At 72.4% G+C, this 110,441-nt stretch carries 106 protein-coding genes, 1 tRNA gene, 1 other RNA gene and 1 pseudogene (2 of these 109 only partly in view); 67 read left to right on the forward strand and 42 right to left on the reverse strand.

All coding sequences use genetic code 11. The features are described 5' to 3' along the window. Window positions 1-774 carry the 5' portion of a hypothetical protein gene (locus GA0074704_RS08330; RefSeq protein WP_088969963.1) on the reverse strand. The gene continues 318 nt to the left of window position 1, outside the view, so only the first 774 of its 1,092 coding nucleotides appear in the window; its start codon is at window positions 772-774; the stop codon falls past the left edge of the window. A gap of 352 nt (window positions 775-1,126) precedes the next feature. Here GA0074704_RS08330 and pruA point away from each other — a divergent pair, with 352 nt between their 5' ends. The 10 genes from pruA (at window position 1,127) to GA0074704_RS08380 (ending at window position 9,939) form a co-directional block, all read left to right on the forward strand. Continuing rightward, window positions 1,127-2,755: an L-glutamate gamma-semialdehyde dehydrogenase gene (gene pruA, locus GA0074704_RS08335; RefSeq protein ID WP_088973541.1), complete on the forward strand. Its 1,629-nt coding sequence runs from the start codon at window positions 1,127-1,129 to the stop codon at window positions 2,753-2,755. 157 nt (window positions 2,756-2,912) lie between these two features. After that, window positions 2,913-3,428: a PadR family transcriptional regulator gene (locus tag GA0074704_RS08340; RefSeq protein ID WP_088969964.1), complete on the forward strand. Its 516-nt coding sequence runs from the start codon at window positions 2,913-2,915 to the stop codon at window positions 3,426-3,428. A gap of 44 nt (window positions 3,429-3,472) precedes the next feature. Next, the gene (gene prfB / locus GA0074704_RS08345; protein ID WP_088969965.1) at window positions 3,473-4,594 is read left to right on the forward strand and encodes a peptide chain release factor 2; all 1,122 of its coding nucleotides are present in this window, start codon (window positions 3,473-3,475) and stop codon (window positions 4,592-4,594) included. A gap of 118 nt (window positions 4,595-4,712) precedes the next feature. Continuing rightward, window positions 4,713-5,393 (forward strand): cell division ATP-binding protein FtsE, encoded by a 681-nt coding sequence (gene ftsE, locus GA0074704_RS08350; RefSeq protein WP_088969966.1) that lies wholly within the window; start codon window positions 4,713-4,715, stop codon window positions 5,391-5,393. 72 nt (window positions 5,394-5,465) lie between these two features. Then, the gene (gene ftsX, locus GA0074704_RS08355; RefSeq protein WP_088969967.1) at window positions 5,466-6,341 is read left to right on the forward strand and encodes a permease-like cell division protein FtsX; all 876 of its coding nucleotides are present in this window, start codon (window positions 5,466-5,468) and stop codon (window positions 6,339-6,341) included. Window positions 6,342-6,473: 132 nt separating this feature from the next. Further along, window positions 6,474-6,953, forward strand: a complete 480-nt coding sequence (gene smpB / locus GA0074704_RS08360) for an SsrA-binding protein SmpB (RefSeq protein WP_088969968.1) — start codon at window positions 6,474-6,476, stop codon at window positions 6,951-6,953. 105 nt (window positions 6,954-7,058) lie between these two features. Beyond that, window positions 7,059-7,434, forward strand: a transfer-messenger RNA (tmRNA) gene (ssrA, locus tag GA0074704_RS08365). Window positions 7,435-7,615: 181 nt separating this feature from the next. Beyond that, window positions 7,616-8,245, forward strand: a complete 630-nt coding sequence (locus tag GA0074704_RS08370) for a hypothetical protein (protein WP_088969969.1) — start codon at window positions 7,616-7,618, stop codon at window positions 8,243-8,245. 159 nt (window positions 8,246-8,404) lie between these two features. Continuing rightward, on the forward strand, window positions 8,405-8,875 hold the full coding sequence (locus GA0074704_RS08375) for a hypothetical protein (RefSeq protein WP_088969970.1): 471 nt from the start codon (window positions 8,405-8,407) through the stop codon (window positions 8,873-8,875). 41 nt (window positions 8,876-8,916) lie between these two features. Further along, on the forward strand, window positions 8,917-9,939 hold the full coding sequence (locus GA0074704_RS08380) for a hypothetical protein (protein WP_088969971.1): 1,023 nt from the start codon (window positions 8,917-8,919) through the stop codon (window positions 9,937-9,939). A gap of 19 nt (window positions 9,940-9,958) precedes the next feature. Here GA0074704_RS08380 and mdlC read toward each other — a convergent pair whose 3' ends face one another. Further along, window positions 9,959-11,554: a benzoylformate decarboxylase gene (mdlC, locus tag GA0074704_RS08385; RefSeq protein ID WP_088969972.1), complete on the reverse strand. Its 1,596-nt coding sequence runs from the start codon at window positions 11,552-11,554 to the stop codon at window positions 9,959-9,961. A 106-nt stretch (window positions 11,555-11,660) separates the two neighbouring features. Next, window positions 11,661-12,464: an S-methyl-5'-thioadenosine phosphorylase gene (locus tag GA0074704_RS08390; RefSeq protein WP_088969973.1), complete on the reverse strand. Its 804-nt coding sequence runs from the start codon at window positions 12,462-12,464 to the stop codon at window positions 11,661-11,663. Between the two features lie 148 nt (window positions 12,465-12,612). Here GA0074704_RS08390 and GA0074704_RS08395 point away from each other — a divergent pair, with 148 nt between their 5' ends. Together GA0074704_RS08395 and GA0074704_RS08400 are read left to right on the forward strand one after the other, a co-directional pair. Next, window positions 12,613-13,203 (forward strand): YqgE/AlgH family protein, encoded by a 591-nt coding sequence (locus tag GA0074704_RS08395; RefSeq protein ID WP_088969974.1) that lies wholly within the window; start codon window positions 12,613-12,615, stop codon window positions 13,201-13,203. A 91-nt stretch (window positions 13,204-13,294) separates the two neighbouring features. After that, window positions 13,295-13,367 (forward strand) — tRNA-Ala (locus tag GA0074704_RS08400). Between the two features lie 75 nt (window positions 13,368-13,442). Here the strand turns inward: GA0074704_RS08400 and GA0074704_RS08405 are convergent. Then, window positions 13,443-14,336 (reverse strand): helix-turn-helix domain-containing protein, encoded by an 894-nt coding sequence (locus GA0074704_RS08405; RefSeq protein ID WP_088969975.1) that lies wholly within the window; start codon window positions 14,334-14,336, stop codon window positions 13,443-13,445. A 233-nt stretch (window positions 14,337-14,569) separates the two neighbouring features. Between GA0074704_RS08405 and GA0074704_RS08410 the strand changes: the two genes are divergently transcribed. The 4 genes from GA0074704_RS08410 (at window position 14,570) to GA0074704_RS08425 (ending at window position 17,690) form a co-directional block, all read left to right on the forward strand. Continuing rightward, the gene (locus tag GA0074704_RS08410) at window positions 14,570-15,307 is read left to right on the forward strand and encodes an SDR family oxidoreductase (RefSeq protein ID WP_088969976.1); all 738 of its coding nucleotides are present in this window, start codon (window positions 14,570-14,572) and stop codon (window positions 15,305-15,307) included. A 24-nt stretch (window positions 15,308-15,331) separates the two neighbouring features. After that, window positions 15,332-15,634: a hypothetical protein gene (locus GA0074704_RS08415; protein ID WP_088969977.1), complete on the forward strand. Its 303-nt coding sequence runs from the start codon at window positions 15,332-15,334 to the stop codon at window positions 15,632-15,634. A gap of 86 nt (window positions 15,635-15,720) precedes the next feature. Then, window positions 15,721-16,707, forward strand: coding sequence for a zinc-dependent alcohol dehydrogenase family protein (locus GA0074704_RS08420; protein ID WP_088969978.1), 987 nt, complete (start codon window positions 15,721-15,723; stop codon window positions 16,705-16,707). A gap of 77 nt (window positions 16,708-16,784) precedes the next feature. Continuing rightward, window positions 16,785-17,690, forward strand: coding sequence for a lytic polysaccharide monooxygenase auxiliary activity family 9 protein (locus tag GA0074704_RS08425; RefSeq protein ID WP_088969979.1), 906 nt, complete (start codon window positions 16,785-16,787; stop codon window positions 17,688-17,690). Window positions 17,691-17,777: 87 nt separating this feature from the next. On the opposite strand, the gene GA0074704_RS08430 is transcribed toward GA0074704_RS08425, so the two are convergent. Beyond that, window positions 17,778-19,040, reverse strand: coding sequence for a nucleotide sugar dehydrogenase (locus GA0074704_RS08430; RefSeq protein WP_088969980.1), 1,263 nt, complete (start codon window positions 19,038-19,040; stop codon window positions 17,778-17,780). A 194-nt stretch (window positions 19,041-19,234) separates the two neighbouring features. Beyond that, window positions 19,235-19,984, reverse strand: a complete 750-nt coding sequence (locus GA0074704_RS08435) for a hypothetical protein (RefSeq protein WP_157743625.1) — start codon at window positions 19,982-19,984, stop codon at window positions 19,235-19,237. 261 nt (window positions 19,985-20,245) lie between these two features. Here GA0074704_RS08435 and GA0074704_RS08445 point away from each other — a divergent pair, with 261 nt between their 5' ends. After that, a complete protein-coding gene (locus GA0074704_RS08445; RefSeq protein ID WP_088969983.1) occupies window positions 20,246-22,348 on the forward strand; it encodes a hypothetical protein in 2,103 nt (700 codons plus the stop codon). Window positions 22,349-22,425: 77 nt separating this feature from the next. Continuing rightward, complete coding sequence (gene wecB, locus GA0074704_RS08450) at window positions 22,426-23,505, forward strand: non-hydrolyzing UDP-N-acetylglucosamine 2-epimerase (RefSeq protein WP_088969984.1); 1,080 nt, start codon at window positions 22,426-22,428, stop codon at window positions 23,503-23,505. Window positions 23,506-23,562: 57 nt separating this feature from the next. Here wecB and GA0074704_RS29655 read toward each other — a convergent pair whose 3' ends face one another. After that, the gene (locus GA0074704_RS29655; RefSeq protein WP_157743626.1) at window positions 23,563-24,651 is read right to left on the reverse strand and encodes a class I SAM-dependent methyltransferase; all 1,089 of its coding nucleotides are present in this window, start codon (window positions 24,649-24,651) and stop codon (window positions 23,563-23,565) included. A 177-nt stretch (window positions 24,652-24,828) separates the two neighbouring features. Further along, on the reverse strand, window positions 24,829-26,868 hold the full coding sequence (locus GA0074704_RS08460) for a glycosyltransferase family protein (protein ID WP_157743627.1): 2,040 nt from the start codon (window positions 26,866-26,868) through the stop codon (window positions 24,829-24,831). A 368-nt stretch (window positions 26,869-27,236) separates the two neighbouring features. Here GA0074704_RS08460 and GA0074704_RS08465 point away from each other — a divergent pair, with 368 nt between their 5' ends. Beyond that, a complete protein-coding gene (locus GA0074704_RS08465; protein WP_088969987.1) occupies window positions 27,237-27,980 on the forward strand; it encodes a sulfotransferase in 744 nt (247 codons plus the stop codon). A gap of 21 nt (window positions 27,981-28,001) precedes the next feature. On the opposite strand, the gene GA0074704_RS08470 is transcribed toward GA0074704_RS08465, so the two are convergent. From GA0074704_RS08470 to GA0074704_RS08490, 5 genes are read right to left on the reverse strand one after another with little or no spacing between them, the layout of a single operon-like run. Beyond that, window positions 28,002-29,030: a glycosyltransferase family 2 protein gene (locus GA0074704_RS08470; protein ID WP_088969988.1), complete on the reverse strand. Its 1,029-nt coding sequence runs from the start codon at window positions 29,028-29,030 to the stop codon at window positions 28,002-28,004. A gap of 35 nt (window positions 29,031-29,065) precedes the next feature. Further along, complete coding sequence (locus GA0074704_RS08475) at window positions 29,066-30,730, reverse strand: glycosyltransferase (protein WP_088969989.1); 1,665 nt, start codon at window positions 30,728-30,730, stop codon at window positions 29,066-29,068. Continuing rightward, the gene (locus GA0074704_RS08480) at window positions 30,727-32,565 is read right to left on the reverse strand and encodes a hypothetical protein (RefSeq protein WP_088969990.1); all 1,839 of its coding nucleotides are present in this window, start codon (window positions 32,563-32,565) and stop codon (window positions 30,727-30,729) included. Before GA0074704_RS08480 ends, GA0074704_RS08475 begins: the two co-directional genes overlap by 4 nt. 47 nt (window positions 32,566-32,612) lie before the next feature. Next, on the reverse strand, window positions 32,613-33,737 hold the full coding sequence (gene galE / locus GA0074704_RS08485) for a UDP-glucose 4-epimerase GalE (RefSeq protein ID WP_231926787.1): 1,125 nt from the start codon (window positions 33,735-33,737) through the stop codon (window positions 32,613-32,615). Window positions 33,738-33,768: 31 nt separating this feature from the next. Then, entirely contained in the window at window positions 33,769-34,482 is a 714-nt protein-coding gene (locus GA0074704_RS08490; protein ID WP_172880876.1) for a TetR/AcrR family transcriptional regulator, read from the reverse strand. 195 nt (window positions 34,483-34,677) lie between these two features. Between GA0074704_RS08490 and GA0074704_RS08495 the strand changes: the two genes are divergently transcribed. Together GA0074704_RS08495 and GA0074704_RS08500 are read left to right on the forward strand one after the other, a co-directional pair. After that, window positions 34,678-35,574 (forward strand): ABC transporter permease, encoded by an 897-nt coding sequence (locus tag GA0074704_RS08495; protein ID WP_088969991.1) that lies wholly within the window; start codon window positions 34,678-34,680, stop codon window positions 35,572-35,574. Continuing rightward, entirely contained in the window at window positions 35,567-36,367 is an 801-nt protein-coding gene (locus GA0074704_RS08500) for an ABC transporter ATP-binding protein (RefSeq protein WP_231926788.1), read from the forward strand. The genes GA0074704_RS08495 and GA0074704_RS08500 overlap by 8 nt, the downstream gene beginning before the upstream one ends. A gap of 6 nt (window positions 36,368-36,373) precedes the next feature. Here GA0074704_RS08500 and mgrA read toward each other — a convergent pair whose 3' ends face one another. Further along, window positions 36,374-37,366 carry an L-glyceraldehyde 3-phosphate reductase gene (gene mgrA, locus GA0074704_RS08505; protein ID WP_088969993.1) on the reverse strand — a complete coding sequence of 331 codons (993 nt, stop codon included), beginning with the start codon at window positions 37,364-37,366 and terminating at the stop codon, window positions 36,374-36,376. 99 nt (window positions 37,367-37,465) lie between these two features. On the opposite strand from mgrA, the gene GA0074704_RS08510 reads away from it, so the two are divergent. The 9 genes from GA0074704_RS08510 to GA0074704_RS08550 all read left to right on the forward strand — a co-directional run bounded on the left by GA0074704_RS08510 (window position 37,466) and on the right by GA0074704_RS08550 (window position 47,408). Continuing rightward, on the forward strand, window positions 37,466-38,488 hold the full coding sequence (locus tag GA0074704_RS08510) for an aldo/keto reductase (RefSeq protein WP_088969994.1): 1,023 nt from the start codon (window positions 37,466-37,468) through the stop codon (window positions 38,486-38,488). A gap of 4 nt (window positions 38,489-38,492) precedes the next feature. Continuing rightward, window positions 38,493-38,990: a hemerythrin domain-containing protein gene (locus tag GA0074704_RS08515; protein ID WP_088969995.1), complete on the forward strand. Its 498-nt coding sequence runs from the start codon at window positions 38,493-38,495 to the stop codon at window positions 38,988-38,990. A 168-nt stretch (window positions 38,991-39,158) separates the two neighbouring features. After that, window positions 39,159-40,433: a sensor histidine kinase gene (locus tag GA0074704_RS08520; protein WP_197697612.1), complete on the forward strand. Its 1,275-nt coding sequence runs from the start codon at window positions 39,159-39,161 to the stop codon at window positions 40,431-40,433. Beyond that, the gene (locus GA0074704_RS08525; RefSeq protein WP_088969996.1) at window positions 40,430-41,080 is read left to right on the forward strand and encodes a response regulator; all 651 of its coding nucleotides are present in this window, start codon (window positions 40,430-40,432) and stop codon (window positions 41,078-41,080) included. Before GA0074704_RS08520 ends, GA0074704_RS08525 begins: the two co-directional genes overlap by 4 nt. Window positions 41,081-41,149: 69 nt before the next feature. After that, a complete protein-coding gene (locus tag GA0074704_RS08530; protein ID WP_088969997.1) occupies window positions 41,150-42,307 on the forward strand; it encodes a hypothetical protein in 1,158 nt (385 codons plus the stop codon). After that, window positions 42,304-43,368: a hypothetical protein gene (locus tag GA0074704_RS08535; protein ID WP_088969998.1), complete on the forward strand. Its 1,065-nt coding sequence runs from the start codon at window positions 42,304-42,306 to the stop codon at window positions 43,366-43,368. The genes GA0074704_RS08530 and GA0074704_RS08535 overlap by 4 nt, the downstream gene beginning before the upstream one ends. A 72-nt stretch (window positions 43,369-43,440) precedes the next feature. After that, entirely contained in the window at window positions 43,441-44,901 is a 1,461-nt protein-coding gene (locus tag GA0074704_RS08540) for a magnesium chelatase (RefSeq protein ID WP_088969999.1), read from the forward strand. 2 nt (window positions 44,902-44,903) lie between these two features. Further along, window positions 44,904-46,856: a vWA domain-containing protein gene (locus GA0074704_RS08545; protein WP_088970000.1), complete on the forward strand. Its 1,953-nt coding sequence runs from the start codon at window positions 44,904-44,906 to the stop codon at window positions 46,854-46,856. A 75-nt stretch (window positions 46,857-46,931) separates the two neighbouring features. Beyond that, window positions 46,932-47,408, forward strand: a complete 477-nt coding sequence (locus GA0074704_RS08550) for a hypothetical protein (RefSeq protein WP_088973545.1) — start codon at window positions 46,932-46,934, stop codon at window positions 47,406-47,408. A gap of 19 nt (window positions 47,409-47,427) precedes the next feature. Here the strand turns inward: GA0074704_RS08550 and GA0074704_RS08555 are convergent, their stop codons facing one another. Further along, window positions 47,428-48,423, reverse strand: coding sequence for a GlxA family transcriptional regulator (locus GA0074704_RS08555; RefSeq protein WP_088970001.1), 996 nt, complete (start codon window positions 48,421-48,423; stop codon window positions 47,428-47,430). A gap of 53 nt (window positions 48,424-48,476) precedes the next feature. Between GA0074704_RS08555 and GA0074704_RS08560 the strand changes: the two genes are divergently transcribed. Then, entirely contained in the window at window positions 48,477-49,778 is a 1,302-nt protein-coding gene (locus tag GA0074704_RS08560; RefSeq protein ID WP_088970002.1) for an MFS transporter, read from the forward strand. A 3-nt stretch (window positions 49,779-49,781) separates the two neighbouring features. On the opposite strand, the gene GA0074704_RS08565 is transcribed toward GA0074704_RS08560, so the two are convergent. Both GA0074704_RS08565 and GA0074704_RS08570 read right to left on the reverse strand, forming a co-directional pair. Further along, window positions 49,782-50,552 (reverse strand): RICIN domain-containing protein, encoded by a 771-nt coding sequence (locus GA0074704_RS08565; RefSeq protein ID WP_088970003.1) that lies wholly within the window; start codon window positions 50,550-50,552, stop codon window positions 49,782-49,784. A 93-nt stretch (window positions 50,553-50,645) separates the two neighbouring features. Next, window positions 50,646-50,930: a DUF427 domain-containing protein gene (locus tag GA0074704_RS08570; RefSeq protein ID WP_088970004.1), complete on the reverse strand. Its 285-nt coding sequence runs from the start codon at window positions 50,928-50,930 to the stop codon at window positions 50,646-50,648. Window positions 50,931-51,064: 134 nt separating this feature from the next. On the opposite strand from GA0074704_RS08570, the gene GA0074704_RS08575 reads away from it, so the two are divergent. The 4 genes from GA0074704_RS08575 (at window position 51,065) to GA0074704_RS08590 (ending at window position 55,303) form a co-directional block, all read left to right on the forward strand. Next, on the forward strand, window positions 51,065-52,462 hold the full coding sequence (locus GA0074704_RS08575; RefSeq protein ID WP_088970005.1) for an FAD-binding oxidoreductase: 1,398 nt from the start codon (window positions 51,065-51,067) through the stop codon (window positions 52,460-52,462). Next, window positions 52,459-53,802: a class I SAM-dependent methyltransferase gene (locus GA0074704_RS08580; RefSeq protein WP_088970006.1), complete on the forward strand. Its 1,344-nt coding sequence runs from the start codon at window positions 52,459-52,461 to the stop codon at window positions 53,800-53,802. The genes GA0074704_RS08575 and GA0074704_RS08580 overlap by 4 nt, the downstream gene beginning before the upstream one ends. Before the next feature lie 87 nt (window positions 53,803-53,889). Next, a complete protein-coding gene (locus GA0074704_RS08585; RefSeq protein WP_088970007.1) occupies window positions 53,890-54,450 on the forward strand; it encodes a winged helix-turn-helix domain-containing protein in 561 nt (186 codons plus the stop codon). Continuing rightward, window positions 54,443-55,303: an SRPBCC family protein gene (locus tag GA0074704_RS08590; RefSeq protein WP_088970008.1), complete on the forward strand. Its 861-nt coding sequence runs from the start codon at window positions 54,443-54,445 to the stop codon at window positions 55,301-55,303. The genes GA0074704_RS08585 and GA0074704_RS08590 overlap by 8 nt, the downstream gene beginning before the upstream one ends. Before the next feature lie 41 nt (window positions 55,304-55,344). Here the strand turns inward: GA0074704_RS08590 and GA0074704_RS08595 are convergent, their stop codons facing one another. Continuing rightward, entirely contained in the window at window positions 55,345-55,872 is a 528-nt protein-coding gene (locus tag GA0074704_RS08595; protein ID WP_088970009.1) for a DUF6244 family protein, read from the reverse strand. A gap of 364 nt (window positions 55,873-56,236) precedes the next feature. On the opposite strand from GA0074704_RS08595, the gene GA0074704_RS08600 reads away from it, so the two are divergent. The 6 genes from GA0074704_RS08600 (at window position 56,237) to GA0074704_RS08625 (ending at window position 64,868) form a co-directional block, all read left to right on the forward strand. Next, window positions 56,237-56,470, forward strand: a complete 234-nt coding sequence (locus GA0074704_RS08600) for a zinc-ribbon domain-containing protein (protein ID WP_088970010.1) — start codon at window positions 56,237-56,239, stop codon at window positions 56,468-56,470. A gap of 224 nt (window positions 56,471-56,694) precedes the next feature. Further along, window positions 56,695-58,101 (forward strand): MFS transporter, encoded by a 1,407-nt coding sequence (locus GA0074704_RS08605; protein ID WP_088970011.1) that lies wholly within the window; start codon window positions 56,695-56,697, stop codon window positions 58,099-58,101. After that, the gene (locus GA0074704_RS08610) at window positions 58,098-59,186 is read left to right on the forward strand and encodes a hypothetical protein (protein WP_088970012.1); all 1,089 of its coding nucleotides are present in this window, start codon (window positions 58,098-58,100) and stop codon (window positions 59,184-59,186) included. The genes GA0074704_RS08605 and GA0074704_RS08610 overlap by 4 nt, the downstream gene beginning before the upstream one ends. A gap of 46 nt (window positions 59,187-59,232) precedes the next feature. After that, window positions 59,233-60,714, forward strand: coding sequence for a hypothetical protein (locus tag GA0074704_RS08615; RefSeq protein WP_088970013.1), 1,482 nt, complete (start codon window positions 59,233-59,235; stop codon window positions 60,712-60,714). Window positions 60,715-60,804: 90 nt separating this feature from the next. Next, window positions 60,805-62,355 carry a glycosyl hydrolase gene (locus GA0074704_RS08620; protein ID WP_088970014.1) on the forward strand — a complete coding sequence of 517 codons (1,551 nt, stop codon included), beginning with the start codon at window positions 60,805-60,807 and terminating at the stop codon, window positions 62,353-62,355. 218 nt (window positions 62,356-62,573) lie between these two features. Further along, entirely contained in the window at window positions 62,574-64,868 is a 2,295-nt protein-coding gene (locus tag GA0074704_RS08625; protein ID WP_231926789.1) for a putative bifunctional diguanylate cyclase/phosphodiesterase, read from the forward strand. On the opposite strand, the gene GA0074704_RS08630 is transcribed toward GA0074704_RS08625, so the two are convergent. After that, window positions 64,869-65,468, reverse strand: coding sequence for a TIGR03086 family metal-binding protein (locus tag GA0074704_RS08630; protein ID WP_088970015.1), 600 nt, complete (start codon window positions 65,466-65,468; stop codon window positions 64,869-64,871). 102 nt (window positions 65,469-65,570) lie between these two features. Between GA0074704_RS08630 and GA0074704_RS08635 the strand changes: the two genes are divergently transcribed. Together GA0074704_RS08635 and GA0074704_RS08640 are read left to right on the forward strand one after the other, a co-directional pair. After that, entirely contained in the window at window positions 65,571-66,329 is a 759-nt protein-coding gene (locus GA0074704_RS08635; RefSeq protein WP_088970016.1) for a MerR family transcriptional regulator, read from the forward strand. Window positions 66,330-66,774: 445 nt separating this feature from the next. After that, complete coding sequence (locus GA0074704_RS08640; RefSeq protein ID WP_088970017.1) at window positions 66,775-67,059, forward strand: putative quinol monooxygenase; 285 nt, start codon at window positions 66,775-66,777, stop codon at window positions 67,057-67,059. A 69-nt stretch (window positions 67,060-67,128) separates the two neighbouring features. Here the strand turns inward: GA0074704_RS08640 and GA0074704_RS08645 are convergent, their stop codons facing one another. Together GA0074704_RS08645 and GA0074704_RS08650 are read right to left on the reverse strand one after the other, a co-directional pair. After that, entirely contained in the window at window positions 67,129-68,724 is a 1,596-nt protein-coding gene (locus GA0074704_RS08645) for a GntT/GntP/DsdX family permease (protein ID WP_088970018.1), read from the reverse strand. 26 nt (window positions 68,725-68,750) lie between these two features. Then, complete coding sequence (locus tag GA0074704_RS08650; protein WP_088970019.1) at window positions 68,751-70,292, reverse strand: gluconokinase; 1,542 nt, start codon at window positions 70,290-70,292, stop codon at window positions 68,751-68,753. Window positions 70,293-70,570: 278 nt separating this feature from the next. Between GA0074704_RS08650 and GA0074704_RS08655 the strand changes: the two genes are divergently transcribed. Both GA0074704_RS08655 and yidD read left to right on the forward strand, forming a co-directional pair. Continuing rightward, window positions 70,571-71,677 carry a hypothetical protein gene (locus GA0074704_RS08655; protein WP_088970020.1) on the forward strand — a complete coding sequence of 369 codons (1,107 nt, stop codon included), beginning with the start codon at window positions 70,571-70,573 and terminating at the stop codon, window positions 71,675-71,677. Between the two features lie 154 nt (window positions 71,678-71,831). Further along, entirely contained in the window at window positions 71,832-72,140 is a 309-nt protein-coding gene (gene yidD, locus GA0074704_RS29365; RefSeq protein ID WP_231926790.1) for a membrane protein insertion efficiency factor YidD, read from the forward strand. A 97-nt stretch (window positions 72,141-72,237) separates the two neighbouring features. Here yidD and GA0074704_RS08665 read toward each other — a convergent pair whose 3' ends face one another. After that, complete coding sequence (locus GA0074704_RS08665) at window positions 72,238-72,675, reverse strand: VOC family protein (RefSeq protein WP_088970021.1); 438 nt, start codon at window positions 72,673-72,675, stop codon at window positions 72,238-72,240. 106 nt (window positions 72,676-72,781) lie between these two features. On the opposite strand from GA0074704_RS08665, the gene GA0074704_RS08670 reads away from it, so the two are divergent. Together GA0074704_RS08670 and GA0074704_RS08675 are read left to right on the forward strand one after the other, a co-directional pair. Next, window positions 72,782-73,648, forward strand: a complete 867-nt coding sequence (locus tag GA0074704_RS08670) for a hypothetical protein (RefSeq protein WP_231926791.1) — start codon at window positions 72,782-72,784, stop codon at window positions 73,646-73,648. Next, the gene (locus tag GA0074704_RS08675) at window positions 73,645-74,016 is read left to right on the forward strand and encodes a GntR family transcriptional regulator (protein WP_088970022.1); all 372 of its coding nucleotides are present in this window, start codon (window positions 73,645-73,647) and stop codon (window positions 74,014-74,016) included. Before GA0074704_RS08670 ends, GA0074704_RS08675 begins: the two co-directional genes overlap by 4 nt. On the opposite strand, the gene GA0074704_RS08680 is transcribed toward GA0074704_RS08675, so the two are convergent. Continuing rightward, on the reverse strand, window positions 73,982-74,572 hold the full coding sequence (locus GA0074704_RS08680; protein WP_088970023.1) for a hypothetical protein: 591 nt from the start codon (window positions 74,570-74,572) through the stop codon (window positions 73,982-73,984). The two genes, GA0074704_RS08675 and GA0074704_RS08680, sit on opposite strands and share 35 nt — an antisense overlap. A gap of 152 nt (window positions 74,573-74,724) precedes the next feature. Next, on the reverse strand, window positions 74,725-75,090 hold the full coding sequence (locus GA0074704_RS08685) for a VOC family protein (protein WP_088970024.1): 366 nt from the start codon (window positions 75,088-75,090) through the stop codon (window positions 74,725-74,727). Window positions 75,091-75,241: 151 nt separating this feature from the next. Between GA0074704_RS08685 and GA0074704_RS08690 the strand changes: the two genes are divergently transcribed. From GA0074704_RS08690 to GA0074704_RS08705, 4 genes are all read left to right on the forward strand, one after another. After that, the gene (locus tag GA0074704_RS08690) at window positions 75,242-76,456 is read left to right on the forward strand and encodes an RNA polymerase sigma factor (protein WP_088973548.1); all 1,215 of its coding nucleotides are present in this window, start codon (window positions 75,242-75,244) and stop codon (window positions 76,454-76,456) included. Between the two features lie 86 nt (window positions 76,457-76,542). After that, window positions 76,543-76,911 carry a YciI family protein gene (locus GA0074704_RS08695; protein ID WP_231926792.1) on the forward strand — a complete coding sequence of 123 codons (369 nt, stop codon included), beginning with the start codon at window positions 76,543-76,545 and terminating at the stop codon, window positions 76,909-76,911. A 149-nt stretch (window positions 76,912-77,060) separates the two neighbouring features. Next, a complete protein-coding gene (locus tag GA0074704_RS08700; protein ID WP_088970026.1) occupies window positions 77,061-77,966 on the forward strand; it encodes a hypothetical protein in 906 nt (301 codons plus the stop codon). 178 nt (window positions 77,967-78,144) lie between these two features. After that, window positions 78,145-80,292 (forward strand): MMPL family transporter, encoded by a 2,148-nt coding sequence (locus GA0074704_RS08705; protein WP_088970027.1) that lies wholly within the window; start codon window positions 78,145-78,147, stop codon window positions 80,290-80,292. 167 nt (window positions 80,293-80,459) lie between these two features. Here the strand turns inward: GA0074704_RS08705 and GA0074704_RS08710 are convergent, their stop codons facing one another. The 6 genes from GA0074704_RS08710 to GA0074704_RS08730 form a co-directional block, all read right to left on the reverse strand. Beyond that, window positions 80,460-82,058, reverse strand: coding sequence for a restriction endonuclease (locus tag GA0074704_RS08710; protein ID WP_088970028.1), 1,599 nt, complete (start codon window positions 82,056-82,058; stop codon window positions 80,460-80,462). 242 nt (window positions 82,059-82,300) lie between these two features. Next, window positions 82,301-85,375: a DUF3427 domain-containing protein gene (locus GA0074704_RS08715; protein ID WP_088970029.1), complete on the reverse strand. Its 3,075-nt coding sequence runs from the start codon at window positions 85,373-85,375 to the stop codon at window positions 82,301-82,303. Between the two features lie 9 nt (window positions 85,376-85,384). Continuing rightward, the gene (locus tag GA0074704_RS08720; protein WP_088970030.1) at window positions 85,385-85,939 is read right to left on the reverse strand and encodes a flavoprotein; all 555 of its coding nucleotides are present in this window, start codon (window positions 85,937-85,939) and stop codon (window positions 85,385-85,387) included. Beyond that, window positions 85,936-86,478, reverse strand: coding sequence for a hypothetical protein (locus GA0074704_RS28710; protein ID WP_157743628.1), 543 nt, complete (start codon window positions 86,476-86,478; stop codon window positions 85,936-85,938). The genes GA0074704_RS08720 and GA0074704_RS28710 overlap by 4 nt, the downstream gene beginning before the upstream one ends. 109 nt (window positions 86,479-86,587) lie before the next feature. Further along, window positions 86,588-87,874, reverse strand: coding sequence for an IS256 family transposase (locus GA0074704_RS08725; RefSeq protein ID WP_088970031.1), 1,287 nt, complete (start codon window positions 87,872-87,874; stop codon window positions 86,588-86,590). 54 nt (window positions 87,875-87,928) lie between these two features. Next, on the reverse strand, window positions 87,929-88,576 hold the full coding sequence (locus tag GA0074704_RS08730; RefSeq protein ID WP_088973549.1) for a helix-turn-helix transcriptional regulator: 648 nt from the start codon (window positions 88,574-88,576) through the stop codon (window positions 87,929-87,931). A gap of 250 nt (window positions 88,577-88,826) precedes the next feature. Here GA0074704_RS08730 and GA0074704_RS08735 point away from each other — a divergent pair, with 250 nt between their 5' ends. From GA0074704_RS08735 to GA0074704_RS08750, 4 genes are read left to right on the forward strand one after another with little or no spacing between them, the layout of a single operon-like run. Further along, complete coding sequence (locus GA0074704_RS08735) at window positions 88,827-89,051, forward strand: hypothetical protein (RefSeq protein ID WP_088970032.1); 225 nt, start codon at window positions 88,827-88,829, stop codon at window positions 89,049-89,051. Beyond that, the gene (locus GA0074704_RS08740; RefSeq protein WP_088970033.1) at window positions 89,048-89,311 is read left to right on the forward strand and encodes a DivIVA domain-containing protein; all 264 of its coding nucleotides are present in this window, start codon (window positions 89,048-89,050) and stop codon (window positions 89,309-89,311) included. Before GA0074704_RS08735 ends, GA0074704_RS08740 begins: the two co-directional genes overlap by 4 nt. Next, window positions 89,308-89,556, forward strand: a complete 249-nt coding sequence (locus GA0074704_RS08745; protein ID WP_088973550.1) for a hypothetical protein — start codon at window positions 89,308-89,310, stop codon at window positions 89,554-89,556. Before GA0074704_RS08740 ends, GA0074704_RS08745 begins: the two co-directional genes overlap by 4 nt. A 19-nt stretch (window positions 89,557-89,575) precedes the next feature. Next, window positions 89,576-89,956, forward strand: coding sequence for a GIY-YIG nuclease family protein (locus GA0074704_RS08750; protein ID WP_088970034.1), 381 nt, complete (start codon window positions 89,576-89,578; stop codon window positions 89,954-89,956). Between the two features lie 10 nt (window positions 89,957-89,966). Here GA0074704_RS08750 and GA0074704_RS08755 read toward each other — a convergent pair whose 3' ends face one another. Together GA0074704_RS08755 and GA0074704_RS08760 are read right to left on the reverse strand one after the other, a co-directional pair. After that, on the reverse strand, window positions 89,967-90,392 hold the full coding sequence (locus GA0074704_RS08755; protein ID WP_088970035.1) for a MarR family winged helix-turn-helix transcriptional regulator: 426 nt from the start codon (window positions 90,390-90,392) through the stop codon (window positions 89,967-89,969). An 83-nt stretch (window positions 90,393-90,475) separates the two neighbouring features. Continuing rightward, window positions 90,476-91,294 carry an alpha/beta fold hydrolase gene (locus GA0074704_RS08760; protein WP_088970036.1) on the reverse strand — a complete coding sequence of 273 codons (819 nt, stop codon included), beginning with the start codon at window positions 91,292-91,294 and terminating at the stop codon, window positions 90,476-90,478. Window positions 91,295-91,423: 129 nt separating this feature from the next. On the opposite strand from GA0074704_RS08760, the gene GA0074704_RS08765 reads away from it, so the two are divergent. Then, window positions 91,424-92,500 (forward strand): sigma-70 family RNA polymerase sigma factor, encoded by a 1,077-nt coding sequence (locus GA0074704_RS08765; protein ID WP_088970037.1) that lies wholly within the window; start codon window positions 91,424-91,426, stop codon window positions 92,498-92,500. Here GA0074704_RS08765 and GA0074704_RS29870 read toward each other — a convergent pair. Together GA0074704_RS29870 and GA0074704_RS08775 are read right to left on the reverse strand one after the other, a co-directional pair. Continuing rightward, a pseudogene (locus tag GA0074704_RS29870) lies at window positions 92,471-92,662 on the reverse strand (hypothetical protein); the annotation flags it as partial. The gene GA0074704_RS08765 and the pseudogene GA0074704_RS29870 overlap by 30 nt on opposite strands. A gap of 74 nt (window positions 92,663-92,736) precedes the next feature. After that, complete coding sequence (locus GA0074704_RS08775; protein WP_088970038.1) at window positions 92,737-93,501, reverse strand: SDR family oxidoreductase; 765 nt, start codon at window positions 93,499-93,501, stop codon at window positions 92,737-92,739. A gap of 100 nt (window positions 93,502-93,601) precedes the next feature. On the opposite strand from GA0074704_RS08775, the gene GA0074704_RS08780 reads away from it, so the two are divergent. Together GA0074704_RS08780 and GA0074704_RS08785 are read left to right on the forward strand one after the other, a co-directional pair. Further along, the gene (locus GA0074704_RS08780; RefSeq protein ID WP_088970039.1) at window positions 93,602-94,450 is read left to right on the forward strand and encodes a helix-turn-helix transcriptional regulator; all 849 of its coding nucleotides are present in this window, start codon (window positions 93,602-93,604) and stop codon (window positions 94,448-94,450) included. A 23-nt stretch (window positions 94,451-94,473) separates the two neighbouring features. After that, window positions 94,474-95,025, forward strand: a complete 552-nt coding sequence (locus tag GA0074704_RS08785) for a YciI family protein (protein ID WP_088970040.1) — start codon at window positions 94,474-94,476, stop codon at window positions 95,023-95,025. Between the two features lie 151 nt (window positions 95,026-95,176). Here the strand turns inward: GA0074704_RS08785 and GA0074704_RS08790 are convergent, their stop codons facing one another. Beyond that, window positions 95,177-97,393, reverse strand: coding sequence for a choice-of-anchor J domain-containing protein (locus GA0074704_RS08790; protein WP_088970041.1), 2,217 nt, complete (start codon window positions 97,391-97,393; stop codon window positions 95,177-95,179). A 183-nt stretch (window positions 97,394-97,576) separates the two neighbouring features. After that, window positions 97,577-97,897: a GYD domain-containing protein gene (locus GA0074704_RS08795; protein ID WP_088970042.1), complete on the reverse strand. Its 321-nt coding sequence runs from the start codon at window positions 97,895-97,897 to the stop codon at window positions 97,577-97,579. Window positions 97,898-98,040: 143 nt separating this feature from the next. Between GA0074704_RS08795 and GA0074704_RS08800 the strand changes: the two genes are divergently transcribed. The 5 genes from GA0074704_RS08800 to GA0074704_RS08820 all read left to right on the forward strand — a co-directional run bounded on the left by GA0074704_RS08800 (window position 98,041) and on the right by GA0074704_RS08820 (window position 102,038). Next, window positions 98,041-99,369 (forward strand): AAA domain-containing protein, encoded by a 1,329-nt coding sequence (locus GA0074704_RS08800; protein WP_088970043.1) that lies wholly within the window; start codon window positions 98,041-98,043, stop codon window positions 99,367-99,369. A gap of 105 nt (window positions 99,370-99,474) precedes the next feature. After that, window positions 99,475-99,813, forward strand: coding sequence for a type II toxin-antitoxin system RelE/ParE family toxin (locus GA0074704_RS08805; protein WP_088970044.1), 339 nt, complete (start codon window positions 99,475-99,477; stop codon window positions 99,811-99,813). Between the two features lie 13 nt (window positions 99,814-99,826). Then, entirely contained in the window at window positions 99,827-100,126 is a 300-nt protein-coding gene (locus GA0074704_RS08810; protein WP_088970045.1) for a helix-turn-helix transcriptional regulator, read from the forward strand. Window positions 100,127-100,184: 58 nt separating this feature from the next. Then, entirely contained in the window at window positions 100,185-100,700 is a 516-nt protein-coding gene (locus GA0074704_RS08815; protein WP_088970046.1) for a GNAT family N-acetyltransferase, read from the forward strand. A gap of 99 nt (window positions 100,701-100,799) precedes the next feature. Continuing rightward, entirely contained in the window at window positions 100,800-102,038 is a 1,239-nt protein-coding gene (locus GA0074704_RS08820; protein ID WP_157743629.1) for a hypothetical protein, read from the forward strand. A gap of 48 nt (window positions 102,039-102,086) precedes the next feature. Here GA0074704_RS08820 and GA0074704_RS28715 read toward each other — a convergent pair whose 3' ends face one another. Next, the gene (locus tag GA0074704_RS28715) at window positions 102,087-102,233 is read right to left on the reverse strand and encodes an aldo/keto reductase (protein ID WP_231926793.1); all 147 of its coding nucleotides are present in this window, start codon (window positions 102,231-102,233) and stop codon (window positions 102,087-102,089) included. Between the two features lie 56 nt (window positions 102,234-102,289). Here GA0074704_RS28715 and GA0074704_RS08825 point away from each other — a divergent pair, with 56 nt between their 5' ends. Beyond that, window positions 102,290-102,610: an MmyB family transcriptional regulator gene (locus GA0074704_RS08825; RefSeq protein ID WP_331716654.1), complete on the forward strand. Its 321-nt coding sequence runs from the start codon at window positions 102,290-102,292 to the stop codon at window positions 102,608-102,610. Window position 102,611: 1 nt separating this feature from the next. Here the strand turns inward: GA0074704_RS08825 and GA0074704_RS08830 are convergent, their stop codons facing one another. Further along, a complete protein-coding gene (locus GA0074704_RS08830) occupies window positions 102,612-103,127 on the reverse strand; it encodes a hypothetical protein (protein ID WP_157743630.1) in 516 nt (171 codons plus the stop codon). Between the two features lie 144 nt (window positions 103,128-103,271). Next, entirely contained in the window at window positions 103,272-104,123 is an 852-nt protein-coding gene (locus tag GA0074704_RS08835; protein WP_088970049.1) for an aldo/keto reductase, read from the reverse strand. 963 nt (window positions 104,124-105,086) lie between these two features. Here GA0074704_RS08835 and GA0074704_RS08840 point away from each other — a divergent pair. After that, window positions 105,087-105,677, forward strand: coding sequence for a hypothetical protein (locus GA0074704_RS08840; protein WP_088970050.1), 591 nt, complete (start codon window positions 105,087-105,089; stop codon window positions 105,675-105,677). A gap of 257 nt (window positions 105,678-105,934) precedes the next feature. On the opposite strand, the gene GA0074704_RS08845 is transcribed toward GA0074704_RS08840, so the two are convergent. Beyond that, entirely contained in the window at window positions 105,935-107,119 is a 1,185-nt protein-coding gene (locus GA0074704_RS08845; protein WP_088970051.1) for an endonuclease, read from the reverse strand. Between the two features lie 40 nt (window positions 107,120-107,159). Beyond that, window positions 107,160-108,134, reverse strand: a complete 975-nt coding sequence (locus GA0074704_RS08850; RefSeq protein ID WP_088970052.1) for a LysR family transcriptional regulator — start codon at window positions 108,132-108,134, stop codon at window positions 107,160-107,162. 38 nt (window positions 108,135-108,172) lie between these two features. Between GA0074704_RS08850 and GA0074704_RS08855 the strand changes: the two genes are divergently transcribed. Both GA0074704_RS08855 and GA0074704_RS08860 read left to right on the forward strand, forming a co-directional pair. Continuing rightward, the gene (locus GA0074704_RS08855) at window positions 108,173-109,051 is read left to right on the forward strand and encodes a serine hydrolase (RefSeq protein WP_088970053.1); all 879 of its coding nucleotides are present in this window, start codon (window positions 108,173-108,175) and stop codon (window positions 109,049-109,051) included. A gap of 154 nt (window positions 109,052-109,205) precedes the next feature. Continuing rightward, the gene (locus GA0074704_RS08860) at window positions 109,206-110,186 is read left to right on the forward strand and encodes an MBL fold metallo-hydrolase (protein ID WP_088970054.1); all 981 of its coding nucleotides are present in this window, start codon (window positions 109,206-109,208) and stop codon (window positions 110,184-110,186) included. A 42-nt stretch (window positions 110,187-110,228) separates the two neighbouring features. On the opposite strand, the gene GA0074704_RS08865 is transcribed toward GA0074704_RS08860, so the two are convergent. Then, window positions 110,229-110,441 carry the end of a DUF1697 domain-containing protein gene (locus GA0074704_RS08865; RefSeq protein WP_088970055.1) on the reverse strand. 327 nt of this gene lie beyond the right edge of the window, so only the last 213 of its 540 coding nucleotides appear in the window; its start codon lies beyond the right edge, outside the window — the gene reads right to left on this strand; it ends in the stop codon at window positions 110,229-110,231.

Below are 110,441 nucleotides of genomic sequence, written 5' to 3' on the forward strand. Positions count from 1 at the left end.
GTAGCCGAACGCGAGCAGCCCGGCGACCAGCCCGGCGAGCAGCGACTCGGTGCGGGACACCCACTTCGCCGCGTCGACCATGCCGGCCTGGGTGCCGTCCGCGCCGAACAGGTCGAACAGCGGGTCGCGGGCCCGGCTGAACGCCACCACGAACAGCAGGGTGCCGAGGGCGGCGGTGACGATGGCGCCGACCGGGGCGGCGGTCCGCGCCCCGGCCAGGGCGCCGCCGATGATCGCGGCGGCGGCGGCCGTACCGGCGATGGTGTTGGTGGTGGCGTTGTCCGCGTACGTCAGGTTGACCGCCACGGCGGTGCCGAGGCCGACGAGCAGGCCGGTGCCGACGGCCACCAGGAAGCGCAGGGTGGCCCGGTCGGTGCCGCGGCGGGCGAGCAGGCCGGTGGTGGCCAGCGCGACGGCCGCGCCGGCGACCAGCGCGGCGGAGATGACGCCGGGCAGCGCGAAGGCGGAGAGGCTGACCGCGGTGACCCCGGCGGCGGCCGAGCTGATCGCCTCCCGGGTCGACCAGAGCATCGCCGCCAGCCAGCCGACGGCCAGCAGCGCCAGCGCGGGCGCGCCGGGGGTACGACCGGCGCGGTGCCCGGGGGCGTCGACCTCGTCCGGATCGGTGGCGGAGTCGGCCGGCCCGGTGTCGGCGTCCTCCGGCCGGGTCACCGCGTCGGCGGCGGCCGGCCGGGTGTCCGGCTCGGCGGCCCGGTCGGTGGTGGCCGGCCGGTCCGGCTCCGCGGCCGTGGAGCTGCCGGGCTGGTTGCTCATCGTCTCCCCTTCGACACGCGGGCCCGCGGGGACGGGCACCCGCACCGGCAACCCAGCGTACGCGCCCGGCGGGCCGCCTCCCGCAGCGCCGCCGCCGCCGGAGCGGCCTGTCTTTCGTCGGTTTCCGGGCCGTTCCGCACAAGAATCGGGGCTGACGCGGTTCGGCAGGCTTTAGATCGACGGACGGGCGGGAGGGCGGGGGCGCGGCCGGTGGCCCGCTCGGCGTGGGAGAATCGCACCGAGGTCCCGCCGTCGCGCCCGATACGCCGCGCGACGCCCGGTGTCCGGCCGTCCGGTCGGTGCCCGCGGGTCCGATTTCGCCACCGCCGTCGAGATCGCACAGGAGCCTGTGATGGACGCCGTGTTCTCCGTACCCGAGCCGCGCAACGAGCCGGTCCACACCTACGAGCCCGGCAGCGCCGAGCGGGAGCGGCTCCAGCGGAGGCTGACCGAGCTGGCCGCCGAGCAGATCGAGCTGCCGATGACCATCGCCGGCGAGCAGCGGATGGCCGGCGGCGCGTCGATCGACGTGGTGCAGCCGCACAAGCACGCCCACGTGCTCGGGGTCACCGGCCACGCCAACCACGAGGACGCCCGGGCCGCCGTGAAGGCGGCCAGGGACGCCGCGCCGATGTGGCGGGCGCTGCCGTTCGAGGAGCGGGCGGCGATCTTCCTGCGCGCCGCCGAGCTGCTGGCCGGCCCGTGGCGGGACACCCTGAACGCGGCCACCATGCTCGGCCAGTCCAAGACCGCCGTCCAGGCGGAGATCGACGCGGCCTGCGAGTTCATCGACTTCCTCCGGTTCAACGTGCACTTCGCCCGCCAGCTGCTGGAGGCGCAGCCGAAGTCGTCGCCAGGGGTGTGGAACCGGTTCGACCACCGGCCGCTCGAGGGCTTCGTCTACGCGGTCACCCCGTTCAACTTCACCGCGATCGCCGGCAACCTGCCCTCGGCGCCGGCCCTGCTCGGCAACACCGTGGTCTGGAAGCCGGGCCCGACCCAGCAGTTCGCCGCGCACTTCACCATGCGGCTGTTCGAGGCGGCCGGCCTCCCGCCCGGCGTGATCAACATGGTCACCGGCCGGGGCGAGGAGGTCTCGGACGTGGTGCTCGCCGACCCCGACCTGGCCGGCATCCACTTCACCGGCTCCACCAAGGTCTTCCAGCAGCTGTGGCGGACCGTCGGCGAGAACATCGCCGGCTACCGGGGCTACCCGCGGCTGGTCGGCGAGACCGGCGGCAAGGACTTCGTCGTCGCGCACAGCAGCGCCGACGTGGACGCCCTGCACACCGCGCTGATCCGGGGCGCCTACGAGTACCAGGGCCAGAAGTGCTCGGCCGCCTCCCGGGCGTACGTGCCGCGCTCCATCTGGGAGGGCGGGCTGCGCGACCGGCTGGCCGCCACCGCCGACTCGCTGACGTACGGCGACGTCACCGACTTCAGCAACTTCGGTGGCGCGGTCATCGACGACAAGGCGTTCGGCCGGCACACCGCCGCGCTGGAGCTGATCCGCTCCGACGACAGCTGCACCGTCCTGGCCGGCGGCACCGCCGACGACTCGGTCGGGTACTTCGTCCGGCCGACCCTGTTCGAGTGCTCCGACGCCGCACACGAGACGTTCACCACCGAGTACTTCGGCCCGATCCTCGGCGTACACGTCTTCGACGACGCCCGCTTCGACGACGTGGTGCACCAGGCCGAGTCGATCGCCCCGTACGCGCTGACCGGCTCGATCTTCGCCACCGACCGCCGGGTGGTCGACGCGGTGGCGGAGAAGATGCGGTACGCGGCCGGCAACTTCTACATCAACGACAAGCCGACCGGCGCGGTGGTCGGGCAGCAGCCGTTCGGCGGCGCCCGGGCCAGCGGCACCAACGACAAGGCCGGCTCCTGGCACAACCTGGTCCGGTGGATGTCGCCGCGGACGATCAAGGAGACCTTCGTTCCGCCGACCGACCACACGTACCCCCACATGGGCTGAGTCGTACGGCACACGCAGGGGCCCCGGCCGAGTCGCCGGGGCCCCTTTGTGCGTCGGGGGCACTGTCGTCGGCCGACAGTGCACATAGGAAGACCCAACGGGTGGCGAAAACGGCAAATCCTGGACGCCGGGTCGGCAAAGTGGCAGCTTAGAGGGCATGGCGGAATCCGGAGTCAACCCGACGGCGGCGGCCCTGCTCGGCCTGCTGCACGACGGCCCGATGACAGGCGGCCAACTGATGGCCGCCGCTGAGCGCCGGCTGGCGCCGTACTGGTCGATGACCCGCAGTCAGGTCTACCGGGAGCTGCCGGTCCTGGCCGAGCGGGGTTTCGTGCGGCTGGGCAAGCCGGGCCCCCGGATGAGCCAGCCGTACGCGATCACGGCGGCCGGAAAACGGACATTCTCCCGCTGGCTGGCGGAGGACCCGGGGCGGGACACCATCCGCAACCCCGTGGCGCTGCGCATCGCCTTCGGCAACCTGCACTCGGCCAGCCAGCTGAAGAACCTGTACGAAACGGCCAACCAGTACCACAGCGACGCCCTCGCGGCCGTCCGCGAGCAGGTGAAGAACGCCAAGAAGGAGGGCGAGGCGTACGACGCCAGCGCGCTGGAGTTCGCCGTCGCCTACCACCGGGCCGCCCTGTCCTGGCTGAAGACCGCCCCGGTCGGCTGACGCCTCCGACGGCTGGAGCGGCAGAGGCAGTATTCTTATTTGTCGTGACCGCTGCCGATTACGCCGAACAGCTCAAGGACCTCGACGCCACCCTCCGCAACATCGAGGCGGTGCTCGACCTCGACCGGCTGCGCCAGGACAAGGCCCGGCTGGAGGAGCAGGCGTCCGCGCCGGACCTCTGGGACGACCAGGCCAGGGCGCAGGAGGTGACCTCGCAGCTGTCGTACGTCAACGGCGAGATCGACAAGCTGGGCAGCCTGCGCTCCCGGATCGACGACGCCCAGGTCCTGCTGGAGCTGGCCGAGGACGAGTCCGACCCGGGCGTGCTGACCGAGGTCGAGACGGAGATCGCCGGGCTGACCAAGGCCATCCAGGAGATGGAGGTCCGCACCCTGCTCTCCGGCGAGTACGACTCCCGGGAGGCGCTGGTCGCCATCCGGGCCCAGGCCGGTGGCGTGGACGCCGCGGACTTCGCCGAGATGCTGCTGCGGATGTACCTGCGCTGGGCCGAGCGGCACGGCTACCCGACGGAGGTCTACGAGACCTCGTACGCGGAGGAGGCCGGCCTGAAGTCCGCCACCTTCGCGGTCAAGGTTCCGTACGCCTTCGGCACCCTGAGCGTGGAGTCGGGCACCCACCGGCTGGTCCGGATCAGCCCGTTCGACAACCAGGGCCGGCGGCAGACCAGCTTCGCCGGCGTCGAGGTGCTGCCGGTGGTCGAGCAGACCGACCACATCGACATCCCGGAGAACGAGGTCCGGGTGGACGTCTACCGCTCCTCCGGTCCGGGCGGGCAGAGCGTCAACACCACCGACTCGGCGGTGCGACTGACCCACATCCCCACCGGCATCGTGGTCACCTGTCAGAACGAGAAGTCCCAGCTGCAGAACAAGGCCTCCGCCATGCGGGTGCTCCAGGCGCGGCTGCTGGAGCGCAAGCGGCAGGAGGAGGAGGAGAAGATGGCCGGTCTCAAGAGCACCGGCACCGGATCCTGGGGCGAGCAGATGCGCTCGTACGTCCTGCACCCGTATCAGATGGTGAAGGATCTCCGAACCGAGCAGGAGACCGGCAATCCGTCCTCGGTCTTCGACGGTGAGCTGGACGCGTTCATCGAGGCGGGCATCAGGTGGCGCAAGCAGCAGCAGCTCGCCAACGACGCTGCGTGATCATGCGTGGGCGGAGCGCGTCATCGATCTTCCGCTGACCCGGTGAATCGATGACGCGCCTCGCATCGCGGGGGCGTGGCACTTGGCTCTGCGGTTACACCGCGTAGACTCACCACCCGTGATTCAGCTTGAGCAAGTGACGAAGACGTACCCGAAGGCGTCCCGGCCTTCGCTCGACAACGTGTCCGTCTCGATCGAGAAGGGCGAGTTCGTCTTCTTCATCGGTCCATCCGGCTCCGGCAAGTCCACGATCATCAAGATGCTGCTGCACGAGGTCAGCCCCAACAAGGGCCGCGTCGTCGTGAACGGCAAGGACGTCACCACGATGCGCTCCTGGAAGCGACCCCACTTCCGGCGTTCGATCGGCTGCGTCTTCCAGGACTTCCGCCTGCTGCCCAACCGCACCGCGTACGAGAACGTGGCGTTCGCCCTCGAGGTGATCGGCAAGACCAAGGCGGTCGCCCGCCGGGTCGTGCCCGAGGTCCTCGAACTGGTCGGGCTGGGCGGCAAGGAGCACCGGTATCCGCACGAACTCTCCGGTGGTGAGCAGCAGCGGGTCGCGGTGGCGCGAGCCTTCGTGAACCGTCCGCTGATCCTGCTCGCGGACGAGCCGACCGGAAACCTGGACCCGGACACCTCGATCGAGATCATGCGTCTGCTGGACCGGATCAACCGCACCGGCACGACCGTCGTGATGGTCACGCACGACTCCAACATCGTGAACCAGATGCGTCGCCGCGTCGTGGAGATCGAGAGCGGCCGTATCGTGCGCGACCAGGCCCGCGGCGTCTACGGCTGAGCCGGCGCGCGCCGCCAGCCGTAGATCCTGACGACGAAACACCTCACGCCGGAGAGCCGGAGGAATTTCCCGATGCGGATGAAATATGTCCTGACCGAGGTCATGGTCGGACTGTGGCGCAACGTCACGATGACCATCGCGATGATCATCACGATGGCCGTGTCGCTGTTCATGCTGGGCGGCAGTGGGCTGCTGTACCAGAAGGTCAGCGACATGAAGGACCTGTACTACGACAACATCCAGGTCTCCGTCTTCCTGAAGACCGACGTCAAGCCCGAGCAGCGCACCGAGCTGGAGACCAAGCTCAAGGGCGACAGCCTGGTCAAGACGGTCGACTACGTCGACAAGGACGAGGCGTACAAGCGCTTCCAGCAGATGTACCAGGACGCTCCGGACCTGGTGAACGCGGTCAAGCCGGACCAGCTGCCCGAGTCGTTCCGGCTCACCCTGGTCAACCCTGAGCAGTACAAGCAGATCTACTCGCAGTACAAGGACGTCGAGGGCGTCGACGAGATCGTCGACCAGAGCAAGCTGCTGGACAAGGTCTTCGGCGTGCTGAGCGGCATCCAGACCTTCGCGCTGGCGATCTCGATCGTGATGGCGATCGCCGCGCTGCTGCTGGTGGCCAACACCATCCAGGTCGCCGCGTACAGCAAGCGCCGCGAGGTCGCCGTCATGAAGCTGGTCGGTGCCTCCAACTGGTTCATCCAGGCGCCGTTCGTGCTGGAGGCGGTGGTGGCCGGTGTGATCGGTTCACTGTTCGGCCTGGTGGCGCTGATCGCGGTGAAGACCCTGGGCGGCGGCGGCTCGCTGTCGGCGCTCGAGGGACTGATCTCGCCGATCTCCTGGGGTGACATCTTCCTGGTGTTCCCGCTGATGGCCGGCGTCGGCGCCGTGGTCAGCGCGGTCACCGCCTGGGTGACCCTCCGGTTCTACCTGCGGGTCTAGTCAGGTCCCGGCTCTCCGAGGGCCCCTCCGCGCCGGAATAAACGGCGCGGAGGGGCCCTTGTCTCTCGGGTAGCATGATCTCCGCTCCGCGGCCGGGTGGTCGCGGACCCACGAGGAGGGAGGTGGCGCCGGATGCCACGGGAAAAAGGCCGCAAGGTGGTCGCCTCCAACAAGAAGGCCCGCCACGACTACGCCATCCTCGACACGTACGAGGCGGGCATGGCGTTGACCGGCACCGAGGTCAAGTCGTTGCGGGCGGGCCGCGCGTCGCTGGTGGACGCGTTCGCCCAGGAGCGCGACGGTGAGTTGTACCTGCACGGCATGCACATCCCGGAGTACACCCAGGGCACGTGGACCAACCACGAGCCGCGGCGTACGCGCAAGCTGCTGCTGAAGCGGCTGGAGATCGACCGGCTGATCGGCAAGACCAAGGAGGGCGGCCTGACCATGGTCCCGCTCCAGGTGTACTTCTCCGACGGCTGGGCCAAGGTCGAGATCGCCCTGGCCAAGGGCAAGAAGTCGTACGACAAGCGACAGGATCTGGCCAAGCGGGACGCCGACCGGGAGATCCAGCGGGCGGCGGGCCGACGTGGCAAGGGAATGGACGACTGACTCGTCCCTTTCGTCCCGGTCGGCAGGTTCGGGCGGGGCTCGGGATGAAACCCGTTGCGGTAGGCGTTAGGCTTGTCAGTGCCACCGACACCGGTGGCCTGTCGAGGGGGTGACTGGTTTCGACTTCGTACGCAGCGACAGGGGAAGCGAGCCGAGGAAGCCGACGTCGTCTCGAGAATCGGTCGTCGGAAACCAATAAGCGCCAAGAACAATCGCGCTGACTTCGCTCTCGCCGCCTGAGGCGAGTAGTGAGTCTGTCGGCCTGGGAGCGCCTCCGTCCCAGTATGCCGGCATCAGTTAGGAGGCTGGCCAATCGGACCCGGTCGCGGGGTCCGTGCGGCGAGATCAATCAGCGACTGGGCCCGTCACACCAACTTGCTCGCGTGAGCGGTGGGGCCGAGTAGAGGCATAGCGAGCTGCGCTCGGAGAAGCCCTGACAAACCGGCGAAGGACCCGGGTTCGATTCCCGGCACCTCCACCACCTTGACCTGTGCGCCCCGTCCACCCGGACCGGGGCGCACAGTCGTCTCCACCCCCTCTCCACCCCCTCACCTCCGTATGCCCCCGTTGATCATGAAGTTTGCCGCGACGAAATGAACATTCCGCACCGCCAACTTCATGATCAACGGGGGTGGGCGTGGGCTGGTTAGGGTGACGGCGTGATGAATGAGCCGGTGCGGTTGTCGGTCGGGGTGTCGGGTGGGCAGCGGGCGTTCAGCGTCGTGGTGGGTGGGCTGTTCGCCGCGCTGGGGGCGGCCTTCGTGCTGCTGCCGCTGACCGGGGAGGCACTGCTGCGCCGGATCAGCGGCTTCGGGGACCCGGTGCCGTCGTACGAGGAAGCCCGGGACCTGCCGCCCGGCATGCTCCCGCCCGACCTGGCCGGTCGACCCGTCCAGGACGACGGGTTCGGGTCGGTACGGCTGGTGGGGCTCTGCGGGCTGCCGGTCGTCCTGCTCGGCCTCTACCTCGTACTCAAGGTGCTGCGCACCGCGGCCTGGCTGGACGGCACCCGGGTCCGGGCCCGGGGCGCCCTCGGCAGCCGGACCGTGGACCTCGCCACGGCGGAGGTCACTGCCGGGGCCACCGGCTACCGGGCGGGAGACGACGCCGTGGTCCGGGTGCCAACCGTGGTGGCCCGGGATCCCGCGACCGGCCGCCGGGTGACCATCCCGTTGCGGAGCCCCGGGCTGGCGACCCTCCCGCCGCACGAGCTGCGGGCGCTGGCCGACGCGATGACTGCCGGCCGCCCGACCGCGGGCCGGGACGGCGACGTGCACGCCCTCGCCGACTAGCTGCGGGAGATGGCGACCAGACCGCTGGGCTGAGGCCGGCGGTGCCGCTGGGACTGCCGGGGACGATGGGGCCAATGAGGCGGGCCGTATGCCTGGACAGGGCGGACCGGCGGGTCCACCATCGCTGTACGCGGTAGCAGCGCAGCGCGGGAGGTGCCCATGGTCACCCGTCCGGTCCGGCAGCCGACCACCGTCACCGGGACCGGCCGGCCGCCCGTCCCGCCGCCGTCCCGGCCCACCTTCAGCGGCGACGTGCACGCCCTGGCCCGGGCGCTCGCCGTGCCGCCCGGGGAGGCGCGCTGGCGGGAGCGGCTGATCCTGCGGCTGGCCCCGGTGCGCCGGGGCTTCGCCGAACACGTCCGGGCCACCGAGGGACCCACCGGTCTCTACGCGGAGCTGCTCGGCCACGCGCCGCGACTCGACCACGGCGTACGGCTGCTGACCCGCGAGCACGCCGCGATCGCGACCGCCCTGGCCGCCCTGCAACGCGCCGCCGAACTGCCCGGGGTGGAGTGCGAGGAGCTGTGCGGCCGGGCCGGGCACCTGCTGCGGGCGCTGGCCCGGCACCGGCAGCGCGGCGCGGACCTGATCTGGCAGGCGTACCAGACCGATCTCGGGGGCGAGACCTGACCGCCGGGGAACCGGTGCGCCGCAGCCGGCGTCCAACTCCCATGCGTCGCATCCTCGCCCTGCTGGGCCTGCCCCTCCTGGTCGTCGTGGCGGGCTGCGCCCCGGCCGGCTCCGACCCGTCCACCGCCGGCGGGGCCGAGCCGTCCGTGCCCGACCAGCGGCGGGCGGCGTTCGACAAGCGGGCCGCCGAGGTGGCCGGGGCGTGGCGTCCGGGCCCCGGCTGGGACACCGGGTACGTCCCGTTGCAGGAGCCGACCGTGCTGACCGGCGACCCCAGGTTCAGCCCGGACACCGAGACGGCCTTCCGCGCCGGCTGGTACCGGCTGCAGAACCCGCTGCCGATGTTCAAGCTGGCCCCCGGCACCATCCGGTTCCCGGACGGCACGATGACCGTGCCGCTGGTCGGCGCGGACGAGGCGTTCCGCCAGCTCGACCAGGGTGATCCGCCGCCGTGCGAGGGCCGGCCGATGACGCCGCCCGGCCAGTCGCCCGCGCCCGGGTCCGACCCGACGGCGCCGGCCGGGCGCCCCAGGGCGCCGGGACCCGGCCCGACGATCGAGCCCGGCCCGGACACTCCGGTGCAGAGCGAGCCGTCCACCGCCTGCGTACCGCTCACCGTCACCGGCGTACGGCTCGGCATCGCGTCCGTACGCACCAGCCGGGGCGTTGCCGAGGTGCCGGCCTGGCTGTTCACGGTGGAGGAGCTGGCGGTGCCGGTGGCGCGGGTGGCCGTCGCCCCCGACGCCGTCACCGCCCCGCCGGAGGGGAGCGGCCCGGGCACGGCGGCACCGCCGGACGTGGTCGCCGGGGTGAGCCTGCGCGCGGTGACCGACGGCCGGATCGACTACCGGGTGGGGGTGGGCGCCTGCGACAGCGACATCACGCCGCTGGTGGTCGAACGTGACGACGTCGTGGTGGTCGGTGCCGCCGTGGTCCGCCCCACCGGTCCGTGCACCATGCAGCTCAAGCTGGAACCGGTGAGCGTCTCCCTCACCGCGCCGCTGGGCGACCGGCCGGTCCTGGACGTGGTCACCGGCGCCCCGCTGGCCCTGACCCGGGCCTGAGACCGGGCGCGGCGGGCGGTCACAGGATGGCGGGGACCTCGGTGCTGATCGGCACCGGCAGCACGGTCGGCCGGTCGGCGGCGAGCGCCCCGGCCAGGGCGTCACCCAGCCGGTCAAGGTCGTCGACGACGGTGGCCGCGCAGCCGTAGCCCCGGGCCACGGCGGTCACGTCCAGCCCGGGCAGGTCCAGCGCGGGCACGCCGGGGGTGTGCTTGAGTTCCGCGAACGCCTTGAGGATCGCGTACTGCTGGTTGACCGGCACCACCACGGCCAGCGGCAGGCGTAGCCGAGCCGCCGTCCAGAGCGACTGCACCGAGTAGTGGAACGAGCCGTCGCCGATCACCGCCACCACCGGCCGGCTCCGCCCGGTGTCCCGCTCGGCCAGCGCCACCCCGACGGCCGCCGGCAGGCCGAACCCGAGGCCCCCGCTGGCCATGGTGAGGTACGACGCCGGCCGGCGGATCCGCACCCGCCGGCGCAGGGCGGCCAGGTTGGACGGTGACTCCTGCACCAGCACCCCGTCGGCCGGCCAGCAGGCGGCCAGCGCCGCGAAGAGCGCGTCCGGGGTCGGGGGATCGGTCACCGCCGGCGGCGCCGGGTCGGGCCGTGGTCCCGGCCGGGCCCGGTCGGTGGGGGGAAGCAGCTCCCGCAGCGCAGCCAGGGCCAGCCCGGCGTCGGCGAGCAGGCTCTCCCCGACGGGCGCCCGGGCGGCCTCGTCCGGGTCGTCGGTGACGTGCAGCAGCCGGGCGCCGGGGGGCAGGTGGTCGCCCGGCACGTGCGGGTAGTACCGGAACACCGGCGCCCCGACCACCAGGACCGTGTCGTGGCCGTGCAGCGCCTCGGCGAGCGGCCCGATGGCGTACGGCAGGACACCCCGGAACTGCGGGTGGTCCTCGGGGAAGACGGCCCGTTCCGGCGCCGGGGCCGCCCACACCGGAGCGGCCAGCCACTCGGCCAGCTCCACCGCGGCCGGCCAGGCCCCCGCCCGGTCCACCGCCGCACCGAGCACCAGCACCGGCGCCCGGCTGCCCGCCAGCAGGTCGGCGAACTCCCGTAGCCGTGCGGGGTCGGGCGCGAACCGGGTGGCCACCGTCCGGACCTGCGGCGGCGGGTCGGCCACCCGGTCCCAGTCGTCCATCGGCAGGGAGAGGAAGACGGGTCCGGCCGGGGGCTGCACCGCCGTGGCGTACGCCCGCATGAACGCCGCCGGGACGTCCTGCGCGCGGGCCGGCTCGTACCCCCACTTGACGTACGGTCGCACCAGCTCCGCCGCCCGCGGGCTGGCCAGCCGGGGCTCGATCAGCAGCATCTCCCGGGTCTGCTGGCCGGCGCTGACGATCAGTGGGGTCCGGTTGTGCCAGGCGGTGACCAGGTTGCCCATCCCGTTGCCGGTGCCCGGCGCGGTGTGCAGGTTGACGTGTGCGGGCCGGCCGGTGGCCTGGGCGTACCCGTCGGCCATCGCCATCGCCGACGCCTCGTGCAGGGCGTGCACGTAGTGGAAGTCGGCGGGGAAGTCCTGGAGGAAGGTCTCCTCGGTGGAGCCCGGGTTGCCGAAGACGGTGGTCAGGCCGAGCGACCGCAACAGGTCGTAGGTCGTCTCCCGGACCGTCGCCATCGCCAGCTGCCCCCGTCTGCCGCGCGGTGCCGGAGACGGCTGGGTGGTCAGCCCCCCGACCAACCGAATCTATCGGCAGCACGCCGCCTTTCGGGCGCTTCCGGGGTCAGGGCAGCTCGAAGGGGAGCTTGATCCCGTCCAGGGCGTGCGCGCACGGGCAGTCCCGCGCCGAGGGCAGCGCCGCCACCGCGTCCAGCAGCACCGCGCGCAACGTGTCGGTGTTCTCGGCGAAGACCCGGAAGACCTCCTCCTGGGTCACCGACTCGCCGGCCGCCACCCCCGCGTCCAGGTCGGTGACCAGGGCGATCGAGGTGTAGCAGAGGGCCAGCTCGCGGGCCAGGACCGCCTCCGGATGGCCGGTCATGTTGACCACCGAGCCGCCGATCGAGGCGAACCAGCGGGACTCGGCGCGGGTCGAGAAGCGCGGCCCCTCGACCACCACCACCGTGCCACCGTCCACCGCGGCCACGTGCCGGCCGCTCGCCGCGTCGAGCAGCGTACGCCGGCCGGTGGGGCAGTACGGGTCGGCGAAGGAGACGTGCACCGCGCCCCGGTCGTAGTAGGTCTGGGCGCGTCCGCTGGTCCGGTCGATCAGCTGGTCCGGCACCACGAAGGTGCCCGGCCCCAGCTCCGGCCGCAGGCCACCCACCGCGCACGGGGCGAGCACCTGGCGAACCCCGAGTGACCGCAGCGCCCACAGGTTGGCCTGGTACGGGATCAGGTGCGGCGGGTGCCGGTGGTCGCGACCGTGGCGGGGCAGGAACGCCACCGACCGGCCGCCCACCTCGGCGATGGTGATCGCGTCCGAAGGCGCTCCGTAGGGCGTCTCGACCGTGTGCTCGGTGGCGCCGTCCAGGAGCGCGTAGAGCCCCGATCCGCCGATCACCGCCAGTTCCGCCGTTGGACCCATCGACCCTCCCTCGATCCTGTTCGATCATCCGCCCGTCAGACCTTAGCCAGCGGCGGGGACGCAGGCTATGGTGCCAGGCATGGCGTTGACAGCGCGGACGGTCGAGGGCGTCGGGTCGGCCCCGGTGCGCGGCTGACGGAGGTCCAGGATGCAGGGAGAGGGACAGGCGATCGGTGGTCGCGCTATGGAGTCGATGACCGGACGGCTGCTGGTCGCGACGCCCACCCTGAAGGACCCGAACTTCGACCGTACGGTGGTGCTGCTCGTCGCCCACGAGGCCGGCGGCGCCCTCGGTGTGGTGCTGAACCGGGCGACCGAGGTGCCGGTGGCCGACGTGCTCGGCGACTGGAGCGACCTGGCCCGGGATCCCGCGGTGCTCTTCGAGGGCGGCCCGGTCCAGCCCGACTCGGCGATCTGCCTGGCCCGGATGCGCCACCCGATCAAGCCGCTCAAGGGCTTCCACCGGGTCTCCGGCGCGGTGGGCACCATCGACCTGTCGGTGGACCCGGAGCGGCTGCGGGAGAGCATCGGCGGCATCCGGGTCTTCGCCGGCTACTCCGGGTGGGGCTCGGGGCAGCTGGAGCAGGAGATCGAGGAGGGATCGTGGTTCGTGCTCGACGCGCTGCCCGGTGACGCCTTCGTCGACCGGCCCGACGACCTGTGGCCGATGGTGCTGCGCCGGCAGGGCGGCATGCTGGCCGCCGTGGCCCACTTTCCGCCCGACGTGGCGCTCAACTGAGCGACCCGCGCAGGGGGGACCCCCGCGAGATGACCATGCCGAGGGCCGTGTGTATAGTTCTCTCGTGCCCGGGCAACCGGGACGACCGCAAGGGGCCGTGGCGCAGCTGGTAGCGCACCACACTGGCAGTGTGGGGGTCAGGGGTTCGAGTCCCCTCGGCTCCACCTGAGCGGACGAAAGCCCCGGCGAGGAATCCTCGCCGGGGCTTTCGGCGTTTCTGGGCTCGCTGGTCCCGTCCGTCAGGGCGCCCGCTCACCGGCCGGCCGGTCGGGTGCTTCCCCGGCCGACCGACCACCCACCGGCGGCTGCTCCGCGAGCTCCCGAGCCGGTGCCACCAGGGCGGCCAGGGCCGCGGCGCTGCGGCTGCCCGGTTCGGGCGTGCCGACCAGCAGTTGCTGACCGGGAGCGTCGCGGACGTCGAAGGTCTGGTACGTCAGCTCGACCGGCCCCGCCTCGGGATGGTGGATGACCTTGAACATGCGGGTGAGGCCCTGCACGTGCTGGTCGGCCCAGAGGGCGCGGAACGGCGGCGAGTCCCGTCGCAGGTCGGCCACGAGCGCCCGGATCCGGGGATCGTACGGGAAGAGGCCGGCGTTCAGCCGCAGGGCGTGTACGACGTTCTCGGTCAGCGTCGGCCAGTCGGGGAAGACGGTGCGGGCCTGCGGGTGCTGGAACAGCACCCGGACCATGTTGGTCGGACCGGTGAACGGGGAGAGCAGCGCGGCGGCCACGTCGTTGGTGGCCAGCACGTCGAACGCGGGACCGAGCACGTAGGCGGCGGCGGTGGGAAAGGCGTCCAGCAGCCGCAGCAGGGCGGGGTGAACGGAGTCCCGGGAGTTGTCCGGGCCGCGTCGGGGGTGGAGCCCGGCGAGCCGGAAGAGATGGCCGCGCGCGTCCGGGTCGAGGCGCAGGGCCCGGCCGATCGCGTCGAGCAGCTGGGCCGAGGGGTTGCGCTCGCGGCCCTGTTCGAGGCGGGCGTAGTAGTCGACGCTCACCCCGGCCATCACGGCGAGTTCCTCGCGGCGCAGCCCGGGTACCCGCCGGTCGCCGCCGCCGTGCAGACCGACCTCTTTCGGGTCTACCCGGGCACGGTTGGCACGGAGGAATTCCCCGAGCCGGTTTGAATCGGGCATGTCGACCAGCCTACGGGTCCGGGCCGACGTCCCCGGCCGGCTGGCGACTTCGTCGGGTGCGCCGATCCGGGGTTCGCGCACGGGACCGGACAGAGGGCGTTGAAAGGGCGCGAAAGGTATTCGGTGCCAGGGTGTCGGGCACCCCGGAAACCGCACCCTTCCCGGGTCCGGGTGCCCGCCGGATCGTTGAGCAGCGGCGCTCGGCCGCAGCCCCGGAGGCAAGAGGAGGACCAGTGGGAGACAGTGCCGGCTCGAAGATCATTCTCATCACCGGTGCGAGCAGCGGCATCGGGGCGGCGACCGCCCGCCGGTTGGCCGCCGACGGCCATCACGTCGTGCTCGGCGCCCGGCGCGTCGACCGGCTGGCCGTACTCGTCGACGAACTGCGCGCCGCCGGTGGCGCCGCCGAACACCATGAGCTCGACGTCACGAGCCGGGACAGCGTGCGCTCCTTCGTCGAGGGCGCCCACGACCGGCACGGCCGCGTCGACGTCCTGGTCAACAACGCCGGCGTGATGGCCCTGTCCACCCTCGACGCGCTGCGGGTCGACGAGTGGGAGCAGATGGTCGACGTGAACCTGCGCGGCACCCTGTACGGCATCGCCGCCGCGCTGCCACTGATGCGGGCGCGCGGCACGGGGCACATCGTCAACATCGGCTCCACCGCCGCCTACCGTGTCGACCCGACCGCCGCGGTCTACTGCGCCACCAAGTACGCGGTCCGGGCCCTCACCGAAGGGTTGCGCCAGGAGAGCCGGGCCGTCCGGGTGACCCTGGTCAGCCCCGGCTACACCCACTCGGAACTCACCGAACGGGGTGGCGACCCTCAGGTGCGGGCCGCCGCCCACGCGGCGGCCGAGGAACTGGGAATGCCGGCGTCGGCCGTCGCCGACGCGATCGCCCAGGCGATCTCCCAGCCCGACAGCGTCGACGTCAACGAGATCGTCATGCGGTCCACCGCACAGGGCTGACCACACACCACGAGGAGTGCACCCATGAGCGAAGCGCTCGAGATGACGACCTTCCGGCTCGTCCCCGGCCTCACCGGCGCCGACTTCGTCGACGCCAACGCGGCGATCAACGACTACCTGCGGCGACAGCCCGGTTTCCGGTGGCGCCGGATCGTCCAGGACGACGACGGCACCATCACCGACATCGTCGCGTGGGACTCCGTGGCGCAGGGCCGGCGCAGCGCCTCGGGAATCATGACCGAGATGGCCGACTCCCCGGTGCACGCCACCATCGACCACTCCACGGTCGACTTCCGGATCGTCCCGGTGCTCCAGCGCACCAGCTGACCCCGCGGCCGCCACCTCCAGCCGGGTGGCGGTCCGCACAACCGGCGTCCCGAGGACGCCTCGACAACAGAAAGGTGCGGTGCGTCGTGCGTGCCGTGGTACTCCGGGAGTTCGGTGCTCCCCTGCGGGTCGACGAGATCGACCGACCTTCCGCCGGCGCCGGTCAGGTGCTCGTGCGGGTCGTCGCCAGTGGCGTCAACCCGCTGGACACCAAGATCCAGGCGGGCCAGGCCCCGCACGCCCGGGTCCGACCGCCGGCGGTGCTCGGCCTGGACCTCGCCGGGGTGGTGGTCGCGGTGGGTCCGGACGTCACGGACTTCGGGCCGGGTGACGAGGTGTACGGGCTCACCGGCGGCGTAGGCGATCTCCAGGGCTCGTTGGCCGAGTACGCCGCCGTGGACCGGCGGCTGCTGGCGCGCAAGCCGGCCGCGCTCTCCATGCGGGAGGCCGCCGCGCTGCCGCTGGCCCTGATCACCGCCTGGGAGGGGCTGGTCGACCGGGCCGGGGTCCACGCCGGGCAGAAGGTGCTGGTGCAGGGGGGCGCCGGCGGCGTCGGGCACGTCGCGATCCAGCTGGCCCGCTCCCGGGGCGCCGAGGTCTACGCGACGGGCGGCCCGTCGAGCATGGATGTCATCCAGAGCCTGGGCGCGGTGCCCATCGACTACAGCGTCGTCGGCGTGGAGGAGTACGTCGGGACGTACACCGGGGGCGAGGGGTTCGACATCGTCGCCGACAACGTCGGCGGCGCGACGCTCGACGCCTCGTTCGCGGCGGTGCGTACCTACCACGGACACGTGGTGAGCGCGCTCGGGTGGGGGTCGCACGCCCTCGCACCGCTGTCGTTCCGCGGGGCGACCTACTCCGGGGTGTTCACCCTGCTGCCCATGCTGACCGGGCAGGGCCGGGAGCACCACGGGGAGATCCTGCGCGAGGGCGCGGCACTGGCCGACGCCGGCGCGCTGCGTCCCCGGCTCGACGCTCGCCGCTTCACCCTGGACACCGTGGGGGAGGCGCACGACCTGGTCGCCCGAGGCGCCGCGCGGGGCAAGGTCGTCGTCGACGTCGACGCCTGAGGGGCCGTGGCCGATTCCGCCGCGCCGTCGAACCTTTGCCGGCCCGCGTACGTACCTGTGCGCGGGAGGTCGATCTCATGGCCGTACGCCGACTGCTCGCCGCCGCCCTCGCCGGCGCGGTGACGCTGCTGCCCGTCACCACCCCCGCCCACGCGCACGGTGCCCCCACCAGCCCGGTCAGCCGCGCGGCGGCCTGCGGTCCGGCGGGTACGGCGGCCGACACCCCGGCCTGCCTGGCTGCCGTGGCGGCCGGCGCGGCGGTACGCGAGTGGGACAACGTGCGGGTGGCGCGGGTCGACGGGCGGGACCGGCAGCGGATCCCCGACGGGGAGCTGTGCAGCGGCGGGCTGTCCGCGTACCACGGGCTGGACCTGGCCCGGGACGACTGGCCGGCGACCCGGCTGACCCCGGGCCGGGGGTTCACCTTCCGCTACCGGACCACCATCCCGCACAAGGGTACGTTCCGGCTGTACCTGACCCGTCCCGGCTACGATCCGGGCCGGCGACTCAGCTGGGCGGACCTGGACCAGCGGCCCTTCCTCACGGCCACCGACCCGCCGGTGCGCTCGGGGGCGTACCAGATGCCGGGGCGGGTGCCGACCGGCCGGACCGGCCGGCACCTGATCTACACGATCTGGCAGAACTCCGACACCCAGGACACCTACTACTCCTGCTCGGACGTGGACTTCCCGGTGCCGGCGACGCCGCGTACCCGGGTCGCGTCCGGTGGCGGCACCGCCGGGCCGGCGGCGACGGCCGGCGCGTCCTCGGCGGCGCTCGCCGAGCCGGACGGCGGGGTGCCGGTGGCGTCGGTGACCGCCCTGGGCCGGGTGAACCTGACGCTGGTGGCCGGGGTGGCCGGCGTCGTCGTGGTGCTGCTGGCGGCGATGCTCGGGGCGCGGTTGCGCCGCGTCGGCGCGGCGCCGCCGGGCCGGCAGTGCGAGGTCCGCAACCACCGGGCCGGTCGCCGCCGGGTCTGGTGACCCGCCGCGTGCGGTCCAGCCCCGGAAACGACGGAGCCGCGCCGCACCCGGAGGTGCGACGCGGCTGCGCTGTTCAGCGGTGGGGCGTCAGAGCCGGTAGGCCTTGTCGCCCTTGGTGACGCCACGCGTGTCGAAGAAGCGCGGAGCGATCTCGGCCAGCCGGTCGGCGTCGTACTGCTTGTGGTTCTGCACCAGGATGACCAGGTCGGCGGCGGCGACGGCGCTCTCCAGGTCGTTCACCCGCAGCACGTCCACGTCGGAGATCTTCCACTGGCTCACGAACGGGTCGTGGTAGCTCAGCTTGGCGCCCAGGGCGCCCAGCTTCTGGGCCAGCTCGACGGCCGGCGACTCGCGCTGGTCGGCGATGTTCGGCTTGTAGGTCACACCGAGCAGCAGCACCGACGCGCCGTTGGTGGCCTTGCCGGCGTCGTTGAGCAGGTTCTGCGCCCGGTGCGCCACGTACGCGGGCATCGTCGCGTTGATCTCCTGCGCCAGCTCGACGAAGCGGAACGGGTAGCCGAGCTTCGCCCGCACGTTGTGGCTCAGGTAGTTCGGGTCGATCGGGATGCAGTGGCCGCCGACGCCCGGGCCCGGGTAGAACGCCTGGAAGCCGAACGGCTTGCTGGCGGCGGCGTGGATGACGTCCCACAGGTCGATGTCCAGCTCGTGGCAGAACCGGGCCATCTCGTTGACCAGCGCGATGTTGATGTGCCGGTAGGTGTTCTCCAGCAGCTTGGCGGTCTCCGCCTCGCGGGTGCCCTTGGCCCGGACCACCGTCTCGATGAACCGGCCGTAGAACTGCGCGGCCCGCTCCGAGCAGGCCGGGGTGTGCCCACCGACCACCTTCGGGGTGTTGTGCGCGCCGAACTTCTCGTTGCCCGGGTCGATCCGCTCGGGGGAGAAGGCCAGGTGGAAGTCCGTGCCGGCGGTGAGGCCGGACGCCTTCTCCAGGATCGGCCGGACCACCTCGTCGGTCGTACCCGGGTAGGTGGTCGACTCCAGGATGACCAGCATGCCCTCGGTGAGGTTGGCGGCCACGGCCTCGGTCGCGCCGATCACCGCGCGCAGGTCCGGGCCCTGGTCCTCCGAGAGCGGGGTCGGCACGCAGATCACCGCTGCGGCGGCGCCCCGGATCTCCGAGGCGTCGGTGGTGGCCCGGAAGCCGCCGCCGATCATCTCGGCGATGTCGCCGTCGGACAGGTCGTCGACGTGCGACTTGCCGGAGTTCAGCGACTCGACGACGCGGGCGTTGATGTCGAAGCCGAGGACGGTCATCCCGGCCTTGGTCGCCTCCTGGGCGAGCGGTAGGCCGACGTATCCGAGCCCGAGAATCACGACATCGACAGACACTGCCTACTCCTTCGTTGGGTGGCCCGGTGCGGGGGTCTCTGCGTGCCGACCGGCCGAGTTGCGACGGACATGGTTTCAGATGGAAGGCCGGTCGCTGGTGGCCCGCCAGGAATGATAGTGACGGCGCCCGTCGAACCGGACGAGGCGTACCTCGGGGGAGTCTTCGCCCTGTCCGGTGGCCCGCGGGCGGAACGTCAGGAGAGCTTGCGCTTCACCTTGCCGGCCAGCCGCTTGCCGCGGCGCAGGACGCCGAGCATCTTCCGACCGCCTTCGGACTTGACCAGGATAGCTCGCACGGCCTGCTGGCCTCCCGGCGCCTGCGGGCGCGACTTGAGCTCCTTGTTCAGCTTCTCGACCCGGTCGGCCAGGGTGCCGAGCTGCCCGAGCAGGGCGGTCTCGCTCAGTCGGCGGTCCCGCTCCGCGCCGGCCAGGGCGGTGGCCACCTCGACGTCGCGGCGAGCGGCGCCCTCGGCCGCGCCGAGGCGAACCGCGATGGCGGCGGTCAGCAGCTGGGCAGCCGGCTCGGTGCTTCCCTCGGCCAGCTCCAGCGCCGCGTAGGGACGGCCGTTGAGGCTGCCGAGGCCGGCCCACTTCAGGCCGGTCAGGCGGCCGGCGACCGGTTCCTCCGCGTCCGTCGGGCCCTCGACGTCGAGGATCACGAGCAGTCGACCGCCCGGGCGCACAGCCGGCCGGAGCGCCGGGACGAGCGCGTCGAGCCAGCGCAGATCCAGCGGGCCGCGGTCGATGACGACCGTGTCGAAACTCTCCGTGACCGGAAGCGTACCAATCTGCGGACCGAGCTCGAGCACGGTCGCCGCCCGGAAGGGCAGGGCGAGCGCGTCGCTGCCGCGACGCCGTTCGTCCGTGATGACGAGCAGTTCGTCGTCGGCTGCGGGCCGGCCATCGCTGGCGGTGCCGAGCATGGCGGGCGCACCGTTCGTCATCCTGACGTACCTCCGGGACCGGAAGACTGGCTACTATGCGCAGCGAAGACTAGCGCATGGGTCGACGCGGGCGGTTCACAGCACCGGCCTGGGACGTGGGCTTCGCAGGTGCCCGAAGATCGACGGAACGTCCGCATCGGTCGCGACGACGGGCACCATCACCGTGGAGGGGTAACGATCGTGGCAGGCAGTCAGTCATCGAACGTTGATGTGGACGGCGGGAAGAAGGTCGAGACACATCGACGCCCATGGTTGAAGCCTGTGAAGGGTGCGGTCGACCGGAAGGTGCTCGCCGGCTGGGAGCAGGCCGCCGACCGGGACAGCCTGCACACCCGGGGCGCCCGCGCCCTCTCGCCCACCGCGCGGCAGCTCACCCCCGGCGTGACCGTGGTGCTGGCCGGCGCCGGTGACCGGTTCGCCGACACCCTCGACGGGATCGCCCGGCAGACGGTGGACACCGGTCTGGTCGAGGTGGTGGTCGTGCTGACCGACGGTGCGGGTCGGGCCGCGGTGCACGACCTCGGCGCCGCCCGGCCCGCCCTGGCCGTACGCGTGGTCACCGTCGCCGGGGCCGGCCTGAACCGGGCCTTCTCCCTCGGCGTGGCCGCCGCCTCCCGGCAGTACGTCACCCTGGTCGAGGCGGGCGACCGGCTCTCTCCGAACTATCTGGAGGCGCTGCTGGCCGGGGCCGGCGACGGCGTCGTCGCCGCCGCCTCCGTGGTCGCCGACGGCGAGGCCGTCGACAGCGCCGCCGACCTGGCGGTCGGCCGGCTGGTGAGCACCGCCCTGGCCGACCGGCTGTTCCGCACCGGTGTGGTCGACGAGGTCGACGGCGTCTTCTGGCTCGCCGCGGCCGTGCACGGCCCCGCGGAACTCACGACCGCCGCCGACGCGGTGTACCACCGCACCGCCGTGCCCGCCCGGCCCGGCACGGGCGACTTCCGCACCGAGATCACCGAGCGGCTGGCGACGGTCGTCCGGCTCGAGCGGCTGCACGCCGACTCCGGCAGCGCCGTCGGTGAACTGGTCACCCAGGCGGTGGCCCGGCAGGCCGAGCGGATGGGCGACTACCTGGCCCAGCACCCGGACCAGCACCCCGAGGTGGTCAAGGAGCTCGACCGGTTCCCGGTCTTCGAGCTGCCGCACGGGCTGGTCAACCGCGGCATGCCGCGCGGCCTCGTGGTCGCGTACGCCTTCTCGCCGTACGCCGACGCGAGCGCCATCGTGATGGCCAAGCGGGTCCGGAACATGGGCGGGGTGGCGGACGTCGTCTACAACGCGATGGACCGGATGCGGACCAAGGACCAGACGGTCCGGCGGATCTCCGGCCCGTTCATCGCCGACGAGGCGCCGGTGGCCACCCCGACCTACTTCTCGCACTGGGGCTCGATGGAGAAGTTCGTCGAGGCCGGCATGGCGGAGATCCACAAGTGGGAGGCCGAGAAGGGCCGCTACGAGTGGATCTACAGCCGGGCCCACTTCGCCGCCTCGCACCTGCTGGCCGCGGTCTACAAGCTGGCGAACCCGGAGGTCCGCTGGACCGCCGAGTTCTCCGACCCGCTGTCGAAGGACATGCTGGACGAGGAGCGGGGCACCCCGGTCGAGGATGGCCCGGTGCTGGAGACGCTGCGCAACGGCGCGAAGGCGCTCGGGCTGCCCATCCCCGAGTCCAGCAACTGCTTCGTCTGGTGTGAGGAGCTGACCTACGTCCTCGCCGACGAGCTGATCTTCACCAACCCGAACCAGCTCGAGTACATGATGAGCTACTGCTCGGATGAGAAGGTGGCGGCGACGGCGCGGTCGAAGGCGGTCGTGTCGGCGCACCCGACCCTGCCCAGGGACTTCTACTCCATGGTGGACTTCGACTACCCGATGTCGGAGGGTCTGATCCACCTGGCGTACTTCGGCGTCTTCTACGCCACCCGGGGCATGGACGACGTGCTGGCCGCCGTCGCCAACGCCCCTGAGGAGCTGCGCCGCAAGCTGCGCATCCACGTGTTCACCACCAAGCCGGCCGAGCTGGACCGGCGTGCCGCCGAGCTGGGCATCGCCGACTGCATCCAGGTCGGGCCGTACGTGCGCTTCCTGGAGTTCCTCAACCTCACCACCAAGTTCGACTGCCTCATCGTCAACGACGCGTTCACCGCCGACTACCAGCCACTGAACCCCTACCTGCCGTCGAAGTGGTCGGACTACAAGGGCAGCGGCACGTCGGTCTGGGGTCTGACCGAGGCGGGCAGCCCGCTCAACGGGCAGAAGCAGCTCGCGTACAACTCGCCGGTGGGTGACGTGGAGGCCGCCGGCAAGGTCCTTGAGCAGCTCGTTCGCGACAAGCTCGCGGAGCGGTCGTCCCGCTCGGCGTAACGTCGGCCGTCGGGCGGGAACCGGGTCCCGGGGCCCGCCCGACCGGCTGGAAACGACCACATCTCTGGAAGGCCTGAATGTCTGATCTCGTCCTGCACATCACCGGGGCCCGCCCGAACTTCCCGAAGGCGGCACCGGTGATCCGCGCCCTGGCTGCCCTCGGCGTGTCTCAGAAGCTCGTCCATACCGGCCAGCACTACGACGAGCGGATGTCCGAGGTCTTCTTCCGCCAGCTCGGGCTGCCGGAGCCGGACGTCAACCTGGAGGTCGGCTCGGGTACGCACGCCAAGCAGACCGCGGCGATCATGACCGGTCTCGAGGACCTCTTCGAGGCTGAGCGCCCTGGGATGCTGGTGGTCTACGGCGACGTGAACTCGACCGTGGCCGCCGCCCTGGTCGCGGCGAAGATGCAGATCCCGCTCGCGCACGTCGAGGCCGGTCTGCGAAGCTTCGACCCGAGCATGCCGGAGGAGGTCAACCGTCTGGTCACCGACCGGTTGTCCGACCTGCTCTTCGCGACCAGCCCGGACGCCGTGGCGCACCTGGGCAACGAGGGCGTGGCACCGGAGAAGATCCACTTCGTCGGTAACCCGATGATCGACACCCTGCTGGCCAACATCGACCGCTTCGACCAGGACAAGGCCCGTACCGAGCTGGGCCTGGCCGACCGTTACGTGGTGGCCACCCTGCACCGGCCGGGCAACGTGGACGACCCGGCCGACGCTGCCGCGCTGGTCAAGGCCATGCACGCGGTCGCCGACCAGGCCGAGGTGGTGCTGCCGCTGCACCCGCGCGGTCGGGGCCGACTGCAGGCCGCCGGCCTGTTCGACCACCCGGCGCTGCGGGTGATCGACCCGCTCGGCTACGTCGAATTCCTCGGTCTGGTCCGGGGCGCCGCCGCGGTCGTCACCGACTCCGGCGGGGTGCAGGAGGAGACCACCATGCTGGGCGTACCCTGCCTGACCCTGCGCCCGAACACCGAGCGACCGGTCACCATCACCCACGGCACCAACCAGCTGGTCACCCGGGAGCGACTGCCACAGATCGTGGAGGCGGTGCTCACGGCCGGTCGGGCCGAGTCCTGGCCGACCCCGCCGCTCTGGGACGGCAGGGCCGGCGAGCGGATCGCCCAGGTGATCGCGGCCCGGCTGCGCTGACCCCACCGACGACGGCCGGTCCCGGTTCCCGGGGCCGGCCGTCGCGTGTGTCGACCGTCAGCCGGCGGCGCGCAGCACCGAGGCGCCCTTCTCGAGCTTGAACCGCTCCTCGGTGAGCGTCGGCACGTCGGTCAGCCACTGCTTGATGATGTCCTGCTCGTCGCGGCGCACCGTGTCGTCCATGACCACCGCGGCGTTGGCCGCGAGCCGGTCGGCGAGCAGCGGCAGGGCCGGGTAGCGGGCCTGGCCGGCGGTCGTGCCGGGCGGGCCGTCGACGAAGAGCAGGCCGATCCGGTCCAGGTCGGCCCAGGCCCGTCGGGAGTACCAGGGGGCGCTGTGGTCGCCCAGGTCGAACTCCTCCAGCGGGGCGTGTCGCGCCTCGGCCAGGTGACTGACCCCGTGCTCGGCGAGCAGCTTGTTGGTCTGCCGGGCGTACGCCTCGTCGTGCTCCAGGCTGACCACCCGGCCGTCGACGCCGAACTGGCGCAACGCCAGCGAGCACCAGAGCGTGGAGACGCCGCTGCCGCACTCCACGATCAATCCGGGCCGCTCGGTGCGCACCAGGTCGACCAGGAGCAGGAGCACGTCGGGAGAGGCCGCCCAGCCCCGCATCGGCGGCACCCGACCCTCCACGGTGATCATCGAATAGAGGTTGAGCAGCGACTCGACCTCGCGATAGGTGTGCCCGGTCTCCCGGACCACCACCCGCTTCATGTACTCGTTGACCCGCTCGACGGCAGGGTCCAGGGTGATCGCCTCGACCGTCTCCGTGGTGTGCCGCACCTCGGCGCGGATCTGCTCGTGCTGCTGCTCGGTGGTGTCGAACCGGCCGACGAGCCGGGTCACCTCGTGGTCGAGCTGCCCGACCCGACGGCGCAGCTCGTACATCACGAGCCGGTTCTGCCGGTGCGAGTGCAGCGCGGCCAGCAGCACCAGCCCGATGGCGGCCACCAGCAGGACCGTGGTGGCGCCGGCGCCCAGGAGCGTCGCGGCGACGACCGCCAGGGCCACCGCAGCCACCGTCGCCACCGCGACGTCCCGGCGGACGAGCAGGCTGCCCAGCGAGCCGAAGGCCGGCCGGAGCGTCCCCCCGTGGGAGGTCGCCGTCGGGCCGGCGGTGCCCCGCCCTTCGTCGGTTGCTGGCATGGGTGCTCCCGGGTTCGACGAGACGAGACGACGATGGCTGTGCGGATTATAGGAGCCGTGGGGCCGTCCGGCGATCATCCGCGCGCACCGATCTCGCATCGCCGTCGGCGACCCCGCGAACGAAGCCGGGGCCCGGCCCACCATGCGGTGGCCCGGACCCCGGCGTTCAGGACTCGATCAGAGCGGGGAGAACTCGGCGAAGTAGCTGCGCGCGCCGGCGACGTCGCCGTGCAGGAGGTCCGCCCACGCGGCGACGACGTTGTCCGGGTTGTGGCTGCGGTTGATCTCGGCCTTGGCGCGAGCCGACTGCTCCGCCCATCCGTTGCCGTGGGCGGTGTTCAGCACGGCGGCGGCGGCCTCGCTGGTCGTCGCGTGCACCCAGTCCTTGTGGTAGAGCTCGTCCGCCCCCGGCCAGGGCCGGATGATCGGCACGGCGCCGGAGGCCATGCCCTCGGCGACGGAGGCGTGGCTGCCCTCCTCGTCGCTGGTGGAGATGATGAAGCCGACCTGCCGGAACCAGCGGGCCATGTCCCGACCAGGCGCGTGGAAGGTGACGGCGTCGCGCAGCAGCGGGTCACGCTCGATGCGCTCGAAGCACCAGCCGACGTACTCGCGCTCCTCCTCGTCCTTCCACGCGTACTTGTTGGTCCACGGCATCTTGCCGCGCACCGCCATGGTGAAGCGCGGGTCGGTGCGGCGGATCTCGGTGAGCAGGTCCAGCGCCAGGTCGAACCGCTTACGGATGAACTCGAAGCCGACGAAGCCCAGGGTGAACTCGGCCCCCGGCAGCTTCGGTCGGTCCAGCCACTCGGTCTCCATGTAGTTCGGGATGAAGAGCAGCTTCTCCAGCGGCCACTTCAGCTCGTCACGGATCCGTCGCCCGAACAGCGGTGCGATGTAGACGACCGCATCGACGTTCTCCATGACGATCTCGTGCGGGTACGGCGAGTCCAGCTCGAAGCGGTGCAGCCGCATCGCCATGAACTGGTCCGGGCGCTTGCGCTCGGACATCCAGATCGCGCTGGTCCGGGCCCACTCGGCGAAGATCGAGTCCGACTCGGCCATCCGGGCTTCGGTGAGATTGGTCGGCCGGGCCAGGCCGGGCCAGTCGTCGATGGACATCTCCAGGTCGGTGCGCTTGTCGAGGCGCTCACCCAGGTCCACCGCGAACTTCAGGTCGAAGCCGGCGAGCATCGCCTTGCGGGGCGCCCGCGGCGTACGCGGACGCTCCGGCATGACCGCCTTGCGCACCGCCTCGACGCCCCGCCGCTGGGCGGCGGTGGTCCAGTCGGCCGGGGCGCCGTCGCTGGGCATCCCCATCGGCGTGGTCGGCAGGCCGTTGCCCCAGCCGGAACGCTCGGCGGGCAGCCAGGCGCTGGACAGGTCGCGGAACTTCGCGGCGGCGAAGGAGTACGGCAGCGGGCCGGTCTCCTGCTCGATGCTCAGCCGGCGCCAGAGCTCCAGCTGCGCCGGGCCGGCCGGCGGCGGCTCGGGGGTGATCACCTCGCCGGTCTCCGGGTTGAGCACCGGCTCCGCCGTGGGCCGCTCGACGACCGCGGGCTTGTCGGCGCAGGCGTCGCAGCGCCGGTCGACGGCGATCGGCGGGAAGATCTCGATCCTGGGGCGGCGGGTCGAGACGGCCCGCTCGACCGACTCGCGGGCCAGCTCGCTGTCGGTGAGGAAACCACCGATGACGTCCGCCACGCGGTTGAGCTGGGTGCCGTACTCCGTGGTGTTGCCGGCGGGCAGCCACTGCGCGGGCAGCGCCAGGGCCCACACCTGCCGGAACGGGGTGCCACCGTTGACCGCCGCGCGGGCGGCCTCCAGGGTCTCGGCGATGACCAGGTCGGCGTTCTCCAGCCCGGGCAGCGAGCGCGGCCCGGCCGGCTTGCCGGCCGGCGCGGCCTGGGGGGCGGGACGGGGGCGGAGCAGTTCGCTCGTACGCTGCAGGGATCGACGCGACTTGCCGTACGCCTTGGCCAGCGGCTTGCGCAGGGCCGGTGACAGGAACGCCAGGCGCGGTGTGCGGGCCGGGGCGGGCGCGTTGGGGAGCGGAGGAGCCGGGCGCCGCCAGGTCACGTCCTTGACCGTCGCGTTCGCCGCGGTGAAGGCGTCACGGACCGCCTGCCGCCAGCAACAGACACCGGGCTGCTCGGGCCAGCCACTGTCCCTGAGCAACACGACCCGCATGGCGGGCTCGCGGCTTTCGTTCTCCATCAGAGCTGAATCTCCCTGTCGTGCCGACGCGTCCGACGCTTCCGCAGGTCAGACTGTGAGCGCGCTGTCGATACCCGGTTGATACGCCGCGCGGGTGGGAACACCCGGCAGAGGTGAGCAGGGCTGCGACCTCCACTGACGAGTCGGCGATCGCGGAACGCCCCGAAGGCTACCCCAGCTCACACTCGCGAACACGGAGGGGCCGGCCCGGATCGGGCATTCCTGACCGGTGTTCACCCGCCCGACGCATCGATGCCGTGGCGATCCCCCACGGACACGGCCGTTCCGGCCGGTGCTCGGGTAAGGTACCGCCGCGGGGTCGACGGCCGACCGTCCCCGTCGTGCCGACCCGATTACGGAGAGGTTACATGCGCGCCTGGTTGAATCGCCGTGCCGAGGAGCCGCACGAGCGCGGTTTCCTGTTCGTCGTCACCTATGGGCGATCCGGGTCGACCTTGCTGATGGGGCTGCTCAACACCATCCCCGGCTACCGGATCCGGGGGGAGAACGCCAACGCGCTGCACCACCTGTACCAGGCGGTCCGGGCGGTGCGCGACGGGCGCGAGACCCACCAGGGCGGCAACCGGGCGACCGACCCCTGGTACGGGGTGGACCAGTGGCGGCCCGACGGGTTCGAACGGGCGCTGGTCGACGCGTTCGTCGCCAACGTGTTGCGTCCTGCCCCGGGGGACCGGGTGCTCGGCTTCAAGGAGATCCGCTACACCTCGGAGCACGTCAAGGACCTCGACGGCTACCTCGACTTTCTGCGGACCGCCTTTCCGCAGTCCCGGATCGTGTTCAACCACCGCCTCCCCGCCGACGTCGCGAAGAGCGCCTGGTGGGCGCAGAACCCACACGCCCTCAAGCGGATCGAGGCGGCCGACGCGCGGATGCGGGCGGTGCCCGCCGACGACCGGCACTTCCACTTCCAGTTCGACGAGATCGACGACAGCCTGGCCAACATCCGGCAGCTCTTCGGCTGGTTGGGCGAGGAGGTGGACGAGCAGCGGGTCCGGCGCACCCTGCAGACTCCGCACTCGTACCGGCCGGGAGAGGAGAGCGGCGTGCGGGCCATGGCCAAGCGGGCGTTGGGCGCCGCCGGGCTGCGCTGAGCCGACCTCGACCCGCCCGGCTCAGGTCCGGGGCGCGACCGACCGCAGCCGGCGGGCGGCCCGGTAGCCGGCGCGCAGGGCGGCGTACGCGGAGTAGTCGCCGCGGCCCACCAGCCGATGCTTCAGCCCGGCCAGCCCGCCCGGCACCGGGTAGCCCTGCGCCGGCAGCCAACGCCGATGGTCCCGGACCATCCGGTCGAAGAACGCCCGCCGCAGGGGGGCCGGCACCCGTCGCTCGTTGCCCACGATGACCAGGTAATGGTCGATCATCAGCCGGAACAGGATCGGCCGGTACCGGTCGTACGCCGGCGCGGCGTTCTCCACCAGGGTGAACAGCCGTTCGTACTGGTCGAACACCTCGAAGTGCCGCGGGCTCGGGGTCTTGGTGATGGCTCCGGTGTCGGCCCGCTGCCGGTAGCAGTAGCAGACCCGGTCGAGCAGGTCGATCGAGCGCGCCGCCATCAGCAGCGGGTGGCTGTAGGAGCAGTCCTCGTACCAACCGGGGGAGAAGCGCAGGCCGATCCGGCGCAGGAAGTCCCGCCGGACCACCTTGGTGCACGCCGACTGGGCGAGCTTCAGCAGTTCGGGGCGGTCGGCGAGACCGATCGGGGCGGTCGGCTCGCGCAGCGCCTCGCCGTACGCGCCACGCACCGTCCGGCCGTCCGGGAAGACCTCCTCGTGGTCGACCACCAGGACGTCGGGGCGCTGTGCGGCGAGCCGCCGCCGTACCGCGTCCACCGATCCCTCCGGCAGCCAGTCGTCGGCGTCGACGAACCAGACGTACTCGCCGCGGGCCCGGTCCAGGCCGGCGTTGCGGGCGCCGCCCAGGCCGGCGTTCTCCGACAGATGCACGACCCGCAGTCGGCCATCGGTCGCGGCCCGCTCGTCCAGGACGGCGCCGCTGGCGTCGGGTGACGCGTCGTCGACGGCGATGACCTCGATGTCGGGTGCCGGGTCCGCGAGCACGCTGTCCAGGCAGCGCGGAAGGAAGTCCGCCACGTTGAACACCGGGATGATGATCGAGATCATCGGCTGCGGCCGCGGATCCATGGTCACCTTGCCTGAATCGGGGAGGGTCGGGTGGGTCAGCCGTCGCCGGGCGGCTGAGCGCCGCCGTCGGGGCGCGGTCGGACCGGCACGGCGGGGCGGACCACCCGGCGGCGGATCCGGGCGGAGAGCTTGCGGCCGGCCAGCGTACCGACCAGGACGGTGGCCTTGGCCAGCGAGCGGACGCCGGCCACCTCGACCGCGTTCGGCACCCACCGGCTGCCCCCGAGGGCTGGGTCGGCGATGGTCCGCAGACCTGCGGCGAGCTGCTCCGGGGCGAACCGGCCCAGATCCACCATGCCGATCGTCTCGGCGGCGACCGTACGGCTGCCGTGCAGTTCGGTGACGGCGTCGGCGAGCGACCGGCCGGCCGTGCCGACCCGGTCGACTCGGCCGAGGGCGGCGGTGCGCCACAACCGGGTGGCCGGCCCGTCGGTCGCTCCCGACGGGCGCAGCTCGACCAGCCCCACCTGCTCCCGGTCGGCCAGCTCCACCAGCCGGCGTACGGCGTGCGGGCCGAGCCCGTGCCGGGCCGGCAGGTCCAGCCGGTACGCGGCCGGGAAAGGCGTGTGGGGCGCCTCGGTGACCAGCCGCACTCGCGGGTCCCCGCGGTAGGTCTCGGCCAGCAGCCGCAGGTCCAGGTCCGGGTCGGCGAGGACCCGCCGGCGTCCCTCGCCCAGCCGGTCCCAGGGGCCGACCAGGCACACCACCAGGTCGCGTTCGTCGCCGCCGAGGACGGCGTCGACGGCGGCCCGGACCCGCTCCAGCGGCTCGTCGCCGGCGGTGACCACCGCCTCGACCAGCGGCACCGACCAGTTCGAGCCGCCGACCCGGCGCAGCCAGCGCGGATAGGGCATCCGGTCGGCCAGGTACGGTCGATTGTGGCGCTGCACCCGCTCCTTGTCCTGCATCACGTGGCTGGCGCCGAGGTGCCAGCTGCCGGCGAGCGGCTCGGGGACGAACAGCGCCCCGGCTGCGGCGAGCCGGTAGCCCAGTTCGGTGTCCTCGCCCAGGCGAAGCGTGGTGTCCAGGCCGCCGCACGCCTGGTACAGCTCGCGGCGCAGCGCGGCGGTCGCGCCGACGTGGATGCCGAACACCTCGTGGTCGGCCGCGCGGAGCTGGTCGGTGCGGTCGATGTACCGCTCGACGTAGTCGTGCGGCTCGCCCTCGGTGTCGAACAGCCGTTGCGGGGTGCCGGCGTCCCAGAGCGCGACGACGGCGTCCGGGGTGGGCCAGTCGGCCGCGCCGGGGCAGGTGTCGACGAACCGCTTGTAGCCGAGGGTCACCGCGTACGGGGCGACGTGGTGCCAGCGCAGTTGGGCCTCGACGTGCGCCGGGTGCGCCACCATGTCGGCGTCGAGCCAGTGCAACACCTCACCGGTGCTCACCGTGGCGCCGACGTGCAGCGCGTTGGCCCGGCCCCAGCCGTCGGAGTGCTCCCCGGCGCGGACCAGCCGGGTGTTGGCCGGCCGGACGGCGGGCAGCTCGATCGGCGGCTGCGAGCCGTCGTCGACGACTACGACCTCCAGCAGCTCGTCGGGGTAGGTCTGCCGGCTGAGCGAGGCGAGTGTCAGGTCCAGGCTGGCCTGGCAGTTGTAGGCCGGGATGACGACGCTCACCGACAGCTCGGGGCGCCAGCTGCCGAGGTCGGGGACGGTCAGCGTGGACCAGTCGTTGCGGTGCACGCGGGGCACGGCGCTCATGCGGTTCCGAAGCTCTCGTGGGGCGGCAGGCCCGTCCACTGCCGCAGCGGGTTCTGCACGAAGTAGTCCAGCCCAGGATCCCAGGTGTGGCCCTCGCCGTGCCGGGTGTAGAGGAAACCGAAGCCGTGCGTGCGGTAGACCAGGCCACCGGCGTCGAGCACCCGGTCCAGCAGGGCCCGGTCGATGGACCGGTTCACCGGCCGCCAGCCGCCGACCGCCTCCAGGTCGCCGCGGGACAGCAGCATGGTGCCGCCGGCCACCACGTCGTCGTAGATCTCGCTGGCCATCCGGCGCCGGACGGTGAGGTCGCGGGGCTCCAGGTAGACGAACTCGGCGCCCTTGCCGACCACCGTGGCGGCCGAGTAGTGGCGGGCCAGGACCAGGTCCCAGACGTGCTCCACGCCGTACCGGTCGTCGTCGTCGACCTTGGTGACCAGAGTGCCCCGGGCATGCCGGGTGACCTCGGCGAGCGCCGCGCCGAACTGGACCCCGGCGCCGACGGTGACCACCTGCACGGGCAGCGGGCAGGCCGCGACGGCGGCGGCCACCTGGGGCGGCAGCTCGACGCCGTGCAGTCCGACCACGACCTCCAGCTGCGGGTAGGTCTGTCCGGCCAAGTCGCGCAGCGCCACGACCAGCCGCTCCGGTCTGCGGGTCATCAGCAGGGCGGTGACCGAGGGCGGGGTCGCCAGACCGGGATGGTCGGCGATCGCCCGGGGCAGGGCCACCGCGGCGGCGTGCCGGCGCAGCGCGGCGCGGCGCTGCCTGACGCTGGCCAGTTCCCGGTCGACGGCGTCGGTGTCCGGCCCGGGTGGGGCGAGGGTGGTCAGCGCGGCCAGCTCCGGGCCGAGCAGCCCGGTCACCTCCGCCGGTAGGTCGGGGGCGTGCACCAGCAGGCCGGTCATGGCCAGCTGCGCCACGGTGGCGGCGAGCGCCGGGCCGGCACCGGCCTGCGGCGGCACGGTCACCGCGTACAGGTCGCGCAGCACGGCCGACTGGCGACCGTCGAGCGGTTCGCCGATCCGGCCGGCTACCACGGTGTGCGACTCGGAGCCGGTGTCGATGCGCCACCGGTCGTCGGTGAGGACCAGCCGGCCGACCGGCATCTTCGCGCCGTACCGGTTGCGGCCGACCGGGTTCGCGGCGCCGGCGTCGACCAGCACGACCGGCGGGTCGGCCGGGGGCCGGACGCCGGTGGTGTCGCCGGCCAGCCGGGCCGCGGGCACGTTGAGCCGGCCGGTCGGGGGTTCGGCGGGAGGCTCGGCGTCGGCGGGCGACAGCCGCAGGTCGTACGGGCGGACCGGGGCGTCACCCGGCTCGGGTCCGGCCGGGGCGTGGGTCACCGCGGCCGGGTCGAGCCAGCCGGGCAGGGGGCCGTCGACGGCGATGTCGACCGAGCCGGGGGCGGGTAGTGCCGGGTCGGGCCGCAGCACGGCCAACACGGCGGCGACCACCCGGTGCAGCGGCAGCGCGTCGGTCAGGGTCACCGCGACCTGGGCCCGGCCGGTGCCGGCGGCGGGCAGCGCGACCTGGTGGGTCAGCAGCCCCGGCAGCGGGCCGAGCCGCCCGGACCAGCCGGGCCGGGGCGCCTGCCAGCGCTCGACGACGACCCGTAACTCCCGGACGGAGGCGGTGTCGGCCGTTCGCAGCAGGTGCCGGGTCAGCTCGCCGACGGTGCCGACGGTGAGGTCGCCGGGCCGACCGCCGGTCGCGGTGGCCGACTGCTCGTCCCAGTTGGGCAGCCGGCGGGGGGTGACGTCACGAAGGCGTTGGGAGAAGGAGCCGAGTCGCCGGCGTACCCCGGCCACGACCTGGCGCCGGGTCACGGGCGCCATGTCGATCCTCCGCGTCGCCGTACCCCTGTCCGGAACATCGGAGAAAGCTAGCACGGGGCCGGGTCGCCGCCGGTGACGACGGCGGCCGCGTCCCGCGTCCCGTCGCCCATCGCCGGGACCGTGGCGGTCGGCGCCGGCGCGCCGAGCACCGAGTCGCGTTCGGCCATCCAGCGCAGCGAGTCGCGGATGCCGTCGGCGATCGAGTACGTCGGGGTCCAGCCGAGTAGTTCCCGGGCCCGGTCGCTGCGGGTGTAGGTGCCCGCCGAGTCGCCGGGCCGACGGTCGGTCTCGTGGACCTTCACCGAGTGGCCGAGGACCTGCTCGAAGGCGGTCACCAGCTCGCGCACGGTGGTGCCGTCGCCGGTGCCCAGGTTGATCACGGTGTACGCGTCGCCGTCGGCCGGGAAGATCGAGTCGAACCGGCGCAGGGCCAGGACGTGCGCCCGGGCCAGGTCCCAGACGTGCACGTAGTCGCGGATGCCGGAGCCGTCGCGGGTGGGCCAGTCGGTGCCGGTGAGCGGGAACTCCTCGCCACCGCGGGCGGCCTCGATGAGCCGGCCGAGCACGTGGGTCGGCCGGGGCACCTGCAGGCCGGTACGCAGCCGCGGGTCGGCACCGATCGGGTTGAAGTAGCGCAGCGACAGCACCCGCAGCGGGTACGCCCGGGCGACGTCCTCCAGCATCTGCTCCAGCATCGCCTTGCTGCGCGCGTACGGGCTGAGCGCCTCGATGGGCGAGCTCTCGTCGACGGTGAAGTCGGCGCCGGGCTGGTAGATCGAGGCCGACGAGCTGAACAGCAGCCGGGTGCAGCCGTTGCGGATGAGGCTCTCGACCAGGTCGAGGGACTTGGCGACGTTCTCCCGGTAGTAGCGCAGCGGGTGGGCCACCGACTCGGGCACCACGATCAGCGCGGCGCAGTGCACCACGGCCTGGATGTCCGGGTGCTCGGCGAAGATCTTGTCGAGCAGGGGGCCGTCGGCCATGTCGCCCTGGTAGAAGATCCGCCCCCGGGTGAACTCCTCCCGGCCGGTGCTGAGGTTGTCCAGGATCACCGGGGTGATGCCGTTCTCCAGGCAGGCGGTGGCGACCGTGCTGCCGATGAAGCCGGCGCCGCCGACGACGAGGACCTTCACCTCGGGCAGGGCGGGCGCGTTCTCGGTGCGGGGGAGCATCTTCGGTGTCTCCTGACGGGGGTCCTGGGGATCAGGCGGTGACGGTGGCGCCCGGTGGGGGCGTGGTGACCGGTGGGACGACCGTGGCGGGGGCAGTCTCGGTGGCCGGGGGCGCGGCCGGTCGGGGCGCCGCCTCGCTGGCCGGGGGCGCGGGGGGTCGCGGCGCCGGTGGGGGTGGTGACATCAGCTCGGACTGCAGGGCGGCGGCGGTGACCGCGGCGAGCCGGGGCAGGTGGCCCTGGGGGATCCGGGTCCGGGAGATGGCCAACCGCCAGTAGAGCGGCCCGATGATCAGGTCGACGGCCGCCTCGGTGTCGATCTGCGGGGAGAGTTCGCCGCGGGCGATCGCCCGGCCGAGCAGCTGGTCGGCGACGTTGCGCTGGTTGGCGCGCAGCGCCTGCTGGAGGGTCTCGGCGATCTGCGGGTTGCGGGCCGCCTCGGCGAGCAGGTCGGGGACGACCTGGGAGGCCAGCCGGTGCTTGAGCACCTGGTTGATGATCTGGAGCAGGATCTCCAGGTCGTCGCGGAGCGAGCCGGTGTCCGGCAGCGGCATCTTGCGGACCGCGAGGTCGGACACCACGTCGAGGACCAGGGCCAGCTTGGAGCTCCACCGGCGGTAGACCGCGGTCTTGCCCACGCCGGCCCGGCGGGCCACTCCCTCGATGGACAGGCGCCCGTAGCCGACCTCGGCGAGCTCCTGCATGACGGCGGCGCGGATGGCCGAGGTGATGTCTCCTCGGAGCACCGCTGCCCCCGCCGGAGCGCGCTTGTTCTGGGTCACGCAGGCCAGCGTAGCGCAACGACGGTACCGTTGCGTCTCGACGTTGGGTGGACTACATTCGGCGCAGCGTTGAAACGGACCCGTTCCGTCGGGTGCCGCTTATACGCTGAGTGACGGATGCTCCTCCCCAGAAGGACCGAGAGATCGGAGCACATCTCCATGCCCGACACGGCGTTCGCCGATCCGGACGCGGGCCTGACCCCGGCGGAACTGGCCGCCCGGCACGGCCTCGGTTTCGCCGGCACGAGACCGACTCTCGGCGGATATGCCCGGCAGGTCTGGGCGTACCGGCACTTCATCGTGGCGTACTCCAACGCCAAGGTGGCCGCCTCGTTCAGCCTGACCCGGCTGGGTCGGCTCTGGCAGGTGCTCACCCCGCTGACCAACGCGGCGGTCTACTACCTGATCTTCGGCGTGATCCTGGCCACCAGCCGTTCGGTGCCGAACTTCATCGCGTACCTCTGCACCGGGCTGTTCATCTTCCTGTTCACCCAGACGGTGGCCCAGGCCGGCGTCCAGGCGATCACCGGCAACATGGGGCTGATCCGGGCGCTGCACTTCCCGCGAGCCTGCCTGCCCGTCGCGATCGCGCTGATCGAGCTGCAGAACATCGCCGCCTCGATGCTGGTGCTGACGGCCATCGTGCTGCTCACCGGTGAGCCGCTCACCTTCGAGTGGTTGCTGATCGTCCCGGCGCTGCTGCTCCAGATGACCTTCAACACCGGCCTGGCGATGTTCATGGCCCGGCTGGGCAGCAAGCTCACCGACCTCAAGCAGGTCGTCCCGTTCATCATGCGGACCTGGATGTACGCCTCCGGCGTCTTCTACAGCTCGACGCTCTTCGCCAAGCACCTGCCTGGCTGGGCGGCGGGAATCGTCGAGGCCAACCCGCTGCTGGTCTACATCGAGCTGATCCGGCACGCGATGCTGGAGAACGTCCAGCTCTCGTCTACGCTGCCCCACCTGTGGCTGTTGGCGGTCGTCTGGGCGGCGGTGGTCTTCGTCGGTGGTTATGTCTACTTTTGGCGAGGGGAGCAGGAGTATGGACGTGGCTGAGGTCGCCGACTACCGGGCCGAAGCCGGCCAGCGGATCCCCACCGTGATCGTGGACGACGTGCACGTCGTCTACCGGGTGCAGGGCCCCGGCACGGTCGGCAGCGGCTCCCCGGTGGCCGCGCTGAGCCGGATGCTCACCGGCAAGCGCACCCCGGGTCTGCGCGAGGTGCACGCGATCAAGGGGGTCAGCTTCACCGCGTACCGGGGTGAGGCGATCGGCCTGATCGGCAGCAACGGCTCCGGCAAGTCGACCATCCTGCGGGCCATCGCCGGGCTGCTGCCGATTGAGAAGGGCGGCCTCTACACCGCCGGCCAGCCCTCGCTGCTCGGCGTCAACGCCGCGCTGATGAACGACCTGTCCGGCGAGCGCAACGTCGAGCTGGGCTGCCTGGCCATGGGCATGAGCAAGGCCGACGCCCGCCGGACCGCCCCGTCGATCATCGACTTCTCCGGCATCAACGAGCGCGGCGACTTCGCCTCGCTGCCGATGCGGACCTACTCGTCCGGCATGGCGGCGCGGCTGCGCTTTGCCATCGCCGCCGCGAAGAAGCACGACGTGCTGCTGATCGACGAGGCGCTGGCCACCGGCGACGCCCGGTTCCGCAAGCGCAGCGAGGCCCGGGTGCGCGAGCTGCGCGCCGAGGCCGGCACCGTCTTCCTGGTCAGCCACAACAACCAGTCGATCATCGACACCTGCGAGCGGGCCATCTGGCTCGAATCCGGGGTGATCCGCGGCGACGGCCCGACCCGTGACGTGATCAAGGAATATCAGCAGTACATGAACCGCAAGTGAGACCGTTCACCGCCCGAGGAGCTCGTCGATCCCGGCCAGCTCCTCGGCGGTGAAGTCCAGCCGGCCCACCGCGGCAACGTTCGTCTCCAGCTGCTCCACGCTGCTCGCCCCGATGATCAGGCTGGTCATCCGCGGGTCGCGCAGCGCCCAGGCCAGCGCCAGCTGGGCCAGGCTCTGGCCCCGGCGCTCCGCCACCGAGGCCAGCCCCTGGATGGTGGCCATCTTCTCCTCGTCCAGGTCGCTCTCGTTGAGGAAGACGCTGGTCCGTACCCGGGAGTCCGCCGGGATGCCCTTGAGGTAACGGTCGGTGAGCAGCCCCTGCGCCAGCGGGCTGAACGCGATGCAGCCCGCACCGACCTCGGCCAGCGTGTCCAGCAGGCCGTCGGCCTCGGTCCACCGGTTGAGCATCGAGTACGACGGCTGGTTGATCAGCAGCGGCGTACCCAGGTCGCGCAGGATGGCCGCGGCCCGGGCGGTCTGCTCCGAGTCGTAGTTCGAGACGCCGACGTAGAGCGCCTTTCCGGAGCGGACGATCGCGTCCAGCGCGCCCATCGTCTCCTCCAGCGGGGTGTCCGGGTCGAACCGGTGCGAGTAGAAGACGTCGACGTAGTCCAGCCCGAGTCGGCGCAGCGACTGGTCCAGCGACGCGATCAGGTACTTGCGCGAACCCCACTCGCCGTACGGGCCGGGCCACATCAGATAGCCCGCCTTGCTGGAGACCACCAGCTCGTCCCGGTACGGCTTCAGGTCGGTGGCGAGCATCCGGCCGAACGCCTCCTCGGCGGCGCCCGGCGGCGGGCCGTAGTTGTTCGCCAGGTCGAAGTGGGTCACCCCGAGGTCGAAGGCGCGCCGGACAATGTCCCGCTGCCGCTCGTACGGCCGGTCCGGGCCGAAGTTGTGCCACAGCCCGAGCGAGATGACGGGCAGGCGCAGCCCGCTGCGGCCGGCGCGCCGGTAGGTCATGGAGTCGTAGCGGTCGTCCGCGGCGAGGTAGGTCACGGATCACGAGCCTAGTCCGCGCCGCCGACGGCGACCGGGCGTCGGCCCGGCGGCCCGGAACGGGCGTGCCGGGGCGCTCGCGCGGGTAGCTTCGAGCCCATGCGCTTCGTCCAGCTCGACACCCCCCGTCCCATCTCCAAGATCGGTCTCGGCACCTGGCAGTTCGGCTCCCGGGAGTGGGGCTACGGCGCCGACTACGAGCACCGGGCCGCCGACATCGTCCGGCGCGCCCTCGACCTCGGGGTCACCCTCTTCGACACCGCCGAGCTGTACGGCTTCGGCCGCAGCGAACGGATCCTCGGCGCGGCGCTTCGACCACTCCAGCACGACGCGTCTGGCGCCGCGCCGCGACCTGGAGCAGTCGTCGGCGACCAGCGGGACAAGGTCGTGGTGGCCAGCAAGATCTTCCCGGTGCTGCCGGTCGCCTCGGTGGTGCAGCAGCGGGCGGTCGCCTCCGCGGCGCGGCTCGGCGTCCGGCAGATCGACCTCTACCAGGTGCACCAGCCCAACCCGGTGGTCGCCGACACCACCACCATGCGCGGCATGCGGGCGTTGCAGGACGTCGGCCTGGTCGGCGAGGTCGGGGTCAGCAACTACAGCCTGCGCCGCTGGCAGTTCGCCGAGGCCGCCCTCGGCCGCCGGGTGCTGAGCAACCAGGTCCGCTACAGCATGATCGACCGCAAGCCCGAGGACGACCTGATCCCGTACGCCGAGCAGGCCGGCCGGATCGTCATCGCGTACAGCCCGCTGGCCCAGGGCTTCCTCTCCGGCCGCTACGACGCCAAGAACCCGCCCAGCGGCGCGGTACGCCGGGCCAACCCGTACTTCCTGCCGGAGAACCTGGAACGCGGCGCCGCGCTGATCGACACCCTGCGGCAGGTCGCCGAGGCGCACGACGCCACGCCCAGCCAGATCGCCCTGGCCTACCTGCTCCGGCACCCGAACGTGGTGGCCATCCCCGGCGCGTCCAGCGTGGAACAGATGGAACGCAACGCCGCCGCCGCCGAGATCGACCTGGCCGACGACCAGTACGCCGCCCTCCGCGACGCCGCCCACCGGTTCCGGCCGGTCACCGGGTTGGCCGCCGCAGCGAAGCTGATCCGCAACCGAATGGGAAAGTGAGCCGATGGACGACATCACCGCGCTGATCCTCGACGACCACGCCGCCTTCCGGCGCGGTTTCGCCCGCCTCGACGACGCCCGCGACGACGCCGAACGGCTCGCCGTCTGGGAGGCGCTCGCCCTGCACCTGGACATCCACGCCGAGGCGGAGGAGGCGATCCTCTATCCGCACCTGGTCAAGCACGGCGACGACGGTGAGGACGAGACGGAGGACGCCATCGGCGACCACAACAAGATCCGGGACGCGGTGGCCGAGGCCAAGCTGCACCCGGTCGGCTCCGAGAAGTGGTGGGCCGCGGTGTGGAAGGCCCGCCGGGAGAACAGCGAGCACCTGGCCGAGGAGGAGGACGAGGCGCTGCCCGACTTCCGCAAGCACGCGAGCGTGGAGCTCCGCGCCGAGCTGGGGGCCCGCTGGCTGAAGTTCTACGGCGAGCACAAGAACGGCCGTGACCTGCGCTTCGCCGACAAGGACCCGCAGGAGTACGTGGAGGACCATCGCTGAGGTTGGTCGGTCGGGGGTTTCCGGGCAGCCCACCCGCTCCGGGCGGTCAGGTTCGATCCCTCCGCGGGCGGGCTGCCCGGAAACCCTGACCTGGTCGCGGCAGTCGGCCTGCTCGATCTCCCCGGTGCGGGGGAGTCGCCGGTCCGGTCGCGGCGGCAGAATGGGGCGGTGAGGGTTCATCGCGTGCTGGGGCCGCTGGTGCGGGTCAGCACCTGGCGGCGCGCGGTGTTCCTGCTGCTCGGTGGGGTGCTCGCGCTGCCGTACGCGCTGCTCGCGGCGACCTTCGCGCAGCTGTTCACCCGGGATGCGGTACCGCTGCCGATGGTGGTCGGCCTGCTGCTGGTGGCGGTGGTGATCGCCGCCGTGCCGGTCTTCCTCCACGGCAGCCGGACCCTGGAGATCGCCGCCGCCCGGGCCCTGCTCGCGGTGGAGCTGCCGGAGCCGCCGGCCGGCCACCGGCTGGACCGGGAGACCCGGCTGCGCGCCGCGCTCTGGATCGCCCTGCACCTGGCCACCGGCGGCGTGGTGGTCTTCGCCGCGATCAGCGCCTTTCCGATGGCCCTGGTCTTCATCGCCCAGCAGTTCGGCATCGACACCGGGCCGGCGCAGGGCTTCGGGCCGCTGATCGGGCAGAACCGGGTCTGGTCGACGCTGGTCGGTGTGGTCGTGCTGGTCGGCCTCGGCTACGCGGTGGCCGGGCTGGGCGCGCTCGCCGCGTCGATGGCCCCGGTGCTGCTCGGCCCCTCCCCGGCCGAACGCATCGCCGGCCTGGAGGCGCGGGCCGCCCGGCTCGCCGAACGCAACCGGTTGGCCCGCGAGCTGCACGACTCGGTGGGGCACGCGCTGACCGTGGCCACCCTCCAGGCCGGCGCCGCCCGGCAGGTGCTCGACGGCGACCCGGAGTTCGCCCGCCGGGCGCTCGCCGCCATCGAGGAGACCAGCCGCGCGGCCATGGACGACCTCGACCACGTGCTGGGCCTGCTCCGGGAGCGCGAGGACGGGGCCCGGCCACCCGCCGGCACCGCCCCGCAACGCACCCTGGCCCAGCTCGGCCGGCTCGTCGACGACACCCGCGGCGCCGGGCTGCCGGTGCGTACCCGGATCGCCGGCGACCTCGCCGGGCTGCCGGCCGCGGTGTCCCGGGAGGGCTACCGGATCGTCCAGGAGGGACTGACCAACGCCGCCCGGCACGGCCGCGGACCGGTCCGGCTGCGGGTGGACGTACCCGCCGAACCGGCGGACCCGGACCCCGACGGCCGCTGGCTGGAGATCGAGCTGGAGAACGACCTGACCGCCGCCACCGGACCCGGCGGCGGCGGGCGCGGCCTGGACGGCATGCGGGAGCGGGTGCTGCTGCTCGGCGGCCGGATCAGCGCCGGGCCACGAAACGGGCGCTGGCAGGTCCAGGTCCGCCTGCCGGTACCGCGAGGGGAGCCGCGATGACCACCGACGTGCTGATCGTCGACGACGACGAACTGATCCGGGTGGGGCTGCGGGCGATCATCGACGCCCAGCCCGACCTGCGGGTCGTGGGGGAGGCCGCCGACGGCGCCGAGGTGCCGCCGCTGGTGGCGAAGCTGCGCCCCCGGGTGGTGCTGATGGACGTGCGGATGCCGGCCATCGACGGCATCCAGGCCACCCGCCGGCTGCTCGCCACCTCCGCCGACCCGCCCCGCGTCCTGGTCGTCACCACCTTCGCCAACGACGAGTACGTCTACGAGGCGCTGCGCGCCGGAGCCAGCGGCTTCCTGTTGAAGCGGGCCCGCCCCGCCGAGGTGGTGGAGGCGATCCGGGTGGTGGCGGCCGGCGAGTCGCTGTTGTTCCCGGCGGCGATCCGGCAGTTGGTCGGGGCGTACGCGGGCCCGGGCGGGGACCGGCTGGCCTCGGCCCGGCTCACCGAGCGGGAGGGGGAGGTGCTGCGGCTGATGACCACCGGCCTGTCCAACACCGAGATCGCCGCCGAGCTGGTCGTCGGGGTGGAGACGGTGAAGACGCACGTCGGCAACGTGCTGGCCAAGCTGGGCGTCCGCGACCGCACCCAGGCGGTGATCGCCGCGTACGAGTCGGGGTTCGTGGTGCCGACCGGCTGAGCACGTCGAGGGAGCCCGGTCACCTGAGCGGGGGAGGATCCGCCCGGGCCACCGGCCGATGCTGCGTCCATGGACCTTCCCGAGATCCCCCGCCCTGTCCGCCGCGATCGCACCGCCCGTCCGCCCGGGGCCCTGGTCCGCGCCTGGCGGCACTGGCCGGTCTGGTCCGGGTACGCCGCGCTGGTCTGGTGCCTCGGCTACGGCGCACTGGCGGTCGCCTGGTCGTCCGGCGCGGCGGGCTTCCCGTACGGCGACGCGGATCCGGACGGCGCCGGCATGGGCTCGGTGCTCGCCGGCGCGGCGGCCGCCGACGCGGCGCCCCTGCTCGCCGGTGGTTGCCTGGCCGGCGCGTTGGTCGCCGTGGCCCTGCTGCGCACCTCCGGACGGATCGCCAACCGGCTGGCCGTGGGGGCGGCCTGGCTGCTCGCCGGCATCCTGCTGCTGGTGCTTCCCGACGCGCGACTGTTGCAGAACGCCGCCTACGCGCTGCTGTTCATCTTCGTGAAGCTCGACTGGCGGGTGCTCAACCAGGGCGTGGTGGTGCTCGGTGGACTGGCCTTCGCCGGGGCTGCCCTGGCGGCCGGGCGGCGGCGGGCCGGGCGCTGCCCGTCCTGTGGGAGCGCCGACCGGCCCTCGCGGCTGGTCCGGCTCGGCCCGGTCGCCGCCTGGACCGCGTTCCTCGCCCCGCTGCCGTACGGGCTGGTCCGGCTGGCCTGGGCGCTCGGCGTCCCGCTCGGCATCGACCAGGGTCTGGCCGACCAGCCACTGGCCGCGCGGTTCGGGGAGGCGGCGCTGGCCGCGCTCGCGATCGGCGGTGGCGTGCTCGCGCTCGGGCTGGTCCGGCCCTGGGGTGAGGTGTGGCCCCGCTGGATCCCCGTCCTCGCCGGGCGACGGATCCCGCCGGCGCTGCCGACCACGCTCGGGGGGCTCGCCGCGATCCTCGTGACCATCGGCGGGCTCTCCGTCGTGCGGATCGTCGTCGGCACCGAGTTGGGTTGGTTGCGCCCCGAGCCGGAGGGACCGGAGATCACCGGCTGGGGCGCCGGTGGTCCCGGTTGGCTCTGGCCGTTGTGGGGCCTGGGGTTGGCCGTGGCGACCGCCGCGTACCACCGGCGGCGCCGCCCCCGGTGCCCCGTCTGCCTGACCGCCGCTCCCTCGGCAGGGGGACCGGGCTGCTCCGCGGGCGGGAGGCCGGCGGGGATCGATCGGCCGAGGCTGGGGTCATGACCACGAGGACCCATACCCGGGAGTCGTCCCGGCTCCGCCTCACCGCACCGCTGGCCGCCGCCTGGCTGGCCAGCTGGGGTGTGCTCGCGCTCGTCGGCACCCTGACCCGGGCCGGCTACCCGTTCGGCGACAACGACCCGTACGGCGACGGCGCGAACCTGCTCCGGTCGGTGCCGGTGGCGGCCGGGCCGCCGCTCTTCGCCGGCCTGCTGCTGGCCGGTGCCGTGGTCGCCCTGGTTGCCGCCGGTTCCACCCCGCTCCGCCGCCCGCTACGGCTGCTCGTCCTCGGCTACGGCTGGCCGCTGGCCGCCTTCCTCGCCGTGGTGGTGCCGGACGTGCGGGTGCTGATGATGCTCGGGTACGCCCCGATGCTGATCATCGGCGCACCGTTCGGTTGGCCACCGGTCGACTACTCGGAGCTGTTCACCTGGGCGCTGTTCGCCCGCGCGGCGGCGCTGGTCGGCGGGGTGCTGCTGGCCGGGGCGCTGCTGGTCTGGCAGCGGCGTACCAGCGCGGCCTGCCCGGCCTGCGGCCGGCGCGACCCGGAGCGCGGCTGGACCACGGCGGCGTCGGCGGCCCGGTGGGGCCGCTGGGCGACCTGGACCGCCGCGGTGATCCCCCTGGTCTACGCGGCCACCCGGTTCGCCTGGCTGCTCGGGATCCCGCTCGGCATCGGCGAGGACTTCCTGGCCGAGATGCGCGAGACCGGACTGGTCTGGGGCGGCGTCGGGCTGGGCGCGTTCGCCACCGTCGGCGCGGTGCTCACCGTGGGTCTGATCCGGCCGTGGGGCGAGCGGTTCCCGCGCTGGCTGCCCGGGCTCGCCGGCCGGCGGGTGCCGGTCGCCCTGGCGGTGGTCCCGGCGGCCCTGGTGGCCCTGTCGGTGACCTCGGCATCGCTGGCCCTGCTGACCGCGCCGGCGTTCTGGCGGCTCACCGAGGACTTCAGCTCGGCCGAGGCGCCGATGCTGCTCTGGCCGCTCTGGGGCGTCGCGCTGGGGGCCGCGGCGCTCGCCTACCACCTGCGTCGCCGGGGCGCCTGCCAGCGCTGCGACCGGGAGTGACGGCCACCGGACCGGGTCGCGACGGGGGCGGCCCGGTCCGGACCGGGCCGGGACGGCCGGGACCGCGCTAGCGTGTATCGGGTGACTGCGCCCAACCAGGCTATTCCGGTCCCGCCCGCCGACCTGCCCGGCACGCTCGGGCAGCTCCGCGCCGCGGGACACCGCTACCGCACGGTCAAGCAGGAACTCCGCGACAACCTCCTGGCCCGGATGCGGACCGGCGAGGACCGTTTCCCCGGCATCGTCGGCTACGACGACACCGTCCTGCCCGAGGTCGAGCGGGCCCTGCTCGCCGGCCACGACATGGTGCTGCTCGGCGAGCGCGGCCAGGGCAAGACCCGGCTGATCCGCTCGCTCGGCGCGCTGCTCGACGAGTGGACCCCGGTGATCCCCGGCTCGGTGCTCAACGAGCACCCGATGCACCCGCTCACCCCGGCCAGCCGCGCCCAGGTGGCCGAGGCCGGCGACGACCTGGCGATCGGCTGGCTGCACCGGTCGATGCGCTACGGCGAGAAGCTCGCCACCCCGGACACCAGCGTCGGTGACCTGATCGGCGACGTCGACCCGATCCGGATCGCCCAGGGGCGCACCCTCGGCGACCCGGAGACCATCCACTTCGGGCTGGTGCCGCGTACCAACCGGGGCGTCTTCGCCGTCAACGAGCTGCCCGACCTGGCCGAACGCATCCAGGTGGCGCTGCTCAACGTGCTGGAGGAGCGGGACATCCAGGTCCGCGGCTACCAGCTGCGGCTGCCGCTGGACCTGCTCCTGGTGGCCAGCGCCAACCCGGAGGACTACACCAACCGGGGCCGGATCATCACCCCGCTCAAGGACCGGTTCGGCGCGGAGATCCGTACCCACTACCCGGTCGATTTGGAGCTGGAGCTGGCGCTGATCCGGCAGGAGGCCGACCTGGTCGCCGAGGTGCCGGAGCACGTGCTGGAGGTCCTCGCCCGGTTCGCCCGCGACGTCCGCGAGTCGCCGTCGGTGGACCCGCGCTCCGGCGTCTCCGCCCGGTTCGCCATCGCCGCCGCCGAGACCGTCGCGGCGGCCGCGCTGCGCCGCGCCGGCCTGCTCGCCGGTTCCGCTCCCGAAGGGGTACGCCCCGAGGACGCCGTCGCCCGGGTCGGTGACGCCGTCTCGGTGACCTCGACGCTGCGCGGCAAGGTGGAGTTCGAGAGCGGCGAGGAGGGGCGGGAGATCGAGATCCTGGCCCACCTGCTGCGCACCGCCACCGCGGAGACGTTCCGGGCCCGGCTGGCCGGACTGGACCTCTCCGGCTTCACCGCGCTGGTCGGCGAGGGCACGGTGATCGAGACCGGCGAGCTGGTCTCCTCCGCCGAGCTGCTGCGCCAGGTCGGCACCGTGCCCGGGCTGGCCAAGGCGCTGGACCGGCTCGGCCTGGGCGACGCGCCCACCCCCGAGCAGGCCGCCGCCGGGGTCGAGTTCGTCCTGGAGGGGCTGCACCTGACCCGCCGGCTCGGCAAGGACCTCACCGAGACCGGACGCACCGTCTACGGCGGCCGGGGCTGACCATGGCCGGCAACCGGTTCCGCTACGGCCAGTGGCGCGGCGGCCCCGACCCGCTCGCCCCGCCGTACGACGTGCGCGAGGCGGTGGACGCCGTCGGCGCCGAGGTGCTGAACGGCGGCAGCCTGCGGGAGGCGCTGCGCGACCTGCTGCGCCGGGGACCGCAGGGCCGGGGTGGCCTGGAGGACCTGGCCGCCCGGGCCCGCCGGCTGCGCCGGGAGGCGCTGCGCCGCGGCGACCTCGACGGGACGGTCACCCGGTCCCGGGCGCTGCTCGACCAGGCGCTCGCCGCCGAGCGGGACGCCCTGCGTGACCGTGCCGACGACGACGCCCGGTTCGCCGAGGCGGTGCTGGACAACCTGCCCCGCTCCACCGCCCGCGCCGTGCAGGAGCTGGCCGGTTACCGGTGGGCCAGCGAGGACGCGCGGCGGACGTACCAGCAGATCCTCGACGGGCTCCGCGGCGACGTGCTGGAACAGCGCTTCGCCGGGCTGCGCGACGCCGCGCGGGCCGCCGGCGACCCGGCGGTGCAGCGGCAGCTCGCCGAGATGATGCGCGACCTCAACGACCTGCTGGGCCGGCACGCCCGCTCGGAGGACACCACCGACGCGTTCGCCGAGTTCATGCGCCGGCACGGCGAGTTCTTCCCCGAACAACCCAAGGACGTCGACGAGCTGGTCGACGTGCTGGCCCGGCGGGCCGCCGCCGGGGAGCGGCTGATGCGGTCGCTGTCGGACCGACAGCGCGAGGAACTGGCCGGCCTGATGCGCCAGTCGCTCGGCGACCAACTCTCCACCGAGCTGTCGGCGCTCGACGACCACCTGAAGGCGCTGCGCCCCGACCTGAACTGGCAGCGCGGCGAGCGGGTCCGCGGCGACCAGCAGCTCGGGTACGGCGAGGCGACCGGCGCGCTCGACGAGATCGCCGAGCTGGACGAGCTGCTCGACGCCCTGGACCAGGACCAGCCCGGCGCCACCCTGGACGAGGTGGACGTCGACGCGGTCGCCCGGACGCTGGGCCGCGAGGCCGCCGACGACGTACGCCGGCTGCGGGAGCTGGAGCGGGAGCTGCGCCGGCAGGGCTGGGTGAGCCGGGACGCCGACGGCCTGACCCTGAGCCCGAAGGCGTTGCGCCGGCTCGCCGGCACCGCGCTCCGCAAGGTCTTCGGTGACCTGACCGCCGGCCCCCGCGGTCAGCACGACCTGCGCTCGGCCGGGGCGGCCGGCGAGGTCAGCGGCGCCTCCCGGCAGTGGGAGTACGGCGACGAGCAGCCCCTGGACGTGGTCCGCACCCTCACCCGCGCGGTACGCCGGGCCGGCCCCACCGTGCCCCTGCAACTGGCCGTCGACGACTTCGAGGTGGTGGAGACCGAACGGCGCGCGTCGGCGGCGGTGGCGCTCTGCGTCGACCTGTCGTACTCGATGATCTCGCAGGGGCGTTGGGGGCCGATGAAGCAGACGGCCCTGGCCCTGTCGCACCTGGTGGCCACCCGGTTCCCGCAGGACGCGCTCCAGATCGTCGGGTTCGGCCGCGAGGCGGCGGCGCTCACCCAGCAGGAGCTGGCGGCCGTCGAGCCGGACCTCCAGCAGGGCACCAACCTCCAGCACGCGCTGCGGCTGGCCGGGCGGCACCTGCGCAAGCACCCGGGCGCCGAGCCGGTGGTGCTGGTGGTCACCGACGGCGAGCCGACCGCCCACCTCGACCCGGACGACGGGGAGGCGTACTTCCACTGGCCGCCGCTGCCGGAGACCGTCGAGGCGACCATCCGGGAGGTGGACCGGCTGACCCGCTACGGCGCCACCATCAACCTGTTCATGCTCGGTGACGACCCCGGCCTGCGCCGTTTCGTGGACGCGGTGGCGCGCCGCTCCAAGGGGCGGATGTTCACCCCCGACCCCGACGACCTGGGCGAGTACGTCGTCGCCGACTACCTGCGTGCCCGGCACGGTCGCCGCTGACCCGCAGCCCCGTCCGGGTGAACCGGTGCCGATCGGCCGGCACCCGGGCGGGGTGACGGGTTGGCTGCGGGAGTGGTGGAGAGCGGGGAGTTGCGGCGACGCTACGACGAGGTGCTCGACCTCGTCGACGGCGGGGAGTTCGGCGTACCGGCCGAGGGGGAGCTGAGCGCGGAGCAGATCGTGGCGCACCTCGCCGCCAACGACGAGCTGATGAGCGAGGCGACCGAGGCGGTGCTCGCCGGTTCCCCGTTCGCCTACTACGACCTGGAGACCATCCACCGGCCGCAGCTGGACGCCCTGGCCGCCGAGTGCGGCGGGCTGGACGGGCTGGCCACCCTGCTGCGGGCCACCAGCCAGAAGCTCTGCGCGCTCACCGACCGGCTGGGCGAGGCCGCCGAGACGCCGGTCGACACGGTGCTGCGGGAGGGCTTCGACCTGGACGTGGACGAGTCCCTGCCCTGGGGGCGGGTGCTGGACCTGCACGCCCGCGTCCACCTCCCCATGCACCTGGCCCAACTGCACTCTCTGCGCCGCCACCCCCACCCCGCCTGAGCGCACCCCTGCCCGCGGGTCAGGTGGGGGAGTGGCGGAAGGTGCGGCGGTAGGCCGACGGGGAGACCCCGATCCGCAGCTGGAGTTGCTGGCGCAGGGCGGCGGCCGTGCCGAAGCCGGACCGGTGGGCGACCTGGTCGACGCTCAGGTCGGTGGTCTCCAGCAGCAGCCGGGCGTGGTCGGTGCGCTGTCCCAGCAGCCACTGGGCGGGGCTGAGCCCGGTCTCCGAGCGGAAGTGCCGGGTGAAGGTGCGGACGCTCATCCGGGCGTGTCCGGCCAGGTCGCGGAGGGTGACCGGCTCGTGCAGCCGCTGGCGGGCCCACTCCCGGGTGGCGGCGGTGCCGGTACGCGGGCCGGCCGGCACGGGTCGCTCGATGTACTGGGCCTGGCCGCCGTCGCGCCACGGCGGCACCACGCACCGCCGGGCCGACCGGTTGGCCACCGCGGCCCCGTGGTCGGTGCGGACGACGTGCAGGCACAGGTCGATCCCGGCGGCCACGCCGGCCGAGGTGAGCACCGGCCCGTCGTCGATGAAGAGCACGTCCGGGTCCAGGTCGACGGTCGGGTGCAGCCGGCGGAAGCGGCTCGCGTACGCCCAGTGGGTGGTGGCCGGGCGGCCGTCGAGCAGCCCGGCGGCGGCCAGTACGAACGCGCCGGTGCAGATCGACATCACCCGGGCGCCCCGGTCGTGGGCGGCCCGCAGCGCCTCGGCGACGGCCGGGTCGACGGTGCCGTCGTCCAGTGGGTCGCCGCTGTGGATGCCGGGGACGATCACGGTCTCCACGTCCGCCAGCAGCTCCAGGCCGTGCCGGGGGAGGACCTGGAAGCCGGCGCTGGAGTGGACCGGCCGGCCGCCCGGCGTGCAGGTGGCGACCGTGTAGAGCGGGGTGCCGTCGTCGGTGCGGGCGGTGCCGAAGACCTGGGCGGGGGTGCCGAGATCCAGGGCGACCACCCCGTCGAGGGCGAGCACCCCGATCCGGTGCGCGACGCTGGTCATGGCCTGATTATTGCGCATGATGGCTTTCCGGCCACTCGCCGCCGGACGCGCCGGCCCGAAGACTCGACAGCGTGATCCGACACCGCCCGCATCCGGCCTGGTACGTCGCCGCCGTCGCCTTCGTGGCGCTGGTCGGCGCGGCCGGGTTCCGCGCCACGCCCGGGGTGCTGCTGCACCCGCTGCACGCCGAGTTCGGTTGGCCGCTGGCGACCATCTCCGCCGCCGTCTCGGTCAACCTCCTGCTCTACGGCCTGACCGCGCCCTTCGCCGCCGCGCTGATGGACCGGTTCGGCATCCGTCGGGTGGTGGCCGCCGCGCTGCTGCTGGTCGCCCTCGGCAGTGGCCTGACCGTCTTCATGACCGCGAGCTGGCAGCTCCTGCTCTGCTGGGGCGTACTGGTCGGGTTGGGCACCGGTTCGATGGCGCTGGCCTTCGTGGCGACCGTGACCGGGCGCTGGTTCGTGAAGCGGCGCGGGCTGGTCACCGGGGTGCTGACCGCCGGTGGGGCGGCCGGCCAGCTGGTTTTCCTGCCGCTGCTGGCGGTGCTGGTCCGCGACCACGGCTGGCGGGTGGCGGCGCTCGTCGTGGCCGGGGCCGCGCTGGCGGTCGTACCCCTGGTGGCGTGGCTGCTGCGCGAGCACCCGGCGGATCTCGGGATGCCCGCCTACGGCGCGACCGAGGTGGTGCCGGCGCCCGCGCCGGCCGGTGGGGCGGCGGCGCGGGCGGTGGGCGCGCTGGCCGCCGCCGCGCGGACCCGCGCGTTCTGGCTGCTGGCCGGCGGCTTCGCGATCTGCGGCGCGACCACCAACGGGCTGGTCGGCACCCACTTCGTGCCGGCGGCGCACGACCACGGCATGGCGGAGACCACCGCGGCCGGGCTGCTGGCCCTGGTCGGGATCTTCGACATCGCCGGTTCGATCGCCTCCGGCTGGCTCACCGACCGGGTGGACGCCCGGCTGCTGCTGGCGGCCTACTACACGCTGCGCGGTGCGTCGCTGCTGGTGCTGCCGGCGCTGTTCGCCGACAGCGCGCAGCCGAGCATGCTGGTCTTCATCGTCTTCTACGGGCTGGACTGGGTGGCCACCGTGCCGCCCACGGTGGCGCTGTGCCGGGAGTACTTCGGCGCGTCCGGCGCGGTGGTCTTCGGTTGGGTCTTCGCCGCCCACCAGTTCGGCGCGGCGATCGCCGCGACCGGGGCCGGCCTGGTCCGGGACTCCCTCGGCGACTACGCCGTGGCCTGGTACGCGGCCGGCGCGCTGTCGGTCGGCGCGGCCGTGCTGTCGCTGCTGCTGCGTCGACGGGAGCCGGTGGTCGTCGCGGTGGAGCCGGTGCCGGTGGTCACCGGCCGGCGGGCCTGGAGCTATCGCGGCTGACGGTCAGCCCAGCGTCCACTGCTGCTCGGCGGTGGCGGTGCAGGTGGCCTGCTCCAGGTAGGCCCCGGCGGTGGTGGCGTTGTCGTGGATCCGGACGCACTTGCCGCTGTGCACCGGGGTGAGCAGCACCGGGCCGGTGCCGATGGCGACGATCCGCCACTGCTGGTTGGCCTGCCCCTGGCAGGACCACTGCTGCACGACCGCGCCGTCGTCACCGCTGCCGCCGTCCACGTCGAGACACTTGCCGGTGGCGGCGTTGGTCAGGGTGACCACGTCCCCGTTCACCGGGGTGGCCACCCACTGCTGGTCGGGGCCGCCGGTGCAGTCGACCAGGGTCGCGTCGGCACCCTCCGGCTCGCCGCCGGCCAGGCCGACGCAGAGGCCGGAGGTGACCGCCTTGAACAGCTGCGGGCCGGTCGGCGGGCCGGCCGGGGCGGGCGGCGCCGGGGGCGTGGTGGCCTCGGGGGTGGGGGAGGGCGTCGGCGACGGCTCCGCCGGCACGGTCGGGAGCGGCTCGACGGTCGGCTCGGCGTCCGTCGGCGACTCGTCGGCCGCCGGTTCCTGGGTGGCCGCGGCGGCGGGCAGCACCGGCTCGTCGCCGCCGCCACCGAGCACGCCGGTGGCGAAGAAGGCCCCGAGCAGGACGCCGACCAGCCCGATCGCCAGCGCGATCCGCATCAGCGGGTCGCCGGGCAGCCCGGGGCGGGACGGGCGGCGGCGGCCGGCGCCGTAGACGGTGCCGGCCGGGTCGTTGCGCTCATCGGAGACGGCCATGGGGGCATCCTGACGCAACCGGGTGCCCCGGGGCCAATCGCCGCTCCGCCCGGTCACGCTTGGTCCACCGCCGGGACCGGCGATCGACGTCGCTCAGTCGACGACCCGGACGTCCTTCCAGAACGCCACCCGGTCACGGACCTGCTCCGCCTCCGGCTTCGGCTCCGGGTAGTACCAGACGGCGTCGGCGCTGGTGCGGCCGTCGTGCTCCAGGGAGTAGTAGGAGGCGGTGCCCTTCCACGGGCAGACCGTGTGCGTGTCGGACTCCCGGATCAGGTCGTCGCGCAGGGCGGACCGGGGGAAGTAGTGGTTTCCCTCGACCAGCACGGTGTCGTCGCTCTCGGCGACCACGACGTCGTTCCACACAGCTTTCGGCATGCTGCCACGCTATGCCGCCGGGGCCGCCCCGGCCACCGCTGCGCACCACGGTAACCCGCAAGCCGCCGGCGGGACGCGAAACGGCCACCGTGGACGTCCCCCCTCCCGGGCGGCTGGAGGCGTAATGTGATCTCATGCGCGCGGAGCGTGTGGATCATCCGGTCGACCATGATCACGCGGTGGCCACACTGCGGCGGTCGTACGCCGCGGTGCCACCCGGCGAGCCCGTGCGGCTGGCCAAGCGCACCTCGAACCTGTTTCGGCCCCGGTCGGCGCCGAGCGGTCCGGGGCTGGACGTCAGTGGCCTGACCGGGGTGATCGGGGTGGACCCGGCGGCCCGGACGGCCGACGTGCAGGGCATGTGCACCTACGAGGACCTGGTGGACGCGACCCTGCCGCACGGGTTGATGCCGCTGGTCGTGCCGCAGCTGCGCACGATCACCCTGGGTGGGGCGGTGACCGGGCTGGGCATCGAGTCCACGTCGTTTCGCAACGGGCTGCCGCACGAGTCGGTGACCGAGATGGACATCCTCACCGGCTCCGGCGAGATCGTCACCGCCCGGTCGGTCGGCGAGCACGCCGACCTGTTCCGGGCCTTCCCCAACTCGCTGGGCAGCCTCGGCTACGCCACCCGGCTGCGGATCGAGCTGCAACCGGTGCGCCGATTCGTGAGCCTGCGCAACATCCGGTTCACCCGGCTGGAGGAGCTGGCCGACGCGATCGGCGAGGTAATCGACAAGGGCGTCTGGGCCGGTGAGCCGGTCGACGCGATGGACGGGGTGATGTTCAGCCCCGGCGAGGCCTATCTGGTGCTGGGTTCGTTCAGCGACGAGGCGGAGCGGCCCAGCGACTACACCGGCCAGGACATCTACTACCGGTCGCTGCGCCGGCGCACCCGCGATGCGCTGAGCGCGTACGACTATCTCTGGCGCTGGGACACCGACTGGTTCTGGTGTTCGTCGGCGTTCGGGGTGCAGCACCCGGTGGTGCGCCGGCTCTGGCCGCAGCGCTACCGGCGCAGCGACTTCTACCACCGGCTGGTCCGCTTCGAGCACCGGCACCAGGTGGCGGCCCGGGTGGACCGCTGGCGGGGCCGGCCGGCCCGGGAGCGGGTGGTGCAGGACGTGGAGATCCCGCTCGGCGAGACCGCCGGGTTCCTGCGCTGGTTCCACCGGAACGTGGGGATGACCCCGGTCTGGCTCTGCCCGCTGCGGCTGCGGGAGCGGGCCGGCCCGGGATCGGCCCGGGCATGGCCGCTGTATCCCCTCCAACCGGGCGAAACCTATGTGAACATCGGCTTCTGGGGGAGTGTGCCGATCGCCGCGGGTGCGGCGGACGGCGACGTCAACCGCTCCATCGAGCGGGCGGTGTCCGAGGCGGGCGGGCACAAGTCGCTCTACTCGGACGCGTACTACGACCGGGAATCGTTCGACCGGCTCTACGGCGGCCAGGTGTGGGGGGCCGTACGGGACCGCTACGACCCGGACCACCGGCTGACCGGACTGTACGAGAAGGCGGTAGCACGACAATGAGCCTGACCGACCGAGAACAGGGGGCGGCGAGTACGCCCGCGACACCACCGGCGGGGGGCCGGCGGGGCGGTACGACCGTGGCGGACGTGGTCCGCGCGGTCACCACCGGCAGCCTGCCGGTCCGGATCACCGCCTACGACGGCAGCGCGGTGGGGCCCGCCGACGCCGGCATCACCCTGTCCATCCGCTCCGAGCGTGGCCTGTCCTACCTGCTCACCGCCCCCGGTGACCTGGGCATGGCCCGGGCGTACGTCAGCGGTGACCTGGCGCTGAGCGGCGTGCACCCGGGCGACCCGTACGCGGCGTTGACGGTGCTCAAGGACGACATGCCGCTGCGGCTGCCGTCGGTGGCCGAGGGGCTGGCGCTGGTCCGGGGGCTGGGCTGGGAGCGGTTGTTGCCGCCGCCGCCCCCGCCGCAGGAGGCGCAGCCGCGCTGGAAGCGGGTGATGAACGGGCTGCGGCACTCCAAGTCCCGGGACAGCACGGCGATCTCGCACCACTACGACGTGTCGAACGCCTTCTACGAGAAGGTGCTCGGCCCGTCCATGACGTACACCTGCGCGGTCTTCCGCTCCCCGGACGACACGCTGGAGGAGGCGCAGCGCGCCAAGTACGACCTGGTGGCGAACAAGCTGGCGCTCAGGCCAGGGATGAGGCTGCTGGACGTGGGGTGCGGCTGGGGCGGCATGGTCCGGCACGCGGCCCGGGAGTACGGCGTGAAGGCGCTCGGGGTGACCCTGTCGAGGGCGCAGGCGCAGTGGGCGCAGGCGGCGATCGAGCGGGAGGGCCTGTCCGAGTTGGCCGAGGTGCGGCACCTGGACTACCGGGACGCGCCGCGGGAGCAGTTCGACGCGGTCTCCTCGATCGGGCTGACCGAGCACATCGGGGTGCGTAACTATCCGGCGTACTTCCGGGCGTTGCGGGAGCGGCTGCGCCCGGACGGGCGGCTGCTCAACCACTGCATCACCCGGGCCGACAACCGGGCGCCGCACCGCTCGGGCGCGTTCATCGACCGGTACGTCTTCCCGGACGGTGAGTTGGCCGGTCCGGGACGGCTGATCGGCGAGATCCACGACGCCGGGCTGGAGGTGCACCACGAGGAGAACCTGCGCCAGCACTACGCGCTGACCCTGGCCGGTTGGTGCCGCAACCTGGTGGAGCACTGGGATTTCTGCGTGGGTGAGGTCGGGCCGGGCACGGCCCGGGTGTGGGGGCTGTACATGGCCGGGTCGCGGATGGCGTTCGAGCGCAACGGCATCCAGTTGCACCAGGTGCTGGCCACCCGTAACGGGCCGGACGGCGAGACGACGTACCCGCTGCGTCCGGACTGGACGCCCTGACGTCCACGCAAAGGGCCGCGCGGGCCGCGCGGCCCTTTGTTCGACCCCATTGACAAACAGATTTTGTACGTACAAACTGGTTTTGCCATGAGAGACGTCCTGTACCTGGAAGAACGCGAGCAGGCCGAAACCCTGCTCAAGCCGCAGCGCATCGAGGTGCTGCGGCAACTCGCCGAACCCCGCACCTGCACCGAGGTCGCCGCCCGGCTGGAGCAGACCCCGCAGCGGGTCTACTACCACGTCAAGCAGCTGGTGGCGGCCGGCCTGGCCGAGCAGGTCACCACCCGTCAGGTGCGTGGCATCACCGAGGGCATCTACCGCGCCGTCGCCCGGTCGTACTGGCTCTCGCCCCGACTGGTCGGCCGGATCGGCGGGGCGCGGCGGGCGAGCGACGAGCTGAGCCTCGGCTACCTGCTGGACCTGATGGAGGAGGTCCAGGCCGACGTCGCCGCCCTGGACCGCACGGCCCCGGAGCTGCCGTCGATCGGGGTCTCCGGCGAGATCCGGGTGCCGGCCGAGCGCCGGCAGGAGTTCCTGCACGACCTGCGGTCCACGCTGCAGGACCTGTTCACCCGCTACGGGGGCGCCGAGGGGGACGCCTTCAAGCTCGCCGTGGCCTGCTATCCGAAAGGCGATACAGATGAGTGACCTGCTGACCGTGCGCGTCCGCCTGGCCGCGCCCGTCGAAGCCGTCCGCCACGCCCTGACCGACCCCGCCGAGCTGCGCGTCTGGCTCACCGAGCACGCCGAGGTCGACCTGCCCCACCGGTACGAGTTCTGGGGCCGCTACACCCCCGAGGGCGACAAGCCGCACCAGCGACTGCTGCACGCCGACGAGCACACCCTGCGGTTCGCCTGGCTGCTTGACGGGGTGGAGACCACCAGCGAGATATCCCTGGCCCCCGAGGGGTCGGACGCCACCGTCCTCACCCTCACCCAGAGCCACTTCAACATCGCCGAGACCTTCGACGGCAGCAGCATCCGCGGGGTCCTGCACACCTGGTGGGCGCTGTCGCTGGCCAACCTCGCCGCCCGGCTGGAGGGGCGGGCGCTGTTGCCGCGTACCGACTTCACCTCCGCCGACCTGCGCGGTGAGGTGCTGATCGCCGCGCCGATGGACCGGGTCTGGACGTCGTTGATCGATTCCGAACAGGCCAGCGCCTGGTTCGGTTACCCGATCGGCATCGAACCCTGGGTCGGCGGCCGGTTCGCCATGGGCGGGTTCGAGGCCGGCCACGCCGCGAAGATCGTCGACCTGGACCCGGGGCGCAAGCTCTCCGTGGACTGGGGACCCACCGGCGTCGGGACCTGGGAGCTGGCCGAGTCCGACGGGAAGACGAAGCTGACCTTCGTGCAGAGCGGCTTCGACGAGGGCAACCCGCCGTACGCGGCGTGGACCGGAACGGTGGCCGGGCTGGCCGAGCTGCGCCGCTATCACGAGATGGCCGACTGGCGACCGATCTGGCTCGCCGTCGAGATGCCGTCCGCGGCGCCGGCCTGACGCTGGGGCGTCCCGGGCGCCGGCCAGACGACTCTCTGCGGTCAGTCGGTGGTGGCACCGAGTTGGCGGGCCTCGGCGACGGCGGCGTCCACGGCCCGACCGGCGGTGCCGGTGCGCTGCACCACCAGCGTCAGCACCTGCTTGACGCTCTCCAGCCCGGCCAGCATCGGCCCCGGCTGGCCGCCCTGCAGCACCACCCGGGCGAGCTGCTGCACCTCGCCGACCTGGGCGATGCTGCGGGCGGTGGCCTGCCGAGCGGCGTCGACGGCCTGCCGGACCGGGGTCAGCCCGGCGATGGTCTCCTGCGGGGTGGCCTGGTGCGGGACGGTGGCGGTGACGGTGGTCGCCTCGCCGAGGGAGGTGGCGAGCGCGCCCAGGCCGCCCCGGAGTTCGCCGATCGCCCCGCGTACCCGGACCACGCCGGCCGCGACCGCGGCGAACCCGGCACCGGCGGCCCGCAGCGCGACGTCCTGGGCCTGCTTGTCGGCGGCGCCGACGAGTCCCTGTGCCCGCTCGACCCCGGCCGCGAGGGCGCGCAGCTCACCGGTGATGGTCTCGATGTGCGACACGGCAGCCGACCTCCCCGGGCGACGACGGATGTCGTCGAACCTACCGGGACGCACGGCGTTCGCACAGGAACGACCACGCCGGCGGCGGGCGCGGGGCGCGGAAGCAGCCCGGGTCGGCGGGGGTGTCGGTGGCCGCTACAGACTTGAGAGCGTAGGTGGATCGGGTCGGCGGGACCTGACGTTGCGGTGCGGGAGGCGGGTCCGGCGGCGACCTCCGGGCCTCGCTCGCGCAGCGCCCGCTCGTGCCCGATCCGGCCGCACTGAGTCGTCCACGCTCTCAAGTCTGTAGCGGCGCTGACCAGGCACCCTGGGCCTAGCAAAATTGGCAGGTGCAAAACGAGGGTTGGCTGGGTACTGGCGGGCGATGTTCTTCATATTCGGTCTGCGGACCAAGGTCGACCGGTCGGGCGTCGCGCACCGGGTCTGCCCGAACTGCGGCAACAACGCCGCGCAGGTGATCACCCGGCGGGCCACGAAGTTCACCCTGTTCTTCATCCCGCTGATCCCGATCCGTACCCGCTACACCCAGCAGTGCACCTTCTGCGGCAACGAGTACGACCTGTCGAAGTCCGAGGCGCACCGCCTCCCGGTCGGCTGAGAAGTGGCCCGCTTCCTCTGCTGGCTGATCGGCCGGCAACCGGTCCAGCCGCCCCCGGCCCCGGTGCAGACCGTCTCCCGTCCGCCGTGCACGCCCGGCCGCCGGCACCGGCGCCGTGGCCGCCCCGACGCGGGCGCCGCGTCGCCGCGCTCCCCGTGGAACCGCTCGGCGGGCCGCTGACCGGCGCGGACTAGGCTGGGCCGGTTGTCCGAACGGGGAGAATCGTGCGCAATCACCCGGCCGTCGTGCTGGTCGCTGTCCTGCTGTCCACGCTGGCGCTGCCGGTCTCGCTGACCGGCGCGTCGGTCGCCCTGCCGGAGGTGGGTCGCGACCTGGACGCCGGGCTCGCCGCCGTGCAGTGGGTGGTGAACGGCTACAACGCCACCTTCGCCAGCTTCATGCTCGCCACCGGCGCGCTGGCCGACCTGTTCGGCCGGCGCCGGGTGTACGCGGTCGGCCTGGCCCTGTTCGCCGGGGGTGGCCTGCTCGCCTCGGCCGCCCAGGACATCGTCCTGCTGGACCTGGCCCGCGCCCTGTCCGGCGTCGGGGCGGCGGCCGCCGCGACGAGCGCCTCCGCGCTGCTCGCCGGGGCGTTCCACGGCCGGGCCCGGGCCCGCGCCTTCAGCGTCTTCGGCACCACGATCGGCGCCGGCCTGGCCTTCGGCCCGTCGATCGCCGGGCTGCTCATCGAGGCGTTCGGCTGGCGGGCGGTCTTCGCCGCCCCGGCCCTGGTGGCCGCGCTGGTGCTGGTCGTGCTGGTGCCGCTGCTGCCGGAGTCCCGCCAGCCCGGGGCGGGCCGGGTGGACTGGCCGGGCACGGTCACCTTCACCGCCGCGCTGCTGCTGCTCATCTTCGGGTTCGTGCAGGGCCCCGACTACGGCTGGTCGGCGCCGGTGATCGTGGCGGCGTTCGTCGCCGCGGTGGCGCTGCTGGTGGCCTTCGTCCGCGTGGAGCGGCGCAGCGCCCAGCCGATGTTCGACCTTTCCCTGTTGGCGAACCCCCGGTTCGTCGGCATCTGCCTGGCGGCGGCCGTCATCGTCGCGGTGCTGGTGCCGCTGCTGGTCTACCTGCCGTCGTACCTGACGACGGTGGTCGGGGTGAGCCCCGGCCGGGCGGGAGCCACGCTGATCCTGCTCACCGCGCCGACGCTGGTGCTGCCGCTGCTCACCGGGGTGCTGACCCGGCTGGTGCAGGCCACCACGGTCACCGTGGTGTCGGTGGCGCTGGTCGCCGTCGGGGCGGCCTGGGCGACCGTGCTGGGCCCGCACGCGAGCACCGGCACGCTGGCCGGTCCGCTGCTGACCATCGGGGGCGGGGTGGGGCTGTCCATCGGGCTGCTGGACGCCATCGCGATCGGCAGCGTCCCCCCGGCCCGGGCCGCCACCGGCGCCGGGATGATCAACACGGCGCGGCTGGCCAGCGAGACGGTCGCCATCGCCGTGGTGGGCGCGGTGCTGGCCAGCACCACCGGTGGCCGGCTCGCCGACCCCGGCTTCACCGGCGGGCTGCGTACGGTGCTCTGGGTGATGGCCGGGCTGGCGCTGGCCGCCGCGGTCGCGACGGCCCTGCTGGCCCGGCGCGGCCTGCCGCGGGCCGAGGCGGCGGGAAGCGCCTATCCTGGCGGATCATGACGAACACCGCGCAGCGCCTGGCCGAGATCCGCGGCGACGTGCCGCCGAAGCGGCACAACGCCCGGACCATCGCCGCGCTGACCGGCAACCCGGGCTGCACCCGTCGGGCGGTGCTCGACGGCGCCGGGGTGGACAAGCCGAAGCTGGCCGAGCGGGTCGGCTTCCCGGCCCGCTTCGGGCAGTCCCGGTTCGCCATCACCCGGGGCAACGCCTTCGAGGCGCGCGTGAAGGCCGACGGCGGGGTCGAGTTGCTGCGGCTGGTGGCCGAGCGGTTGGGCGTACCGGTGCCGGCGGCGGCGAGCTGGACTGACCTGGGCGGCGCCGAGGACCTGCCGGACCGGCACGAGCGGTCCCGGGCGGCGCTGACCGCGCCGGGGGACGACGCGGCGCTGTTCGACCATCCGCTGTTGGGGCTCTCGGTGGCCGGGCAGCGGGTGCACCTGGAGCCGGACCTGGTGGCCGCCCGGCTGGCCGGCCGGTTCCACGTCGTGGAGATCAAGTCGTTCCCGGTGGTCGACGGCCAGGCCGACCCGGCCAAGGTCTCGGCCGCCGCGATCCAGGCCGCCGTCTACGTGCTGGCGCTGCGCGAGCTGCTCGCCGGGCAGGGGCGCGACCCGGAGCTGGTGTCGCACGAGGTGGTGCTGGTCTGCCCGCGCGACTTCACCAACCAGCCGGTGGCCAGCCTGGTGGACGTGCGCCGGCAGCTGCTGGTGCTGCGCCGCCAGCTGGACCGGATGGACCGAATCGAGGACCTGCTGGCCCGGGTGCCGGCCGGGTTCACCGCCGACCCGACGGCCGACCCGGCGACGCTGACCGCGGCGCTGTCCGCGGTGGAGGCCCGCTACGCGCCGGAGTGCCTGGCCGCCTGCGAGCTGGCGTACTTCTGCCGCCAGGAGGCTCGGGCGCGGACCGGGGCGATGGGCCGGCCGGTGCGCGAGGCGCTCGGCGGGGTCGCCGACGTGGCGGAGGCGCTGGCGCTGGCGGCCGGCGAGCGGGCCCCGCAGCCGGAGCGGGCGGAGGCCGCCGCGCTGCTGCGGGCCGCGGCCCGGCTGCGCGCCGAGGCCCTGGCCGGGGACCCCGCGTGAGTACGCCGCCCGCGCCCGCCGGGCCCGCCCGGATCGGACCGCCGCGGTGAGTACGCTGCGCGCGCTGGCCAAGGCGCAGGCGCTGGCCGCCGGGGTGGCCCAGCCGGTGGCCACGGTCCGGCACGTGCACCTGTCGGCCCGGCCGCTGGTGCTGGTGCCGCTGGCGATGGCCGGTGAGGCGCACGCGCCGCTGGCCGCGCTGGTCGGCACGGCGCCGGACGAGGCGCGGCTGCTGGTGGTGCCGCAGCCCCGCAACCGGGACCAGCGTTTCGGGTTCGTGGCGGAGCTGGCCGAGGTGGTGCTGCCGTACCTGGACTCGTTCCGCGGGGTGAGCGAGGCGGTGCCGATCGACCGGGGCCGGGACGTCCGCTACCGGCACGTGGACGCGCCGCAGCTGCTGGTGCCGAACCCGGCCGGGGTTACCTTCCTGCGGCTGCTCGGCCGCTCCAGCCGCTTCCGGCGGGCAGATGGCGACTATCCGGTGCACCCGGCGGTGCCGCTGCTGGGCCGGTGGCTGACCTTCTTCGCCGAGCGGGCCGAGCAGCCGGGGTCGTCGGCGCTGCTGGCGATGACGGAGGCGTTGACGCTGCACTGGGCGACCGGGCAGAGCGCGGTGGAGGACCTGCACCTGCCCGCGCTGCTCGGCTGGATCGACCCGCCGCCGGGATCGACCGGGGCGGCGGCGGCCGCCCGGGCGGAGGATCCGGCGGTGTGCCCACCGGCCGGCCCGGCGACCGACCCGGACTTCGACAACCGGGTGCTCGCCCCGGCGATGGACGCGTACGCCGACGCCGGGGACGACGAGGTGGCGCGGGCGGCGGCGTACGCGGAGCTGGCGGGGGTGCTGCGCGGCCAGCTCGCGCCCACCTGGGAGCTGATGTGGCGCGGCGTGGGGTTGCTGGCCGGCCTGCCGGCCGGGGCGCGGGTGGCCGGGCGCTGGGACGGCGACAAGGACGCGTTCACCGGGTACGCCGAGCACGTCGACGCCGGTGGTGGCCCGCAGCCGCGCCGGGACGGGGCGGTGGCGGCGGCCCGTCGGCTGCACCGGCTGGAACGGGCCGGCACCTCGTACGCCGTGCAGCGCGCCTACGACGATCCGCTCGTCATAGCGGAGCACCGGCTGGCCGGGGAGGCGTTCGTCGCCGAGGTGACGCTGGCCGACCCGGCGCGGGTGGACGACTCGGGGAAGCGGCCGGTGCTGCGGCCCCGGATCCAGGTGGTGACCGCCGAGCCGGTGCTGGTGCCGGTGGGCGCGACGCTGTATTCACCGGTCCGGCCGGCGCAGAAGGCGAAGGTGGTCTTCCTGACCCCGGCCGAGGGGAAGACCGAGGTGGTGCTGGAGCTGTCGGGCGGGATGGGGCGGGGGTTGACGGCGCCGCCGGGAAGCGTGCCGGAGGTGGGGGAGCGGCTCTGCCTGACCACCCTGTCGGACGCGTTCCTGCCGGCCGGGGCGTTCCCGGAGCCGGAGGAGACGCCGTGGACGCACGGCGGTCCGCCGCCCACCGTCGAGGACCTTGACCCAGAGTAGTTGCAACAACATATTTACATGCTTGAAACTTAAACGGTTCAGTAGTTCAGTGGAGGCCACCACCCCGTCCCCCGGAACGAAAAGGTGACCATGCGAAGCAGAGTCCGCCTCGCGCTGAGCGCCGCCGCCACCGCGCTGGCCGCCGCCTCCGTCCTGACCGTGATCGGCCCCGCCGACGCGCACACCGTCTCCCCCGCCAACGGCAACGCCTCCGCCTCCACCAGGAGCGTGCTCAACTGGCTGGCGCACCTGCCCAACCGCAGCAGCAACCGGATCGCCTCCGGCTTCTTCGGCGGCTACAGCAACAGCGGCTTCTCGCTCAGCCAGACCGAGGAGCTGCGCTCCGCCACCGGGCAGTACCCGGCCATCCTCAGCTGCGACTACGGCTCCGGCTGGGCCACCAACAGCGACATCACCGCGCTGGTCGACTACTCCTGCAACTCCTCACTGAAGTCCTGGTGGAGCAGCGGCGGCCTGGTCACCATCAGCGTCCACTCGCCCAGCCCGGCCAACGCCAACGGCGGCGGGCTGAACACCCCGATGACCAACTTCGCCGACCTGCTCAACCCGTCCACCGCTGCCGGCGCCCGCTGGCGGCGGCTGGAGGACAAGATGGCCGCCGGCCTCCAGGACCTGGAGAACGCCGGCGTGCCGGTGCTGTTCCGGCCGTTCCACGAGGTCAACGGCGACTGGTTCTGGTGGGGCAACCGCGACCCGAACACCTTCAAGCAGGTGTGGCAGCAGATGTACACGTACTTCACCCAGACCAAGGGGCTGGACAACCTGATCTGGGTCTACTCGGCCGACTTCAGCCGGGGCAACCGGACCACCTACTACCCGGGCGCCTCCTACACCGACATCGTCGGCATGGACGCCTACGACGACAACCCGCAGGTCGCCGGCATCCAGTCCGCGTACTCGGAGCTGGTCGGGCTGGGCAAGCCGTTCGCCTTCGCCGAGATCGGCCCGGACACCGCCGGCTCCTTCGACTACGGCCGGTGGGTCACCGCGTTCCAGCAGAGCTACCCGAAGACGTCGTACTTCCTGGCCTGGAACGACAGCTGGAGCCCGGCCCGCAACTCCGGCGCGAGCACGCTGTTCAACAACTCCTGGATCGCCAACCGCGGCGAGGTCGACCTGGGCAACGTCACCGAACCCGGCGGCGGCACCACCACCCCGCCGCCGTCCGGCGGCACCCTGCTGGCCGGCTTCGAGTCCGGCACCGACGGCTGGACCGGCACGAACGTCACCGGCGGCCCGTGGCAGGTCAACGAGTGGGCCGCCCAGGGCTCCTACTCGCTGAAGTCCGACGTCAACCTGGGCGCCGGGGCCGCGTACCTGAAGAAGACCGCCACCACCAGCCTCAGCGGGAGGACCACCCTGCGGGCCACCGCGCGGGTCGCGCCGTGGGGCAGCTTCGGCACCGGCAGCCAGGCCAAGCTGTACGTCAAGACCGGCAGCTCCTGGCAGTGGTACGACGGCGGCTCGGTCGCCGTGACCTCCTCGGGCGCCAACCTCTCCCTCAACCTGGGCGCGGTGGCCAACCTCGGTGACGTCCGCGAGATCGGCGTGCAGTTCGTCCCCGGCAGCGGCGCGAGCGGCGGTTCCGCCGTCTACGTCGACAACCTCACCGTCTCCTGACCGCCCGGCGGGGGCCCCGGACGGCCGGGGCCCCCGCCCACGTTCCGCCTCTCGTCCACCGTCCGTTGTAGATCGGTGGACCCATCGTGACGGGTGCCAGGCCCGGTCGATCGGCCCTGGCGGCCCGCCGGAGCGGTGGCTACGCTTGCCGCGTTCGCCGTCCGTGACCGGTCCTCGCCGTGAGGGTGCACGCAGGAGAGGGAGCCGGAGCGATCGCTGTGCAACCCCAGGACGTGACCGTGGCCGCCGTCGCGCCGCTGCCCATCAGCCGGGTGGCGCGGGCGGGCCTGCTGGCCGCCGGTCTCGTCGTACTCGTCGAACTGGTCTGGTTGCTCACCGAACTGCCCGGTGCCGCCCTGGCCAGCGACCTGGGCGCGGTCACCGTGGCGGCCTGGTCCACGGTGGCCTGCGTCGCCGCCGCCCGCCGGCACCCGGCGGCGCTGCGCCGGTTCTGGTCGCTGCTCGCCGCCACCATGGGCCTCGCCGCCCTCGGTCGTACGGTGTGGACCGTCGAGCGGATCGGCGCCGACGACCTGCCGCACACCCCGCTGATCGGCGCCATCTTCACCCTCGGCCTGGTCACCGGCACCGCCGCGCTGCTCAGCTCGCTGTCCGCGCCGCGCAGCGCCGTCGGCCGGGCCCGGACGGTGCTCGACGGGGTGATCGTCGGGCTGGCGCTGATCCCGATCGGCTGGGTGGTGGTCTTCCGCGACGTCGCCGCCGCCGACCTCACCGATCCGCTGCGCACCTTCGCACTGCTCTATCCGATGCTCGACCTGATGCAGCTGACCATCCTGGTGGCGGTCGCCGGGCCGGCCCGGCGGACCTGGGCGCCGCTGACGGTGATCGGGGTCAGCCTGGCCATCCGGGCCGCCGCCGACGCCGGGTACGTCTCCCTGGTCGCCCACGGCACGTACGCCCCCGGGCACCCGATCGACGTGTGCTGGCCGCTGAGCTACCTGCTGGTCGGGGTCGCCAGCGGCTACCCGCCGCCGCCGACCTGCGACGGCGCCGACGACACCGTCGAGTCGCCGCTGCCGCCGTGGTGGCGGGTGGCGCTGCCGTACCTGCCGGTGGGTGGCGCGATCGTGGCGGTGCTGCTGTCCCGCCGCCCGACCGGGCAGACCCCGCACCTGGTCTTCGTGGGCATGATGGCGCTGCTCGGCGTCCTGGCCGTCCGGCAGGGGCTGGCCGCCAACGAGAACCTGCGGCTGGTCGCCCGGCTGCGCCGGCTGGCCTACTCCGACCAGCTCACCGGCCTGCCGAACCGGCTGATGTTCACCCGGCGGCTGCGCCGCGCGCTGCGCACCCGGGCGCCGGTCGCCGTGCTGCTGCTCGACCTGGACGGCTTCAAGCAGGTCAACGACCGGTTCGGGCACGCCGCCGGTGACCGGCTGCTGGCCAGCATCGCCGAACGGATGCACGGTGTGGTCGGCGACGCCGGCACCATCGCCCGGCTGGGTGGCGACGAGTTCGCGGTGCTGCTCGACGGGGGCCGGTCGGTGCCGCCCGAGCGCCTCGCCGACCGGCTGCTCGCCGCGCTGGAACCGCTGCCCGGCGAGGAGGACCTCGGCGTGCACCCGTCGGCCAGCATCGGCATCGCCGAGTACGGGCCGCAGCACACCTCCCACACGGACCTGCTCCGCGACGCCGACATCGCCATGTACGCGGCCAAGGCCGCCGGCAAGTCCGCGTACCGGACCTGCACGCCGCTGCTGCGCGAGTCCGCGGTGACCCGGGCCGAGCTGATCGCCGACCTGCGGCGGGCGGTCGACGAGAAGCAGCTGTATCTCGAATACCAGCCGATCGTCGACCTGGCCACCGGCACGGTACGCAGCGCCGAGGCGCTGGTGCGCTGGCGGCATCCCCGGCTCGGGCCGCTGACCCCGGCCCGGTTCCTGCCGCTGGCCGAGGAGACCGGGCTGATCCTGCCGATCGACCGGTGGGTGATCCATGAGGCGTGCCGGGCGGCGGGGGCGTGGCGGGAGCGCGCCCCGGAAGCGACGGTCGCGGTGAACATCTCCGCCGCGCACCTGCGCCGGCCCGACCTGATCGCCACGGTCACCGGGGCGACCGCCGGGGCGGGGCTGGCCCCCCGCGCGCTCACCCTGGAGCTGACCGAGTCGGCGCTGATCGAGGGGAGCGACGCGGTGCTGGAACGGCTGGGCCAGCTCCGCGAGCTGGGCATCCGGATCGCCATCGACGACTTCGGCACCGGCTACTCGTCGCTGAGCTACCTGCACCGCATCCCGGCGACCGAGCTGAAGATCGACCGGTCGTTCGTGGCCCGGCTGGGCGACGACGCCCGGGCGTACGCGACGGTGGAGATGGTGACCCGACTGGCCGGCGCGTTCGACCTGGCGGTGGTGGCCGAGGGGGTGGAGACCGAGGCGCAGCACGCGGCGGTCACCGCGATCGGCTGCGTGCACGGCCAGGGTTGGCGGTACGGCCGTCCGGTGGCCCTGGCCGAGCTGCTCACCGCCCTCACTCCGGCGGAGCCTTCGGCCCGCTGATCAGGACCGCGGCCAGGTCGGGGGGCGGCCGACCAGCGCGAGGATCCGGGCCAGCGGGTCGGGCTCGTCGGGGGCGGGCAGGCGGGGGGCGAAGGCGGCGCCGGGCGCGAGCCGCCCGCTGCCGTCCGGGATGGCCTCGGCGACCGGAACGGCGGCGTGCAGCAGCTGCGCCGGCAGCGTGAACGGCAGGTCGAGTGACCGGGCGACGTCCCAGCCGTACACGACGTAGTCGATGAAGTGGAAGCTGACGGCCCGCAGGCCCGGCACCCGTACCTCCGCGCCGAATTCCGGGAGGGCGAACGTCCGCTCCGGCACGTCGGGTGCGGCGAAGGCGGCGATGACCTGCTCGGCGGCGTCGGCGTACTCCGTCGCGGGGTCGTCGCCGAGTGGACGGGTCTGCCACTCGTCCAGGGAGGTGCCCCGGCCGGCGGCCGAGGCGGCGAACCCGCGGTGCTGCGCGGTCATGTGCGCCAGCAGCGCGGCCAGGTCCCAGCCGGCGCAGGGTGTGGGCCGGCCGAGGTCCTCCGGGCGTACGCGGTCGACCAGTGCCATGGTCGCCCGTACCGCCGTCTCGTCGTGGGCGCGAAGGTCGGGAGTCACCTGTGCGAGCCTACGACGACGGACCGGTGGGCGCGTGCCCGTGGCGCGCTTGACCCTCACGTCGCGGGAGGCGGCAGCCTGGATCGCGGAAGGGAGGGAACCATGGCGTACACGGTGGGACAGGTGGCGCGGGCCGCCGGGGTGACGGTGCGGACGCTGCACCACTACGACGAGATCGGCTTGTTGTCGCCGGGTGGGCGTACGCCGGCCGGCTACCGCCGCTACGACGACGCGGACCTGGAGCGGTTGCAGCTGATCCGCTACTACCGCGAGCTGGGGTTCCCGTTGGACGAGATCGCGGCGATCCTCGACGACCCGGCCGCCGACCCGGCGGCGCACCTGCGTCGGCAGCACGAGCTGCTCACCGGGCGGATCGGGAAGCTGCGGGAGATGGTCGCCGCGATCGAACTCGCGATGGAGGCGAGGAAGATGAACATCCAGCTGACCCCGGAGGAGCGGTTCCAGGTCTTCGGCGACTTCGACCCGGACGAGCACACCGAGGAGGCGCAGCGGCGCTGGGGCGACACCGATGCGTACCGGCAGTCGGCCGAGCGGACGGCCCGCTACTCCAAGGACGACTGGCTGCGGAACAAGGCGGAGAACGAGGACTGGGGGCGGCGGTTCGTCGCGGTGATGACCTCGGGCGTGGCGGCGGACTCGGCGGAGGCGATGGCGCTGGCCGAGGAGCACCGGCAGCTGATCACCCGCTGGTTCTACGACTGCCCGTACGAGCTGCACGTCTGCCTGGCCGACATGTACGTGGCCGACGAGCGGTTCACCGGGTACTTCGAGACGATCCACCCGGGGATGGCGGCCTATCTGGCCGAGGCGATCCACGCTAACGCCATCAGCCGCGCCTGACCGGCGGCCTGCCCCGCGGCGGCCCGCCCCGCGGCGGCCGGCGCGCTCTGGCGGCGATGTCCCTCGGGCCGGCCCCGCGCGGGAGGCGATGTCCCGCGGGGGCCGGCTCGAGCGGGAGGTGATGTCCCGCGCGGGCCGGCTCGCGCGGCGGAAGGCGATGTCCCCACGAGCGTGATGCCTCTGGGGCATATTCATACCTGTGAGGTATCAGCCTCGCGGAGATGTCCGCCGGCCGGTCGGCCGGACCCGCGCCGGTGTTGTCCGTGCCGGCCGGGCCCGCGCCGGTGTTGTCGGCGCCGGCCGAGAGCCGGCACCGGGACGCCGACGCCGGCCGGGCGGGTCGCGGGGCCCGACGGGCGGGTCGGCGAGCCCGACGGGCGTGCGTCCGGTGTCTGGCGGGCGTGCGTCCGGTGTCTGGCGGGCCGGAAGGAACGGGAGATGACGCATGCTGATCGTCGCCGGCACCCTCTACGTCGACCCGGCCGACCGGGACGCGTACCTGGCCTCGTGCGTGGAGGTGATCCGGGCGGCCCGGTCCGCGCCGGGCTGCGTGGACTTCGCGGTCAGCCCGGACCTGGTCGAGCCGGCCCGGATCAACGTCTACGAACGCTGGGAGTCCGAGGAGCAGCTGCTCGCCTTCCGGGGCGCCGGACCGAGCGGCGAGCAGGCGGCGGCCATCCGCGGCGCGGAGGTGCACCGCTTCGTGATCTCCGCCGTCGAGGCCCCCTGACGGTTCCCGAACGACGAGGCCGCCGCCGCCCGAGTGGGCGACGGCGGCCTGGCCGCGACGAGAAAACCCCTACAGGATCAGGTCGAGCAGCATGACGCCGGCGAAGCCGACCACCGAGATGATGGTCTCCATCACCGACCAGCTCTTGATGGTCTGCCCGACGGTCAGGCCGAAGTACTCCTTGACCAGCCAGAAGCCGGCGTCGTTGACGTGCGAGAAGAACAGCGAGCCGCAGCCGACGGCCAGGGCCAGCAGGGCGACCTCGGGGCCCTGCAGGGTCGCCGCGAGAGGCGAGACGATGCCGGCGGCGGTGATGGTGGCGACGGTGGCCGAGCCGGTGGCGACCCGGATGCCGACCGCGACCAGCCAGCCGAGCAGCAGCGGGGACAGGTTCGCGTCCTTGGCCGCGTCGGCGACCAGGTTGCCCACGCCGGCGTCGACCAGGACCTGCTTGAAACCGCCACCGGCGGCGACGATCAGCAGGATGCCGGCGATGGCCGGCAGCGAGCCGCCGAGGAAACCGGAGACCTGGGTACGGCTGAAGCCGGTCCGGTAGCCCAGGAAGATCATCGCGAAGATGACGCCGGCGAGCAGGGCCACGATCGGCGTGCCGACGATGTCCAGCGCCTTGCGGCCGCCGGTGTCCTCGGCGAGGGTCAGCTCGCCGATGGCGCGCAGCAGCATCAGCACCACGGGCAGCAGCACGGTCACCACGGCGGCCCAGAGGGCGGGGGCGCGGCGGGGGCGGGTCTCCTCGGCGATCGGCTCGCCGGGGTGGCCGGTGCCCGGGTTGACCAGGTCGTCGGAGGTCACCAGGTCGCCGTCGTCGTCGACCGGTCCGCGGCCGGGGGTGGTGGGCCGGGTGTCGGCCGCTCGGCCGGTGGCCGGGCCGACGTCGGCCGTACCGACGGAGGTGGAGCGGCCGGCGTCGGCTGCACCGCCGGTGCGCCGGCCGGCGACGGTGAGGGGCCGGCGGGTGGGCAGCAGGGCCTCCGGCGCGGTGGCCGGCACGTACCGGGCGATGAAGTTACCGAAGACCGGGCCGGCGATGATCACCGTGGGGATGGCTACCAGCAGGCCCAGGGCGAGGGTCTGGCCGAGGTTGGCGCCGAGGGCGTCGATGGCGACCAGCGGGCCGGGGTGCGGCGGCACCAGGCCGTGCAGCACCGACAGGCCGGCCAGCGCCGGGATGCCGATCTTCATCAGGGGTACGTCGACCCGGCGGGAGACCAGCAGCACGATCGGCACCAGCAGGACCACGCCGACCTCGAAGAAGAGCGGCAGGCCGATCAGCGCGGCCACGCCGGCCATCGCCCAGGGCAGGGCGCCGCCGGAGACCCGGGCGACGACCCGTTCGACGATGCTGTCCGCCCCGCCGGACTCGGCGAGCATGCCGCCGATCATGGCGCCGAGGGCGATCAGCAGGCCGACGCCGCCGACGGTGGAGCCGACCCCGCCGCTGAACGAGGTGACGATCTTGTCGGGCGTGACGCCGGCGACGACGCCGAGCACAGCGGCGCCGAGGATCAGCGACAGGAAGGGATGGACCTTCCCCCAGGCGATGAGGAGCACCACCGCGGCGATGCCCAGCAGGGCCGCGATGATCAGTTGGGTGTTTCCGGCGTTCGTGAGTGGTTCCGCCGGTGCGGCGAGAACAGGGGTCACGGTCAATCACGCCCTTCGGTGGACGGTCACATGGGCGGTGCGGTGGGTGGGGGTTCCGGCGGCAGGCTGGGTGCCAGCCGTCGCAGCGACGCGAACGTGGGGACGAGCGCGTCGTACAACTCGGAGAAGAGCGGCAGCAGGGCCGCGTACGTGGCGGCGGCGCCCGGGTCGGGGCGTACCGTCTCGTCGATCTTGACCAGGTCGGCGGCGACGTCGATGGACTCGATCAGCCCGAGCGCCTGCATGCCCAGCAGGGCGGCCCCGAAACTGGAGCCCTCGTGGCCGGCGGGGAAGCTCACCGGCATGCCGAGCGCGTCGGCGAGGATCTGCCGCCACAGCGGGCTGCGGGCGAAGCCGCCGCTGGCCCGGATCTCGCGGACCTCGTTGCCGGCGGAGCGCACCGACTGCAGGACCAGGGCGAGCTGCTGGCAGACCCCCTCCAGGGCGGCGCGGACCAGGTGCTCGCGCCGGTGGCCGTGGGTCAGCCCGACGTACGCGCCGCGGGGCAGCGCGCTCCAGTGCGGCGCCCGCTCGCTGAGCAGGTACGGCAGCATGATCAGCCCGCCGGAGCCGACGGGCGCCCTGGCGGCGGTGGCGAGCAGCTCCTCCTCGGCGTGCTCGCCCAGCTCGGGGGCGAGCGCGTCGCCGGCCCACTGGAGCACGATGCCGCCGTTGTTGATCGCCCCGCCGACCACCCAGCGGTCAGCGGTGAGGGCGTAGCAGAAGACGCCGCCGAGCGGGTCGACGGCGGGCCGTTCCACGGCCACCCGCATCGCGCCGGAGGTGCCGATCGAGCAGGCCACCACGCCGGGGTGGACCGCGCCGAGGCCGAGGTTGGCCAGCGGCCCGTCGCCGGCTCCGACCACCAGCTTCGTTCCGGCCGGCAGGCCGGTGGCCTGGGCGGCCTCGGCGGTCAGCCCGGGCAGCACGGTGGTGGTGGGGACCAGTCGGGGCAGTTGCTCCTCGGTGATCCCGGCGCGTTGCAGCGCGTCCGGGGCCCAGGCCAGCTTGTGGATGTCCATCAGGCCGGTGGCGGAGGCGACGGAGTGGTCGGTGACCAGCGTCCCGGTCAGCCGCAGCAGCACGTAGTCCTTGATGCCGACCCAGTGCGCGACCCGCTCGAAGAGCTGCGGTTCCTGCTCGCCGAACCAGACCAGCTTGACCATGGGCGACATCGGGTGCACGGGGGTGCCGGTACGCCGGTGCAGCGCCAGCCCCGCCGGGACCGCGCGCATCCGTTCGGCCTGCCGGCTGGCCCGCGAGTCGGCCCAGGTGATCGACCGGGTCAGTGGGGTGCCGTCGGCGGCCAGACCGATCAGGCTGTGCATGGCGGTGCTGAACGACAGCCCGGCGACCGGCCCGGGCAGCTGGGCGGCGACCTCGCGGATCGTCTCCAGCACCGCGTCGTAGATCAGCTGAGGGTCCTGCTCGGCGTACCCGGGGTGCGGCTCCTCGAGCGGGTAGCCGACGGAGTGGGAGGCGAGCTGCCGCCCGGAGGCGTCGTAGGCGACGGATTTGGTGCTGGTGGTGCCGATGTCGACGCCGACTACCACCGCCGTGTCCGCCACCGGTACGCCCCCTCGCCTGCGGTGCCGGCAGCCTCGTCGCCGCCGGCTGCGGCTGACGTTACCCACGGCTGACCGGTGCTGCACGGTGTGCTGCATCTCCCCAGCTCGGACTGGGTTTTTGCCGTCCGGAACATGAATCGACGCGCCCGCATCGCCCTAACGTGCCGCTTACTCCGCCGTTCGGGCAGAACGTCGGCTTCGCCGGCTCCGCCCCGCTCGCGTCGACCGTTGATCCGGATGACACCCCGGTTGGTGGTTCGCACGGCGAAGGAGTCGGCGTGGCGGAGACTGATACGACGGGTTCCACCTGGCGGTACCGGTGGGCGTACCGGCAGAACGAGCGGCGGCAGATCGCGTTCCGCGACGCCGAGCGAGCGTGGCGCCGCCGCGACGAGGAGTTGCGCCGGCTGCGGGCCGCCGCGGCGGCACTGAGCGGAACGCCCGGTACCGGGCTTCCGGTCGAGCTGGGCCCCGGCGAGACGGTCTTCTGGACCCAGCCGGGGGCGCAACTGGTCGAGGTGCGGCACACCGCCGTGCTGCCCGCCCCCGAGCTGCGGGTCGAGGCGGATCCGCCGCCGCTGCGCGGCCGGCGCCCGGACGGGCTGAAGGTGGTCGACGCCGGGCTCGCCGTGCTCACCAACCGCCGGCTCATGCTGGCCGGCGGTCGCGGCCGGCGCGACTGGGCGTACGCGAAGATGACCGGCCTCGCCCACGACCCGGCGGCGCCGGTCACCCTGATCCAGGTCCTCGACCGGCGTGGCACCTCCGGCCTGCTGCTGCCCGCGGCGGGCGCGGCCGAGTTCCGGTTCACCCTGACGTTGGCCTTCGCCGAGGCGATCGAGCAGCGCCACGCGGTGCTCGCGCAGCTCGACGAGCTGATCGCCGAGCACGCCCAGCGGGAGCCGTTGCGCCCGTCGATCGTCACCCCGGCCCAGGCCCGGCTCTCGGCCCGGGTACCGGGTGGCCGGCGTACCGTCGCGGTGGCCGCCGCGTTCGCGCTGATCGTGCCGGCGGTGCTGCTGGAGTCGGAGCCGCCGGTGCAGACGGACGTGGCGGTGGCCGCGACCCCGGCGCCCACGCACACGCCGACCCGGCTCGCCCCGGCCGGCCCGGTCGCCCGCAAGCCCCGGCCGTCGGCGTCGCCGTCCGCGACGGCGGAGCGGCGCTGCGGCGCGCCCCGCAACCCCTTCGGGTACGACTTCTGCGGCGGGGACAGGATCCGCCGGCCGGCCCGGGCGGTGTGCGACTTCTTCGACTGCGCGCCCGGATTCTGGCAGGGCAGGGGTTACCTGGTGCAGTGCCGCGACGGCCAGTACAGCCTCAACGGCGGCCGGCCCGGCGTCTGCGCCCGACACCAGGGAGCCCGCCGCCCGGTGACGATGTAGGCACGGGCCCCTGGCAACGCCTCCGGTGGGTCAGGAGCCCGTTGCCGACAACGCGCTCCGGCTTGCGCGGGTCGTTCATCATGGTCCGCATGCTCAAGCTCAGGCGTCGCCGTAAGCGCAAGCGCGACGGGTGCTGCGACGACCCGCTGCCGATGTGCGACCCGAAGGTGCTGGACTGCTGCGACCTCGGCCTGTTCTCCACGCTGCTGACCCTCGGGTCGGTGGCCGCCGGGGTGACCCGGGCGCCGGTGCCGACCGGGCCGGGCGGGCCGCCATCCTCGGCTACCGACGGTGGCTGTCGCACCGGTGGCCGGGCCGCTGCCGGTTCACCCCCAGTTGCAGCACGTACGGCCTGGCGGCGGTGGAGCGTTACGGCCTGGCCGTCGGTGGGCGGCTGGCCGCCGCGCGGGTGCGCCGCTGCAAGCCCGGCGTGCCGTGCGGCACGGCCGATCCGCTGCGCTGACGCAGCCCCGCCGGTGGTGCGTCCGCCCGCCGGACGGTCGGTGGACGCGTCGCCCCCGGTCGCTCCGCTGAACGCGGCGCACGTCGGTCGGTCTTGGTCAGGAGCCGGCGCCGAAGTCCGGTACGGTCAGCGTCCCGTCCTCGGCCAGGGCGAACCCGGGGTTGTGCGCGATCTCCCAGACGTGCCCGTCGGGGTCGGTGAAGCAGCCCGCGTACCCGCCGTAGAAGGTCTCTCGGGGCGGCCGGCTCAGGGCGGCCCCGGCCGCCGCCGCGTCGGCGAGGATCGCGTCGACCTCCTCGCGGGAGCGGACGTTCTGGGCGAGGCTCAGCCCGCCGAATCCGTCGTCGCCGCGGTCGGTCACCCCGGCGTCGTCGGCCAGCTTGTCGCGTCCCCACAGGACGACGGCCAGCCCGCCGGCCTGGAAGAAGACGGTCTCCTCGACCTCCTGGCCGCGCCAGCCGAGCCGCTCGTAGAACGCCCGGGCGCGGGCGACGTCGGCGACCCCGAGAGTGATCAGGCTGATCCGCTGCTCCATCCTCGCACCGTATGCGCAGCCGACCTTGTATCAACCGTTTGACACAAGCCGCCGGTTGGCCGCATGCTGGCTTGTGTCAAACGGCTGATACAAGAGGAGTGGCCCTGTGGCATTGTCGCTGGTACTGGGGATCGTCGTGATCGCGCTCGTCGTCGCCGCGCTGACCGGGACACCGGCCGCCGGCGACCCCGCGCCCGCCCGGGTCCGCCGGACCGTGCGGGGTTGGCGGTGGGGCGGCCTGGCCGTCGGGGTTGCCGCAGCCGCCGTCGCCGTGCGGTCCGACCCGCTGGGCCGGGGTACGGCGATCGCCGCGCCGCTGCTCGGCCTCTGCGTACTCGCCGGGGTCGTCGCGGGGGAGAGCCGCGCCGCCCGCCCCACCGGCCCGGCCCGCACGGCCGCCCTGGAGACCCGCCAGGTCCGGCACTACCTGCCCCGGTGGCCGGCCCGGGCGGTCGCGGTCGCCGGTGCCGGCCTGGCCGTCCTGCTCGCGGCCACCACCGCCGCGGGTTCCGCCGACGACCTGGGCCGCGCCGGCCGCTCCCTGGCCTACGACTGCGGGGTGGTCGCCGGCAGCCACGGCCCGTGGGCCGGCTCCTTCTACAGCCTGCCGCTGGCCGTGGTGCTGGGCGTCGGCGTCCTGCTGGCCGGGCTGGCGCTGCGCCGCGTCGTCGGCCGCCCGCGCCCGGTGGACGACGCCGGTGACCTGGTACGCGACGACGCCGAGCGCCGCCGCGCCGGGTACGCCGTGACCGGCGCCTGCGGACTGCTGGTCACCGTCCCGCTGATCGGTGTCTCGCTGACCACCTCCGCCGGCCTGCTGGCCAGCCCGTGCCGTCCCCTGTGGTGGACGGCCGCCGCCTGGCTGCTGCTCCTGCTGGTCCCGGGCTGGCTGGCGCTGGCCGCCTGGAGCGTTACCGCCCTGCTCCGCTCGGGTGCCCCGACCCCCCGGCCTGCCGTACCCGTCGCGCGATGACCCCGACCCTGCGCCTGGACGCCGACGACCCGACGCCCCCGTACGAGCAGTTGCGCCGGCAGTTCGTCGACCTGATCGGCTCGGGCGTGCTGCCGCTGGGGGAGCGGCTGCCGCCGCTGCGCCAGCTCGCCGGTGACCTGGGGCTGGCCGTCGGCACGGTGGCGCGGGCGTACCGGGAGTTGGAGGCCGCCGGGCTGGTCCGTTCCCGCCGCGGCGGCGGTACCCGGGTCACCCGCGACGTCCCGCCGCCGGAGGGCGGACCGGCCCTGGACCGGCACGCCGCCGCGTACGCCCGACAGGCGAGCCTGCTCGGCGCGGACCTGGAGGCCGCCGTCACCGCGCTGCGCCGGTCCTGGCCGGCGGGTTGAACGGCACCAGTCCGGCGAGGACCAGCGCTGCCCCGACCGGCAGCAGGTCGAGGTTCACCGCGATCGCCACGAACCCGGCCAGCACCAGTGCGGGCGCCCAGGGCGGCAGCAGCCGGGGCCGGGCCGTCGCGGCCAGCGTCAGCAGGGTGAGCAGCCCCAGTTCGAACAGCAGCGGCCCACCGAAGAGCACCAGGTCCGGGGTGTCCACCGCGTCGGCGAAGCTGCCGAAGATGTCTCCGAGGATCACCCAGACGAAGCCGACCACCCCGACCAGCCCGGCCGCCGTGGCCACGTCGGCGAGGATGCGCCGTGGCCGCGAACCGTCCCGCAGCACCCCGCGCAGCCCCACCATGAGGACTCCGAAGAGGACGACGCCGAGCAGGAACAGGGTGTGGCCGAGGTTCCAGGCCCAGCCGTCCTTGTCCCGGTGGCCGTCCAGGCCGTCGAGCAGGCGCAGCAGCCCGTAGGCGAGCAGCAGCAGGGCGGCAGTCACGGCGGTCGGCCGCAACCAGCGGTACGCGGTGCGCCCGGCGACCCGGGCATCGTCGGTGATCATTGCCTCACCCTCCCGGCACCCGGCCCCCAGAAACATCCGGCCCCGTCCCCGACCTTCCCCGGACACCCGACCCCGAGACCCGCGTCGATCATGAAGTTGGCGGCACTGATGGAGATCCACATCGCCGCCAACCTCATGATCAACACCGTCGTCTACTGGGGGCGGTGGCAGACCGCCTCGACGTTGTTGCCGTCGGGGTCGCGGACGAAGGTGCCGTAGTAGGTCGGGTGGTATTCGGGCCAGACCTTCGGGGCGTGCAGGACCTCCGCCCCGGCGGCGATCGCCGCGTCGTGGAAGGCGTGCACGGCTTCCCGGTCGGGGGCGGTGAAGGCGACGTGCGCCGGCACGGGCGTCGCGTCCGGGCTGGCGGGCTCCAACCAGAAGTCGGGGCGGTCGACGCCGTACCCGATGGGGCCGGGCTCCATGATCCGCCGCCCGCCCAGCGGGGCGAGCACGGCGTCGTAGAAGGCGGCGGCGACCGGCAGGTCGCGCACCGGGACAGAGAAGTGGTCGAGCACGATGCCTCCCGGCGGTCCGTCGTGACCGGGCCACCCTACGAGCGGACTACGACACTTCCGCCCGGTGCTGGCGGTTGTCGGACCAGGCTGCTGTCATGGGCGCGTGGCGGAGACCGAGGCGGCGCGGCGGACCGTGGAGACGGTGTGGCGGATGGAGTCCGGGCGGGTGGTTGCCGGCATCGCCGGCCTCGTCCACGACGTCGGGCTGGCCGAGGAGTTGGCCCAGGACGCGCTGGTCGCCGCCCTGGAGCAGTGGCCGCGCGACGGGGTGCCGGCAAACCCGGGCGCCTGGCTGACCACCGTCGGCAAGCGCCGGGCGATCGACCTGATCCGTCGCCAACAGACCCAGCAGCGCACCCTCACCGAGCTGGGCCGCGACCTGGACGAGCAGGTCACGGTGGACTTCGACGCCGCCGTCGAGGAGCGGATCGACGACGACCTGCTGCGGCTGATCTTCGTGGCCTGCCACCCGATCCTGTCCCCTATCGCCCGCGCCGCGCTCACCCTGCGGCTGCTCGGTGGCCTGACCGTCGGCGAGATCGCCCGCGCCTTCCTCACCTCCGAGTCCACCATCGGGCAGCGGATCACCCGCGCCAAGCAGACCCTGGCCACCGCCCACATCCCGTTCGAGGTGCCCACCGCGTCCGAGCGGGCCGAGCGGGTCGACTCGGTCCTGGAGGTCATCTACCTGATCTTCAACGAGGGGTACGCGGCCACCGCCGGCGACGACTGGATGCGCCCCGAGCTCACCCGGGAGGCGCTGCGGCTGGCCCGGGTGCTCCAGGGGTTGATGCCCGACGAGGCGGAGGTGCACGGGCTGGCCGCGCTGCTGCAGGTCCAGGCGTCCCGCATCCCCGCCCGTACCGGCCCGGACGGCGAGCCGGTCCTCCTCGACGACCAGGACCGCGCCCGCTGGGACCGGCTGCTGATCAGCCGTGGGCTGGCCGCCCTGGACCGGGCGCGTACCCTCGGCGACCCCGGCCCGTACACCTTGCAGGCCGAGATCGCGGCCTGCCACGCGCGGGCGCGTACCCCCGCCGAGACGGACTGGCCGCGGATCGCGGCCCGCTACGCGGACCTGGTGGCGTTGGTGCCCTCGCCGGTGATCGAGCTGAACCGGGCGGTCGCCGTGGCCCGGGCCGACGGGCCGGCCGCCGGCCTGGCCCTGGCCCGTGAGCTGGCGGACGAGCCGTCGTTGGAGCACTATCACCTGCTGCCCAGCGTGCTCGGTGACCTGCTGGCGCGGCTCGGCCGGCACGACGAGGCGCGGGCCGAGTTCGAGCGGGCAGCGGGGCTGGCCGGCAACGGACGGGACCGGAAACTGCTGCTCGACCGGGCCGCCGAAAGTTCCCAGAAAAAATCTTGAGCGAGGATGTCGGATCCGGGGCGGCCCGTGCGACGCGTCGGTGAAAGGCCACTTCCGATCGAGAGGAACCACCCACCATGCGCTTCATGATCATGCACAAGCTGGACGAGACGGTGCCCGGCAGCTACCAGCCGACCCCGGAGTTCCTGGCGCTGCTCGGCCCCTTCATGGAGGAGGTGACCAAGTCCGGGGTGATGCTCGCCGGGGAGGGGCTGCGCCCCAGCACCGACAACGCCGCCCGGGTGAAGGTCACCGACAAGAAGACCACCATCACCGACGGGCCGTTCACCGAGACCAAGGAACTCATCGCCGGGTTCGTGCTGGTCGACGTGCGGGACAAGGCGGAGGCGGTGGAGATCGCCCGCCGGTTCGCCGACGTCTTCGCCCAGACCGGGCTGGACGTGGAGATCGACGTCCGTCGGGTCACCGAGTTCGAGGACATCACCGCCGGCTGAGCCCAGCCGCCGCCTGCCACCATGCTCTGGTGGCAGGCGCGACCGCTTACGACCACGATCACCTCCGTGAGCCGTCACGGTCCCGGTGCGGCTGCATCCGGAACCGATCGCGGTACCGCGTGCGTCTGAACGGGTGGAGGTGCACGGGGATGAGGCGCTGTCTGCTCGCGACGACCGTTCTGCTGCTGCTCGCCGGCTGTCACACCGAGTCGGGCACCGACGTGGGCTCACCCGCTCCGGCTCGGGGCGACCTGAGCGACGAGCAACTGCGGCAACAGGCCCGCGCGGTCCTGGACCGGTACGACCAAGCGGTGCGGCGCTCCGGCGGCGGCCCGCGATTCGTGCCCGTCGGCCCACCGCAGCAGCAGCTGGGTGACTGGGAGCTGGCGAACGGGCGGAACAAGAATTCGCTGGCCGCCGGTGAGTTCGCACCCGTCGCCGACCTGCCGACCCCACCGCACCCCACGGGCAGCGTGATCTGGAACGACGGCACCCGGGACACCGTGCCGCTGGTCGGGGCCGAGGCCACCCTGGCCGGGTTCCGGGCCGACGGGGCGCGCTGCGACGGCTGCCCGCCGCTGCGGGTCACCGGCGCCCGGCTGACCACCCTGGAGGTGGAGACGACCAGGGGTGACGCGACCGTCCCGGCCTGGGAGTACACGCTCGCCGGCACCGCCGTACGCCTGGTCCGGGCGGCGGTCGACCCCGCTGCCACGGTCCAGGTGCCGCCGCTGCCGTGGGATCCGAATTCGCCCAGCGTGCAGCGGATCGAGAAGGCGACCACCCAGCGCGGCGGCCGCACGCTGACCGTCTCGTTCACCGGGGCTCCGGGGCCGGGCAGCGAGCCGTGCGGGGTGGACTACACGGCCGAGGCGGTCCAGTCGGTGTCGGCGGTGGCGGTGATCGTCCACGCGCACCCGCACAGCCGCCAGGGGGCGTGCCCGGACATCGGGGCCGAGCGCATCGCGACCGTGGAGCTGGCCCGCGAGATGGGGGAGCGGGCCGTGCTGGAGGTGCAGCAGGGGCAGCCGGTCCCGGTCACCGTCACCCGCTGACGTCGGCGCGGCGCTTCGAGACAGCAGGCGGCACGCCGCCCGCCGTCCGAAAAGGATTTGCCCACCACCGGTAGCATCCACGCTGGGTAGCGGAATGCTGCCGTCATCGTGACGGCCGGGCAGCCGGTAGGCGTCGGGCCCCGGGCCGTCGAGCGCAGGCGAACACACGGGGGAAACCATGTTCGAGCGGTTGGGCAGATTCGTCGTACGCAGGGCGTGGTGGGTGATCGCGGGCTGGCTGCTCGCCGCGCTCGCCATCGTCTTCACCGCACCGTCACTGTCGGACATCACCTCCGCCGACCAGGAGAGCTTCCTCCCCAAGTCGTACGAGTCGGTGCAGGCCACCGAGCTGGCGAAGAAGGCGTTCCCGCAGCAGGCCACCGCCACGGCGAGCATCGTGGTCAAGCGCGCCGACGGGCAGCCGCTCACCGAAGCCGACCAGACGAAGGTCGGCGAGCTGGCCCAGACGCTGAAGGCGAAGGACATCGCGCACACCAGCGGCTACCTGACCGGCCCGCCGGCCGTCGCGCCGGACAAGTCGGTGCAGGTGGTCACCGTCGGCCTGGACGCGCCGACCCCGGACGACCCGGCGCTGCTGGACGCCGTACGCGACCTGCGGTCCTCGCTCGGCCCGGCGCTGTCCGGCAGCGGGTTGAGCGCCGGGGTGGCCGGTGACGTGGCGAGCTTCGTCGACAACGAGAACACCTTCAACAGCGCCTTCGCCGTCGTCGGCGTCGCCACGATCATCCTGATCATCGGACTGATCCTGATCATCTTCCGCAGCCCGATCGCCGCGCTGCTGCCCGTCGTGGTGATCAGCGTCGTCATGGCGGTCACCAGCGGGCTGGTCGCCGCCGCCGGCAAGGCCTTCGACCTCAACGTCAGCCAGGATTTGCAGACCATCCTGCTGATCGTGCTGTTCGGTATCGGCACCGACTACATCCTGTTCCTGCTGTTCCGCTACCGGGAGCGGCTGCGCGCCGGCGACGACAAGCGCACCGCCATGATCGTCTCCGTGGAGCGGGTCGGCGAGGTCATCACCTCGGCAGCCGGCGCGGTGATCGTGGCTTTCCTCGTACTCCTGCTGGCCTCCCTGGGGTTCTTCGGCTCGCTCGGTCCGGCGCTGGCGATCGCGGTGGCGGTCATGCTGGTCACCTCGCTGACCCTGATCCCGGCGATCGTGTCGCTGCTCGGCCGGTGGGTGTTCTGGCCGTCGAAGGCCTGGCAGAAGGCGCCGAAGGCCACCATGGCCCGCCGGCTCGGCGCGGCCATCGGCCGCCGGCCCGCGCTGGTCGCCGCCGCCTCCGGCGCCCTGCTCGTGGCGCTGGCCGCCGGTACGCTCAGCTACCAGGCGGACTACGACTTCAGCGCCGGCTTCCCGCAGGACACCGAGTCGGCGAAGGCCGCCAAGGACCTGCAACGCGGCTTCGCCGCCGGCGCGCTCGCCCCCACCGAGGTCTACCTGACCACCGGCAACGGCAGCCCGCTCACCGACCAGCAGGTCAACGGCTTCGCCGCCGCCGCGGCCGACGCCCCCGGCGTGGCCCGGGTGCAGCCCACCGAACGCGGTACCGACCCGAGCGTCGCCCGGGTCAACCTGCTGCTGAACGAGAACCCGGTCTCCAACGAGGCGATCACCCTGGTCCGGGACGACCTGCGCGACGCCCTGCACGCTGCGGCCCCGACCGGTACGAAGGCGCTGGTGGGCGGGCCGACGGCGATCTTCGCGGACATCAACTCGGCCAACAACCGGGACCTGTCGGTGATCCTGCCCGTCGCGGCCGGGTTGATCGCGTTGATCCTGGCGCTGCTGCTGCGGAGCCTGGTCGCGCCGATCTACCTGGTGATTGCCGTGCTGCTCAACTTCGCGGCCACGCTCGGAGCGACGGTCTATCTGTTCCAGGGGTTGCAGGACAAGCCGGGGGTGACGTTCCAGCTGCCGATCATCCTGTATCTGTTCGTGGTGGCGATCGGGACGGACTACAACATCCTGATGATCGCGCGGCTGCGGGAGGAGGCTCGGGAGGGTCACGAGCCGCATGAGGCTGCTGCCATCGGGGTGGAACATGCCGGGCCTACGGTTGCCGCGGCCGGGTTGATTCTGGCGGGGACGTTCGGGGTGTTGATGCTGGCGCCGATCTCGTTCCTGCAGCAGATGGGGTTCGCGGTGGCGATCGGGATCGTGCTGTCGGCGTTCGTGATGTCGATGTTCTTCGTTCCTGCGGTGACGGCGCTGATCGGGCATGCGGCTTGGTGGCCGGGGCATGGGGATGCGCGGCGGGTCGAGGGGCCGCGCGCCGAGCCGGAGCCAGCGGGCGTGGCCTAGGGGTGGATCGACCGGCGGCCCGAGCCATCATTGTCGGGCCGCCCGGTCATCTGTCGCCCGGGCTGACCAGGCCGCTTTGTAGGCGATCACACGAGCTGCCCGGGGTCGCGGGCATCGAGCTTCTGCGGCAGCCTCCGCCGACCACCACCCGCAGGGTCTACAACGAGTCAGTCCAGATCTCCGGCGTCGATGCGCGCGTTCACCCCTGCGTGTTCGGACAGCAGATAGAGCAGGTTGGAGCCGTCGATGAGCTCGAGTGGCTTCCCCGACGCAAAGTCGTAGGACGCTGGGCCGTAGCCGCTGGTGGTCACGAGGATCCCCTTGGAGGCGCCTTCATTCTGAAGTGTCCCAAACAGGTCGCGCACCGCTGACACGTCGACAGTGTTGCGGTAGCGCTTGGCCTGGATGACGACCTTTCCGCCGAAGATCGGTCGAGGGTCGAAGGCCACGCAGTCGACGCCACCGTCCCGGGACGCTCGCGTCTGTTTAGTGTCCAGGCCCATCTTCGCGAAGAGATTCTGGATCAGGCTCTCGAACTCCGTAGGCGTGAGCTTGAGCAGGTTCGGCCGCTGGTCAAGGTCGGCGAGTACGTCGACCTCGTCGACGAACCGCTTGTCGACCATGTCGAACTCAAGTACCGGCCGCACCGGAGCCAGTTCGGCGGGTCGCTTCGACACCGAGGCGTTGAGATGTTGAAGGCAGGCCAGCGGCTCGACCAGGCTCAGGTTGAGCTCCGTGAACACCTCACGGGTCGTTCGCAGGGTCACCAAGCACGGTTGAACGGATGCGCCCGTCCGAGGATCTGTCGTGTCGACGATGCCGTTGAACACTACGGTCTCCACCAACCCGGAGCGGTCAGCTTCGAATAGTTCGTGCACCGTCCGCAGGGTGACCTGAGCGACGAGGTTGGCGTACCGCTCCTTGATCTCCTTGGCTGGACGGGCGGCGGTGGTGATCTCGTCGCGCGCCTTGACGTAGCGGTGCTCCCGTACGGCGGGGATCACGTCCAGGGTCGGCAGGTGATACTCCACGACCAGCTGCCGGGATTCTGGTACGTAGGCGAGGCGATAGTGCTGCGGGAAGTCGTCGGGATATACCGAGTTTCCCAGCACCATGCCGAAGTACTCGACCACCGCTGCCGGTTCGGCGGCAGCCACCGTAGCGGCGAATCGGTCGATCTCGGCATTGTGTGCCTTGATCTCCGCTTCGACCTTTGCGCAATGCTGCTGATAGCTCTGGTGGGCAGTCGACAGTCGGTGCTGACGGTGGGCTTCTGCTTTCGCATGCTGAGCCTGTGCCTGCGCAAACGACTGTTGCGCGCCGGCGAGCTGTTGCTGGTACTTTGCCTGACCGCCGAACATCTTGCCCAGGCCGGTGGGCGCGGGCGGCTCGAATCGGCGCCAATCCGGGGGCGGCAGTGGAGTGCCGAGGGGTCCTGGGTCGAACGGTGGATGCTTCGCCGACCTCCTGAGGCGACGAAAGTCGATGTGGTCGTCGACGTCGAGCGTCGCCGCCAGAAGATTGTCTAGCTCCTCCAGGTGGGCTTGGAGATCAGAGTTCTGGGCGGCCACCTCGGCGACGCGTGCCGCGGCGTACAACCGCTTCCGTTCCCGCTCGTCGGCAGCGCTGGCGCGCTGTGCGGCCTTCATCGCCCGGTCCGCCTCCCGGCGCATCTGCTGGTGATGCCGGTATGCGGCGGCCTGAGCTTGCTTCTGGGCGCGCACTTGCCGCGCGTGCGCCCGCTGCATCTCCTTGAGGATGCCCACGTCAGTCCCTAGGTGTCAGGAGGGGTGCGAAGCCGACACCATAGCCAGCAACTCGAAGGGCGAACACCCTGCAACGCTCGGTTAGTCCCTGAGGCAGGTGGCTGGCGTCCATAAATGTCTTGTTTGATCCGTGAATTGATGTCAGATCTAAGACAGATCTCTCTTGCATCGATGAAAGGGGCGAAACAGCGACGTAGTCGGTGTACGTCCGTCACTGGAGCCGGTTGAACCCTGCTGATCGGCTAAGCAGCGATGGTGCGCGCCGCCGCATACATGTCTGCCGGCAGTGGATGGGTGAGGCGCCAAATGATCCGCATGGGCCGCTCCCCGCTGTGCTCCTGGTACGTCATCGGCCCGGCATACAGGTACGGCGGCGCACCGAGATCGCGGTCAGCCACCTTGGTCTCCCGCACGAACAGGTGAACCGTTGATCCGCGCTCGGCGTGGTGGATGTAGCGCTGCCCGGTGGCTGACGCGGCAGATGTGGTGCTCTGCGACTCCCACTGGAACAGGCGGTCGGTGATGGCCCGGTCGGCGTACATGGTGGTGGGGGAGTAGTGCTGCTGGGACTTGACCAGTGTGACGAAGAAGAGGTCGGCCTGCTCGTCGGGAAGCCACTTCACCCCTTCCCGCAACGACCCTGGGTTCGACATCCCGAACGCCGCGCACGCCTCGTTGCGGGTGTAGCGGGCATGCACCCGCAGCGGCACCCGCGCTGCCAGCGGCTCCTCGGTGACCCGATGGATGCGGCCTCGTAGCACCTCGGCGACCTGGCGCAGCTCAGCGCAGCGTGCAGGCTCCGCCCAGAGCCGGCTAAGCCGGGCGTCCCGTTCAGCCAGAGGTGCGGACTGCCCCCAAAGGCTGAAGTGCAGCATGTCCAGCAGTCGATCGCCGCCGGGATGCTCGCCGCCGGCAACGCGGGCCAACAGGTCCAGTCGGTCGGTGTCGTCGGTGTGCAGCATTCGGCCGATGGCCCGCCCGAGTTCGCGGTCATCCGGCCCGGCGACAGCGGTCTCGAAGCCGGCTAGGCGACGAAGCCCGGTCCAGCCGCCAATGCTCGCTGACCGGTAGACGTCCTCGATCTCTAGGCCGCTCTCGTGCAGGAACTCTGCCAGGCTCACGTCACCGAGGTGCCGGAGCTCTGCTACCAGACCGTTCTTCGACGTCGGCAGCGCCGACTTCAAGTTGGCGAGCACCAGATCCTTTGCCACCCGGTCCAGCTCGATGTGGCAGCCACTCGGCAGAGACGGGAAGTCGTCCTGCACTGCCGCCGTGACGGCTCGCCGGCTGACTCCGGTCAGTGCCCGCCAGCGCAGGTCGAAGCGGAAGTTGGCGTGCTGCCCACCGATGAAGTCGAGCACCGTCAGACATGGCTTGTCGTCGTCTAGCCTCAGGCCGCGCCCAAGCTGCTGAAGGAAGATCGTGGCGCTCTCGGTGGGCCGCAGCATCAGGATCGTGTCGACCATCGGCAGGTCAACGCCCTCGTTGAACAGGTCGACGGTGAACAGCACGCGCAGCTCATGCTTGCGGAAGCGATCCATCAGCGCGTGTCGGCCGGCTCGATCGAGTTTCGAGGTCACCGCCGCCGACGGCACGCCGTGCTTAGTGAACCAGTCGGCCATGAACTCGGCGTGCCCGATGCTCACGCAGAAGCCCAGTGCCCGCATCCGCTCGACGTCCGCGGTGTCGCGTACCGCCCGCAGGATCATCCGGGCCCGGGCATGGTTGCCGGTGTAGACGCCGTCCAACTCGGCCGGGTCGTACCCCTGCCCCCGCTTCCACCGCAGGCGCGACAGGTCGACGTCGTCGTGTAGCCCGAAGTACTGGAACGGGCAGAGCAACTGCCGTTCGAGGGCTTCCCAGAGGTGCAGTTCCACGGAAGCGTGGCCGTCGAACCACCGGCGCACGTCGCCGCCGTCGCTCCGGTCGGGCGTCGCCGTCAACCCCAGGAGTACGCGCGGCTTCAGCCGCTCCAGCAGCCGCGCATATGTAGGCGCCTCGGCGTGGTGGAACTCGTCGACGATCACCATGTCGTACGCCTTGGGGTCGATCTCCTGCCGGTGCAGCGACTGGATCGAGGCGAAGACGTGCTTCCAGTCTGACGGTCGATCGCCGCCCACCAGGGTTTCGCCGAAGCTGCCGTCCCCTACCACCTGTCGGAACACCGAGCGGCTCTGCCGCAGGATCTGCTCCTGATGGGCGACGAAGAGCAGTGAGTCGGCATGGCCAGCCTTGCGAAGCCGCCGGTAGTCCAGCGCCGCCACCACCGTCTTGCCGGTGCCAGTCGCCATCACCACCAGGTTCCGCCAGCGGCCGTGCACCAGCCGCTCGGCGTCCAGGTCGTCCAGGACCTCCTGCTGGTACGGAAACGGCCGGATATCTAGGTTTGCGATCTCGGTGGGCGCCTCATCGGCGCGCTCGCCGCGTAGCGCGATGCGCAGCCGTTCCCGGTCCCTCGCCGGGTCGTACGTCTCGAACGCCGAGTCGCTCCAGTAGTCGGTAAAGGTTGCCTCAAAGGTGTTGATGACGTGCGGCTGTTCCATGTTCGAGATGCGGACGTTCCACTCCACCCCGTCGACCAGCGCCGCCTTCGAGAGGTTCGAAGAGCCGACGTAGGCGGTAGTGGTGCCGTTGTGGCGGCGGAACAACCAGGCTTTGGCGTGCAGTCGGGTGGTCCGGGTCTCGTAGGACACCTTTACGTCGGCGCCGATCTCGGCGAGCCGGTCCAGGGCCCGTTGATCGGTGGCCCCCATGTACGTGGTCGTAATGACCCGTAGCCGGCCACCGCGCTCGATCAGCTCCCGAATCGCCGGCTCGATGATGCGGAGGCCATGCCACTTGATGAAGGCACAGAGTAGATCGACCTCATCGGCGGACGCCATCTCATGGGCGACCTCGTGGCCGATGCGCGGCTGGTGGCGGCCGTTGACCAGGAGGGCGCCGGTGGAGAGCGGGGTCGTGGGGCGTACCGGGAAGGTGGGGGTGGCGGGTGGCGTCGCCGGTGCGGCAATGGCGTGCAACAGCCGCCGCGCATCGCCGATCTGATCGTCAGCGTCTACTGCGCGCGGGTCGGCCTGGGCGATGCTCTCCGCGATCTGATTGGTCAGCGCAACCTGACGGGCCAGCTTGTCATCTCCGCCGCCGACGGCGAGAAGCGCACGACGAGCCAGCGTCGCGATGTGTCGAGCGAGGAGATCAGGGGTGTCGGCTGGGTCGAGCCTGTCATGTTGGACAAGCTCCGGGTCGACGTCGTGCAACCGCTTGGCAAGTCGCTGGGTGATCAAGTTTTCGTAGATGCCCCGGCCAAGATCGGTCATCGCCAGACGCTAACCCATCTCCTGCTCGAAGCCGTTCTGGGCAGGGGGGCTCTGTCGGTTGTCGGACAGCGGAAGCTGCGACGTACGCAGTTTGCCCAGGACGGTTGTCCAGCCGGCGTCATCCATTGGTATGACGCGAGCGCCTACCTGCTCGAGCAGTCGCCAGTTCTGGCCATAGCTGGGATGTGCGGCGAGTTGTGCCTTAACGTTCGGGAACGCATATACCGGGAGTCCCGCGCCGAGGGCTTCGTTGAGGATGCCGAGCGCAAGCGTGTCGCTGATACCGAGCGCCCACTTGTTGATCACGTTGAACGTCGCCGGCACCACAGCTACTACATCCGCCGGTGGATGCGGCTCCGGCTCACCCGGCATCCGCCACTTCACCCGAACCGGATACCCCGTCTGCTGCGCCAACGCCTCTCGATCGATCCAGGTGGCAGCGGTCGGCGTAGCGGTGAGGCACACCGTCCACCCGTCCTCTTGCAGAAGCTGGATCAGCTCCCCGATCCGCAGCACCGGAGGAGCCGCACAGGCGACAAGCGCCAGCACCCCGCGCTGGCTCACGCCAACAACCCGGCTCGTTCGGCCAATGGCCGCAGGCCCGGCGTTGCGGCTCGCCGCTCCTTAGCCAGCAGATTCAGCAACAGTGCTCGTGCCTGGACATTGGCGTAAACCACCTCGACTCCCACCCGCTCGGCTTCGAGGAGGTGGAGCACGGAAACCGACCGGTCGCCGCCTGACAGCATCGCCGCTGCCGCCAGGTCCACATGAACTTGCGCCCGTCGACCGACCAACACCGCCGGCAGCCGCGACGTATCCAGCCGCATTCCGATATCTATAGCCTGTGCGCCTTGACCAGCGATGACGGCAGCGGAAACAGCATGTATGACGACGTTCGTCGGCCCGAAGCCGGTCCATAAGCAGTTGCGATCTGGTCCCAGGGCCGTCGCCAACTTTCCAGCCTGCGTGAGGAACTGGCCAGCGTCCTTTGGTCGCCCCTGTCCTGCGGCCATCACCGCGGCTAGCAGCGTGAGCGATCCTCGGGCGGACAGGATTTCGGGCTCAGCGACGGCATTGCTGAGCCGTTCGATGCTGTTGAGCACGATCTGCTGGGCCTCGGCCGATCTCCCGGGAAGCCGAATAAGGCCACACGCCGCCTGGTATGCCGCCAGGGCGGGGCTGTCTCGCTAACGGTGTTTCCGGCGAGCTTGGTTAGTAGGTTTCAGCGGCTGGGAAGCGGTCGCTGAAGGTGATGGCGAAGGCGTTCAACGCGGGTTTCCAGCGCATCGTCCATCGGGTTCTGCCTGCTCCGGTGGGGTCCAGGGACCGGGTCACCAGGTACAGACACTTCAACGCGGCCTGCTCGTTGGGGAAGTGGCCGCGGGCCTTGACCGCTCGCCGGTAGCGGGCGTTGAGGGACTCGATCGCGTTCGTGGAGCAGATGACCTTGCGGATTTCCAGGTCGTAGTCGAGGAACGGGATGAACTCCGCCCAGGCGTTGTCCCACAGTCGGATCACCGCCGGATACCGGCCGCGCCACTTGTCGGCCAGGTCGTCGAAGGCGGCCCGGGCGGCGTCGGCGTTGACGGCGGTGTAGATCGGCTTGATGTCGCGCTTGAGTTCGTCCCAGTACCGGCGGGAGGTGAGGCGGAACGTGTTGCGGATCAGGTGGATCACGCAGGTCTGCACCACCGTGCGGGGCCACACGTTCGTCACGACCTCGGGCAGGCCCTTGAGGCCGTCGCAGACGAGGAAGAACACGTCCTTGACGCCCCGGTTACGCAGGTCGGTCAGCACGCTCATCCAGAACTTCGCGCCTTCACCGCCGGAGCCGGCCCACAGCCCGAGGATGTCTTTCTCCCCGTCGAGGGTGACCCCGATCGCGGCGTAGAACGGCCGGTTCGCGACCTGCCCGTCGCGGACCTTGACCACGATGGCATCGATGAACACGGCGGCGTAGATCTCATCCAGGGGCCGGTGGGACCAGTCGGTCATCTCCTCGATCACCTTGTCGGTGATCCGGGAGATCGTCTCCTTCGACACCGAAGCCCCGTAGATCTCTGCGAAGTGCGCGCTGATCTCCCCGGTCGTGAGGCCTTTGGCATACAGCGACAACACGACCTCGTCGACCCCCGACAGGCGCCGCTGCCGCTTGCGGACGATCTGCGGTTCGAACGTGCCGGCCCGGTCCCGCGGCACGTCGATCTGCACCGGACCGTTGGCGTCGGTCAAGACGGTCTTCGACCGGGTGCCGTTGCGGATGTTGCCCGACCCGGCACCAGCCTGGTCGTGTTTTTCGTAGCCGAGGTGCTCCGTCATCTCTTCGTTGAGCGCGGTCTCCAGGACCGTCTTGGTCAGCTGCTTGAGCAGCCCGTCCGGGCCGGTCAACGACAGCCCTTGTTCCTTAGCGGCCCGGACCAGATCGGCGGCGGCCTTCGCCTCCGCCGACGGCTCGGGCCGCTTCCTACGTCCGGTCTGGTCGTTCAGTGTCGCGGTCATTACGGCACCCTCCTCACCAGGCACAACGCCTGGCGGGTCAGGCCGGAAACACCGTTAGATCCACACTCCCGCCAGGGCTGCCAACGCTCGGTCATCGGCCAGGCGAGCAGCCGTGGAGGCCCGGTCGGCCGTCAGTAGAGCGGTGTCACCGTCGCCCACTTTGGCTGCCAGCTTCGACGCTGCGAGATAGGCGGCGGCGAGGAGCCGGAAAGCGCTACTGCGGTGCAGCCCCGTGGTCGATCCAGCCAGGGCCGTCGTCTGGTTGAGCACGTCCGGAAGCAGCCGAGCCGAAGAGGTGTAGCTCGCCCGCTGGTACAAGGTGTGCACCCGGCCCACAGCCCGACGAGCGTCGGCCAAGGTTGGACACGGACCCGCGGGAGATGGCAGGTAGTTGGCGAGAAAGGTCCGTAAACCGCTCAACAACTCCTGCTGGGTGGCGGAAGTGGGGCTCTGAGCGTTGTCTCCCATGTCCTGCCCTCGATGTCCTGCCACTGACACGTCGACGAGCATGTCGTCGAACTGTTCGAGCGTAACTTCCAGTGCAGCGGCTATCCTGGCCCGATGCCAGGGCTGAGGATCCGTCTCGGCGTTCTCCCAGCGCACAACCGTCGACCGCTCCACACCGAGGAGTTGGGCCAAGCGCTCCTGGCTGTACCCGAGCGCCTTACGCCGTTGACTAAGCCGGCGTCGCTTCAAGGCCATGCGCGATCTCCCTCCGCCCTGCCGCCACTGTAGTAACAGTCCGTAGATCAGGCGGGCACGCAGGTGCCTCATTTGTGCGTCACTGAGGCTTCGTCGTTGCTGTAGTTCCTGCTCGGCCGAGAAACCAGGCTGGTCGCATGGCCCGGGGCGGGTGCTGGGCTCCGGCCGCGTCGTTCCCCCGTACGACGGCGGCCGACCCCGCCCGCCCCGGCGCCACTCGACCGAATCGCGACCCGGGAGGCGCCCACCGATGCCCGCCGTACTCGAAGACTTTCCCGTCCTCACCCCGGTCACCGACGAAGACCTGACCCTCGCCGCCCTCGCGGTCCGCGTCCACGCCCCGGAGTCCTGGCCCGAGGGCATGCTCTGCCGCAGCGAGCGCGTCCCGTACCCGTGCCGCCTCGCCCGCTGGGGCCGGGCGACCATCGAGGCCGCCGGTCTCGATGAAAACGACCTGGCGATCGGGCGCCCATGATCTACGTGACCGGCGACCGCCCCCTCCCGCACCAGGTCCGCGCCGCCACCTTCGACACCCGCTGGCGCGGCCTCGACCCCACCCAGGTCCACGCCTACCTCACCCGCCTCGCCGACGAACTCGACCGCCTGCACCGGGACCTCACCACCGCCAACACCGAGTCCGAGCGCATCCGCCAGGCTCTGCGCCAGTGGCAGTCCCGCCACGCCACCTGCCACCACCCGGACCAGAGCTCACCGAACAGCCGGTGGCCAAGGTGAGCCGCTGGATCATCCACCTGCCGACCACGCTGACCAGCCGCGAGGCCGCCGCCGGCCTGGCCGCCGTACTCAAGACCTCCCTCGACCACGTCGACGTCATCGACTTCGGCGAGACCACGCTGAGCGCGGAGGACGCCCAGCACCTGCGCCACCGGGTCTGGTGTGACACCCGGCTGACCGGCGGCCGGCGGTGTCGGCTGGGTGATCGGCATCCGGGTCCGTGCGGGACGGCGGGGGAGCGCTGACCCCGGTACCGTCCCGAGGATGCCCGAGACCGAAGACCTCCTGGCCGGCTTCACGCCCGCGCGGTCGTACACGATGGAAGCTGTCGCCGACGCGCCCCGCGCGCCCGGCGTGCACGTGGTCCTGGACGGCGGCGCCGTCCTCTACGTCGGTCGGACCGGGAACCTGCGCGACCGCCTCCGCCAGCACCTGACCGGCAACCGGGATTCGTCGGTGCTGCACCAGCAGGTCGGCGCCGAGCTGGACCGGCGCGGGCCGGTGGCCACGGCCGCGGACATCGCCGACTGGTTGGGCGGGCGCGAGGTCCGCTGGCTGGAGACCGACAACCCGGAGGGTACGAAGGAAGCCCTGGTCCTCGCACTCAAGCCCCGCTTCAACCGGCAGGTGCCCAAGCCGCGCTGACCAGCCGCCGTCACCCCGCCGACGCCGCCTCGAGGTTGCCGGCCATCACCGACAGAACCCGCACGGTCGCCGCGTACTCCTCGGGGGTGAGCCCGCGCGTCAGCAACCGCCGGGTCTCGCCGACCCGTTCGGCCGCAGTGCGGTGTCCCGCCCGGCCCTCGGCGGTCAGGGTGAGCGCGTCGCCTTCGCCCGCCAGCCATCCCCGAGCGACCAGGCCGTCCACCGCGGCATCGAGCTGGGGTACGCCGTCGGTCCAGAACGGCGCGAGCGCCTGCTCCAGCTCACCTCGGCTGCGCGTTCCGCCAGCAAGCAGGTTGAGCAGCTGCCACTGCCGGCGGTCGAGATCGAGCTGGCCCAGGGTCACGTCGAACTGCTCGTCGAGCAGGTTGTGCAGGTGCTTGAGCCAGTAGCCGATCGGCTTGTCGGTTGCGCCCATCCGCGCCTCCTTCCGGGGAACTTCCTGCTTACCGCACCGGCGCCACCTGCCCCCGTGCCGGGCGGCGCCGGTGCGGTAGGCGGTCAGCGGCCCAGGAAGGCGAGGGTGACCGCCGCGAACAGCGGCGAGTCCACCAGGTTGTAGTGGGTCAGCCCGGGCAGGATCGCCAGCGCGTGCCCACCCGCCGGCCGCCCCTCACCCGTCCAGCCGCCGTCGCGCAGCCCGCCGTCGAGCAGCTTGAACACCTCGACGTAGTGGCTCGGCGGGGCCATGTCCGCGTCGCCGGCCACCACCAGCGTCGGCACCCGCAGGCCGCGGACCTCCTCGGTGAAGTCGAAGTCGTGCGCCATCGCCTCACCGATCTTGTCGAGCAGCCGGGGGAAGTCCTCCGGGCGGGGCGCGACCCGCATGTACAGCTCGTACATCGGGGTGTCCTTGAGGAACTCGACGGCGGCGGCGCCCATCTGGCCCTGCTGCGCCCGCATCTCCGGATAGATCGCGTCGCTGCGGATGTTGGCCGACGCGCTGACCACCCGGCCCACCTTCTCGGGGTGGCGGATGCCGACGTGCAGGGCGACGCCGCCGCCGAGGGAGAAGCCGACGACGTCGGGCTTGTCCAGGCCGAGGTGGTCGATGAGGGCGGCGATGTCGTCGGCCATCAGCGGGATGTCCAGCGGCCGGTCGATGTCGGCGGTGCGGCCGTGGCCCTGCAGGTCGGGGAGGATGACCTGGTGCTTGGCGGCCAGGGCGGGCAGGATCGCGCCGAACATCTCGCCGGAGCCGAGGCCGCCGTGCAGCAGGATCAGCGGGCTGCCCTGCCCGTGCGTCTCGTAGTACAGGTGCAGGCCGTTGACGTCGGCGTACTCGCCGGTGACGGTGCCGGGCTGCGCGGTGGTGCTCATGGCGGGTTCCTCCGGGTCGTGTCCTGTCGTGTTGCGGGGTGGACCGGGCGGGCGCCGGGAACTCATCGGTGACCCCGACACATTTTCTTCGGGGGCAAGGCTGTCGGGGGTGCGGGTTAGGTTGTCGGCATGAGCGAGGTCGCTACCAGCACGTCCGTCGAGGAGCTCCTGGAGCCTTACCGGTCGGAGCTGACCGGCTACTGCTACCGGATGCTCGGCTCCGCCTTCGAGGCCGAGGACGCGGTGCAGGACACGTTCGTGCGCGCCTGGCGCAGCTTCGAGCGGTTCGAGGGCCGGTCGGCGCTGCGGACCTGGCTCTACCGGATCGCCACGAACGTCTGCCTGAGCATGCTGACCAGCGCCCAGCGTCGGGTCCGTCCGATGGACCTCGGGCCCGCCGCCTCCGGCGACGCCACCCACCCCGGCGAGCCGCGCCCCGACGAGATCTGGACCGGGCCGGCGCCCGACGACCGCGTGCTGCCCGAGCGCGCCGACCCGGCCGAGGTGATCGCCGGCCGCGAGTCGGTGCGGCTGGCGTTCGTGGCCGCGCTGCAACACCTGCCGCCCAGACAGCGGGCCGTGCTGATCCTGCGTGAGGTGCTGGCCTGGTCGGCGCAGGAGGTCGCCGAGCTGCTCGACACCAGCGTCGCGAGCGTCAACAGCGCGCTGCAACGGGCCCGCGCCACCCTCGCCGCCGCCGACACCCGCGGCGACGTCCGCCGGCCTCTCGACGACGAGCAGCGGGCGCTGCTCGCGCGCTACGTGCGGGCCTTCGAGGCGTACGACCTGACGGCGCTGGCCGCGCTGCTGCACGAGGACGCCACCCTGTCCATGCCGCCGATGCCGCTGTGGCTGCGCGGCCCCCGCGACATCACCACCTGGATGGCGGGCACGGGTCGCGGCTGCCGTGGCTCCCGGCTCGTGCCGGTGCTGGCAAACGGTCAGCCGGCGTTCGCGCAGTACCGCCCCGACCCCGACGGGCCCGGCCATGGGGCGTGGGCGCTGGTCGTCCTGGACATCTCAGCGGGTCGGATCACCCGGCTCAACTACTTCCTCGACACCGACCGGCTGTTCCCGCTCTTCGGCCTGCCCGACCGGCTCGAAGAGGGCGCGGGCGAGGCCGAGCAGGCCGGCCAGCTCCCGCAGGCCGGGGTGGCCGCCGTCGACCACGAGCCGCCAGCCGTGCCGTCGCGCCGTCAGCCGTAGCCGCGCCAGCGCCTCCACCGTGACCAGGTCCGGGTCGACCAACGCCGCCACGTCGCAGACCACCACCCCGGGAGGCCGGTCGCGCAGCACCTCCGCCAGGTCGGCGCAGAGGGCGGGAACGTCCGCCCGGGTCAGCCGTGCGCCGACGGCGAAACAGAGCATGGAGGTGGCCACGCCGGTAGGACCGCCGGCAGCCGGCAAACTCACCGCTGCCGGCGCGGCGATCCGGTACGCCCCTACTTCCCGTGCGGGTCGGCGGCGTTGAGGGTCGCCACCACCTGGTCGTAGTCGCCGCGCGCCTCGCCGTGGCGCAGGAACTTCACCCGCTCCACCTGGATCTCCTTCGCGTCGGGCTGCGCCTCGATCAGCGCCACCACCTCGGCCACGAAGTCGTCCAGCGGCATCGCGAACTCGCTGTTCTCCTGCCCCGGCAGCAGCCCGGTACGCACCGCCGGCGGCACCAGTTCCACCACCTTCACGCTGGTGTCGGCCAGCTGCAGCCGGATCGACTCGCTCAGCATGTGGATGGCGGCCTTCGAGGCGTTGTAGCTGGGGGTGGCGGCCAGTGGCGCGAACGCCAGACCCGAGGAGACCGTCACGATCGTGGCGTCCGGCCGGGTCCGCAGGTGCTCGACGAACGCGGCGATCAGCCGGATCGGGCCGAGCACGTTGGTGGTGATGATCGACTCGGCGGAGTCGAGGAACCCGTCCGGGCGGTGCCAGTCCTCGACCCGCATGATGCCGGCCATCGCCACCAGGACGTTCAGGTCCGGGTGCCGCTCCAGCACCTGCCGGGCGGCCGAGACGATGCTCGCCGGGTCTGCCGTGTCGATCTCCACGGTGTCGATGCCCGGGTAGTCGGCGGCGATCTTCGCCAGCAGGTCGGCGCGCCGGCCGCCCAGGATGACGGTGTTCCCCTTGGCGTGCAGCTCCAGCGCGAGGGCCAGGCCGATGCCGCTCGTCGAGCCGGGGATGAAGATGGTGTTCCCGGAAATGTCCATGTCCCCAGCCTGCCGCCAACCCGCTCCGCCGGTGCAGAGACCGGTCATCGGGGGATCCGCGATCCCTGGTTGGGCCGCTCGGCCGGCGGATACTGGGATCATGGACCGCGCAGCCCTGGCCGACTTCCTCCGCCGACGCCGGGAGACCCTGCAACCCTCCGACGTCGGGCTCGCCCCCGGCGCCCGCCGCCGCGCCCCCGGCCTGCGCCGCGAGGAGGTCGCCGCGCTCGCCGCCATGTCGACCGACTACTACACCCGCCTCGAGCAGCGGCGCGGACCGCAGCCCAGCCCGCAGATGCTCACCGCGCTGGCCCGGGCGCTACGCCTCACCGGCGGGGAACGCGACTACCTGTTCCGGGTGGCCGGGCAGAACGCCCCCACCCCGGTCACCGCGGCCACCCACGTCGCCCCGGCGCTGCTGCGCGTCCTGGACCGGCTGGAGGACACCCCGGCGCTGATCCTGTCCAACCTCGGCGAGACGCTCGTGCAGAACCGGCTGTCCAAGGCCCTGCTCGGTGACCGGTCCGGGCACACCGGGCTGGCCCGCAGCGAGGCGTACCGGTGGTTCACCGAACCCGACGAACGGCTCCGCTACCCCCAGGACGACCGGCCCCGGCAGAGCCGCGCCCAGGTCGCCAACCTGCGCGCCGCGTACGGGACGATGGGCCCGCAGTCCCGCGCCGGCGAGCTGGTCCGCGCGCTGCAGAAGGCCAGCGGAGAGTTCGCGGAACTGTGGGAACGCCACGAGGTCGCACAGCGCTTCGCCGACCACAAGACGATCGTCCACCCCGAGCTGGGCCCGATCGAGCTGGACTGCCAGGCGCTCTTCACCGAGGACCAGTCGCAGGCGCTGCTGGTGCTGACCGCTCCGCCGCGCAGCGAGGCGGACGAGAAGCTGCGGCTGCTCGCCGTGCTCGGCCACGAACGTTTTCCCGCTGGGCAGCCCTGAGCCAGCGGTGAATACTGCCGCGCATGGAGTTCCTGATCTACCACCGGGACCGGCCGGGTTCGGTGGCGCTGCGTGACGAGCTGATCCAGGCGCACTGGGCCTACATGGACCGGTACGCCGAGCAGATGATCGCCCGCGGCCCGACCCTCGCCGACGACTTCGACACGCCCACCGGCAGCGTGCACATCCTCGACCTGCCCGATCCGGCCGCCGCCCGCGCGTTCGCCTTCGACGAGCCCAACTATCAGGCCGGCGTCTACCGCGACGTGCTGATCCGCCGGTGGCGCAACACGCTGGGCCGCACCATGTGGCAGTTCCCCGGCGGTCGGACCGGCGGCAGTCGCTACCTGGTGCTGGGGTTCGGCGCGGGACAGGTCGCCGACCTGGAGGTGCCGGCCGACCCGGAAGAGCTGATCGCGTACGGGCCGCTGCTCGCCGACGACGGCACGGTATGGCTCGGCACCGCCGCGCTCGTCCGGGCACCGGACCCCGACGCGGCGCGGGCCGTCCTCACCGCCGGCCGGTACGCCGCCGTCGAGGTGCACAACTGGCAGTTCGGCGGCCGCCCGTCCTGAGCCCCCGTCCGCGCACCTGCCGGCGAACGGCGGAACGCCCGGACACCCGTCGTGACGACGGACATCCGGGCGCTCAACCTCCTTGCGGCCGGTGGTTAAGAAGGGGCCCCTGCTATACCGAATGCGTTAACAAGGGACCCCTCCTTACACCTCAGCCGGGCTGGACGACGCCGTTCACCTTCAGGGTGTACGGGGCGTACTGCTGGACCTGCTCGGTCGGCTCGTCGTAGGCGACGATCGCGACCACCTTCGGGAACAGGAAGAGAACCGCCCGCTGCGCCGGAGTCAGCGTCACGCTCGACTTGCCGTCGAACTGGAGCTGCAGCGCGATGGAGTGCTTCTCGTCGAGGCCGACGAGCCGCAGGTTCCAGTTGTCCACCTCGACCGGCTTGATCTCGGTGGGCGAGTCGAACGGGGCGAGGCTGCTGCCGTCGCTGATCGTCGTCCCGCCGACGGTGATGTCGTCGATCAGCAGGCCACCCTCGTTGACGCCGCCGTCGCTGACATAGCGGAAGCCGAGCAGGATGCTCTTGCCGGCGTACGCGGACAGGTCGTAGGTGTGCGCCTCGAACCCGTTGGTGGTGCCGTTGAGCGCCGGGCCGAGCGGCCCGTCGACCGTCTTGTCACCTCCGATGGCGGTGTAGGTGGCGCCGCCGTCGGTGGAGACGGTGACGTACCCGTAGTCGAAGCCCGCCTCGGCGCCGTACTTGGCGACGAAGCGCAGCGTCGGGTCGGCCGTCGGCACGGTCACCGGGGTGACCGCGGTGGCGTCGGTGTTGTTGACGTTGCCAGAGAACAGCACCGGGTTGCCGGGACGGTCCGGGTCGTCGTTGACGACGGTCCAGGCCAGCGGCTGCGCCGGCAGGGTCTTCGCGCCGGTGAAGGAGAGCGACCGCAGGTCACGGCCGCGCAGCACCGTGCCGTCGGCCTTCTGCAGCGGCACGTAGTCCGCCCCGTTCGGCGCCGCGCCCGGCGTGGCGTACGCCCGCGGGTTGGCCAGGTTCACCGTGGAGCGCAGGCTCGGGGTGGTCACCCGGCTCTTCGGCACACCGAGCATCACGCCGCGGCGGTCCCCGACGACCTTGTCCACCAGGGTCATGGTCTGGTAGTCGTGGATCACCTGGTACATGTTCTTGACGCCCTCGGCGGCCAGCAGCGCCTGCAGGCTGGCCAGACCCTGCCGCGCACCGTCACGGTGCAGGGCGGAGATGAAGTCCGTGCCGTACCGGTCGTAGAGGAACTGCATGAACGAGTACGCGTTGCCGTAGTCGGCGAGCACCGCGTTCGGGTTCGGGCTCTCCCCCCACAGGGTCAGCGAGTTCTCCGGGCCACCGCAGTCGCGCGGGTTGGTGTTGTACGGCGTCTGCACCGGCCCGAAGCCCTGGAAGCAGTACAGGTGGCTGTCCGCGCCCCGGTCGAACACGGTGGCGGTGGTGTCGACGTAGCCCACGAGCGACTGGGCGAAGTCGGACAGGCCCTCGTTCATCCAGGTCGTCTCGAACGGGTCCGTGTAGGAGTGCAGCAGGTGCTGGTACTCGTGGGCGAAGGTGCCCTCGTAGCTGCGCGGCCGGGCCGGGCGGCTGGTGCACAGGTCGTCGGTCGGCTCGTTCGGCGGGTTGGCGCCGGTGCGGTGCGCCCAGTCGAACGCGTCGATCGTCATCACGTTGCGGTCGAACAGCTCGTTGAGCTGCGAGGAGAAGAACCCGGCGATGTAGGTCGGGGCGGCCGGGAAGGTGTAGTAGTTGTCGTCGCGGACGTTGTCGACCAGCGTGACGGTCTTGCTGCCGCCACCGGTGTAGTCGCCGCCGTTGCCGCTGGCGTCCGGGCCGAGCAGCGCGTTGCTGCCGTCGCGGTCCGGCGCGACGCTGAACGCCGCCGACTCCTTCGGGTACATGTTGTTGTCGAACTCGTTGACCAGGTCCGCCACCTGCGCGTCGGTGACCGTCGTCGAGTCCGGAACCTGGGTGCGGCAGTCACCGGCCGGGAAGGCGATGTCGTTGGCCACCCACACCTCGATGTGGTTGCCGACGCCCCGCAGGGTGTAGTCCTTGCGGTAGTACCGGCCCTGGAGGTCGTCGAGTCCCAGCCACTGCCGGACGGTGCCGACCGCCGGCGTCTCGGCCGCCGCCAGGCCCTTCGAGCGGGCCTGCGCCCGCGGCTGGTAGCGGGTCGGGGTCTTGACCGGCTTGCCGTCGAGGGTGAAGTCCTTACGGGTGAGTTCCCGGGTGTCGTCGGTCCGGGCCTGCTTCGCGGCGTCCGCAGTGGTGGGTGCGGCGGGTGCGGCCACCGCGGCGGATGCGTGCACGACGCTGAACAGGGGTAGAACGATGGTGATGGCTGCTGCACCGGCGAGGCGGCGACGTGCCATTGGCCCCCCTAAGGGATCTGAAATGGATCATCGGCGGGGTACCGATCGATCGTTGTGCCAATGACGTTCGTAGCCGGAGAAGTTGCCGTTGGCAACAGGTGGCGCCGGACAATTGTCAGGTAGGACTGAACGGACGACCCTCCCGGGAGAATGTCCCGGGAGGGTCGTCCAGATCAGGTGCGGTCAGGCGCCTGGCGGCTCGTACGCGACCCGCAGCTGCATCACCTGGTCGACGTCCGCGGGCGTCATCAGCGGCGTGACCCGCAGGTCCAGCCCGCCGGCGGCGCGGATCGCCAGTGCGATGCTCACCGCCGTCTGCTGGTCCGGCAGGTCGCACAGCACGTAGGAGTCGTGCTCCTCGAACGCGAAGTACAGCGCCTCCACCGACCCGCCCGCGTTCTCGATCATCGAGGTCACGATCTCGGCGCGTCTCGTCCCGCCGTCCTGCCGCAGCCCTTTGACGCCCTGAACGGTGTAGGTCGCCGTGAGCAGGAACTTCGCCACCTTGACACCCCCGATGTCCGACTCGATCGCCCCGCCTGCGCCGGCCGGGCCGCGCGGCGGATACCCGCTCGGCCCGCCGCCACGCCTGCGGTGTCGGTGCCGGGCGGTAGGGTCCGCAGGCAGCCGATCGGGGAGGGGACGGGATGCTCGGACTGGAAGCGCCGCCCGCCGTCGAGGCGGAGCGGGTGATCACCGCCGTGCTGGCCGACCTGCGCTCCGGCGACCACCGCGGCGTGGTCGTCGACTCCCCGCCCGGCGCCGGCAAGTCCACCCTCGTCGTGCGGGCCGCCGTCGAGCTGGCCGCCGCCGGCGAGTCGCTGATCATCGTGGCGCAGACCAACGAACAGGTCGACGACCTCATCGACCGGCTCGCCCGCAAGGCCCCCGAGCTGCGCATCGGCCGGCTCTCCGCCACCGAGTACAAGCCCTCCGCCCGGGTCCGCGGCCACGAGACGGTCCGGGTCGCGGCCAAGGTCACCGACCTCGCCGATTCGGCCGTCATCATCGGTACGGCCGCCAAGTGGGCCACCGTCGGAGAGGGGGTCTGGCCGTGGGCGATCGTGGACGAGGCGTACCAGATGCGCTCGGACGCCCTGCTGCGCGTGGCCGGCAGGTTCGAACGGGCCCTGTTCGTGGGGGATCCCGGGCAGCTCGACCCGTTCTCCACCGTCGAGACGCTGCGCTGGACCGGTCTGACCTGGGATCCGATGCAGTCCGCGGTGGCCACCCTGCTGCGGCACAACCCGCAGCTGCCCGTGCACCGGCTGCCCGTGTCGTGGCGGCTACCCGCCACCGCCGCGCCGCTGGTCGCGGCCGCCTTCTATCCGTTCACCGGGTTCCGGGCCGGCACCGGGCCCGCCGACCGGGCGCTGACCCTCACCGAGCCCGGCGCGGGCGACCGGCTAGACGCGGCGGTGGAGGTGGCCGCCACGACGGGCTGGGCGCTCTACGAGCTGCCGGCCCGGCAGACCATGCGTACCGACCCGGAGGCCGCCGCCGCGTGCGCGGCGCTCGCGCTGCGGGTGCTGCGGCGCGGCGCCGTCGCGATCTCCGAGCAGGCCCCCGGCGGTACGCCCGTCACCGCGGACCGGATCGCCGTCGGCGCCGCCCACCGCGACCAGGTCGCGGTCATCCGCGCCCGGCTCGGAGAAGAGGGCGCGGGCATCACCGTCGACACGGCCAACCGGCTCCAGGGCCGCGAGTACGACGTGACCATCGTGCTGCACCCGCTCTCCGGCCGGCGCGACGCCACCGCGTTCCACCTGGAGTCGGGGCGGCTCTGCGTGCTGACCTCGCGGCACCGGCACGCGTGCCTGGTGGTGGCGCGGGCCGGGATCGGGGAGCTGCTAGACGCGCATCCGTCGACGGAGACGGTGCACCTGGACGTGCCGGTGAAGTTCCCGGACGGCTGGGAGGCCAACCACGCCATGCTCGCCGCCTGGCAGGACCACCACCGGGTCGCGGTCGACTGACCGGAACGGCTCACCTGGCGAGGTGCGGTCCGTCGCGCGTTTCCTTCCCGACACGCCGAGTCGTGTCGTCGTCAGGCCTGATTCGGAACCCATAGCATCAACGCTATGGCCTGGGCTAGTGTAGAGCTCGAACCAGAAGTCCGAGACTGGCTGGAGGATTTGCCGACCCCGTACTTCGCGAGGACCGCGTTCTACATCGACCTGCTCGCCGAGCGAGGCGCCCTGCTCGGGGAGCCGTACACCAGGCAGCTGGACGGGAAGCTCCGCGAGCTTCGCTTCTATCTGGAGCGCGACGCGGTGCGCGTAACGTACTGGATCGCACCCGACCGGCGGATCATCCTTCTCACCGTGTTCCGCAAGACGCGGATGCGTGAAGATCGGGAGATCGAGCGGGCTCGGCGGGCGTTGGAGCGCTGTGTCGCCGAGCGGCACAGCGTCAGCTGAGGGGGGCGGAGCGATGAGTGATCGCACCGACTGGAACGACCTGCGTGAGCGGCGGATGGCGGAGCCCGGCGCGGTGGAGGCGTACGACGCTGCCCGCATCGCCTTCGAACTCGGTCAGAGCGTACGGAGCCTGCGCGAGCGCAACGGCTGGAGCCAGAGCCAGCTCGCTCTCGCCGCGGGCATGACGCAGTCCGCCGTGGCCCGCTTCGAGGCCGGCGGCACCGTGCCGACACTGCCGGTCCTCGAACGGCTCGCCCGGGCGCTCAACATGCGGCTCGACGTTCGCTTCTCCCCGGACGTCGACGCCGCCTGAGTTCGCGCCTCCGGCGCGTCCCGCCCGAATCGTCGAGGCCCGGGGGTTGGATGGCGGCATGGGGGACGTGGGGATCGAGCCGTGGAGCGAGGACGACCTGGAGTTGCTGCGCCAGCTCAACCAGCCGTCCGTCCGCGCGTACACCGGCGGGACCGAGACCGACGACCAGGTGATCGTCCGGCACGGCCGTTACCTGCGCGGCCCGGTCCGCGGCGCCGGTCAGATGTTCGCCGTGGTGCTGCTGCCCGAGCGGGTGAAGGTGGGCAGCGTCGGCTACTGGCCCCGGGTCTGGCACGACGAGCCGGTCTACGAGATGGGCTGGGCGGTGCTCCCCGAGTTCCAGGGGCGGGGGATCGCCACCGCCGCCGTGCGGGCGGTGGTCGACGCGGCGCGGGCGCGGGGTGACCGGCGCTGGGCGCACGCGTACCCGTCGGTGGACAATCCGCCGTCGAACGCGGTCTGCCGCAAGGCGGGCTTCGAGCTGGTCGGCCCGACCGACTTCGAGTACCCGCCGGGGCAGTGGATGCGTTCCAACGACTGGCGTCTGGACCTGACCGGGCCGACGGCGGGCTGAACCGGACCTCGGCTGCGAGCGGGGCGGAAAAGCGCCCGGCCCACTCGATAGGGTGCGTCCACAAGCGACCCGGTGACTGGGTCGGGGAGGAGTGCATCGATGAGGCGTACCGGACGCATCGCCATGGTGGCGGTGCTGGTGGCGGCGGCACTGGCCGGCCCGGGCAACCCGGCGCAGGCGGCCGACCCGGCACCGACGAAGATCTCCGCCTCCGGCTACACCCTGACCACCACCCGCAGCTACGCCGACGCCGACCTGCTGGGCGGGGCGATCGGCGCGGACAGGAAGCGCGGTGTGGACTGGATCCTGGCCAACGCCAACCGGTCGCTGGAACCGTTGTCCTGCCAGACCGGCAGCGGCAAGGCGATGACCTACCTGGCCAGCCAGGGCACCGGCGAGTACGGCTTCTGCTGGGACGAGACCGGCACCTCCACCGACGATCCGAGCACCACCACCTGGATCCCGCAGGGCATCACCACCACCGCCGACGCCTACGGCAACCACACCTACGACGGCGTGCAGGCCGTCGCCACCACCTGGTACAGCACCGACGCCGGGCACGTGCGGGTGTCGCTGGCACCGGCCGCCGGCTACAGCAGCGGCGCGAAGTACCGCCACCTGCTGCTGGTCGACCCCACCTCCGGCGGCAACTTCACCGCTGTCGAGGACTGCCACGCCGGCGGCGCGATGTGGTACGGCACCATGCTCTACGTGGCCTGCACCGACCACGTCAAGCTGTTCAGCTGGGACCACCTGTGGAGCGCCGACACCACGTCGTACTGCGCCGACAAGGTCGGCCGCTTCGACGACAACGGCACCGTCCGGTTCTGCGCCAGCGGGTACGCGTACGTGATGGCGCAGGTCGGCCAGATCACCCCGGTCAACGCCAACGTCCGGTTCTCGTCGCTCGCCCTGGACCGGGGCTCGTCGCCGGACAAGATGGTGGTCACCGAGTACTCCACCAGCAACGGCGCGAAGATCTGGCGGTACAACCTGGACTACACCACCCGGCTGCCCGCCGTGACGGCCCCGTCGACCACCACCGGCGCCTCCGACGTCTGGTCGATGCCGTGGGACAAGGTGCAGGGCGCGGTGACCCACGGGGACAACTTCTGGTTCCACAGCAGCGGCGGCTCCGACTTCTACGGCAAGCTGCGCTACTGGAACAGCTCCACCGGCAACCCGGTCAAGACGTTCACGGGGGCGCACGGCGCGGAGGCCATCTCGTACTGGGGTTGGGGTGACGGCGCCGGCGGCCAGCCGGACATGCTGTACACGCTCTCCGAGCACCCCGGTTACCGGGCGGTCATCGCGATCCGTCAGGGCGACTTCAACTGACCGGTGGCGCCGGCCGGCTCACGGGTGACGCCGGCCGGCGCCCTCGGGTCAGCCCGCCGTGTCCAGCCGGGCGCGCTGCTCGGCGGTGAGGTCCAGGTCCACCGCGGCGAGGCTCTCCTCGAGCTGCGCCACCGACGAGGCGCCCCCCAGCGGGATCGCCGGCACGTCCCCGCCCATCAGCCAGGCCAGCACCACCTGGTTGACCGTCGTTCCTGGCCGATGCCGCGTACGGGATTCTGGCCTGGAACCGGCTGGCCGCCCGGTTCGTGGGTGACCTCTCGGCCCTACCGGCCGACGAGCGGAACATGATCCGGCACATTTTCGGCCCCGCGCTGGTCACCGAGCTGCTCGGGACCTCACCGCGGTTCGCCGCCCTGCGGGCGCAGCACGAGGTGGGGGAGCGGCGCCCGACCGTCAAGCGCGTCGACCACCCCGAGCTGGGGCCGCTGGAGTTCGGGTGCCGGGTGCTGCACGTGCCGGAGACCGACCAGCGGCTGATCGTCCACGTCGCCGCGCCGGGCTCCCCCACCCGGCAGGTGTTCCGGCGGGTGGGGGAGCGGGTCGACACCTGACTCAGTGTCCCGCCGGTGCGGCGCGGTGCCGGTTGAAGTAGGCCCGGCTGCTGCGCGGGGCGATCAGCAGGATGAACATCAGCGCGGGTACGGCGGCGACCGCCAGCGCCAGGGGGGAGCCGTTCGCCACCAGTTCGTACGCGCCACCGATCAGCAAGAACACCGTCTCGATGCCGAGGAGCACCAGCAGGATGATCCAGGCCGTGCGGTTGCCCTGCCGGACCCGCCGCACCAGCACCAGCATCAGTACGTAGAGGGTGATCACCACCGCGAAGACGACGAAGGCGATCGGGTGCACCGGTGGGTTCCCCTGGACCAGCTCCGAGATGGCGACGACGAAGAACAGGACCGGGCTGACCATGGCCAGACCGATCAGCACCGTGAGCAGGGTGGTCACCTTCGAGACCGCCCCTGGCAGGTCGGGACTGTCGTGCCGCCGCGCCCAGCGCAACCGGGCCGGTGGCTGGCCGGCCGTCGGGCCCAGGTGTGGCCCCGGCGCGGTCTGATCCATGCTCACGTCTACCCCGCTGCGTCCTCAGTGGATACTTGCTGCGGAGAAGAATACCCGTCGATGGGCCTGGTCATGCCCGGGTTCGCTCCCGTGTACGCGGAAAGGGGGCCCGATCGGGCCCCCTTTCCCTGCGCCGTTGCCGCCGGCCCGTTACGCCGGCACGTAGTCGAACGTGTCGGGGTTCGGGCCCTGCCGGCCGGCCTCACCCTTGTTCAACCCGTCGATCCGCTTCATCGCCGCGTCGTCCAGCGTGAAGTCGAAGATCGCGAAGTTCTCCTCGATCCGCTTCGGCGTGGTCGACTTCGGGAAGACGATGTCGCCGCGCTGCACGTGCCAGCGGAGCGTCACCTGCGCCGGGGTCCGGCCGACCTGCTGGGCGATGTCGGTGATGGTCGGGTCGTCGAGCACCTTGCCCTGCGCGATCGGCGACCAGGCCTCGGTGGGGATGTTGTGGGCCTTGCCGTACGCGCGCACCTCCTCGTTGCCGAAGTACGGGTGCACCTCGATCTGGTTCACCGCGGGCACCACGTCGGCCTCGGCGGCCAGTCGCTCCAGGTGGGCGACCTGGAAGTTCGAGACACCGATCGACTTCACCCGGTCGTCGCTCTTGAACTCCTCCAGCACCTTCCAGGTGCTGACGAAGTCGCCGTCGTAGAGGGTGGGCAGCGGCCAGTGGATCAGGAACAGGTCGAGGTAGTCGAACTTCAACGCCGAGAGGGTCGACTCGAACGCCTTGCGGGCGTCGTCCGGGCGGTGGAAGCCGTTGTTCAGCTTGCTGGTCACGAAGACGTCGTGGCGGTCCAGGCCGGACTCGCGGATCGCCTGGCCGACCTCGGCCTCGTTGCCGTACATCTCGGCGGTGTCGATGTGCCGGTAGCCGACGTCCAGGGCCGTGCGTACGGCCTGCACGGTGTCCTTGGGCTCGATCTGGAACACCCCGAAGCCCAGCTGCGGGATGGTGTTGCCGTCGTTGAGGCTGATGTCGGGAATCGGGTTCGCCATGCCGGCTCTCTCTCCCATCGTCAGGGGCGCCCGGTCAGCTGTGGGGAGCGTTTCCACGCCCGCGCCGGGCACCTGTCACGGCTGCTGTTCTACCCGCTCGGATCGGATCGTCACAGGTGGGTGAGGTGATCTGGGACATCGGGCGTGAGCGCCGGCCTGGTGCGTCGGTCACTGCCGGCCTGGTCCCGGCCGCGGGCGAGGCGGCGGCGGACCAGACCGGCGGCATGGCCGTCCGGCGCCTACAGACTTGAGAGCGTGGATGACTCACCGCCGGCTCGACGCTCCGATGACCTTCGTGACGGCATGGTCGGCCAGCCCGTCGGGGAGCGATCAGTCCGGCGGCCGTCGGCTGCGCCGGCCCAGACCACCGGACGTAGTGCGCCGGCCCAGATACCGGACATAGTGCGCCGGCCCAGACACCTTGCCCGGACCAGACAGGCCGCCCGCTGGGTGAGTCATCTGTGCTCTCAAGTCTGTAGTCCCCCGAAGGGCGACCCGCCGCGTCTGCGAGAAGGGCGGGTGTCCCACGCACTCGACCGGCGTGGGCGCGGGGGAGATCCGGCCAGCGGCCTGATGGTCTGGGGCCGGCCCGGTGGTCTGCGCCGATTGTCCGAATCGCGGGTGACCGGTGGCACCCGGGCGGTGGAATGGCGGCCGGGGCCGGGTCGTTACATCATCTGGACGACCGCAGCAGCGCCCCCGGCTGCCAGCGCCGATACCTACGGGATCGGGTCGGGCCCCGGAATGATGTGGGGCCGGCGGTCGTTACACATGGTCCGCCGCCACGATGGACCCCCTGGTTCGGGTGAGCAGGCTAGAGGCCGGCCGCGATGAGCCCCGCCGGGTCCGTGGCCGTGCCGGACACCCCCCAGACTTTCCCCCCTTGTCTGAGCGCCTGACGTGGTGCTTGCCCGTCACCCGACCCCCATCGGGTGGCGTGCCAACCCCGAATGGAGCTTTCCCATGAACACGATGCTGACCAAGAGCGTGCTGGGTATCGCTGGTCTGGCTTTCGCCGGTGGGATGGCCGCCGGCCCGCTGAACCACGCCGACACCACCCCCACCACCGCCGCCCTGACCCCGGTCGCCGTCGTGCAGGCCGACAAGCCCGACGCCGGCAAGCTGATCCCGCACGGCGTGCAGGGCACCCAGTCGCACATCGATCTGAACGACGAGCAGACCGCGAATGTGAAGGCGATCATCGCCGCGACGAAGAAGGCCGGTCTCCCGGAGCGGGCCGCCGTGGTCTCGATCGCCACGAGCCTGCAGGAGTCGAAGCTGGAGAACCTGGGCCATCTGGGCGACCGCAACGACCACGACTCGCTGGGCCTGTTCCAGCAGCGCCCGTCCAGTGGTTGGGGAACGCCTGAGCAGATCATCGACCCCGAGTACTCCACCCTGGCGTTCCTGAAGGGTCTGAAGCAGGTCGACGGGTGGCAGGACATGCCGCTGACCGACGCCGCCCAGACGGTGCAGGTGTCGGCCTACCCGGATGCGTACGCGCAGTGGGAGCAGCAGGCCGCCGACCTGGTCGCCCAGCACTGGAACAACTGACCGCAGACATGAACGACACGCTGGCCGGCACCCCTGACGGGCGCCGGCCAGCGGCATGTCCAGCGCAGATCTTGGACACTTGCCGTTCGCCACGAACAGAAACCGTCCAAGATCCGAACCGCCCCGCGCGGGCGTACCCGAAAACAAGCGCGGCCGACGGACGGCGGCCGACCGTGGCGGGCTCGGGGGCGAGCGTCCCCGGCGCAGGGATCAAGCCTGACCGCCCGGAGCCGGGGACGGTCGCCCCCGAGCCCCGCTCAGAGCCCCCAGATGGCAGCAGCCCACTCCGGATGATCGATGAACGGATTGCGGTTCCCCTGCCAGCGCTCGTAGATCCGCTGGTTGCGACGCTGCTCGAAGGCGTCAGGCGGGTCGAGCTTGTTCCAGGCGAGCAGCACCGAGATCCGGCCCAGGTACGGTGCGGTGCCGTTGGTGACGGAGTCGTTCATCTCCAGGTCGGGCCAGCCGTCGTCGCCCTCGTAGCGGACCGCCATGTACATGATCATGCGGGCGACGTCGCCCTTGACGGCGTTGCGCGGCTCGAAGGAGTCCCCGTCGGTGTAGCAGCCGGGCGCCTCGGCGACCGCGCTGCCGCCGGCGTCGAAGTCCTTGTTGCCGCGCAGCGAGTTGACCGACACGTCCTCGGGGCGCAGGTGGTGCACGTCGGTGCCGGGGCCGGTGGTGGTGCCGAAGTCGCCGTGTGACTTGGCCCAGACGTGCTCGCGGTTCCAGTCGTCCACGCCGCCGCCGTTGAGCGTCTTGCTCTGGGAGCGTCCGGTGTAGAGCAGGATGACGTTGTTGGCGTTGGCCGGGTCCTGGTCGGTGTCCTTGAGCGCCTCCCAGACCTGGTCGTAGCTGAGCTTCGTCTGGGTCCGGATGATCGCGTGCAGCGAGCTGCGCAGGGCGGTGCCGGTCTTGCCGACCGCCGTGGCGTAGTAGGTCGAGTCGTACGGGCCGGTCGTCGAGGTGGCGGTGGGGGTCGGTGAGGGCGACGGCGAGGTGCCGCCGCCGAGGGCCATCGCGGTCGGGCTCTTCAGGCCGCCGTGGCTGAAGTACGCGGTCAGCGTCCCGGTGGCGGTGACCTGCCTGCCGCGCAGCGTCGGGTTGGTGAGCAGGCCGAAGTTGGCCCGGTACGCGGTGGTGACCTGGACGTAGAGCATCCGGGCGGTGCTGGTCTCGGTCGCGGTGTCGGCGATGGCGATCGCGGTGTCGGCGGTGTAGTTGCTCGTGATCACCGTGGTCGAGGCGGTCGGCTGGCCGATGACGTAACCGGTGACCGTGGCGGTCCGGCCGTCCTGGGCGGCGAGGGCCTGCGCCACGGTCAACGTGGTCGCCGCCGATGCCTGGCTGGCCACCACGACGGGGGTGGTGACGGTGACGGCCAGCACGAACGCCGTGATCAGGCGCCCGGGTCGCGAGCGGGTGACGCTCTTTATATTCATGAACGGCGATGTTAGTCGGGCGGGGGTGAACTGCGGGAGATCACGGGGGCAACTCTTCGCCCTGCCCGGCCTCGAAGAGCACCGGCCACGGACGCGCGGCGGACGCGAGCGGCGCTGGTCCGGGTGGCTCGGTGACGGCCAGGACCTCCGCCGCGAGCTGCGCGAACATCGGCGCCGCCGGGTGCGCCGACCGGTCCGGCCAGGCCGCCGAGGTTCGCTTCACCAGCCGTACGCCGGCCAGCGGTCGCCAGGTCAGCCGGGGTTCCCGCCGGGCCAGGGTCTCCGGCTCGACGGCCACCCCGCCACCGGCGAGCAGCAGCCCGAACAGGAACTCGGGGTTGCGCGCCGGCCGGACCCGTCCGGGGGTGAAGCCGTGCTCCCCGCACACCCGCAGCAGATGGTCGTGCCAGCCCGGCGCGGTCGCCCGGGGCGCGGTGACCAGGTCCAGCCCGGCCAGTCCGGCAAGGCTCACCTCGCGTTCGCGGGCCAGTGGTGACACCCGAGGCAGCAGAACGCCCAGCGGCACCTCCACCGCCGGGCCGAGGCGAAGCCCGGTGCCGTCCACCGGGTGGTGCAGCAGCCCCACGTCGAGCCGTCCCTCGCCGAGCATCCGCACCTGCTCGGCGCTGGTCAGCTCGTGCAGGTCCACGTCGAGGCCGGGGGCCCGCGCGGTGAGCCGGTCCAGCAGCGTCCGCAGGGTCACCGCCGGGGTCTCCGGCGGTACGCCGGCCCGGAGGACCCCAAGCCGACCGTCGCGTACCTGCCGGATCAGGTTGCGCAGCCGGCGCTCGGCGGCGAGCAGCTCGTCGGCCTCGCCGAGCAGGAGCTGTCCCACGGTGGTCAGCCGCACCTGTCGACGGGACCGGTCGAACAGCTCGACCCCCAGTTCCCGCTCCAGCCGTTGGATCGACTGGCTCAGCGGAGGCTGCGCCATGCCCAGGCACTCGGCGGCCCGCCCGAAGTGCAGCTCGCGGGCCACCACCACGAAGTGCCCCAGGTGCCGCAGCAGATCCACCCGCCGACCCTATGGGGGCCGGGTCTAGCGTGAGGGGCATGGGGGTCGGGGGCCGGGTCGAGGAGATCTACGGGCAGGCGGGGATCAGCGGGGCCCTGCACGTGGTGGACGTCGACGCGCCGGCGCGGGAGGTCGCCGTCCGGGCCGACCAGCAGATCGTCATCGCGTCCGTGTTCAAGATTCTGCTGGTGCTGGAGTTCGCCCGGCAGGCCGTCGCCGGGCAGCTCGACCCGACCGAACGGGTGCTGGTGCGGGCCGCGGACCGGCTCGGCGGGTGGGGCGTGGCCGGCTGCGCCGACGACGTCGAGATCTCCCTGCGTGACCTGGCGTACTTCACCATGTCGGTCAGTGACAACACCGCCGCCGACCTGCTGCTGCGCCGGGTCGGGCCGGACGTGCCAGCGATGCTCGCCGCGGAGTTGGGGCTGCCCCGGACCCGGATCGTGGGTGGCCCCCGGCAACTGGTCGAGGTGATGCTCGCCGACGTGGGCGCCCGCGACGAGGCCGAGTTCGCCCGGATCTTCCCCACCCTCGACGCGGACCGGGTGCGGGCCATGCGGGTCTTCGACCCGGAGCGCACGACGTCCAGCACGGCCCGGGAGATCACCCGACTGCTCGGGCTGGTCTGGCGCGACGAGGCCGGGCCGCCGGCCGCCTGCGCGATGGTCCGCGAGCTGATGGGCCGCCAGCTGTTCTGGACCCGGCTCGCCGCCGCCTTCCCGCCCGGCGTCCGAGTCGCCGGCAAGACCGGCAACCTGCCCGGCCTGCACCTTGAGGCCGGTGTCGCCGAGTACCCGGACGGTCGCCGGTACGCGATCCTGGTGCACGCCCGCACCGAGCGGCTGAGCGTGCGGCGCATCGACGTGGACCTGGCGATGGGGACGGCGGCCCGGGTCGCGGTGGAGTCGCTGCGCTGAATCAGCGCCCGCCCGGCCGCCGGGGCACCTCGCTTGACCTGCGGTGATATCCGGTCCGATATCGACCGTGCCGCTGATTGATCTTGGACACGGCTGACCGGCCGGTGGTGTGGTGGACGCACCGATCACCCAGCCAACCGGGGGAGGACCCACCATGCTCGAAAACCGGCCGTACGGCCGTCGCCGTCTGCTGCGCGACGCCGCGCTCGGCGCCGCCGCCGTCTCGACCACCGGCCTCGGCGCCACCGCCGCGTCCACGCCGGCGCAGGCCGCGCCGCCGGCCGGCACCACCGGCCGCCGCTCCGGCGCGGTCAGCTTCCGCTGGTGGGGTACGTCCGGCTGGCGCATCGACATCGGCGACCGGACCGTCCTGATCGACCCGTACCTGAGCCGCTACGACACCGGGCTGTTCACGGGGGCGTTCCACCAGGACACGCCGTTGACGGTGGACACCGACGTGATCGACCCGCTGGTCGACCGGGCCGAGAACATCTTCGTCACGCACACCCACTGGGACCACTTCAACGACGTGCCGTACATCGCCGGGCGTACCGGGGCCCGGGTCTTCGGCACCCTGACCGCCTACCACCTGGGGCTGGCGTACGGGCTGCCGGCCGGGAAGCTCGCCCCGGTCCGGGGTGGGGAGGTGCTCGACTTCGGTGACTACACCGTCGAGGTGGTCGACACGTTGCACAGCCGCAACGGCTCCTGGTCGGTGGCCTTCCCCGGCGTACGGGTCACCCCACCGCCGCGGCCGGAGAAGATCTCCGACCTGCCCGAGGGGGACACCCTGGCCTTCCAGCTGCGGGTGGCCGGCGGCCCGTCGGTGTTCTTCATGGGGGCCAGCGACCTCAACGAACGCAACCTGACCGGGCTGGCCCCGGACGTGGCGATGGTCGCCTCGGCGGCCACCACGTCGACCGCCGACTACGTGCCGCGGCTGATGGCGGCGCTGGATCATCCGAAGGTCGTGGTGCCGGTGCACTGGGACAACTTCGAGACCGGGCTGACCAACCCGCCGCGGGTGGAACCGAACGACCGCAAGCGGCTGGACGCGCTGATCGAGGAGGTGCGGCGGGTGTCGCCGCGCAGCCGGGTGCTGGTGCCGGAGTACCACACCGCGTACCACTTCTGAGTGGCCCGGGAGCGGGGCCGGCCGGGCCGGCCCCGCTCCCGCTCAGCCGGCGGCCAGTTCGGCCAGCGCCCGGACGCTCTTCCAGTTGCGGGTGGTGGCGACCACGCCCAGCTGCTTCTCCAGGTGGGCGTTGGTGAACTTCGACCGGCCGTACCCGCCGTCGGGGAAGTGCTGGTAGATCTCCCGGCCGGCGACGGTGAACTCCACGTTCTCGGAGCCGGGCACGGCCAGTGCCGCCGCCTTCGCCTTCGTGGG

The sequence above is a fragment of the Micromonospora siamensis genome, from assembly GCF_900090305.1.
In the GTDB taxonomy this organism is placed as follows: domain Bacteria; phylum Actinomycetota; class Actinomycetes; order Mycobacteriales; family Micromonosporaceae; genus Micromonospora; species Micromonospora siamensis.

What these genes read in the sequence shown, in the direction of transcription:
- pruA (WP_088973541.1), top strand. Translation starts at nt 1,127, where the DNA reads ATGGACGCCGTGTTCTCCGTACCCGAGCCGCGCAACGAGCCGGTCCAC.
- GA0074704_RS08340 (WP_088969964.1), top strand. Translation starts at nt 2,913, where the DNA reads ATGGCGGAATCCGGAGTCAACCCGACGGCGGCGGCCCTGCTCGGCCTG.
- ftsX (WP_088969967.1), top strand. Translation starts at nt 5,466, where the DNA reads ATGCGGATGAAATATGTCCTGACCGAGGTCATGGTCGGACTGTGGCGC.
- smpB (WP_088969968.1), top strand. Translation starts at nt 6,474, where the DNA reads ATGCCACGGGAAAAAGGCCGCAAGGTGGTCGCCTCCAACAAGAAGGCC.
- GA0074704_RS08370 (WP_088969969.1), top strand. Translation starts at nt 7,616, where the DNA reads ATGAATGAGCCGGTGCGGTTGTCGGTCGGGGTGTCGGGTGGGCAGCGG.
- GA0074704_RS08375 (WP_088969970.1), top strand. Translation starts at nt 8,405, where the DNA reads ATGGTCACCCGTCCGGTCCGGCAGCCGACCACCGTCACCGGGACCGGC.
- GA0074704_RS08380 (WP_088969971.1), top strand. Translation starts at nt 8,917, where the DNA reads ATGCGTCGCATCCTCGCCCTGCTGGGCCTGCCCCTCCTGGTCGTCGTG.
- mdlC (WP_088969972.1), bottom strand. Translation starts at nt 11,554, where the DNA reads ATGGCGACGGTCCGGGAGACGACCTACGACCTGTTGCGGTCGCTCGGC.
- GA0074704_RS08390 (WP_088969973.1), bottom strand. Translation starts at nt 12,464, where the DNA reads ATGGGTCCAACGGCGGAACTGGCGGTGATCGGCGGATCGGGGCTCTAC.
- GA0074704_RS08395 (WP_088969974.1), top strand. Translation starts at nt 12,613, where the DNA reads ATGCAGGGAGAGGGACAGGCGATCGGTGGTCGCGCTATGGAGTCGATG.
- GA0074704_RS08405 (WP_088969975.1), bottom strand. Translation starts at nt 14,336, where the DNA reads ATGCCCGATTCAAACCGGCTCGGGGAATTCCTCCGTGCCAACCGTGCC.
- GA0074704_RS08415 (WP_088969977.1), top strand. Translation starts at nt 15,332, where the DNA reads ATGAGCGAAGCGCTCGAGATGACGACCTTCCGGCTCGTCCCCGGCCTC.
- GA0074704_RS08425 (WP_088969979.1), top strand. Translation starts at nt 16,785, where the DNA reads ATGGCCGTACGCCGACTGCTCGCCGCCGCCCTCGCCGGCGCGGTGACG.
- GA0074704_RS08435 (WP_157743625.1), bottom strand. Translation starts at nt 19,984, where the DNA reads ATGACGAACGGTGCGCCCGCCATGCTCGGCACCGCCAGCGATGGCCGG.
- wecB (WP_088969984.1), top strand. Translation starts at nt 22,426, where the DNA reads ATGTCTGATCTCGTCCTGCACATCACCGGGGCCCGCCCGAACTTCCCG.
- GA0074704_RS29655 (WP_157743626.1), bottom strand. Translation starts at nt 24,651, where the DNA reads ATGCCAGCAACCGACGAAGGGCGGGGCACCGCCGGCCCGACGGCGACC.
- GA0074704_RS08460 (WP_157743627.1), bottom strand. Translation starts at nt 26,868, where the DNA reads ATGGAGAACGAAAGCCGCGAGCCCGCCATGCGGGTCGTGTTGCTCAGG.
- GA0074704_RS08465 (WP_088969987.1), top strand. Translation starts at nt 27,237, where the DNA reads ATGCGCGCCTGGTTGAATCGCCGTGCCGAGGAGCCGCACGAGCGCGGT.
- GA0074704_RS08470 (WP_088969988.1), bottom strand. Translation starts at nt 29,030, where the DNA reads ATGGATCCGCGGCCGCAGCCGATGATCTCGATCATCATCCCGGTGTTC.
- GA0074704_RS08475 (WP_088969989.1), bottom strand. Translation starts at nt 30,730, where the DNA reads ATGAGCGCCGTGCCCCGCGTGCACCGCAACGACTGGTCCACGCTGACC.
- GA0074704_RS08480 (WP_088969990.1), bottom strand. Translation starts at nt 32,565, where the DNA reads ATGGCGCCCGTGACCCGGCGCCAGGTCGTGGCCGGGGTACGCCGGCGA.
- galE (WP_231926787.1), bottom strand. Translation starts at nt 33,737, where the DNA reads ATGCTCCCCCGCACCGAGAACGCGCCCGCCCTGCCCGAGGTGAAGGTC.
- GA0074704_RS08495 (WP_088969991.1), top strand. Translation starts at nt 34,678, where the DNA reads ATGCCCGACACGGCGTTCGCCGATCCGGACGCGGGCCTGACCCCGGCG.
- GA0074704_RS08510 (WP_088969994.1), top strand. Translation starts at nt 37,466, where the DNA reads ATGCGCTTCGTCCAGCTCGACACCCCCCGTCCCATCTCCAAGATCGGT.
- GA0074704_RS08515 (WP_088969995.1), top strand. Translation starts at nt 38,493, where the DNA reads ATGGACGACATCACCGCGCTGATCCTCGACGACCACGCCGCCTTCCGG.
- GA0074704_RS08525 (WP_088969996.1), top strand. Translation starts at nt 40,430, where the DNA reads ATGACCACCGACGTGCTGATCGTCGACGACGACGAACTGATCCGGGTG.
- GA0074704_RS08530 (WP_088969997.1), top strand. Translation starts at nt 41,150, where the DNA reads ATGGACCTTCCCGAGATCCCCCGCCCTGTCCGCCGCGATCGCACCGCC.
- GA0074704_RS08535 (WP_088969998.1), top strand. Translation starts at nt 42,304, where the DNA reads ATGACCACGAGGACCCATACCCGGGAGTCGTCCCGGCTCCGCCTCACC.
- GA0074704_RS08545 (WP_088970000.1), top strand. Translation starts at nt 44,904, where the DNA reads ATGGCCGGCAACCGGTTCCGCTACGGCCAGTGGCGCGGCGGCCCCGAC.
- GA0074704_RS08555 (WP_088970001.1), bottom strand. Translation starts at nt 48,423, where the DNA reads ATGCGCAATAATCAGGCCATGACCAGCGTCGCGCACCGGATCGGGGTG.
- GA0074704_RS08565 (WP_088970003.1), bottom strand. Translation starts at nt 50,552, where the DNA reads ATGGCCGTCTCCGATGAGCGCAACGACCCGGCCGGCACCGTCTACGGC.
- GA0074704_RS08570 (WP_088970004.1), bottom strand. Translation starts at nt 50,930, where the DNA reads ATGCCGAAAGCTGTGTGGAACGACGTCGTGGTCGCCGAGAGCGACGAC.
- GA0074704_RS08575 (WP_088970005.1), top strand. Translation starts at nt 51,065, where the DNA reads ATGCGCGCGGAGCGTGTGGATCATCCGGTCGACCATGATCACGCGGTG.
- GA0074704_RS08580 (WP_088970006.1), top strand. Translation starts at nt 52,459, where the DNA reads ATGAGCCTGACCGACCGAGAACAGGGGGCGGCGAGTACGCCCGCGACA.
- GA0074704_RS08585 (WP_088970007.1), top strand. Translation starts at nt 53,890, where the DNA reads ATGAGAGACGTCCTGTACCTGGAAGAACGCGAGCAGGCCGAAACCCTG.
- GA0074704_RS08590 (WP_088970008.1), top strand. Translation starts at nt 54,443, where the DNA reads ATGAGTGACCTGCTGACCGTGCGCGTCCGCCTGGCCGCGCCCGTCGAA.
- GA0074704_RS08600 (WP_088970010.1), top strand. Translation starts at nt 56,237, where the DNA reads ATGTTCTTCATATTCGGTCTGCGGACCAAGGTCGACCGGTCGGGCGTC.
- GA0074704_RS08610 (WP_088970012.1), top strand. Translation starts at nt 58,098, where the DNA reads ATGACGAACACCGCGCAGCGCCTGGCCGAGATCCGCGGCGACGTGCCG.
- GA0074704_RS08620 (WP_088970014.1), top strand. Translation starts at nt 60,805, where the DNA reads ATGCGAAGCAGAGTCCGCCTCGCGCTGAGCGCCGCCGCCACCGCGCTG.
- GA0074704_RS08635 (WP_088970016.1), top strand. Translation starts at nt 65,571, where the DNA reads ATGGCGTACACGGTGGGACAGGTGGCGCGGGCCGCCGGGGTGACGGTG.
- GA0074704_RS08640 (WP_088970017.1), top strand. Translation starts at nt 66,775, where the DNA reads ATGCTGATCGTCGCCGGCACCCTCTACGTCGACCCGGCCGACCGGGAC.
- GA0074704_RS08665 (WP_088970021.1), bottom strand. Translation starts at nt 72,675, where the DNA reads ATGGAGCAGCGGATCAGCCTGATCACTCTCGGGGTCGCCGACGTCGCC.
- GA0074704_RS08675 (WP_088970022.1), top strand. Translation starts at nt 73,645, where the DNA reads ATGACCCCGACCCTGCGCCTGGACGCCGACGACCCGACGCCCCCGTAC.
- GA0074704_RS08680 (WP_088970023.1), bottom strand. Translation starts at nt 74,572, where the DNA reads ATGATCACCGACGATGCCCGGGTCGCCGGGCGCACCGCGTACCGCTGG.
- GA0074704_RS08690 (WP_088973548.1), top strand. Translation starts at nt 75,242, where the DNA reads ATGGAGTCCGGGCGGGTGGTTGCCGGCATCGCCGGCCTCGTCCACGAC.
- GA0074704_RS08695 (WP_231926792.1), top strand. Translation starts at nt 76,543, where the DNA reads ATGATCATGCACAAGCTGGACGAGACGGTGCCCGGCAGCTACCAGCCG.
- GA0074704_RS08700 (WP_088970026.1), top strand. Translation starts at nt 77,061, where the DNA reads ATGAGGCGCTGTCTGCTCGCGACGACCGTTCTGCTGCTGCTCGCCGGC.
- GA0074704_RS08705 (WP_088970027.1), top strand. Translation starts at nt 78,145, where the DNA reads ATGTTCGAGCGGTTGGGCAGATTCGTCGTACGCAGGGCGTGGTGGGTG.
- GA0074704_RS08715 (WP_088970029.1), bottom strand. Translation starts at nt 85,375, where the DNA reads ATGACCGATCTTGGCCGGGGCATCTACGAAAACTTGATCACCCAGCGA.
- GA0074704_RS08725 (WP_088970031.1), bottom strand. Translation starts at nt 87,874, where the DNA reads ATGACCGCGACACTGAACGACCAGACCGGACGTAGGAAGCGGCCCGAG.
- GA0074704_RS08730 (WP_088973549.1), bottom strand. Translation starts at nt 88,576, where the DNA reads ATGGCCTTGAAGCGACGCCGGCTTAGTCAACGGCGTAAGGCGCTCGGG.
- GA0074704_RS08735 (WP_088970032.1), top strand. Translation starts at nt 88,827, where the DNA reads ATGCCCGCCGTACTCGAAGACTTTCCCGTCCTCACCCCGGTCACCGAC.
- GA0074704_RS08740 (WP_088970033.1), top strand. Translation starts at nt 89,048, where the DNA reads ATGATCTACGTGACCGGCGACCGCCCCCTCCCGCACCAGGTCCGCGCC.
- GA0074704_RS08750 (WP_088970034.1), top strand. Translation starts at nt 89,576, where the DNA reads ATGCCCGAGACCGAAGACCTCCTGGCCGGCTTCACGCCCGCGCGGTCG.
- GA0074704_RS08755 (WP_088970035.1), bottom strand. Translation starts at nt 90,392, where the DNA reads ATGGGCGCAACCGACAAGCCGATCGGCTACTGGCTCAAGCACCTGCAC.
- GA0074704_RS08760 (WP_088970036.1), bottom strand. Translation starts at nt 91,294, where the DNA reads ATGAGCACCACCGCGCAGCCCGGCACCGTCACCGGCGAGTACGCCGAC.
- GA0074704_RS08765 (WP_088970037.1), top strand. Translation starts at nt 91,424, where the DNA reads ATGAGCGAGGTCGCTACCAGCACGTCCGTCGAGGAGCTCCTGGAGCCT.
- GA0074704_RS08775 (WP_088970038.1), bottom strand. Translation starts at nt 93,501, where the DNA reads ATGGACATTTCCGGGAACACCATCTTCATCCCCGGCTCGACGAGCGGC.
- GA0074704_RS08780 (WP_088970039.1), top strand. Translation starts at nt 93,602, where the DNA reads ATGGACCGCGCAGCCCTGGCCGACTTCCTCCGCCGACGCCGGGAGACC.
- GA0074704_RS08785 (WP_088970040.1), top strand. Translation starts at nt 94,474, where the DNA reads ATGGAGTTCCTGATCTACCACCGGGACCGGCCGGGTTCGGTGGCGCTG.
- GA0074704_RS08790 (WP_088970041.1), bottom strand. Translation starts at nt 97,393, where the DNA reads ATGGCACGTCGCCGCCTCGCCGGTGCAGCAGCCATCACCATCGTTCTA.
- GA0074704_RS08800 (WP_088970043.1), top strand. Translation starts at nt 98,041, where the DNA reads ATGCTCGGACTGGAAGCGCCGCCCGCCGTCGAGGCGGAGCGGGTGATC.
- GA0074704_RS08805 (WP_088970044.1), top strand. Translation starts at nt 99,475, where the DNA reads ATGGCCTGGGCTAGTGTAGAGCTCGAACCAGAAGTCCGAGACTGGCTG.
- GA0074704_RS08810 (WP_088970045.1), top strand. Translation starts at nt 99,827, where the DNA reads ATGAGTGATCGCACCGACTGGAACGACCTGCGTGAGCGGCGGATGGCG.
- GA0074704_RS08815 (WP_088970046.1), top strand. Translation starts at nt 100,185, where the DNA reads ATGGGGGACGTGGGGATCGAGCCGTGGAGCGAGGACGACCTGGAGTTG.
- GA0074704_RS08820 (WP_157743629.1), top strand. Translation starts at nt 100,800, where the DNA reads ATGAGGCGTACCGGACGCATCGCCATGGTGGCGGTGCTGGTGGCGGCG.
- GA0074704_RS08835 (WP_088970049.1), bottom strand. Translation starts at nt 104,123, where the DNA reads ATGGCGAACCCGATTCCCGACATCAGCCTCAACGACGGCAACACCATC.
- GA0074704_RS08840 (WP_088970050.1), top strand. Translation starts at nt 105,087, where the DNA reads ATGAACACGATGCTGACCAAGAGCGTGCTGGGTATCGCTGGTCTGGCT.
- GA0074704_RS08845 (WP_088970051.1), bottom strand. Translation starts at nt 107,119, where the DNA reads ATGAATATAAAGAGCGTCACCCGCTCGCGACCCGGGCGCCTGATCACG.
- GA0074704_RS08855 (WP_088970053.1), top strand. Translation starts at nt 108,173, where the DNA reads ATGGGGGTCGGGGGCCGGGTCGAGGAGATCTACGGGCAGGCGGGGATC.
- GA0074704_RS08860 (WP_088970054.1), top strand. Translation starts at nt 109,206, where the DNA reads ATGCTCGAAAACCGGCCGTACGGCCGTCGCCGTCTGCTGCGCGACGCC.